Annotated in this window: 102 protein-coding genes, 2 pseudogenes and 1 riboswitch (2 of these 105 running past the window's edge); of the genes and pseudogenes, 44 read left to right on the forward strand and 60 right to left on the reverse strand. The window is 73.8% G+C overall.

Annotated features, from left to right (window positions below; genetic code table 11):
- A protein-coding gene (locus tag ACIGXJ_RS33505; protein WP_399653556.1) for a TetR/AcrR family transcriptional regulator crosses the window boundary here: on the forward strand, positions 1-404 show its 3' portion. Its footprint begins 175 nt before the window's first position; only the last 404 of its 579 coding nucleotides appear in the window; its start codon lies off the left edge, out of view; the stop codon is at positions 402-404.
- 242 nt (positions 405-646) lie between these two features.
- Here the strand turns inward: ACIGXJ_RS33505 and ACIGXJ_RS33510 are convergent, their stop codons facing one another.
- Positions 647-1141, reverse strand: coding sequence for a PaaI family thioesterase (locus tag ACIGXJ_RS33510; RefSeq protein WP_399653559.1), 495 nt, complete (start codon positions 1139-1141; stop codon positions 647-649).
- 96 nt (positions 1142-1237) lie between these two features.
- Between ACIGXJ_RS33510 and ACIGXJ_RS33515 the strand changes: the two genes are divergently transcribed.
- Entirely contained in the window at positions 1238-1705 is a 468-nt protein-coding gene (locus ACIGXJ_RS33515) for a winged helix-turn-helix transcriptional regulator (protein WP_399653562.1), read from the forward strand.
- Between the two features lie 34 nt (positions 1706-1739).
- Here the strand turns inward: ACIGXJ_RS33515 and ACIGXJ_RS33520 are convergent, their stop codons facing one another.
- The gene (locus ACIGXJ_RS33520; RefSeq protein ID WP_399653565.1) at positions 1740-1985 is read right to left on the reverse strand and encodes a hypothetical protein; all 246 of its coding nucleotides are present in this window, start codon (positions 1983-1985) and stop codon (positions 1740-1742) included.
- Positions 1986-2338: 353 nt separating this feature from the next.
- On the opposite strand from ACIGXJ_RS33520, the gene ACIGXJ_RS33525 reads away from it, so the two are divergent.
- Together ACIGXJ_RS33525 and ACIGXJ_RS33530 are read left to right on the forward strand one after the other, a co-directional pair.
- The gene (locus ACIGXJ_RS33525) at positions 2339-3325 is read left to right on the forward strand and encodes a hypothetical protein (protein ID WP_399653567.1); all 987 of its coding nucleotides are present in this window, start codon (positions 2339-2341) and stop codon (positions 3323-3325) included.
- A 169-nt stretch (positions 3326-3494) separates the two neighbouring features.
- Positions 3495-3677: a hypothetical protein gene (locus ACIGXJ_RS33530; protein WP_399653570.1), complete on the forward strand. Its 183-nt coding sequence runs from the start codon at positions 3495-3497 to the stop codon at positions 3675-3677.
- Between the two features lie 215 nt (positions 3678-3892).
- Here the strand turns inward: ACIGXJ_RS33530 and ACIGXJ_RS33535 are convergent, their stop codons facing one another.
- On the reverse strand, positions 3893-5338 hold the full coding sequence (locus ACIGXJ_RS33535) for a glyceraldehyde-3-phosphate dehydrogenase (protein WP_399653573.1): 1446 nt from the start codon (positions 5336-5338) through the stop codon (positions 3893-3895).
- A gap of 140 nt (positions 5339-5478) precedes the next feature.
- On the opposite strand from ACIGXJ_RS33535, the gene ACIGXJ_RS33540 reads away from it, so the two are divergent.
- Positions 5479-6588 (forward strand): CapA family protein, encoded by a 1110-nt coding sequence (locus ACIGXJ_RS33540; RefSeq protein WP_399653575.1) that lies wholly within the window; start codon positions 5479-5481, stop codon positions 6586-6588.
- Between the two features lies 1 nt (position 6589).
- Here ACIGXJ_RS33540 and ACIGXJ_RS33545 read toward each other — a convergent pair whose 3' ends face one another.
- From ACIGXJ_RS33545 to ACIGXJ_RS33555, 3 genes are read right to left on the reverse strand one after another with little or no spacing between them, the layout of a single operon-like run.
- Positions 6590-7336: an SDR family NAD(P)-dependent oxidoreductase gene (locus ACIGXJ_RS33545; protein WP_399653578.1), complete on the reverse strand. Its 747-nt coding sequence runs from the start codon at positions 7334-7336 to the stop codon at positions 6590-6592.
- A complete protein-coding gene (locus ACIGXJ_RS33550; RefSeq protein WP_399653581.1) occupies positions 7333-8331 on the reverse strand; it encodes an alpha/beta hydrolase family protein in 999 nt (332 codons plus the stop codon). Before ACIGXJ_RS33550 ends, ACIGXJ_RS33545 begins: the two co-directional genes overlap by 4 nt.
- Positions 8332-8362: 31 nt before the next feature.
- Positions 8363-9283 carry a zinc-binding dehydrogenase gene (locus ACIGXJ_RS33555; RefSeq protein WP_399653584.1) on the reverse strand — a complete coding sequence of 307 codons (921 nt, stop codon included), beginning with the start codon at positions 9281-9283 and terminating at the stop codon, positions 8363-8365.
- Positions 9284-9372: 89 nt separating this feature from the next.
- Between ACIGXJ_RS33555 and ACIGXJ_RS33560 the strand changes: the two genes are divergently transcribed.
- Together ACIGXJ_RS33560 and ACIGXJ_RS33565 are read left to right on the forward strand one after the other, a co-directional pair.
- Positions 9373-10395: a LysR family transcriptional regulator gene (locus tag ACIGXJ_RS33560; RefSeq protein WP_399653587.1), complete on the forward strand. Its 1023-nt coding sequence runs from the start codon at positions 9373-9375 to the stop codon at positions 10393-10395.
- The gene (locus ACIGXJ_RS33565) at positions 10392-11264 is read left to right on the forward strand and encodes a trypsin-like serine protease (RefSeq protein WP_399653589.1); all 873 of its coding nucleotides are present in this window, start codon (positions 10392-10394) and stop codon (positions 11262-11264) included. Before ACIGXJ_RS33560 ends, ACIGXJ_RS33565 begins: the two co-directional genes overlap by 4 nt.
- 55 nt (positions 11265-11319) lie before the next feature.
- Here ACIGXJ_RS33565 and ACIGXJ_RS33570 read toward each other — a convergent pair whose 3' ends face one another.
- From ACIGXJ_RS33570 to ACIGXJ_RS33585, 4 genes are all read right to left on the reverse strand, one after another.
- Positions 11320-11913, reverse strand: a complete 594-nt coding sequence (locus tag ACIGXJ_RS33570) for a phosphatase PAP2 family protein (protein WP_399653592.1) — start codon at positions 11911-11913, stop codon at positions 11320-11322.
- Positions 11913-13277, reverse strand: a complete 1365-nt coding sequence (locus ACIGXJ_RS33575) for a diacylglycerol/lipid kinase family protein (protein ID WP_399653595.1) — start codon at positions 13275-13277, stop codon at positions 11913-11915. The genes ACIGXJ_RS33570 and ACIGXJ_RS33575 overlap by 1 nt, the downstream gene beginning before the upstream one ends.
- A 190-nt stretch (positions 13278-13467) precedes the next feature.
- Positions 13468-14988, reverse strand: a complete 1521-nt coding sequence (locus ACIGXJ_RS33580; RefSeq protein ID WP_399653597.1) for a ricin-type beta-trefoil lectin domain protein — start codon at positions 14986-14988, stop codon at positions 13468-13470.
- A gap of 80 nt (positions 14989-15068) precedes the next feature.
- Entirely contained in the window at positions 15069-16772 is a 1704-nt protein-coding gene (locus tag ACIGXJ_RS33585) for a tetratricopeptide repeat protein (RefSeq protein ID WP_399653600.1), read from the reverse strand.
- 138 nt (positions 16773-16910) lie between these two features.
- On the opposite strand from ACIGXJ_RS33585, the gene ACIGXJ_RS33590 reads away from it, so the two are divergent.
- Positions 16911-17300, forward strand: coding sequence for an SRPBCC domain-containing protein (locus ACIGXJ_RS33590; RefSeq protein ID WP_399653602.1), 390 nt, complete (start codon positions 16911-16913; stop codon positions 17298-17300).
- Positions 17301-17331: 31 nt separating this feature from the next.
- Here the strand turns inward: ACIGXJ_RS33590 and ACIGXJ_RS33595 are convergent, their stop codons facing one another.
- Entirely contained in the window at positions 17332-17901 is a 570-nt protein-coding gene (locus tag ACIGXJ_RS33595; protein WP_399653605.1) for a PadR family transcriptional regulator, read from the reverse strand.
- 483 nt (positions 17902-18384) lie between these two features.
- On the reverse strand, positions 18385-18906 hold the full coding sequence (locus ACIGXJ_RS33600) for a hypothetical protein (RefSeq protein WP_399653864.1): 522 nt from the start codon (positions 18904-18906) through the stop codon (positions 18385-18387).
- A 159-nt stretch (positions 18907-19065) separates the two neighbouring features.
- Between ACIGXJ_RS33600 and ACIGXJ_RS33605 the strand changes: the two genes are divergently transcribed.
- Positions 19066-19518, forward strand: a complete 453-nt coding sequence (locus ACIGXJ_RS33605) for a YbhB/YbcL family Raf kinase inhibitor-like protein (RefSeq protein ID WP_399653607.1) — start codon at positions 19066-19068, stop codon at positions 19516-19518.
- A gap of 255 nt (positions 19519-19773) precedes the next feature.
- Positions 19774-21387, forward strand: a complete 1614-nt coding sequence (locus ACIGXJ_RS33610) for a right-handed parallel beta-helix repeat-containing protein (RefSeq protein WP_399653609.1) — start codon at positions 19774-19776, stop codon at positions 21385-21387.
- A gap of 2 nt (positions 21388-21389) precedes the next feature.
- Here ACIGXJ_RS33610 and ACIGXJ_RS33615 read toward each other — a convergent pair whose 3' ends face one another.
- The 3 genes from ACIGXJ_RS33615 to ACIGXJ_RS33625 all read right to left on the reverse strand — a co-directional run bounded on the left by ACIGXJ_RS33615 (position 21390) and on the right by ACIGXJ_RS33625 (position 24730).
- Positions 21390-22826, reverse strand: coding sequence for an FAD-dependent oxidoreductase (locus ACIGXJ_RS33615; protein ID WP_399653611.1), 1437 nt, complete (start codon positions 22824-22826; stop codon positions 21390-21392).
- Between the two features lie 44 nt (positions 22827-22870).
- Positions 22871-24073: a polysaccharide pyruvyl transferase family protein gene (locus ACIGXJ_RS33620; protein WP_399653613.1), complete on the reverse strand. Its 1203-nt coding sequence runs from the start codon at positions 24071-24073 to the stop codon at positions 22871-22873.
- A 165-nt stretch (positions 24074-24238) separates the two neighbouring features.
- Positions 24239-24730 (reverse strand): hypothetical protein, encoded by a 492-nt coding sequence (locus ACIGXJ_RS33625; protein WP_399653616.1) that lies wholly within the window; start codon positions 24728-24730, stop codon positions 24239-24241.
- 303 nt (positions 24731-25033) lie between these two features.
- On the opposite strand from ACIGXJ_RS33625, the gene ACIGXJ_RS33630 reads away from it, so the two are divergent.
- Together ACIGXJ_RS33630 and ACIGXJ_RS33635 are read left to right on the forward strand one after the other, a co-directional pair.
- Positions 25034-25603 (forward strand): hemerythrin domain-containing protein, encoded by a 570-nt coding sequence (locus ACIGXJ_RS33630; RefSeq protein ID WP_399653618.1) that lies wholly within the window; start codon positions 25034-25036, stop codon positions 25601-25603.
- A gap of 308 nt (positions 25604-25911) precedes the next feature.
- Positions 25912-26184, forward strand: a complete 273-nt coding sequence (locus ACIGXJ_RS33635) for a hypothetical protein (RefSeq protein WP_399653620.1) — start codon at positions 25912-25914, stop codon at positions 26182-26184.
- Between the two features lie 30 nt (positions 26185-26214).
- Here the strand turns inward: ACIGXJ_RS33635 and ACIGXJ_RS33640 are convergent, their stop codons facing one another.
- Positions 26215-27054 carry an alpha/beta fold hydrolase gene (locus ACIGXJ_RS33640; RefSeq protein ID WP_399653622.1) on the reverse strand — a complete coding sequence of 280 codons (840 nt, stop codon included), beginning with the start codon at positions 27052-27054 and terminating at the stop codon, positions 26215-26217.
- Between the two features lie 180 nt (positions 27055-27234).
- Between ACIGXJ_RS33640 and ACIGXJ_RS33645 the strand changes: the two genes are divergently transcribed.
- The gene (locus ACIGXJ_RS33645) at positions 27235-28161 is read left to right on the forward strand and encodes a GNAT family N-acetyltransferase (protein ID WP_399653625.1); all 927 of its coding nucleotides are present in this window, start codon (positions 27235-27237) and stop codon (positions 28159-28161) included.
- Positions 28162-28209: 48 nt separating this feature from the next.
- Here ACIGXJ_RS33645 and ACIGXJ_RS33650 read toward each other — a convergent pair whose 3' ends face one another.
- Together ACIGXJ_RS33650 and ACIGXJ_RS33655 are read right to left on the reverse strand one after the other, a co-directional pair.
- Complete coding sequence (locus ACIGXJ_RS33650; protein ID WP_399653626.1) at positions 28210-28860, reverse strand: lipoprotein; 651 nt, start codon at positions 28858-28860, stop codon at positions 28210-28212.
- A gap of 74 nt (positions 28861-28934) precedes the next feature.
- The gene (locus tag ACIGXJ_RS33655; RefSeq protein WP_399653628.1) at positions 28935-29672 is read right to left on the reverse strand and encodes a D-Ala-D-Ala carboxypeptidase family metallohydrolase; all 738 of its coding nucleotides are present in this window, start codon (positions 29670-29672) and stop codon (positions 28935-28937) included.
- Positions 29673-30144: 472 nt separating this feature from the next.
- Between ACIGXJ_RS33655 and ACIGXJ_RS33660 the strand changes: the two genes are divergently transcribed.
- Together ACIGXJ_RS33660 and ACIGXJ_RS33665 are read left to right on the forward strand one after the other, a co-directional pair.
- The gene (locus ACIGXJ_RS33660) at positions 30145-31704 is read left to right on the forward strand and encodes an APC family permease (protein WP_399653630.1); all 1560 of its coding nucleotides are present in this window, start codon (positions 30145-30147) and stop codon (positions 31702-31704) included.
- 40 nt (positions 31705-31744) lie between these two features.
- Positions 31745-32524: an SDR family NAD(P)-dependent oxidoreductase gene (locus ACIGXJ_RS33665; RefSeq protein ID WP_399653632.1), complete on the forward strand. Its 780-nt coding sequence runs from the start codon at positions 31745-31747 to the stop codon at positions 32522-32524.
- An 85-nt stretch (positions 32525-32609) separates the two neighbouring features.
- Here ACIGXJ_RS33665 and ACIGXJ_RS33670 read toward each other — a convergent pair whose 3' ends face one another.
- From ACIGXJ_RS33670 to ACIGXJ_RS33685, 4 genes are all read right to left on the reverse strand, one after another.
- Positions 32610-32783: a CsbD family protein gene (locus ACIGXJ_RS33670; RefSeq protein ID WP_399653634.1), complete on the reverse strand. Its 174-nt coding sequence runs from the start codon at positions 32781-32783 to the stop codon at positions 32610-32612.
- Positions 32784-32827: 44 nt separating this feature from the next.
- Positions 32828-34363: an FAD-dependent oxidoreductase gene (locus ACIGXJ_RS33675; protein ID WP_399653636.1), complete on the reverse strand. Its 1536-nt coding sequence runs from the start codon at positions 34361-34363 to the stop codon at positions 32828-32830.
- Between the two features lie 29 nt (positions 34364-34392).
- Positions 34393-35154 carry a hypothetical protein gene (locus tag ACIGXJ_RS33680; RefSeq protein ID WP_399653638.1) on the reverse strand — a complete coding sequence of 254 codons (762 nt, stop codon included), beginning with the start codon at positions 35152-35154 and terminating at the stop codon, positions 34393-34395.
- Between the two features lie 74 nt (positions 35155-35228).
- Complete coding sequence (locus tag ACIGXJ_RS33685) at positions 35229-35819, reverse strand: hypothetical protein (protein WP_399653641.1); 591 nt, start codon at positions 35817-35819, stop codon at positions 35229-35231.
- A gap of 128 nt (positions 35820-35947) precedes the next feature.
- On the opposite strand from ACIGXJ_RS33685, the gene ACIGXJ_RS33690 reads away from it, so the two are divergent.
- Positions 35948-37147: a collagen-binding domain-containing protein gene (locus ACIGXJ_RS33690; RefSeq protein ID WP_399653643.1), complete on the forward strand. Its 1200-nt coding sequence runs from the start codon at positions 35948-35950 to the stop codon at positions 37145-37147.
- Here ACIGXJ_RS33690 and ACIGXJ_RS33695 read toward each other — a convergent pair.
- Positions 37144-37746: a TetR/AcrR family transcriptional regulator gene (locus tag ACIGXJ_RS33695; protein WP_399653646.1), complete on the reverse strand. Its 603-nt coding sequence runs from the start codon at positions 37744-37746 to the stop codon at positions 37144-37146. The genes ACIGXJ_RS33690 and ACIGXJ_RS33695 overlap by 4 nt on opposite strands.
- Positions 37747-37823: 77 nt before the next feature.
- On the opposite strand from ACIGXJ_RS33695, the gene ACIGXJ_RS33700 reads away from it, so the two are divergent.
- The 6 genes from ACIGXJ_RS33700 (at position 37824) to tgmB (ending at position 43495) form a co-directional block, all read left to right on the forward strand.
- Positions 37824-38693 carry an alpha/beta fold hydrolase gene (locus ACIGXJ_RS33700; protein WP_399653867.1) on the forward strand — a complete coding sequence of 290 codons (870 nt, stop codon included), beginning with the start codon at positions 37824-37826 and terminating at the stop codon, positions 38691-38693.
- A gap of 115 nt (positions 38694-38808) precedes the next feature.
- Complete coding sequence (locus ACIGXJ_RS33705) at positions 38809-40173, forward strand: FAD-dependent oxidoreductase (protein WP_399653648.1); 1365 nt, start codon at positions 38809-38811, stop codon at positions 40171-40173.
- A gap of 258 nt (positions 40174-40431) precedes the next feature.
- Positions 40432-41556, forward strand: a complete 1125-nt coding sequence (locus tag ACIGXJ_RS33710; protein ID WP_399653650.1) for a hypothetical protein — start codon at positions 40432-40434, stop codon at positions 41554-41556.
- Positions 41557-41746: 190 nt separating this feature from the next.
- Complete coding sequence (locus ACIGXJ_RS33715) at positions 41747-42031, forward strand: DUF1232 domain-containing protein (RefSeq protein WP_399653652.1); 285 nt, start codon at positions 41747-41749, stop codon at positions 42029-42031.
- 269 nt (positions 42032-42300) lie between these two features.
- The gene (gene tgmA / locus ACIGXJ_RS33720) at positions 42301-42492 is read left to right on the forward strand and encodes a putative ATP-grasp-modified RiPP (protein WP_399653654.1); all 192 of its coding nucleotides are present in this window, start codon (positions 42301-42303) and stop codon (positions 42490-42492) included.
- A gap of 13 nt (positions 42493-42505) precedes the next feature.
- On the forward strand, positions 42506-43495 hold the full coding sequence (tgmB, locus tag ACIGXJ_RS33725) for an ATP-grasp ribosomal peptide maturase (protein ID WP_399653657.1): 990 nt from the start codon (positions 42506-42508) through the stop codon (positions 43493-43495).
- 40 nt (positions 43496-43535) lie between these two features.
- Here the strand turns inward: tgmB and ACIGXJ_RS33730 are convergent, their stop codons facing one another.
- The 9 genes and pseudogenes from ACIGXJ_RS33730 to ACIGXJ_RS33770 form a co-directional block, all read right to left on the reverse strand.
- Positions 43536-45305 (reverse strand): ABC transporter ATP-binding protein, encoded by a 1770-nt coding sequence (locus ACIGXJ_RS33730; protein ID WP_399653659.1) that lies wholly within the window; start codon positions 45303-45305, stop codon positions 43536-43538.
- 88 nt (positions 45306-45393) lie between these two features.
- Entirely contained in the window at positions 45394-46668 is a 1275-nt protein-coding gene (locus ACIGXJ_RS33735; RefSeq protein WP_399653662.1) for an ABC transporter substrate-binding protein, read from the reverse strand.
- 73 nt (positions 46669-46741) lie between these two features.
- Positions 46742-47846, reverse strand: a pseudogene (locus ACIGXJ_RS33740) (branched-chain amino acid ABC transporter permease); the annotation flags it as partial.
- The gene (locus ACIGXJ_RS33745) at positions 47839-48735 is read right to left on the reverse strand and encodes a branched-chain amino acid ABC transporter permease (RefSeq protein ID WP_399653664.1); all 897 of its coding nucleotides are present in this window, start codon (positions 48733-48735) and stop codon (positions 47839-47841) included. The pseudogene ACIGXJ_RS33740 and the gene ACIGXJ_RS33745, both read right to left, overlap by 8 nt.
- Positions 48732-49520, reverse strand: coding sequence for an ABC transporter ATP-binding protein (locus tag ACIGXJ_RS33750; protein WP_399653667.1), 789 nt, complete (start codon positions 49518-49520; stop codon positions 48732-48734). The genes ACIGXJ_RS33745 and ACIGXJ_RS33750 overlap by 4 nt, the downstream gene beginning before the upstream one ends.
- Complete coding sequence (locus ACIGXJ_RS33755) at positions 49517-50365, reverse strand: ABC transporter ATP-binding protein (protein WP_399653670.1); 849 nt, start codon at positions 50363-50365, stop codon at positions 49517-49519. The genes ACIGXJ_RS33750 and ACIGXJ_RS33755 overlap by 4 nt, the downstream gene beginning before the upstream one ends.
- 303 nt (positions 50366-50668) lie before the next feature.
- A complete protein-coding gene (locus tag ACIGXJ_RS33760) occupies positions 50669-51916 on the reverse strand; it encodes a PucR family transcriptional regulator (protein ID WP_399653672.1) in 1248 nt (415 codons plus the stop codon).
- Between the two features lie 131 nt (positions 51917-52047).
- Complete coding sequence (locus ACIGXJ_RS33765; protein ID WP_399653674.1) at positions 52048-55029, reverse strand: LuxR C-terminal-related transcriptional regulator; 2982 nt, start codon at positions 55027-55029, stop codon at positions 52048-52050.
- A gap of 168 nt (positions 55030-55197) precedes the next feature.
- Positions 55198-56094, reverse strand: coding sequence for a dienelactone hydrolase family protein (locus ACIGXJ_RS33770; RefSeq protein ID WP_399653676.1), 897 nt, complete (start codon positions 56092-56094; stop codon positions 55198-55200).
- Positions 56095-56359: 265 nt separating this feature from the next.
- On the opposite strand from ACIGXJ_RS33770, the gene ACIGXJ_RS33775 reads away from it, so the two are divergent.
- The 3 genes from ACIGXJ_RS33775 to ACIGXJ_RS33785 all read left to right on the forward strand — a co-directional run bounded on the left by ACIGXJ_RS33775 (position 56360) and on the right by ACIGXJ_RS33785 (position 58186).
- Entirely contained in the window at positions 56360-57250 is an 891-nt protein-coding gene (locus ACIGXJ_RS33775) for a Gfo/Idh/MocA family protein (protein ID WP_399653679.1), read from the forward strand.
- 46 nt (positions 57251-57296) lie between these two features.
- Positions 57297-57830 (forward strand): chloramphenicol phosphotransferase CPT, encoded by a 534-nt coding sequence (cpt, locus tag ACIGXJ_RS33780; RefSeq protein WP_399653682.1) that lies wholly within the window; start codon positions 57297-57299, stop codon positions 57828-57830.
- Between the two features lie 137 nt (positions 57831-57967).
- The gene (locus ACIGXJ_RS33785) at positions 57968-58186 is read left to right on the forward strand and encodes a hypothetical protein (RefSeq protein WP_399653684.1); all 219 of its coding nucleotides are present in this window, start codon (positions 57968-57970) and stop codon (positions 58184-58186) included.
- Between the two features lie 50 nt (positions 58187-58236).
- On the opposite strand, the gene ACIGXJ_RS33790 is transcribed toward ACIGXJ_RS33785, so the two are convergent.
- The gene (locus ACIGXJ_RS33790) at positions 58237-58854 is read right to left on the reverse strand and encodes a TOPRIM nucleotidyl transferase/hydrolase domain-containing protein (protein ID WP_399653687.1); all 618 of its coding nucleotides are present in this window, start codon (positions 58852-58854) and stop codon (positions 58237-58239) included.
- A 284-nt stretch (positions 58855-59138) separates the two neighbouring features.
- Between ACIGXJ_RS33790 and ACIGXJ_RS33795 the strand changes: the two genes are divergently transcribed.
- Positions 59139-60401 carry a glycosyltransferase gene (locus ACIGXJ_RS33795; RefSeq protein ID WP_399653690.1) on the forward strand — a complete coding sequence of 421 codons (1263 nt, stop codon included), beginning with the start codon at positions 59139-59141 and terminating at the stop codon, positions 60399-60401.
- On the opposite strand, the pseudogene ACIGXJ_RS33800 reads toward ACIGXJ_RS33795, so the two are convergent.
- The 5 genes and pseudogenes from ACIGXJ_RS33800 to ACIGXJ_RS33820 form a co-directional block, all read right to left on the reverse strand.
- Positions 60401-60664: pseudogene (locus ACIGXJ_RS33800) on the reverse strand (hypothetical protein); the annotation flags it as partial. The gene ACIGXJ_RS33795 and the pseudogene ACIGXJ_RS33800 sit on opposite strands and share 1 nt — an antisense overlap.
- Positions 60665-60931: 267 nt before the next feature.
- Entirely contained in the window at positions 60932-61912 is a 981-nt protein-coding gene (locus ACIGXJ_RS33805; RefSeq protein ID WP_399653692.1) for a YbhN family protein, read from the reverse strand.
- Positions 61913-62033: 121 nt separating this feature from the next.
- On the reverse strand, positions 62034-63503 hold the full coding sequence (locus tag ACIGXJ_RS33810) for a hypothetical protein (protein ID WP_399653694.1): 1470 nt from the start codon (positions 63501-63503) through the stop codon (positions 62034-62036).
- A 222-nt stretch (positions 63504-63725) separates the two neighbouring features.
- Complete coding sequence (locus tag ACIGXJ_RS33815; protein ID WP_399653696.1) at positions 63726-66068, reverse strand: glycoside hydrolase family 65 protein; 2343 nt, start codon at positions 66066-66068, stop codon at positions 63726-63728.
- Positions 66065-66805: an HAD family hydrolase gene (locus tag ACIGXJ_RS33820; RefSeq protein ID WP_399653698.1), complete on the reverse strand. Its 741-nt coding sequence runs from the start codon at positions 66803-66805 to the stop codon at positions 66065-66067. The genes ACIGXJ_RS33815 and ACIGXJ_RS33820 overlap by 4 nt, the downstream gene beginning before the upstream one ends.
- A 100-nt stretch (positions 66806-66905) precedes the next feature.
- On the opposite strand from ACIGXJ_RS33820, the gene ACIGXJ_RS33825 reads away from it, so the two are divergent.
- The 4 genes from ACIGXJ_RS33825 to ACIGXJ_RS33840 all read left to right on the forward strand — a co-directional run bounded on the left by ACIGXJ_RS33825 (position 66906) and on the right by ACIGXJ_RS33840 (position 70908).
- Entirely contained in the window at positions 66906-67556 is a 651-nt protein-coding gene (locus ACIGXJ_RS33825) for a nucleoside/nucleotide kinase family protein (RefSeq protein WP_399653700.1), read from the forward strand.
- 80 nt (positions 67557-67636) lie between these two features.
- Positions 67637-69232, forward strand: a complete 1596-nt coding sequence (locus ACIGXJ_RS33830) for a glycosyltransferase family 39 protein (RefSeq protein ID WP_399653701.1) — start codon at positions 67637-67639, stop codon at positions 69230-69232.
- Positions 69233-69353: 121 nt separating this feature from the next.
- Complete coding sequence (locus ACIGXJ_RS33835; protein ID WP_399653703.1) at positions 69354-70271, forward strand: MurR/RpiR family transcriptional regulator; 918 nt, start codon at positions 69354-69356, stop codon at positions 70269-70271.
- A gap of 256 nt (positions 70272-70527) precedes the next feature.
- Positions 70528-70908, forward strand: coding sequence for a hypothetical protein (locus ACIGXJ_RS33840; protein ID WP_399653705.1), 381 nt, complete (start codon positions 70528-70530; stop codon positions 70906-70908).
- Between the two features lie 56 nt (positions 70909-70964).
- Here the strand turns inward: ACIGXJ_RS33840 and ACIGXJ_RS33845 are convergent, their stop codons facing one another.
- The gene (locus tag ACIGXJ_RS33845) at positions 70965-71321 is read right to left on the reverse strand and encodes a helix-turn-helix transcriptional regulator (protein ID WP_399653708.1); all 357 of its coding nucleotides are present in this window, start codon (positions 71319-71321) and stop codon (positions 70965-70967) included.
- A 150-nt stretch (positions 71322-71471) separates the two neighbouring features.
- On the opposite strand from ACIGXJ_RS33845, the gene ACIGXJ_RS33850 reads away from it, so the two are divergent.
- Entirely contained in the window at positions 71472-72155 is a 684-nt protein-coding gene (locus tag ACIGXJ_RS33850) for an anti-sigma factor antagonist (RefSeq protein WP_399653710.1), read from the forward strand.
- 24 nt (positions 72156-72179) lie between these two features.
- Here ACIGXJ_RS33850 and ACIGXJ_RS33855 read toward each other — a convergent pair whose 3' ends face one another.
- Positions 72180-73016 (reverse strand): hypothetical protein, encoded by an 837-nt coding sequence (locus ACIGXJ_RS33855; RefSeq protein ID WP_399653712.1) that lies wholly within the window; start codon positions 73014-73016, stop codon positions 72180-72182.
- 159 nt (positions 73017-73175) lie between these two features.
- On the opposite strand from ACIGXJ_RS33855, the gene ACIGXJ_RS33860 reads away from it, so the two are divergent.
- Together ACIGXJ_RS33860 and ACIGXJ_RS33865 are read left to right on the forward strand one after the other, a co-directional pair.
- A complete protein-coding gene (locus ACIGXJ_RS33860; RefSeq protein ID WP_399653713.1) occupies positions 73176-73910 on the forward strand; it encodes a TetR family transcriptional regulator in 735 nt (244 codons plus the stop codon).
- Between the two features lie 187 nt (positions 73911-74097).
- On the forward strand, positions 74098-74523 hold the full coding sequence (locus tag ACIGXJ_RS33865; protein WP_399653715.1) for a Zn-ribbon domain-containing OB-fold protein: 426 nt from the start codon (positions 74098-74100) through the stop codon (positions 74521-74523).
- Positions 74524-74538: 15 nt separating this feature from the next.
- Here the strand turns inward: ACIGXJ_RS33865 and ACIGXJ_RS33870 are convergent, their stop codons facing one another.
- Positions 74539-74928, reverse strand: coding sequence for a PPOX class F420-dependent oxidoreductase (locus ACIGXJ_RS33870; protein ID WP_399653718.1), 390 nt, complete (start codon positions 74926-74928; stop codon positions 74539-74541).
- 208 nt (positions 74929-75136) lie between these two features.
- Here ACIGXJ_RS33870 and ACIGXJ_RS33875 point away from each other — a divergent pair, with 208 nt between their 5' ends.
- Positions 75137-75967, forward strand: coding sequence for an SAM-dependent methyltransferase (locus ACIGXJ_RS33875; RefSeq protein ID WP_399653721.1), 831 nt, complete (start codon positions 75137-75139; stop codon positions 75965-75967).
- Between the two features lie 109 nt (positions 75968-76076).
- Complete coding sequence (locus tag ACIGXJ_RS33880; RefSeq protein ID WP_399653724.1) at positions 76077-77432, forward strand: S1 family peptidase; 1356 nt, start codon at positions 76077-76079, stop codon at positions 77430-77432.
- A 17-nt stretch (positions 77433-77449) separates the two neighbouring features.
- Here the strand turns inward: ACIGXJ_RS33880 and ACIGXJ_RS33885 are convergent, their stop codons facing one another.
- From ACIGXJ_RS33885 to ACIGXJ_RS33895, 3 genes are all read right to left on the reverse strand, one after another.
- Complete coding sequence (locus ACIGXJ_RS33885; protein ID WP_399653726.1) at positions 77450-77635, reverse strand: hypothetical protein; 186 nt, start codon at positions 77633-77635, stop codon at positions 77450-77452.
- Between the two features lie 86 nt (positions 77636-77721).
- Positions 77722-78417: a L,D-transpeptidase family protein gene (locus tag ACIGXJ_RS33890; protein ID WP_399653729.1), complete on the reverse strand. Its 696-nt coding sequence runs from the start codon at positions 78415-78417 to the stop codon at positions 77722-77724.
- A 144-nt stretch (positions 78418-78561) separates the two neighbouring features.
- Positions 78562-79842, reverse strand: coding sequence for an MFS transporter (locus tag ACIGXJ_RS33895; protein ID WP_399653732.1), 1281 nt, complete (start codon positions 79840-79842; stop codon positions 78562-78564).
- 93 nt (positions 79843-79935) lie between these two features.
- Between ACIGXJ_RS33895 and ACIGXJ_RS33900 the strand changes: the two genes are divergently transcribed.
- Positions 79936-80475, forward strand: a complete 540-nt coding sequence (locus ACIGXJ_RS33900; RefSeq protein ID WP_399653735.1) for a hypothetical protein — start codon at positions 79936-79938, stop codon at positions 80473-80475.
- Here ACIGXJ_RS33900 and ACIGXJ_RS33905 read toward each other — a convergent pair.
- From ACIGXJ_RS33905 to ACIGXJ_RS33925, 5 genes are all read right to left on the reverse strand, one after another.
- Positions 80466-81380 (reverse strand): SDR family oxidoreductase, encoded by a 915-nt coding sequence (locus ACIGXJ_RS33905; protein WP_399653738.1) that lies wholly within the window; start codon positions 81378-81380, stop codon positions 80466-80468. The two genes, ACIGXJ_RS33900 and ACIGXJ_RS33905, sit on opposite strands and share 10 nt — an antisense overlap.
- An 86-nt stretch (positions 81381-81466) precedes the next feature.
- Positions 81467-81679, reverse strand: coding sequence for a DUF4180 domain-containing protein (locus ACIGXJ_RS33910; RefSeq protein ID WP_399653740.1), 213 nt, complete (start codon positions 81677-81679; stop codon positions 81467-81469).
- 1 nt (position 81680) lies between these two features.
- Positions 81681-82310 (reverse strand): MBL fold metallo-hydrolase, encoded by a 630-nt coding sequence (locus tag ACIGXJ_RS33915; protein WP_399653742.1) that lies wholly within the window; start codon positions 82308-82310, stop codon positions 81681-81683.
- Positions 82310-83398 (reverse strand): S-(hydroxymethyl)mycothiol dehydrogenase, encoded by a 1089-nt coding sequence (locus ACIGXJ_RS33920; protein ID WP_399653744.1) that lies wholly within the window; start codon positions 83396-83398, stop codon positions 82310-82312. Before ACIGXJ_RS33920 ends, ACIGXJ_RS33915 begins: the two co-directional genes overlap by 1 nt.
- A 335-nt stretch (positions 83399-83733) precedes the next feature.
- A complete protein-coding gene (locus tag ACIGXJ_RS33925) occupies positions 83734-84033 on the reverse strand; it encodes a hypothetical protein (protein ID WP_399653746.1) in 300 nt (99 codons plus the stop codon).
- A gap of 161 nt (positions 84034-84194) precedes the next feature.
- On the opposite strand from ACIGXJ_RS33925, the gene ACIGXJ_RS33930 reads away from it, so the two are divergent.
- From ACIGXJ_RS33930 to ACIGXJ_RS33940, 3 genes are all read left to right on the forward strand, one after another.
- Complete coding sequence (locus ACIGXJ_RS33930; protein WP_399653749.1) at positions 84195-84560, forward strand: nuclear transport factor 2 family protein; 366 nt, start codon at positions 84195-84197, stop codon at positions 84558-84560.
- Positions 84561-84637: 77 nt separating this feature from the next.
- A riboswitch (ZMP/ZTP riboswitch) is annotated at positions 84638-84723 on the forward strand.
- Between the two features lie 22 nt (positions 84724-84745).
- Entirely contained in the window at positions 84746-85594 is an 849-nt protein-coding gene (locus ACIGXJ_RS33935; protein WP_399653751.1) for a bifunctional 5,10-methylenetetrahydrofolate dehydrogenase/5,10-methenyltetrahydrofolate cyclohydrolase, read from the forward strand.
- Between the two features lie 134 nt (positions 85595-85728).
- Positions 85729-86955 carry a glycosyltransferase gene (locus tag ACIGXJ_RS33940; RefSeq protein ID WP_399653870.1) on the forward strand — a complete coding sequence of 409 codons (1227 nt, stop codon included), beginning with the start codon at positions 85729-85731 and terminating at the stop codon, positions 86953-86955.
- A gap of 9 nt (positions 86956-86964) precedes the next feature.
- Here ACIGXJ_RS33940 and ACIGXJ_RS33945 read toward each other — a convergent pair whose 3' ends face one another.
- Positions 86965-87606 carry a TetR/AcrR family transcriptional regulator gene (locus tag ACIGXJ_RS33945; protein WP_399653754.1) on the reverse strand — a complete coding sequence of 214 codons (642 nt, stop codon included), beginning with the start codon at positions 87604-87606 and terminating at the stop codon, positions 86965-86967.
- A gap of 162 nt (positions 87607-87768) precedes the next feature.
- Between ACIGXJ_RS33945 and ACIGXJ_RS33950 the strand changes: the two genes are divergently transcribed.
- Entirely contained in the window at positions 87769-89013 is a 1245-nt protein-coding gene (locus ACIGXJ_RS33950) for a YncE family protein (RefSeq protein ID WP_399653758.1), read from the forward strand.
- A gap of 80 nt (positions 89014-89093) precedes the next feature.
- On the opposite strand, the gene ACIGXJ_RS33955 is transcribed toward ACIGXJ_RS33950, so the two are convergent.
- Positions 89094-91064 (reverse strand): GTP-binding protein, encoded by a 1971-nt coding sequence (locus tag ACIGXJ_RS33955; protein ID WP_399653760.1) that lies wholly within the window; start codon positions 91062-91064, stop codon positions 89094-89096.
- A gap of 149 nt (positions 91065-91213) precedes the next feature.
- On the opposite strand from ACIGXJ_RS33955, the gene ACIGXJ_RS33960 reads away from it, so the two are divergent.
- Positions 91214-92317, forward strand: a complete 1104-nt coding sequence (locus ACIGXJ_RS33960) for an XdhC family protein (protein WP_399653763.1) — start codon at positions 91214-91216, stop codon at positions 92315-92317.
- A gap of 235 nt (positions 92318-92552) precedes the next feature.
- Here the strand turns inward: ACIGXJ_RS33960 and ACIGXJ_RS33965 are convergent, their stop codons facing one another.
- Positions 92553-93053 carry a metallophosphoesterase family protein gene (locus ACIGXJ_RS33965; protein WP_399653765.1) on the reverse strand — a complete coding sequence of 167 codons (501 nt, stop codon included), beginning with the start codon at positions 93051-93053 and terminating at the stop codon, positions 92553-92555.
- 121 nt (positions 93054-93174) lie between these two features.
- Here ACIGXJ_RS33965 and ACIGXJ_RS33970 point away from each other — a divergent pair, with 121 nt between their 5' ends.
- A complete protein-coding gene (locus ACIGXJ_RS33970; RefSeq protein WP_399653768.1) occupies positions 93175-95115 on the forward strand; it encodes a glycosyltransferase family 2 protein in 1941 nt (646 codons plus the stop codon).
- 4 nt (positions 95116-95119) lie between these two features.
- The gene (rfbC, locus tag ACIGXJ_RS33975; protein WP_399653771.1) at positions 95120-95728 is read left to right on the forward strand and encodes a dTDP-4-dehydrorhamnose 3,5-epimerase; all 609 of its coding nucleotides are present in this window, start codon (positions 95120-95122) and stop codon (positions 95726-95728) included.
- Between the two features lie 18 nt (positions 95729-95746).
- On the opposite strand, the gene ACIGXJ_RS33980 is transcribed toward rfbC, so the two are convergent.
- The 8 genes from ACIGXJ_RS33980 to ACIGXJ_RS34015 form a co-directional block, all read right to left on the reverse strand.
- The gene (locus ACIGXJ_RS33980) at positions 95747-96589 is read right to left on the reverse strand and encodes a hypothetical protein (protein ID WP_399653773.1); all 843 of its coding nucleotides are present in this window, start codon (positions 96587-96589) and stop codon (positions 95747-95749) included.
- Positions 96568-97476 carry a dTDP-4-dehydrorhamnose reductase gene (rfbD, locus tag ACIGXJ_RS33985; RefSeq protein ID WP_399653775.1) on the reverse strand — a complete coding sequence of 303 codons (909 nt, stop codon included), beginning with the start codon at positions 97474-97476 and terminating at the stop codon, positions 96568-96570. The genes ACIGXJ_RS33980 and rfbD overlap by 22 nt, the downstream gene beginning before the upstream one ends.
- Complete coding sequence (gene rfbB / locus ACIGXJ_RS33990) at positions 97473-98438, reverse strand: dTDP-glucose 4,6-dehydratase (RefSeq protein ID WP_399653777.1); 966 nt, start codon at positions 98436-98438, stop codon at positions 97473-97475. Before rfbB ends, rfbD begins: the two co-directional genes overlap by 4 nt.
- A 52-nt stretch (positions 98439-98490) precedes the next feature.
- Positions 98491-99558: a glucose-1-phosphate thymidylyltransferase gene (locus tag ACIGXJ_RS33995; RefSeq protein ID WP_399653780.1), complete on the reverse strand. Its 1068-nt coding sequence runs from the start codon at positions 99556-99558 to the stop codon at positions 98491-98493.
- Between the two features lie 92 nt (positions 99559-99650).
- Positions 99651-100490 carry a C40 family peptidase gene (locus ACIGXJ_RS34000; protein ID WP_399653782.1) on the reverse strand — a complete coding sequence of 280 codons (840 nt, stop codon included), beginning with the start codon at positions 100488-100490 and terminating at the stop codon, positions 99651-99653.
- A 200-nt stretch (positions 100491-100690) separates the two neighbouring features.
- A complete protein-coding gene (locus tag ACIGXJ_RS34005) occupies positions 100691-104401 on the reverse strand; it encodes a helix-turn-helix domain-containing protein (protein ID WP_399653785.1) in 3711 nt (1236 codons plus the stop codon).
- 296 nt (positions 104402-104697) lie between these two features.
- Positions 104698-105072, reverse strand: coding sequence for a hypothetical protein (locus ACIGXJ_RS34010; protein WP_399653787.1), 375 nt, complete (start codon positions 105070-105072; stop codon positions 104698-104700).
- Positions 105073-105245: 173 nt separating this feature from the next.
- Complete coding sequence (locus tag ACIGXJ_RS34015) at positions 105246-107690, reverse strand: SpoIIE family protein phosphatase (protein ID WP_399653790.1); 2445 nt, start codon at positions 107688-107690, stop codon at positions 105246-105248.
- 329 nt (positions 107691-108019) lie between these two features.
- On the opposite strand from ACIGXJ_RS34015, the gene ACIGXJ_RS34020 reads away from it, so the two are divergent.
- On the forward strand, positions 108020-110007 hold the 5' portion of the coding sequence (locus tag ACIGXJ_RS34020) for a SpoIIE family protein phosphatase (RefSeq protein WP_399653793.1). It continues 157 nt past the right edge of the window; only the first 1988 of its 2145 coding nucleotides appear in the window; the start codon lies at positions 108020-108022; the stop codon falls past the right edge of the window.

The raw sequence follows: 110007 nt of genomic DNA on the forward strand, positions 1-110007 counted from the left end.
TGCTCGCCCTGGAGGAACTCGCCGACCGGGCCACCGAGGCCCTCGCCGGGCGGTCGGGCAAGGACGCCCTGCGCGCCCTCGCCGACGTGTACCGCGACTACGCCCGCGAGCACCCAGGCCGTTACGCCGCCGCCCAGCTCCGGCTGGACCCGGAGACCGCCGCCGCGAGCGCCGGGGTACGACACGCCCGGATGACCCGCGCCCTCCTGCGCGGCTACGACCTGGCCGAGCCCGACCAGACCCACGCCGTCCGGCTGCTGGGCAGTGTCTTCCACGGCTATGTCAGCCTGGAACTCGGCGGCGGGTTCAGCCACAGCGCCCCGGACACCGAGGAGACGTGGTCCCGCATCCTGGACGCGCTGGACGCGCTGCTGCGCAACTGGCCGCAGGAGACGGACATCTGACGGGGCTCAACCACCCGTGAACGCCCCCCGGATGAAGTGGCACGCAACCGAGGTGTCCGTGGCCGCGAGAGCGCAGCTCGTCGGGGTGAGCCGCCGGTTCCCGGAGGTGCGAGCTGTTCTCCAGCGCGGGGAACCTCCCCGTCTCCAGGCCCCTGACCACCTCTCTCACCCTCGCCCCGCACCTCCGGCGCGCGCCCGGACACCAGCCGCGCCGAGGACCGGCAGGGACCAGCGCCTCTGCCTCAGGCCGCCTGCACCGGGAACAGCAGGCAGCTGCTGGTGGCGTGGGCGAGCAGGCGGTCCTTCTCGTCCAGGAGGGTGGCCTCGGCGAGGGCGGTCTGGCGGCTGCTGTTGACGACCTTGCCGATGGCGCGGACCGGGCCGGTGTCGACCGTCATGCGGCGCAGGAACTTCACGTTCAGGTCGAGCGAGGTGTACCCCACGCCGGCGGGCAGCACGGACTGCACGGCGCAGCCCGCCGCGGAGTCGAGGAGGGTGGCGTAGACGCCGCCGTGGACGCTGCCGATGGGGTTGTAGTGCTCCTCGCCCGGTATCAGGGAGAAAACCGCGCGGCCGTGTTCGACCTCGTCGAGGGTGAAGCCGAGCGTGGCCGCGATCGGCGGGGTGGGCAGCCGGCCCGCCACCATGGCGCGGAGCAGGTCCAGGCCGGTGTCGTGGCCGACCGCCGCGGCCGTGATGCCCGGGTCCTGCCACTCGTACGTCCGCGTCCGTCCCATGGTGCGCTGCCCCCTCTCCGGCTGACTTCGTCGATCGAAGCTAGCTGCGTGTCCAGCTGGCTGTCAATGAGGAAGTCAGGGCCTACGATGGCCGGCATGGAGTGGCTTGAGACGAGCACGGAGAACTGTCCCGTCCAGCGCACGCTCGACGTCGTGGGCGAGAAGTGGACGCTGCAGATCCTGCGCGACGCGGCCAACGGGGTACGCCGGTTCGAGGACTTCCGGCGTCATATGGGCCTGTCGGAGGCGGTCCTGAGCGACCGGCTCCGCAAGCTCACGGCTGCCGGCATCCTCACCACGGTCCCCTACCGGGAGCCCGGCAGCCGCGCCCGTAACGAGTACCGCCTCACCCGCAAGGGCTGGGACCTGTGGCCCGTACTCATGGCCCTCGGCCAGTGGGGCGAGACGTACGCCGGCGAGCCCGAGGGGCCGGTGCTGGACATACGCCACTCGGACTGCGGTGCGCCGGTCCGCGTGGTGGTGGAGTGCTGCGAGGAGCACACGGCGCTGACGCCGAGGGACGTCGTCGCCCGGCCGGGCCCCGGCGCACGGCGGCTGGGATGAGCGGCCGGGGCGGTCCGAGCCCCGGCCGGCTCGGTCAGCCCCTCGGGAAGAAGACGTCGCCGGCCGCGTCGACGAAGGGCGTGGTCATCTCGGCGAACCGCGCCGCGTCCTGGGCGAAGGGTGTCAGCGGGTCCAGGGTGCCCGACTGGCCGCGCGGGGCGGACGGGGCCTGCGGGGCAGGCCGCGGGCGCGGGTCCCGGGTGTCGGCCAGGGCGGAGGAACCGCCCTGGACGGCCAGCACGACGGTGAGCAGGACGACGGCGCGTCGGCAGGTTCGCATTCGCATGCCCCCTCAACGACGCGGCCGGCAGCGGGTCACCGCTCCACCGGAAGCGTGATCCAAGGGTGGACCGTGCGGCGTCAAGCCGACGGCGCCCGAAGGTGACGTCCCGGCTCCGCCCCTCCACCAGCTCCAGCAGGGGCTCCGACCCATTCCTTCACCGCCGCGGCGGCGTCCCCGCGCGGAACGTCGCACACCACCTTCACGGCCGCCACAGAGGGGTCTGACGACGCCCCGCGAGCCCGCGGCCGGGCAGGGCGGCCCGGGCTCGTCCGCGCCCTCGCGGGTGACCGTCTTACGCCCACCGGACGCGCCCGGTGCCGCCGCCGCGCGGGCCGGTCGAAGGTGGGGGAGTGGATTTCCAGGAGATCGCCGAGGAGCTGTACGCGCTGCGGCCCGCGGAGTTCGTCGCGGCGCGGGACGCCCGCGCGGCCGAGGCCCGCAAGGCGAAGGACGCGGCCGCGGCGAAGCGGATCGCGGGGCTGCGGCGGCCCACCGTGGCGGCCTGGGCCTCCAACCTGTTCGTACGGCGCCGCCCCGAGGACGCCGAGCGGCTGCGTGCGCTGGGCGAGACCCTCCGTGAGGCGCACCGCACCCTCGACGCGGCCACCCTGCGGCAGGCCGCCGCCGAGCAGCACCGGGTGATCGCCGCCCTGACCCGGGAGACGGCGGAGCTGGCCCGCGACGCCGGGCATCCCCTCACCGAGAGCGCCCGGCGCGAGGTGGAGCAGATCTTCCACGCCGTCCTCGCCGACCCGGACACCGCCGGGCTGTGGGCGACCGGCACCCTCGCGACGGCCCCCGAGGCGGTCGTCGGCTTCGGCGCAGTCGCACCGGAGGCGGTGGCCGCGGCGAAGAAGCGGGGCGGTACGGACGAGCGGGCCGGGGCCGAGCGGCGGGGCAGCGGGAAGAAGCGTGCCGGAGCGGTGGGGCCGAGCGCGGCCGAGGAGCCCGGCGGGGGCGGGAAGCCCGCCCCGACGGCCAAGGCCGAAGCCCCCTCGGCCCGTGCCGCGAAGCAGGACGCCGAGCGTCGGCGGCGTCTGGCGCAGGCCCGTGCCGCCGGGAAGGAGACCGCCGCCGAGGCCCGTCGGCTGCAGGGCGAGCGCGAGGCCGCCGAGGAGGAGCGGCAGGCGGCGCTGGACCGTGTCACCGAGGCCGACGAACGGATCGCCCGGCTGGAGGAGGAACTGCGCGAGGCCCGCCAGGCACGGCGAGAGGCCCGCGCCGCGGCCGACGAGGCCGACACGGCGGTCAAGGAGGCCGCCCGGGCCGCCCAGCAGGCCCACCACGCGGCCGAACGCGCCGCACGCGGACTGGCCCGTCTCACCGAGGACGGCTGAGCCGTCCTGCCTGCCGGTGGCCGGATGTGCGGCGCCGGCAGTGCCCTGTGGGAGCCGGGGCCGTGGAGCTGGTGCACGACTTCACGCTGCCGCACGACGACGTCATCGACGGGAACGCGCTGTGCCGGGCGGCTGCGTCCTGAGCCGGCCGCGGGGATACGCGCCGCAGATGCCGGGCGTGCTGGAGCGCCTGTCGGCGGGCACCGTGTGCTACGGCCTGTACGCCAGTCCCAAGAGCGGCGACCAGGGCTCGATCACCCGGGACGGTGTGGGAGAGCGGTGGGACCTGCACCCGGGCGGTGCGCCGGGTCCGGGCGACTCGTCCGAGGAGGCGCTGGCGGCCTTTCTGTAGCGGCACCACCCGGTGGCCCACGCCTGCGCCTGGGCGGGGCTGCGTCCGGCCGACGCCCGCGCCGTCACGGGTCCGCCCGACGTGTGGGCCGAGCTGCCGCGCCGGGGTTACTGGAAGGGCCGGGCCCACGGGGGGACTGAGGCGTGGACGCGCGGTGTCCCCGCCCGTCGCGCAGGACGTGCGGGGACACCGAGGTCACGTGGGGGCCGGGCCGGTCAGACCTGGGCGGCCGGGAAGGTGGGGTACTCCACGCCCGAGACGTGCTGGACGACGCGGACGACCTGGCAGGAGTAGCCGAACTCGTTGTCGTACCACAGGTAGAGGATGGCGTTGTCGCCGTCGACCTTGGTGGCGCCGGCGTCGACGATCGACGCGTGACGGGAGCCCACGAAGTCCATGGAGACGGCGTCGGGGGCGGTGGTGAAGTCGATCTGGCGCTTCAGCGGGGAGTGCAGCGAGACGTCGCGCAGGTGGTCGAGGACCTCCTCGCGGGTGGTCTCGCGGCCCAGGCGCAGGCTCAGGATGGCGATCGAGACGTCCGGGACGGGGACGCGGATCGAGCTGCCGGTGATCGGGGCCTTGAGGTCCGGCAGCGCCTTGGCGACGGCCGAGGCGGCACCGGTCTCGGTGATCACCATGTTGAGCGGCGCGCTGCGGCCGCGGCGGTCGGCCTTGTGGTAGTTGTCCAGCAGGTTCTGGTCGTTGGTGAACGAGTGGACGGTCTCCACGTGGCCGCGCAGCACGCCGTACTCGTCGTCCATGGCCTTCAGCGGCGGGACGATCGCGTTGGTGGTGCAGGAGGCGCAGGACAGGATCCGCTCGTCCGGCTTGATGGTGTCGTGGTTGACGCCGTGGACGATGTTCGGGACGTCGCCCTTGCCCGGGGCGGTCAGGACGACCTTGTCGATACCGGGGCGCAGGTGCTGGGAGAGGCCCTCGCGGTCGCGCCACTTGCCGGTGTTGTCGATGAGGATGGCGTCCTTGATGCCGTACGCCGTGTAGTCGACCTCGCTCGGGCTGTTCGCGTAGATGACCCGGATCGCGTTGCCGTTGGCGAAGATCGTGCTGGACTCCTCGTCCACCGTGATCGTGCCCTGGAACTGGCCGTGGATGGAGTCGCGGCGCAGCAGCGAGGCGCGCTTGACGAGGTCCTGGCTGCCGCCGCCGCGCACCACGATCGCGCGCAGCCGCAGGCCGTTGCCGGAGCCCGCCTTCTCGATCAGCAGACGGGCGACGAGGCGGCCGATGCGGCCGAAGCCGTACAGCACGACGTCGCGGCCCTCGCCGCGCTCGACCTTGTTGGCGCCCGTGGCACCCGCGACGGCCTCGGCGGTGAACTCGGCGATCGACAGGCCGCGGTCGTCCTCCTTGTAGGTCGCGGCGAGCATGCCGATGTCGATCTGGGAGGGGCCGAGGTCCAGGGTGGTCAGGGCCTGGAGGAAGGGCATCGTCTCGGTGACCGAGAGTTCCTCGCCGGCGATCTGGCGGGCGAACCGGTGGGTCTTGAGGATGCTGACCACCGACTTGTTCACCAAGGAGCGGCTGTGCAGCAGGACGGTCACGTCCCGCTCACGGTGCAGCTTCCCGATGATCGGGATCATCGACTCCGCGATCTCCTCGCGGTTCTTCCAGTTGGTGAACGAGTCGTCGTTGACAGTCACAGTCTTCACTTTCGAGCTAGACGGCGCTCATATGCTAACCCGACTTGTTTCCGCCCCTTGAGGGGGTCGCCCGCCCGCCCGGATCGCCCCGGTCCGTCCGACCGGTTGCGTGCGGAGGACCCCCGCGGGTGTCATGAGACATGGGCGCAGAAACGGTCTCGCTGTTTCTCTGCGGAGACGTGATGCTCGGCCGGGGCGTGGACCAGATCCTGCCGCATCGGCTGGATCCGGCCATCCCCGAGCAGTACGTCCGCGACGCCCGCGACTACGTGGCCCTGGCCGAGGCGGCGCACGGTGCGGTGCCCCGGGGCGGCGGGTTCGGCTACCCGTGGGGGGAGGCGCTCGCGCTGCTGGACGCGGCGGCCCCGCACGCGCGGATCGTCAATCTGGAGACGGCCGTGACCGAGCACGACCGGTTCGCCCCCGGCAAGGCCGTGCACTACCGGATGCACCCGGCCAACGTGCCGGCCCTCGCCGTCGCCCGGCCCGATGTGTGCGTGCTGGCCAACAACCACGTCCTCGACTACGGCAGGCAGGGGCTGGCCGACACGCTGGACGCGCTCGCCGGTGCGGGGCTGCCGGCCGTGGGCGCGGGCGGAGACCTGCGGGAGGCGGGCGCGCCGGTGGTCCTCAGGCCCCGCCCCGGTGTGCGGCTGTCCGTGTTCGGGCTCGCCACCACCTCCAGCGGGGTGCCCCGCGACTGGGCCGCGACCGCCCGGCGCAGCGGGGTGCACCTGGCCGGCGACATGTCCGTGCCCCGGCTGCTCGCGGCCGTCGAGGACCGCAAGCGGGCCGGGGACCTCGTCGTGGTGTCGGTGCACATGGGCTCCAACTGGGGCTACCCGCCGTCCCGTTCGGACCGCGAGCTGGCCCATGCGCTGGTCGACGCCGGAGCCGACCTCGTCCACGGGCACTCCTCGCACCATCCACGCCCCCTGGAGGTGCATGGCGGCCGGCTGATCCTCCACGGCTGCGGCGACCTCGTCTCCGACTACGAGGGCATCGGCGGCCAGGAGCACTACCGCGACGACCTCCGCCTGCTGTACTTCGCCGAACTCGATCCGCGGGACGGCCGCTTCAGGCAGCTCCGCATGATCCCGCTGCGCAGCCGACGGCTGCGTCTGGAGCGGGCCCCGGAGTTCGACGTGCTGTGGCTGCACGGCGTCCTGGACCGGATCAGCAGGCCCTACGGCATCCGGGTCGACCACACGGACGACCCCGCGCCCCTGCTCGCGCGGCCGGCCCCCTGACTCAGGCCGGCACCGCCCCCACCAGGCCCCCGTCCACGACGAGGTCCTGGCCGTTGACGTACGAGGCGTCCGGGGAGGCGAGGAACGCCACGGCCGCCGCGACCTCCTCCGGGCGGCCGAAGCGGCCCGCGGCGACCTGGCCGGTCAGCGCCTTCGCCTCCGCCGGGCTCAGTGCGTCGTACGGGTACATCGGGGTGTCGATGTAGCCGGGGCTGACGGAGTTGACCCGGATTCCGCGCGGGGCCAGGGCCGCTGCGAGGGTGCGGGCCAGGTTGTGCGCGGCTGCCTTGGTCGCCGAGTACAGGGTGAGCACGCTGTTGCCCCGGTGGAGGGTCCAGGACGCGTTGATGACGATCGAGCCGCCGTCGGCGAGGAGGGGCAGGGCCTTCTGCACGGTGAAGAAGACGCCCTTGAAGTTGACGTCGACGCCGTGGTCGAAGTCCCGTTCCGTGATGGTCTCGAACGGCAGGAACGTGCCGGTGCCCGCGTTCGCGAAGAGGCTGTCCAGCCGTCCGTGCCGGGCGCGGACCGTCGCCGTCAGCGCGTCCAGGGCCTCCGGGTCGGCGGCGTCCGCGACGACGCCCGAGGCCCGGTCGCCGAGCAGGCGGACGGCGGCGTCGACCCGCTCACGGGTACGGCCGGTGATCACCACGTGGGCGCCCTCGGCGAGAAGCCGGTGCGCGGTCGCGAGGCCCATGCCGCTGGTGCCACCGGTGATCAGGACGCGCTTGCCGGTGAAGCGGTTCATGCGTGCGCCTCCTTCAGGGCGTGTGCGAGGTGGTCCGCGAGCTGGGGCAGCCAGTCGGGCCGGGCGTTGCCGAGCAGGTGGTCGCCGTGCGGGACCGGCAGATAGGTGCCCTGGGGCGCCAGGCGGGCCAGGGCCTGGCCGTCGGAGACGCCGGGGATGACGTCCCTGCCGCCGTCCACGACCAGCAGTGGGGCGGCGATCCGGGGAGCCAGCCCGGTGAGGTCCACCTGGCGGGCGAACTCCCGGGCGCTGTCGGCCCCTCCGGTGCGCCGGGCCATGATGTCCCGCACCGGCGGCGGCAGTCGCTCCCAGTCCAGGCGGAAGGGGCCGCTGACGGTCGCGACGGCAGCCACGCGCGGCTCCAGCGCCGCGGTGCGGGCCGCGAAGTAGCCGCCGAGGCTGAGTCCGACGAGTCCGACGAGTCCGACGCGGGCGGCGCCGAGCGTGTCCACGACCCGGCCCACGACCTGCTCGTACGCCGGGGTGAGCACCGACGTGGCGGCGCGGACGCCCTGTCCGGGGCCGTCCAGGACGCACACCGCGAGGCCCCTGGCCAGCAGCGCGGCGGCCAGGTCGAGGAACTCCTCCTTGGCGGAGTCCAGCCCGGGGACGACGACCACGACCGGGGCGTCCGCGGGTCCGCGGAGCCAGCCGGTGAACCCCTCGCCGGTCAGGCGTCGCGCGCCGGGCTCCAGCAGCATGAGCGCGCGGGTCAGCGCGGCGTCCGCCTCGGCCGCGGCACGCGGGGCTGCCTCGTCGTGGGCGAGGGTGGCGAGGTGGAACCAGCGGGCCGCCGTCAGCAGGTGCTCCCCCGCGGAGACGGCCGAGCCCGCCTGCTGCGCGCGCTCCAGGTGGGCGTGCCCGGTGCGCAGCAGGGACGGGCCCCAGTCGGCGACGGAGGCGAGGCCGTCGGTGACGCGCCGGTACTCGTGCGGGTCGACACCCGCGCCGGTGGCCCTGCTCCACTGGGCGGCGGCGAAGTCGGCGGCTTTCACCTGGCTCCTCCCGTCGTCGTCGGTACCGCGTTCACCCGAGTCCTCCCGTCGTCAGTACGGCCTTGCCGCGGATCCGGCGTTCGCGCAGGTCGACCAGTGTGCGTGCGGTGTCGGCCCAGTCGGAGACCCGGCCGATCTCCGGGTGCAGCCGCTTCTGCTCCACGAGGCGTACCAGGGTGGCGAGTTCGGGTCCGTAGGGCGCGCCGGCGTAGTGGAAGTGCCGGATCGTCGCGCGTTCGGGCCCGCTCAGGACGTCGAAGAAGTCCAGTGTCACCGGGGTGCGGCTCGCCTGGCCGAACCAGAGGAGCAGGCCGCCGGGGCGCAGCTTCGACAGGGCCGTGGGCAGGGCCGGCCCGCCGGTGGACTCCAGGACGACGTCGAACGGCCCTTCGGCCGCGGCGACTTCGTGGATCACCTGGGCGCCGAGCTCGGCGAGCCGGCCGCCGCGCGCGGGATTCGCCGTCACCGCGGTCACCTCGGCGCCGGACCCGACGGCCAGCTCGGTGACGTAGTGGCCGACTCCGCCGGAGGCGCCGGTCAGCAACATCCGCCGGCCGGCCGGGCTGCCCGCGGCGCGCAGCAGGCGCAGGGCGGTGATGCCGGCCAGCGGCAGGGCCGCCGCGCGGACGCTGTCGACGCCGTCCGGGAGCACGGCGAGGGAGTGCGTGGGCACGGTCGTGTACTCGGCCCAGCCGCGCTGCGGCGGATGCCCGACCACGCGGGTGCCGACGGCGGGGCCCGAGCCGTCGGCGGCGGCCTGGACGACGAGGCCGGCGATGTCCTTGCCGGGCAGCAGTCCCGGCCGCGGCTGTTCGAGGAGGAACGTCTCGCCCCGGTTGGGCGCGAACGCCTCGACCTTGACCAGAGCCTCATCGGGCTCCGGGACGGGCTGGGGGACCTCGGCGAAGGCGACCGGACGCGCCGCGTCCCCCGTGGGAATCAGTCTTCGCATGCCCCGTATGCAACTCCCGGGCACCCGCGGTGATCCAACAACGGCCGGGCGCGGTCGACAACCGACGGTTGTCGCCTATGGTGAGGGCCATGGATCTGGACGTGGCGCAGGTGCGTGCCTTCGTACGGGTCGCCGAGGAGCTGCACTTCGGGCGGGCGGCCGGGACGCTCGGCATCTCCCAGCAGGCGCTGTCCAAGCGGATCGCGCGGCTGGAGTCCCTGCTGGGCGTCGGGTTGCTGCGGCGCGGCGGCGGGGTGTCGCTCACGGAGGCCGGGCGGAGGTTTCTCGCGCCGGCCAGGCGGACCGTGGCCGCCGCCGACTCCGCGGTCGCGGCGGTGACCGGGACGGACCGTCCGCTGCGGGTGGACGTCTGGGGGCATCTGTACGCGCCACTGCGGACGCTGGCCCGAGTAGCCGGTGAGGCCGGTGAGTTGGCGCTGGGACACGGCCGGGACCTGCCGTCCGTGGCGGCGGCGCTGCTGCGGGGCGACATCGACGGCGCCTTCGGCCGCGTCCACCCTCCACTGCCGGCCGGGCTCGCCCACCGCCTCGTACGCCTGGAACCCGTGGACGCCGTCCTGAGCGTGGACCATCCCCTCGCGGCGGAACCGGTGCTCAGCCCGGACCGGTTGCGCGGCAGTGTGCTGTGGGCGCCGGGTCCGCTGGACGGTCTGGACTTCCTGCACCGGTTCGCCGAGCGGTTCGGCATCCGCGACACGGACGCCGGAGTCAACCTCGGTCTCGCCCACCATCTGCGGGAAGTGGCCGCGGACCCGCGCCGGTTCGCGCTGCTGCCCGCCGACGTGCTCCTGCCCGACGTGCCCGGGCTGCGCTCCGTACCGCTCGTCGAGCCGACACCGCTGTACGCCTGGTCGCTGCTGTGGCGCGGCGAGGGCGGGCACCCGAACCTCGACGCGCTCCTCGACGCCTGCGCCGCGCAGGCGGGGCGCGGCCGGTGGCTGGAGTACGACCCGGCGCGCGACTGGCTGCCCGAACCGGCCGCCGCCGAGATCACGCCCGCTCTTGTCGCCACCGGTCCCAGGCGCTTCAATGCGACTCACCTCCCACAGGAGAACGCCCGTCCCACCACCGTCAGAAGGGGTTCTTCTTGACCGCCCTCCGCGCCACCGCCGTCACCGCAGCGGCCTGCGCCACCGTGATCGCCACGGCGATGAACTCGTCCGCGATCAACTCGTACAACGCCACTCCCGCCCCCGAACGCACCGAGGTCGGCGCGCTCGTCGCCACCTGGGACCACGACGCCGATCCGACGACCCCGGACCGGGCCGACTGGGTGTGCTCCGGCACGATGGTCGACGCCGACACCTTCCTCACCGCGGCGCACTGCACCACCGACTGGCCGGACGGCGTCCGGTTCTACGTGTCGCTGGACCAGGACGTGCAGGCGGGCCTGGACGCCGCCGCGAAGGCTCACCCCGGCGACCCGGCCGCGCAGGCGGACGCCGTCGCCGTCGAGGGCACCGCCCACAGCCACCCCGCCTACCCGGGGCCCGCCGCGGACACCCACGACATCTCGGTGATCGAACTGCCCGCCGCCGAGCTGAGGTCACGCTGGTCCTTCACCCCGGCGACGCTGCCCACCGCCGACCAGCTCGGCGCGCTCGGCCCGCGCCGGCTGGACGCCACCGACTGGCTCGTCGCCGGATACGGCACCCAGGAGGCCGCCCGCGGCCCCGGCGGCCAGACCCACCCCGGCGGCGGCGTCCGCATGAAGGCGCCCGTGTCCTTCGACGCCCTCAACGACGCGTGGGTGCGGCTCGCCATGACCGCCCCGCAGGGCAACGGCGGCGCCTGCTACGGCGACTCCGGCGGCCCCAACTTCGCCACCCTCGGCGGCAAGCGGGTGCTCGCGGCCACCACCATCACCGGTGACGGCCCCTGTTACGCCACCAACGTCGTGTACCGCCTGGACACCCCGGGGGCGCGCGCGTTCCTGTCGCCGTACGTGAAGCTGCCGTAGCGCACGTGCGCGCGGACGCGGCGGGGTCCGTACCAAGGCCCGACGCGTCCGCGTGTCAGCGTGCTCTGCGCGCCGCCACGCCGAGGACCACGGCGGCCGCGCCGGTGCCGAGGAGCGCGCCGGCGATCACGTCCCCGGGGTAGTGGACGCCGGTGTGCACGCGCGAGTAGCCCACCGCGGCCGCCAGCATGCCGAGCGGCACGGTCGCGACCGGCAGCACGGGCCCGACCGCGGCGGCGAAGGCGACGGCGGACGCGGTGTGCCCGGAGGGGAAGGACGCCGACTCCGGCATGGGTACGTGCCGCTCGGGGAACGGCGAGTCCTCGGCCCGGTGCGGCCGGTGCCTGCGCACCAGCTTCTTGCCGAGCAGGTTGGCGCTCGCCGAGGCGACCCCGACCGCGGCTACGCCGAGCAGCGCGGCCCGGCGCGGCCGTCCGGGCACCAGGGCGAGCAGCGCGGCGGCCGTGAAGGACAGCTTGGAGTGGTCGGCGGCCGCGGACAGCCGTCGCAGCGCCTCGTCCAGCGCCGGTGTCTCGGTGACGGTCACCGCCTCGTACAGGGCCTGGTCGAGGGCGCCGAGGTCACGCGCCAGGCGGCGGTAGGGCAGGCGGTCGTAGGGCGGACGGTCGTAGGGCGGACGGTCGGACATCAATCGGCTCCTGGAGCTGTGGTTCGCGGGGTCAGGGCGAGTCGCAGGATGCGCCGCCAGTCGACCGGCGGCGTCACATAGCTGGCGCCCGGCCGGTGCAGCGGCACCCGCACCCGGAGTACCCGGGGCCGTACGACGCACACGACGGGGACGGGCAGGGTGAGCGCCTCGCCGTCCACCGCGACCGGGATGTGCCCGGTGTCGGCGTGCACGGTCACCCGGGACGCGGTCAGCGTGGTGATGCTGCCGGCCCGTTCGCCGCGCAGCACCAGCTCGGCGGCCTGGGCCGCGCTCTCCACCCGTACGGCGATCACGCCGAGCACGCCGAGGTCCAGCCGGGTCCTGCGGCCGCCGCCCAGCGGATCGGCGCGTGCGTAGGGGTTGTTGCTGACCAGCAGGGCCTGCGGGTCGTCGAGGCGGGTGCCGCCCGCGTACGCGTGCAGCCGGGGGCCCTCCTCGCCCTGGAGCAGGTCCGGCAGGTGTTCGAGGGCGGTGGCGGTCTTGGCGTCGCGGTACTCGGGGTTCTGCACGATGTGGGCGTACGCCCCGAAGGACACGGTGTTGACGAAGGGCCGCCCGTCGACGTCGCCGAGGTCGACGCGCAGTTCGACACCGTCGGTGAGGGCGTCGAGGCAGGTGGAGGGGTCGGCGCGGTCCAGGCCGAGGTCCATGGCGAAGTGGTTGCGGGTGCCGGCGGACACCACGAGGAACGGCAGGCCGTGCTCGGCGGCGACGGCCGCGACGATCGCGAGGGTGCCGTCCCCGCCGGCCGCGCCGAGCAGGTCTGCGCCCTCGGCGACCGCCTGCCGGGCCAGGGTCTCGGTGTCGGGCCCGGCCTCGGGGTCGAGCAGCAGCACACGGGCACCGCGGGCCTCGGCGCGTTCGACGAGGTTGAAGCGCTCGACCTTCCCGCCGCCCGAGCGCGGGTTCATGATCAGCACGGGGCGGCGGGCCCGGGTGACGCGGTGGGCGTGCATGCCGTACGGCTGCCGCAGCCGGCGCAGACAGGCGCGGGCGGAGGCCAGCGCGGCCGCCCACAGGCTGATCACCCCTACGGCCACGACCCAGAGGCCGGTCATGGCGAACAGGGCCAGTACGCCGAGGGGTGTGGCGAGCGCCAGCAGGGCGCCGGCCAGGCGTGCCGGGCCGCGGTGGGCGAGGGCCCACCACACGCCGACGCCGGTGAGCGCGAGTCCGGCGAGCCCGGCGACGAGGATGAGCCAGCCGCCGGAGCCGTACGCCGAGACGAGCACGGCGAGTGCGCCGGCCGCGCAGGCGACCGCGAACCGTGCCCAGGTGCGGGCGCGGCCGTCGGCCCCGCCGGTGCCGCCCCGGCCGGTCCCGGTCCCCGCAGCCGTCGCCATGCCACTCCCTGCCCTCGTGTCACGGACCTGAGGCCCGTCGCCGATCGTCGCCGTTCGCCGTCGTTCGTCGTTCGTCGTTCGTCGTTCGTCCGGCGACGATCTCATGATGGCGCGTCGGCGGCCACGGTGACACGGGAGGCCGTCCCCGGTCGCGGGGACGGCCTGCGGTCGTGCGGCGGAGCCGGCGGGGTCAGGCGAACCGCTGGCGGGCCGAGCCGTCGCAGGGCTGCAGCCGCAGCGGGTCCTTCGCCGCGCCCAGGGTCAGGCACAGGCCGGTCGCGGCGGCCGGGCGGAGGGTCCCGGACTGGCGGACGAACTGCTGGTTGGTGCCGCCGTGGCAGTTCCACAGGACGAGGGCGCGGCCGGCGGTGTAGCCGTCGGGCACGTCGAGGCAGCGGTCGTGCGTGGACTCGATGTGCAGGGAGCGGCGCCCGCTGTCGTACCACCAGCCCTGGTTGCGGCCGCCGTGGCAGTCCCAGCCGATGACGGCGGTGCCGTCGGCGCTGCTGCCGCCGCTCGCGTCGAGACAGGTGCCGGTGGCCTCGTTCTTCAGCGGCTTGAAGGCGTCGTCCCAGGCGAACGGGTGGAGCCGGGCGGTGCCGGTGCTCGCCGGGTCGGCGCAACTGCCCTCGGCGGCGGTCGAGTTGTAGAGCTGGGTGAGGCAGCTCGCGAAGGCCGCGTGGCCGCGGGCGTTGGGGTGGAAGGACTGCCGGGCGGTGTTGTCGTCCCAGGGGAAGTGGTCGCCGAGGTCGAGGTAGAGGCCGCGGGCCCAGGGGTCCTCCATACAGACCTCGTGGCCGTGGAAGAGCCGGGAGTTGTCCAGGTAGACCGCGCCTGCGCTGCGGGCGGCCTGCCGGATGCCGCGTTCGAACGCGGGCACCGCCTGGTCGCGGCCCCACTTGGCGTCCGAGTCGTAGCCCGCGCAGCCGCCGGGGAGCTTCCCGGGGAAGTCGGGGTTGTCGCGGAAGTCGGGGCCGATGGGGCTCGGGTAGCCCATGACGACGAGTTTGTAGTCACCGTCGGCGTACCCGGCGTCGCGCATCACGGTGCGCAGGTCACGGATCGTCTGCTCGACCTTGGGGCGCAGCCCGTCGACCCGGGCCTGCCAGCCGGGGGCGTACGTGGGTTCGCAGGCGCCCTGGCCGAGCACCCAGCGGGTCACGCAGTCGGTCATGACCGGCCCGAACTGGAGGTCGTCGTTGGCGCCCGCGACCAGCAGGACCATCTTGATCCGGGTGTTGCGGGCCTTGACGGCGAGGTTGTCGCTCTGGACGAGTTCGTCGGCGTACTGCTTGGCGCCGCCGATGCGGATGTTGCCGGTGTAGGCGCCCGAGCAGGAGACGTTGTAGGTGAGGTCGGCCGGGATGCCGGTGCGGTGGATCGCCGCGTCGGGCGAGCGGTGGCACCAGTTGTCGGGGCCGTTGGTGCCGGGTTCGTAGGTGCCGACGCCCTCGCCGGAGATCTCGCTGTCGCCGAGCGAGATCAGCGACGACTTGCGCTCGGCGAGGGGGCGTTCGGCGGCGTCGCCGTACAGGGCGGTGGCCTCCGCGGCGCGGACGCGCTCCAGTTCGGCCGGGAGCGGCGTCGAGGCGGCCGCCGCCTCGACGGGGGCGGCGCCGGCTGTGGGGGCGGCCAGCCCCGCCAGCGCGGCCGCGGCCGCCGCGAGGAACACGGCGGCCGTACATCCGGTCCTGGGTCTCGTGCGCTTCATCACGCCTCCCCCATGCAGGTGTCACCCAAGGTCGTACCGGCGGGTAGCTGCATTGGGAAGACATTGAACGTGAGAAATGTTCACCTTTTACGATCGTGTGGTCCGGCACAACACCCGCCCGGGGCCTCCGGATCGGGGGCCGTGGTGTCGAGCCGGCAGAAGCAGGACGCCTCGACGGGTACGTCCGCCAGGGCGGTGGCGAGCTTCAGCTGCTGGGCGACGACGGCCGCCTCGCCGCGCTTGCCGAGGCGGACCAGGCACTCGTGGAAGCCGTGCAAGGCCCAGACGTTGCCCGGGTGTTGGCAGGCGCGCGGCAGGCTGTCGTCCAGGCCGAGGTCGGCCCGGTAGACGGCCTCGGCCTCCGCCACCCGGCCCTGCTCCAGCAGCAGCGCGCCGAGGGCGTGCCGGGTGGGCTGCATCCAGCCCCAGGGCTCGTCGTAGGGCAGGCTGTCGTCGAGGTCGACCGAGCGCTCGAGGGCCGCGAAGGCGGTGTCGAAGTCGGCCTTGCGGTAGGCGAGTTCGCCGTCGAGCATCGCGGCGGCGACGGCGAGGACGTCGGCGCAGGTGTTGTTGAACAGGGTGCGCGACTCCGGGACCCGGGCGACCGCGGCGCGGAACCGCTCGCGCTCGGCCTCGGCCTCGGGGACGCGGCCGGTGGCCGACAGGGCGACCCCGCGGGCGTAGTGGAGCATCGCGGTGGTCACGCAGTACAGCACCGGGTCGGCGGGGAAGGGCAGATCGAGGATCTCCTGCCAGCGGCCGAACCGGATCAGCACATGGACCCGCATGGCGAGGAAGCCCTCCAGCCAGTCGGCCATGGGCGGGCTCTCCACCCGCAGCAGGGCCTCAGGGATCGCGGCCTCCAGCTGCGCGGCCGCCTCCAGGGCGACGCGGGACCGGCCGAGGAACATGGCGCCGTAGATCCTGAAGTGGTGGTTGTGCGCCCGGTAGAGGGTGTAGAAGTTCATCGCGCCGGAGCGGGCGAGACACTTCTCGTCGGCGGCGATCGCGGCGGTGTTGTCCGCGACCACGCGCCGGTAGTCGCCGCACAGCACCTCCAGGTGCGAGGGCATGTGCTGGAGGTGCCCGGCGTCCGGCACCAGGCCGCGCAGCCGGTCGGCGACCGGCAGGGCCGTCTCGGGTGTCGGGGACATCTCCATCAGATGGATGTACAGGTGCAGCAGGCCCGGGTGGGCCGCGCCCGCGTCGCCGGCGAGCGCGTGCTCCAGCACCGCCCTGGCCTCCGAGGTCCGCGCGCCCTCGGCGGGTTCGCCGGTGCGCAGGTCCCACAGCTGCCAGGGCGTGAGGTTCATCAGCGCGTCGGCGTACAGGGCGGCGACGTCCAGGTCGTCGGGCGCGAGCTCGTGGACCGCGCGCATCCGGTCGGCGTACGGCGCGTTCCACACCGAGCAGTCCTCGGCGGGGCGGTCCTGCGGATAGCGGGCCCGCAGGGCCTCGATCAGGGCGCGCTCGACGGGGGTCGCGCCGGACGCCAGCTGGTGGGCGCGCTCGACGGCCGCGTGGGTGCGTTCGACGGTCCGCGCGAGCTCCTGGTCGTCGAAGAACTCCCAGGGTTTGTTGTAGTTGGGCCCGAGCGCGTACGCGATGCCCCAGTGGGCCATGGCGCAGCCGGGATCGGCCGCCGCGGCGGCCTCGAAGCAGGAGACGGCCTCCTCGTGGTGGAAGCCGTACGTCCACACCAGCCCGCGGTCGAACCAGGTCTGGGCAGTGGGAGAGGAGGTCGTGACGGGGCGGGTGTGGGTGCCGAGGTCGTAGTAATCCATGCGTGTCCCCTGGCTGTTCGGCCGCCCGGCCGGGGCGGACCGTGGTCGTGCGGCGCAGCCTAGCGGCGGCCGCCGGGGCTGGTCCGCGTCGATGTAACCGCTTATAGTGGTTACATCGGTCTACGGGAGGGACACGCCATGCCCACAGGACTCACCCAGGACGCCGGCTGGGAGATCGGTGTCTCGCGGACCCTGCCACATCCGCCCTCGGTGGTGTGGGAGGCCGTCAGCGGACCGGACGGGCTCGCCCGCTGGCTCGGCCCGGGCGCGGCGCCGGCACCCGAGCGGGGTGCCCGCTACCGGACGGCCGACGGCGTCGAGGGCGAGGTGCGCGGCTACCGCGCCGGGGAGCGCGTCCGTGTCACCCGCGGTTCCACGACGGTACAGGTCACCGTCTCCCCCGCGGCGGGCGGCACGAAGGCGGTGCTGCGCTTCCACGAGGAGCATCTGAGCAGTGCCGACGAGCGGGAGTCGCGGCGCGCCCACTGGCGGGGCGTGATCGACGGCATCGCCCGCGATCTCGGCTGAGCCCGACCCGGCCGGGCCCCCGCGGCCCGGCTCAGGCCCGGCGCGCTGCCGCCCGGTCCGCCAGGCGGCGCAGGGCGAGTTCACTCCAACGGAGGTTCTCCTCCTCGAAGGAGATGCCCCGCAGGAGGGTGAGGTACGGGCCGATGCGGTCGGTCTCGGCGAAGTACGCGTCCTCGGTGCGCCCGGCCAGCATCCGCTGCCGCAGCCGCTCGTAGCGGTCGAGCTTGGCGCGGGACCACTCCATCCGCTCGGCGACGGCCGCGCGCACCGCGTCGAGGTCGCCGACGTCCGCGCACTGCACCTTGACCATCAGCTCGTCCCGGATGGCGGTGGGCTTGGCCGGCGGCTCGGCCACATGGGCGCGCAGGGCCTCCGTTCCCGCCTCGGTGAGGGAGAACAGCCGCTTGTTGGGGCGGCGCTGCTGCTCGACGATCCGGGCGCTGATCAGCCCGTCGCCCTCCATGCGCTCCAGCTCGCGGTAGAGCTGCTGCGGTGAGGCCGTCCAGAAGTTGGCCACCGAGGCGTCGAACTCCTTGGCGAGGTCGTACCCGGACGCCTCGCCCCGGAGCAGGGCCGCCATGAGCGCGTGTCGCAGTGCCATGGCAGCCAAGCTAGCACCGGTGTTGATCACTCAAGGAAGTGACCATCGAGGCAGGCGGCCGCACGGCCCCGGTCGTCCGGAGGGCGTCGGCGATCTGACGACCTCGGTCGTCCGGAGGGCCGCGATGATCCGGGGGCCTCGGTCGTCCGGAGGGCCGCGATGATCCGGGGGCCCCGGTGATCGGCGAGCTTCAGCCCCTCACGGGCGCGGTGTCGCGCGGGGGTGACCGCACGGCCGCAGTCGTCCGGCAGGTCTAGGTGCCCCGGTGGGCCCAGTGATCCGGGGGGCTCCCACCCCTCACGGGCGCGGTGTCGCGCGGGGGCGACCGCACGGCCGCGGTCGTCCGGCGGGCCCCGGCCGTCCGGCGGGTCGCGGTCGTCCGGCGGGCCCCGGTCATCCGGCGGACTCCAGTCCCGTCGCGGACCGCGATGATCCGGCGGGCCCAGGTGACCCGACAGCTCCTGCGCACCTCGGCGCCGGCCGTCAGGCGATCAGGGCCTCGTCGTGCCCCAGGCGCTCCAGGAGGTCCGCGCGGTGCAGGGTGGCGACGGGGGCCAGCAGGTCGGGGTGGCGCAGGAGGGCCGCCGCCCGCTGGTCGTGGGTGTCCGGGTCGGTCAGCCGGCGGAAGCCCAGAGGGATCACGGGCGCGTGCTCGCCCTCCGTCACGGCGGCCACCCCCCGCGCGGCCAGGCCGGGGTCGGTGAGCAGACAGGCCGCCCAGCTCGCGACGACCTCGTCCACCCAGGTGCGCCAGCCGTCCGCGCCGGCGGCCTCGCCCGAGTCGGCGCCGGTGATCCAGTCCAGGCGGGCCGAGCCGCCGGGGCCGGCCAGGGAGACCAGGGCGGCGTCCATCGGCGTGGGGTAGCGCAGCCAGGCCGCCACGGTGACCGCCTGGCGGGCCTGCGCCTCGCACAGCGCGGTGGCCAGGGCACCGCCGCCGGGCGGGTAGGCGCACGCCAGCCAGCGGGCGGTCGCCGCGATGAGGGAGGAGAAGTCTGCGAGCACTGCCGGGCCGTCCGCGTCGCTTCGGTCAGGGGGCCAGACCACGGTAGCCCGCGCTCCTGCCCGCCGGACATGCCCGTGGCCCACCGGTTCAGTGGCCTCCACCACACGGGCACCACGCAGGTGCCGAATGCGCCGCCGCCCCAGGGGTACCCCGGGATCATGACCGGCATCGAACTGAAGAGCAGCGCTTTCGACGACCACGCCTACATCCCGCGCCGGTACGCGCTGGAGGGTGAGAACGTCTCTCCGCCGCTGGCCTGGTCCGGGGTGCCGGAGGACGCCGCCGAGCTGGTCCTGGTGTGCGAGGACCCCGACGCGCCGTCGGGGACGTTCGTGCACTGGGTCTGCGTCGGCATCGACCCGCACAGCGACGGAACGGGCACGGGCGAGCACCCGCGCGGCGGCACCGATCTGATGAACGGCTACGGCCGGCGCGGCTGGGGCGGCCCCCATCCGCCGCCCGGCGACGACGCCCACCACTACTTCTTCCGCCTGTACGCCCTCAGGGAGCCGTGCGCGCTGCCCGACGAACCCTCGGCGGAGCAGGTGCACCGGGCCGTGGAGGACAGGGAGGTGGCCAGCGGCACGCTGGTGGGCCTCTACCACCGGTGAGACGCGGGCCTCCACCACCGGTGAGACGGCCGGCCGGGCGTACCGCGGACCCGGCCCGGCCGTCGGCTCCTCCGCCGCTGCCCCACCGCCGGGGCGCCCTCGGGGGCGTGCCTGCGCGCGCACCCCGCGGCACTCGTCGCGCACCGGCCGGGTACCCGGGGCCGTGACGGCGAACCGCTCGAAGCAGGCGGACGGCCGACCGCCCGCCGAGCCGGTGACGCGGCGGCCGTGAACCAGCGTGAGAGGACCTGACCCATGTCCCTGCCCCTGACCGTCGACGCCCGCGAGCACGGTCTGTCCGGTGACGGCAGCACCGACGAAGGGCCCGCCCTGCAGGACCTCGTGGACAGGCTCGGCGCGGCCTGTGCCGCGGACGGCCGGCCGCGGGTGATCCACGTCCCGGCGGGCCGGTTCGTGATCCGCGACCGCCCGGTCGTCTGGCGCAGCGGCGTGTCGCTGATCGGGGCCGGACGGGGAGCCACCTGCTTCGTGCTGTGCAATCCGGGCGCGCCGGGGCAGCCGGTGCCGCTGGCGTGGTTCACGGCACAGGAGCACGGGGCGGGGCCCGACAACGCCCTGACGGACCTCACCTTCGCCCACTTCGAGGTGGACGGCTCGCGGGTGCACACCGAGCGCTACGACCCGCTGGCCAAGGGCCTCGGGCTGCAGTACGTACGCCGGGGCCGGTTCAGCGACCTGTACATCCACGACACGGCGGCGACCGGGTTCGGCTGCGACTTCCTGCAGGACACGGTCGTGGAGGGGGTGCTGGCCGAGCGGTGCGGACGGCAGGATCCCGGCGAGTGCATGGGCGGGGCCGGCATCGGGATCGGCATCGGCGGCTGGGGCCCGGTCGAACGGCTGACCGTGACCGCCTGCACGGCGATCGGCAACGGCACCAACGGCATCTTCCTGGAGCTCCAGCAGGAGAACTGGCCGCCGCCGCGCGGCATCCGGATCACCGCCTGCCACACCGAGGACAACCGCTACGGCATCTCCGACTGGGGCGCCGACGGCCTGGTGGTGTCCGCCTGCACGATGCTCGGCAACCATCTCGCGGGCTACGACGTGTCCTCGCAGGGCACCTCAGGGGTCGGCGGCCGGGGCGGCATCGTCACCGGATGCGTGATCGACGGCAATCTGCGCGACGGCGTCGCCATCGGCAACACCCCCGGCCCCTACGCGCTGCGCGGCAACCGGATCAGCGCGAACGGCCGGTACGGCTACTGGCAGCACAACCTGGAGGGCGGCGACCAGGAGCCCGCCGCGGACATCGTGCTGGAGTCCAACGACATCCGCGACAACGCCCTGGACGGCGTACGGATCGGCGCGGATCTGCGGGAGGCGGCGATCGCGGGCAACCGGCTGCGCAACAACGGCCGCCGTGCGGCACCTGCCACGGCCGGGGGCGGGGACGGCGTGCGCCACGGGCCGCTGTGGATCACGGACGAGCACGCCGACTGGCGTCCGGACGGGCACCGCGGCAAGCGGGTGCAGGTCGGCTCGCAGAGCGCGCTGGTGACGTACAACACCGAGCGGCGGCTCGCGCTCGCCCCGGCGCGGCCGGGCGCGGACACCGCCTGGGGCGAGGGCACCCCCGCGCCCGGCACCGCCTACCGGCTGCCCGACGCGCCGGCTCCGCGGGCCGGGGTCACGGTCGAGGCGCGGGTGTCGGGCCTCCAGCTGTACGACAACCGCATGTGGGACGACCAGAGCGACAAGACCCAGACCCACGGCGTACGCATCACCGCGGAGGGCACCTGGACCGGCGGCCGGTTCCACGGCAACGACCTGCGCGGCAGCGCCTCGGGCGACACCCTGCTGGAGTCGTCCCCGCGCGAGGTGGACCTGCCGGACGACGGCACCTGAGATCAGAGGACGACGGCGGGGTCCCCGACCCGCGCCCCCTGGCGCCGCAGCTCCTGCTGCACCAGCGGGTAGGGCACCTCGCGCGGCAGCTTCCCCGAGCTCGTGGAGAGTGCGGCGCAGACGCCCGCCGCCTGGCCGGTGGCCATCGCGATGGGCATCACCCGGTAGGAGGAGTGCGCCACGTGGGAGCCGGAGATGCAGCGCCCTGCGACCAGCAGCCGGTCGACCCCGCGCGGCAGCAGACAGCGCAGCGGGATGTCGTAGAACTGCCCCCGCGGGACGCGTTTGAGGACCGTGCCGGAGCCGCGCGGGTTGTGGATGTCGACCGGGTAGGCGCCGTGCGCGATCACGTCGGGGAAGGAGCAGGCGCCGAGGATGTCATGGCCGGTGAGGTGGTAGTCGCCCAGCACGCGGCGGGTCTCGCGGACCCCGATCTGGGTGCCGCTCTGCACGGTGTACGCCTCCTCGAAGCCGGGGACGCGGGTGCGCAGGAATCGGTCGATCTGCTCCAGCTGGCGGCGGGCCACGACCTCGGCGCGGGTCAGGTCCCACACGTCGATGCCGAGCGCCTTGGTGACCCGGGTGCTGTTGACGCTGAGCTCGCGCGGGTGGGGGGTGCCGAAGAACAGGATGTCCTCGCGGGACAGGCGCAGTTCGCCCGCCTCGGTGGCCTTCTCGACGAGGTCCCAGAGGCCGTGCACGCCGCGCCACTGGTCGGGGTGCTCGTGGACGTAGGCGGCGAATCCCTCCGGGTGGAAGTCGGCCATGCGGAACATCAGCGTCATGGGCTGCACCCGCCCGTCCTCGGGCCGGCCGATCTCGTACGGCGCTCCGGCGGCGACCGCGACGTCGCCGTCCCCGGTGCCGTCGACGACCACGCCGGCGTCGATCACGACGGGTCCCGACTTGGTCTCGAAGACGACCCGCCAGCCGTCGTCCAGGGGCAGCGCGGAGGAGGCGAAGGCGTGCAGCAGCAGCCGTACGCCGACCTCGTCCAGCAGGTCGAGGAGGACGAGTTTGAAGATCTCGGGGTCGAAGGGCACGGTGTAGCCGGTGTCCAGGGACGGCGGGATGCAGCCCCCGCGCGCGTCGAGCCGTTCCAGCAGCTTCCACAGGAAGCCCGCGACGACCGGTTCGCCCTCGCCGTGGTCGGAGGGCAGCAGCCGGTTGTCGCCGCCCGACTCGTCGAAGACGGCCTGTTTCTGCTCGTTGTGGAAGGACATCAGCGGCATCACCAGGGCCGCGGTGGCGTTGCCGCCGAGGAAGCCGTAGCGCTCGACCAGGACGACGTCGGCGCCCGCGTCGGCGGCCGCGTGGGCCGCCGCCGTGCCGGCCGGTCCGCCGCCCACGACGAGGACGTCGGTGCGGCCCCCGTGGCGGGCCGCCCGGGGCGGCAGGGTGACCGTCCGGGTGTCGCGGGGTGGTTCGAGGATCGGCATGGGTGTCTTCCCGTCCACTCGGTTGGGGGTGCGCGGGCCGTGCGTCAGGCTCCTTCGCCGTGGTGGTGCCGGATCCGCCCCGGTGTGGCCGTGACCCCGTCGACGCGGTCCAGCAGGACCCCGCAGCGGGCGCAGGTCTCGCCGGCCAGCTCGCGCAGCCGCCGCATCCGGCCCTCCAGCACGCTGCGGCGCTCCGGGAACTCGTCCCACAGCCGGTCCACCTCGGCGAGCATCAGCCCGGCCTGCTCGCGGGCCACGCCGACCAGCGCGGGCGCCCCCATCCGTCGGGCGAAGTCGAACACCTTGCCGGAGTACGGCAGCGGCAGCACGGGCAGCCCGGACAGCGCGGCGAACATCACGAAGTGCAGCCGCATGCCCACCACCAGGTCCAGGTGGTCCATGAAGCCGAGGATCTCGCCGGGGCTGTAGGTGTTGTGCAGGATGCGGCCGCGGTCGGGGGCGCTCATCCGGGACAGCACGGCGTGGGCGTGGTGGACGTCCTGGCGTTCCATCGGCACGAACACGACGTGGGCGTCCATGCGGCGGGTGAGGAAGTCGGCGACGTCGGCGAGCAGGGCGTGGTAGTCGCCCTCGTCCAGCTTCTCGGCCGCGCGGCCCGGCTCGCGGACGGACATCCCGACCAGCCGGGTGTCGGTGGGCAGGCCCTCCTGGAGCATCATCTGCTCGGTGAAGGGCTCGCGGGGCAGCAGCAGGGCGGGGTCGGCGGTGACGGTGATCTCGCACTCGACGCCGACCTCCTCAAGGACCAGGTGGCTCTCCTCGTCGCGGACCACCACCTCGTCCATGGCGGACAGCACCGTGCGCACCGCTTCCCGGTCGGCGGCCTCGCTGAGGGGGCCCGCGCCGACGGCGTAGGCGAAGGTGGGCACGCCCCGGTCCTGGGCGGCCTTCACCAGGCGCAGATAGCGCCGGGCCTCACCGTCGTAGAGGAATCCGCCGCCGCCGACGACCAGCAGGTCCAGGCTCTCCAGGGCGTCCAGGACGGGCTTTTGCGGGACGCCCTCCCAGTGGACGACCTCGTCGGCGTCCGGCCGGTGGAGGCGGGTGTGCTCGGCGTCGCGGCTGAAGACGACCAGCCGGGCATCGGGCCGGTGGGAGCGCAGGCAGCTGAGCACACACAGCAGGATCGCCTCGTCGCCGATGTTGAAGCCGCCGAAGGACCCGAGCACGCCGATCCTCGGCCGGGTCGACGTGGCGGGGGGCACACGGGGCTGGGTGAGGGCCATCCGGGACTCCTGTTCCGAGCGGGGACGGGACTTCCGGCGCGCTTCGCGGGGCCGGGGCTCGGGCCCGGGTTGCCCGAAGCGGTCGCAGGAAACCGACGAGCCTGGGACCGTGCGTGCGGCCCAGGTGCGCTGTTCCACGCCCTCGGCCCGGTCCCGGGGGACGCCCTAGTCCCGGGTGAGCAGCTGCGGGGACAGCTCCTTTAGCAGCGTGCGCGTCCATTGGATCTGGCGCAAGGTGCGTGGGCGGCAGGTGATCACCAGCTCCAGGAGCCGCTCGTCCCGGGCGGCCTGCGCGGCCCGGGCGAGCATCTCCCAGTGCAGGGAGGTGCGGGTGGCGGCCAGATGCAGTTCCAGCAGGTCGTCGAGGAGACCGGAGCCGCGCTCCGGGCGGCGGGCGCGGACGCGGGCCGCTCTGTCGCGCACCGGATGACGGACGACGGGCTTGCCGTCCACCCGGGGGACGGGCAGGTCGAGGCCGTACAGGCGGCCGGTGCGGGCGAGCCGGGCCCGGTGGTCGTGGGACCAGCGGGCCAGGTCGGTGGCGGCGTACTGGATCCCGTGGTCGCCGCCGTGGCGCTCCGCCGCGGCCGCCAGCCGTCTCTCCAGATCCAGCTCACCGTCGTACAGGGCCCGGAGCGTGTGCGCGACACCGTTCATGGGCTGCCGTTCCCTTCCGTGCGTGCGGCGCGGGCGATGTGTGCCGCACAGCGGGCGCACGGGGCGGGCCGCCGACGCGTGCACGCTCACCCACCGCGGCCGGCCCCCGGGGAACACGCGTTCGGAGTGTCCTGCCCGTGGCCGGTCGGCTGCCCCGGCGAGTACCCCACCCGCCAGGGGCGTCACGCTGCTCCGTACGGGCGCTACTGAGCGCAGGAGCCGTGTAGCGCGTCGCACCCGGGGCACTCGGGCGCCGGCGGGATCCGTCCGGAGCCCGTCGTGCTCACGCTGGAGGTGAAGGACATGGGTCACGGTGGGAACGTCATCGACGAGCTGATGACCGATCACCGGGAGGTCGAGGACCTGTTCGCCCGGATCGAGGCGCTGCCGTCAGGTGACAGGAACCAGCGCAAGATGTACGCCGATCAGGTCACGATGGAGCTGGTGCGGCACTCGGTGGCCGAGGAGGCCTACCTCTACCCGGCCGTGCGCGAGCACATCGCGGGCGGTGACGCGATGGCCGACCGTGAGCTGGAGGACCACGCCAAGGCCGAGCGGATCATGAAGGATCTGGAGGGCTGCGAGGCGGACGACCCGGAGTTCGACCGGCTGATGGGCGACCTGATGACCGAGATCCGCGCCCACGTGGCGGACGAGGAGCAGAACCTCTTCCCCATGCTGCGCGCGGCCTGTTCTCCCGAGACGCTGGACGACCTCGGCGACAAGGTCCGCACGGCCAAGAAGACCGCGCCGACCCGCCCGCACCCGTCGGCCCCCGACAAGCCGCCGGCCAACAAGCTGCTGGCCCCCGGCATGGGCCTGGTCGACCGGATGCGCGACGCGCTGACGGGACGCGGCAAGCCGGAGGACTGACCCGCCCCCTGATCCGGAGGGGCGTCGGCCAGGGCCTGTCGTTTGGATCAGGTCGGCCACAAGGGACTGTCGGCGCCCCTCCTGCCGCGTCCCGCGCCAGGGGACGGCCCGCCCTTCTCCGCCGGACGACCGCACCGCGCTCTCCGCCACGAAAAGCCCCGCGTCAGGAATGGCCCGGCCCCCCTCGGCGTTGTGCGGACCGCGAGGGCGGGACCGGGAACGAACCAGGTCCGGCACGCGCTCCCCGGTACCCGGCGGATGCCGACGGGGACCTCCAACGGCGTTGCAGACGAAGGGGCGTGGAATCGATGGCGGCGACGGGTCGCGACGTGTCCGGGACGGCCGGGACCACCGAGCTGGTGACCAGGTGCGGTCGCCGGATCGTGGTGAAGTGCCTCAAGCTGGTGCCTCAGGAGCGGCCGATCAGCCGCGTCACGCTGGACGTGGGCGGCCACCGGGACGGCGGGCCGGGCGTCTGGGCGTCGCTCACCGCGACGGAGGCCCGTGAGCTGGCCCGTCAGCTGCTCGAACGTGCCGACGTGGCCGAGCACGCCTCGGGCACCGCACCGGCGTCCGCCTGACGCCCCGGCTCCCGCCCCCGCGGGAGTGCTTCAGCCCAGGAAGTCCTCGACGGCCGTGACGAACCGCGGCCCGTCGTCGAGCCACGGGAAGTGCCCGGCTCCGGGCTGTACGACGAGACGCGCGTCCGGGAACAGGGCGGTGAGCTCGGCGACCGGACCGGGCGGGGAGTTCAGGTCCAGCTCCCCCGCGACCACGAGCACCGGCCGGTGGAAGGCGGCGAGTGCCGCGCGGGTGCCGTCCGGCTCGAAGGCCCCCTCGGAGCCGTAGACCGCGGCGGCCCGCTGGTTGCGCTGCGTCGTCTCGGCGGCACGGTGGGCCCGGGCGGCGGCGTCCCAACGGCCGTACGAGAAGGGCGCGATGGACTGCCGGCTTCCCTCCGTCGCCCGGCCGGCGACGATCTCCTCCAGCGCCGCGAACGCCTCCTCGAACCAGGGCTCGTCCCGTCTGAGCAGCGCGGTCTCCCGGCGCACCTCCCCCGGCACGGGCACGCCGGCGCCGAAGAGGCTCGGCGTGGCCAGCACCAGCCGGGCGACCCGGTCGGGGTGGCGCTCGAGGTACCGCAGGGCGAGGTTGGCGCCCGCGGAGTGGCCGAGCACGTCCATCCGCTCCAGGCCGAGATGCGCGCGCAGGGCCTCGACGTCGTCGGCCAGCCGGTCGCAGCGGTAGCTCTCCGGGTCCGCCGGCTCGGCCGACTCGCCGGTGCCGCGCAGATCGAGCATGATCAGCCGACGGTGTGCGCCGAGTCCGCCCAGCTCGCCCAAGTAGGCGGAGTCCTGCATCGGGCCGCCGGGCAGACACACGAGCGGCTCTCCCTGACCGGAGACGTGATAGGCGAGGGTGGTGCCGTCGAACGCCGAGAAGGTGGCCATGATCGCGACCCTGTCAGGCGGCGGATGCGCGCGGCAACCGCATTTCGGCGGGGCTGACATGGGGCTTCACCGGCGGAGCCCCTTCTCGGGCTTCCCACTTGCCTTCCCCGCGCGGACAGGTCCGCTTGTCCGACGAAAACCCGTTGCGGCGTGCGTCCCCCTCCCCCGACGCTGATCCCCATGCCCGCAACAGTCCGTCCGGCCACGCTCGCCGACGCGCCCGTCATCACCGAACTGCTCAACGCCGTCGACCTGATCGAGATCGGCCGGCCCGAGACCGATCTGCACACCGTCGAAGCCGATCTGAAGCACCCCGACGCCGACCTGGAACGCGATTCCTGGCTGGCCTTCGACAACGACAAGCTGGTCACCTACGGGCTGTTGTGGGACGAGTCGGGCGGCGAACGCATCGACATCGACCACTATGTGCTGCCCGACCACCAGGAGGCCGGCTTCGAGGTGCTCGCCGCGATGGAGGCCAGGGCGCTGGAGCGGGCCAGGTCCAACGGCGCCGCGCGGGCGGTGGTCCACATGCACCTGAACGTGCGTCCCACGACCGACACCGCGCGGCTGCGCGACCGGGGCTGGCAGGACGTACGCCGCTATCACGTGCTGCGCCGGCCCGTGGACCGCGCCGACGACCTGCCGCCCGCGCTGCCGGACGGCATCCGCGTACGGCCCTGCGCCACGGAGGCCGACAAGGAGCTCGTCCACCGGCTCTACCAGACGTCCTTCGCCCAGCACTTCGACTTCCAGCCGCGCTCCTACGAGGCGTGGCTCGGCGACATCGACGCCGACGCCCTGGACTGGTCCCTGGTGTGGATCGCGGAGACGGACGACCTCGGCGAGGCCGGCTTCCTGCTCTCGCGCAACGACCGCGAGGCCATGGGCTGGATCCGCAGCATCGGCGTCCTGCCCGAGGCGCGCGGCCGGGGCCTGGGCGGGCTGCTGCTGCGGCAGGCCTTCGCCGCGTTCGCCGCGCTGGGGCGGGACACCGTCGGCCTCGGCGTGGACACCTCGAACGCCACGGGGGCGCCGCAGCTGTACCGCCGTCACGGCATGGCGGTGCACTTCGCCGTCGACACCTGGGAGACGGTCCTCGTCTGAGGGGCCGCGGGGGCCTGGCGGTCCCGGGGGCCAGGGCGGCCCTCAGGGTCAGCTCGTCCGGAGTGTCTTCCTGGCCAGTTCGTACGCCGGGAGCATCTCCTCGTGCTCCTCGTCGTCCAGGCCGCCGAGATGGACGACGACCGGGCCGCTGTCGGTGACGACGGCGAAGGCGTGCTCCTGCTTGGTCTCCTCCAGCAGCTCGTCGGTGTGCCGATAGGCCACCTCGGCGCCGGTCACGCCGCTGTCGGCCTCGAAGGTGCGGTACCGCTGCCCTGCGTTGCCGTCCTCGGCGGCGACGAATGCCTCCAGCACCTCGCGCGGGTCGTCGGCGCCGGGCTCGCCGGTCCAGATCCGCAGGAAGCCGATGTGGCCGGCCGGCTTGGCGTCCACCTCGCACGCGGCGGAGACGGGGCCCTGCCGGAGCAGGTCGGCGACGGCCTCGCCGTCCCCGGGGGAGGCGGCGGCTATGGCCTCCGGCTTCCAGCCGGCGGCCAGGTCGAAGGTGACGGGCAGTTCACAGGCGGAGCCGGCCGCGCCGAGGGTGCCGCCCTTGGCGACCGCCTCGGCGCTCTTCCCGGCGGTCGCCGCGTCCGTCACCTCGGGCTGCTTCTCGGCCCCTTCGGAGCACGCCGTCAGCGCCCCCGCCAGCAGCGCCGCGCACACCAGACCCCGCCCCGCTCTTCCCGTCCCGACCCGCACGTCCGTCTCCCCTGCTCGTGATCCGGCGGGACACGATATCCAGGGGGGCGGGAGGAGTTCGCACCGAGGGCGGGTCAGATGCCGCAGGTGGGCGCCGACCAGTACTGGCTGTCGCGGTGATCGACGTGGGTGTGGTCGTCGTGGCCCGGGTAGCCGGGACCGAGGATGCCGCGGAAGCCGTGCGAGCGGGCCTGGCGGGCCAGGGTGCACAGGGAGTGCGGGCCCGCGCCGAGGTCGGCGGCGTCGCCGTACAGATGGCGGCTGTTGCTCGCGCCGCCGACGGCCGAGTTGCACGCGTAGGAGCGGAAGCCGCTGGTGACGGTGATCGGCTGGTCGCCGAGCGCGTGGCGCATCGCCTCCAGCTTCCACATGGTGCGCAGGGCGTTGGCCTTGGCGGTGGCCGCGCCCACCGCACCGCCGGACCAGTCGCTGTTGCAGCGGTTGAGTTCGGCGTAGGAGAAGTGGACCGGTGTGCAGTCGTCGTCCTGGAGGGCGTACAGCTTGTTGAAGGTGTTGCTGCCGGCGATGCCGTCCGCGGTCAGGCCGTACGCCGACTGGAAGCGTTTGACGGCGGCCTCGGTGCCCGGTCCGAAGGAGCCGTCGACGGCGAGGACGGCGCCGTAGCCGGCGTAGCCGCCGAGGCGGATCTGGAGCTGGGTGACGTCGGCTCCTGAGGAGCCCCGGGACAGGGTGCGGGTCCAGGTGTAGCAGCCGTCGGCGTGTGCGGTGCCCGCGGTGAGGACGGTCCCCGCGAACGTACCCGACAGGATCATGACAAGTGTGGCGAAGAGTCGAACCGTGCGTACGAGCATCTGCTCTCCTCTGCTGAGGTCCTACGGCACCACAGAGAGTGGCCGCCCATGTGACGCGCGTCAACCGCACCTGCGACGGCGGTGCGGATCCGCGCGAGACGTCCCGGAAAGCCCCTCGGCCGACCCCACGGGCACCGTCCGGCACACCCCGCCCGACCGGCGGTAACCCCTTGCGGAGCGGGCGATCCGCGCCCCGCACAACGGGGTTGGCCGCCGGATGCCACCTCCGCGTCGCGCAGGTGACGTGGGTCACACGGAAAATTTCGGAAGGCCCATTTCGGGCGTCGCTGCGGTTACCGAATATCGGACGCTTGGAGTCCGCTTCTTAGGTATGCAGACCGATCAGTCGGTGCACCTTCGAAGCTAAGGCGAGTGACGGGAGTTGACCGTTGAACAAACGGCAGGTGTCGCGGAGAAGCTGTCGGGCTGCGACCCGGCCGACACGGAAACCGCAGAACTTAACGTCCTGTTCATGACTCAGCTGGACGTGCGGCCCCGGGCCGCGGACGACGGCGACGGGCGCTCCGTCGAGGGCATGCGCACCAAGGGCCTGAGCGGGAACTCCGTCGGCCTGCTGGGCAGCGCTGTCATCGGCGTCTCCACCGTCGCCCCGGTGTACTGCCTCACCTCCACGCTCGGCTCCACCGCCGGGGAGGTCGGCCTGCAGATGCCGGCCGTGTTCCTCGCGGGCTTCCTCCCGATGCTGCTGGTCGCCTTCGCCTACCGCGAGCTGAACAAGGCGATGCCGGACTGCGGCACCTCCTTCACCTGGACCGTGAAGGCCTTCGGGCCGCGGGTGGGCTGGATGTGCGGCTGGGGCCTGGTGATCGCCACGATCATCGTGCTGTCGAACCTGGCCGGTGTGGCCACGTCGTACTTCTGGCTGCTGGCGGGTGAGATCACCGGCAGCGACTCGGTGGCCGCGCTCGACGACAACAAGGCCGTCCACATCGTCACCTGTCTGGCGCTGATCGCGACGGCCACCGTCATCAGCTACCGCGGCATGACCGCCACCAAGGGCGTGCAGTACGCGCTGGTCGGACTCCAGCTGGTGGTGCTCGCGCTGTTCGTGGCCATGGCCTTCGGCAAGGCCGGCAGCGCCGGCTTCCCGACCGGCGTCGACTTCTCCTGGTCGTGGCTCAACCCGTTCGCGGTCCAGTCGTTCGCCGCGTTCACCGCGGGCCTGTCCCTGTCGATCTTCATGTACTGGGGCTGGGACGCCTGTCTGACCGCCAACGAGGAGACCAGCGGCAGCAGCCGCACCCCCGGCCGCGCCGCGCTGATCGCCATGGTCGTGCTGGTCGGCTCCTACCTCGCCACCGGCGTGGCCGCGCAGATGATCGTCGGCTCCGGCGACAAGGGCCTCGGCCTCGCCAACCCGGAGACCTCGGACAACGTCTTCGCCGCGCTGGCCGGTCCGGTGATGGGCCCGGCGCTGGGCATCCTGCTCTTCCTCGCCGTGCTCGCCTCGGCGGCGGCCAGCCTCCAGACCACGTTCATCCCGGTCGCCCGCACGGTCCTCGCCATGTCGACGTACAAGGCGCTGCCCGCCTCCTACGCCGAGGTCCACCCGCGCTTCAAGACCCCGGGCCGGGCCACCGTGATGTCGGGCATCGCGACCGGTGTGTTCTACACGGTCATGACGCTGGTCAGCGAGCACGTGCTGGTCGACACTATTTACGCCCTCGGCCTGATGATCTGCTTCTACTACGCGCTCACGGCGTTCGCCTGCGCCTGGTTCTTCCGCGCCGACCTGCTGAAGTCCGGCCGCGACCTGCTCTTCAAGGGCCTGTTCCCGGTGGTCGGCGGCGTGCTGCTGACGGCCGTGTTCGCCAAGACGCTGATCGACATGTGGGACCCGGCCTACGGCAGCGGCTCCTCGGTGCTCGGTGTCGGCTCGGTGTTCGTCATCGGTGTCGGACTGCTCGCGGTCGGCGTGGTGATCATGCTGGTGATGCGGCGCCGCAGCCCCGCGTTCTTCCGCGGTGAGGTGCTGACGAAGTCGACCCCGGCGCTGGTCGCGGAGGACTAGAGCGAGTCGAGCGGCTGAACCGGCCCTCTAGGGTGTGGACATGATCAAAGACGCGTATCTGTCGGATCTGTTCTCCCTGGAGGGCCGCGTCGCGTTCGTCACCGGAGGCAGCTCCGGGATCGGACGCGCCATCGCGGGGGCGCTGGCCAGGGCCGGGGCGAGCGTGGTGGTGGTCGCCCGGCGGGAGGCCGAGCTGGCCGCGACGGCGGACGAGCTGACGTCCGAGGGCTGCCGGGCGGCCTGGGTGAGCGCCGACCTGGGCAGCCGGGAGGGCGTGCGCGCGGCCGCCGAGGAGGCGGTCGCGCACTACGGCGAGCCGGACATCGTCGTTAACTCCGCGGGCGTCAACCTGCGGCCGCCGCTGGGCGAGCTCTCCGACGACGTCTGGGACACCACCATGGCGGTGAACCTCCGGGCGCCCTTCCTGCTCGGACAGCGGTTCGGCCCGGGCATGGCCGAGCGGGGCTTCGGGCGGATCATCCACATCACGTCCCAGCAGGCGCACCGGGCGTTCGTGCAGAGCGGCGCCTACGGCGTTTCCAAGGGCGGCCTGGAGTCGCTGGCCCGGTCCCAGGCGGAGGCCTGGTCCCCGTACGGCGTCACCTGCAACACCCTCGTGCCGGGCTTCGTGATGACCCCGCTGAACGAACGGCTCTCCTCCGACCCGGCGAAGGTGGCCGAGCTCGCCGCCCGCACCATGATCGGGCGCAACGGCCTGGCCGAGGACTTCGCGGGCGCGGCCGTGTTCCTGGCGAGCCGCGCCTCGGCGTACATCACGGGCCAGTCGATCTTCGTGGACGGCGGCCTGTCGGTGCACTGAGACGACATGCGTCAGGTCCGGCCCCCGCCCGCTGGGCGGAAAGCCGGACCTGTGCGATCAGTCAGTTCTCGAGGGTGTCAGTGCTTCAGTGCTTGAAGGTGTCCTTCGTCTTCTCCTTGGCCTGCCGGGCGTCGCCCTTCATCTGCTCCAGGTCGCCCTCGGAGGCCATCCGCTCGTTCCCCGTCGCCCGGCCCACGGCTTCCTTGACCTTGCCCTTGAGCTGTTCCTTCTTCGCCTTGGACTTCTGGTTCCGTGCCACAACAGATCACCTCTCTTCTCTACGGGTGGCCCGGCAGCGGCCCTTCAAACACCGGGGTCCCGCCGCTCAAGGGGGCGTACGGCGGGCCCTTGCAGCACCTGCCCGTCCACGTCGAAGCGGGAGCCGTGGCAGGGGCACTCCCAGGTCCGCTCGGCCTGGTTGAAGCCGACCAGGCAGCCCATGTGGGTGCAGCGGGCGGAGACGGAGTGCAGCTGGCCCTCCTCGTCGCGGTACACCGCGCAGCGCCGCCCGTCCACGGTGAGGACGGCGCCGTCGCCCGGGGCCAGCCCGTCGGCCGGGGGCCGGGCCGGTCCGGGCAGCCGGTCGCCCACGAAGTGCCGCGCCACCTGCGCCTGGTGCTTCAGGAAGTGCCCGCTCTCGCGCAGGACGGGCCGGACGCGGCGCGGGTCGTACAGCTCGCTCCAGGGACTCGGCCTGCCGGTGATCTCGTCGCACAGCAGCCGCCCTGCCATGATGCCGCCGCTCATCCCCCAGCCGCCGAAGCCGGTGGCGACGTACACGTGCCGGGTCGCCGGGTGCAGCGGTCCGACGAGCGGCACGGTGTCGGTGGAGTCGTTGTCCTGGGCGGCCCAGCGGTGGCTGAGCCGCTCCACGCCGAAGTGCCCGGCCGCCCACTCGCCCAGCTCCCTGAAGCGGCCCTCGACGTCGCCGCCCGTGCCGGGGGTGAAGTGCTCCCCGGTGACGATCAGCAGCCGGCCTCCGCCGGGAAGGGGTGCGGTGCGCACCGAGCGGGTGTTCCGCTCCTGCGTGATGTACATGCCCTCGGGCGCCCGGCCGGCCTCGACGGGCCCGGCCACGACCAGTTCCCGGCGCGGTGACAGCCGGGTGAACAGCAGGGCGCGGTCGAAGATCGGGTAGTGGGTGGCTACGACCACGGCCCGCGCGGAGACCCGTACGCCCTGCTCGGTCGTCAGCACGCACGGCTCGCCCTCGCGCAGTCCGGTGACGCGCGTACGTTCGTACAGGCGGCCCCCGTGCCGGCGGATCGCGTCGGCGAGGGCCATCAGGTACTTGCGCGGATGGAACTGGGCCTGTCCCTCCACCCGGACCGCGCCCGCGACCGGGAACGGCAGGTCGGTCTCCGTCACGAAGGACGCCGCGAGACCCGCCTCGGCGGCGGCCTCGGCCTCGGCGCGCAGGGTGGCCACCTGTTCGGGGTCCTCGGCGTAGGTGTGGGCCGGGGTCTCCTCCCAGTCGCAGGCGATGCCCAGGTCGGCGATGTGGTCGGCCGCGGCGCGGATCGCGTCGGTCTGGGAGCGGGCGTACAGCCGGGCCGCCTCGGGGCCCCGGGTGCGCCGCAGCCGGTCGTAGACGAGGGTGTGCAGGGCGCTCAGCTTGGCCGTCGTGTTGCCGGTGACCCCGGCGGCGAGCCGGTCGGCCTCCAGGACGGCCACGCCGTGGCCGCGCCGGACGAGCTCCCAGGCGGTGCTGAGCCCGGCGATCCCGGCGCCGATCACCGCCACGTCCACGGTGAGGTCGCCGTCGGGACCGGGAGCCGGTTCGCCGGGCGGGAGGGTGTCGAGCCAGTACGACCTTCGGGTGAGCGCCTGCTGCTGCATGGCCGCCGGGTTCCCGGAGGAACCGCCCGTCACACCCGTGACGTGTACAGCTCGCGCAGCGGCTCGGCGGATTCGGCGCCGGAGTGGCCGAAGGGCGCGTCGAAGCTCCACACCAGGAACAGCAGGAAGACCACGAGCGCGCTGAAGGCGGTGGCGAGCAGCAGTTCGCGGGCGGAGCGGCGGATCTGGAGCGCGAAGAGCAGGCCCAGCGTGACGAAGCCGCCGGCCACGAGCCCGAACCAGACCACGCCCGGCAGGGTGGTGCCCGCGCTGTCCAGCCGCTCGTGGCGGGCCACGTCGGCGGCGGCCACCTCGTCGAGCAGCGGCTGGTACGCCTGCGCCTGGAGTTCGTCGACGGGCGGGCGGTGGGCGAGGTCGGCGCGGATCCGGCCCAGCAGTTCGGCGCCGGTGTCGCCGGGCTCGGTGTCCTCTTCCATGGCCGGCCACTCCGCCGTCACGGCGTGGCGCGCGTAGGCGTCGATGTGGTCGCGCACCCGGTCGCGGAAGGGCGCCGGGTAGACGTCCACGCGCTGGTCGATCTCGTGCAGCGCCAGCGCCTCCCGGCGCACGGTGTCCTCGGCCGCCCCGCGGGCCTCCCACACACCGGCGATCGCCAGCCCGAGGACGATCGCGTAGACCACGCCGACCATCATCACCATGTACTCCAGCACGTCCGGTGTCTCGGACGTGTCCTCGTCGTCGTCCACGCGGCGGTGGCGTACGACGACCGCGGCGACGACGAACGCGCAGACCATCAGGGCGGCCAGGGTGTAGATCAGCCATTCCGGCACGGAGTACTCCAGGGTGGTTACGGGTTTCGTGTTGCGCCTCGCGCCTTCGTGCGGCCCCCTTGTGGGTGCCCGGGTCAGCGGCCGCGGCGGCGGGAGGCCGGGCGCAGCGCCGCGGCGGCGAGGATCGCCGGGACGGTCACGACCGTGTTGGTGGTGACCAGGGAGAGGCCGCTCGCGGTCTTGCGCGGGGCCACCCCGGCGGTGTGGTGCGGGCGGACCCAGCGGAAGGGGTCGGGGGGCGCGGCGGCGGGACGGGTTGCGGCTGCGGCGGTCGGGGGTGCCGGGTGCGGGGCGGCGGGTGCGGGGGCCTGCGGGGGTGGTGACGGGGAGGCCGCGGGAGGGGCGGGGGCCGGCTCGGCGGCCCGCACCTCCCTCGCCGGGATCGCTGCCGTCTCGGTCACCTGCACGGCCGGGAGGCTCTGTGGCGCGGGTCCGGGGGCCGGGGGCACCGGCTTCGCCGGGCGGACGGCCGGCTCGGCGGCGCCTACCGAGGGCGTCTCGGGCTCGGGCACGGGTGCGGGCTCGGGCGGCGTGTCGGGGACGCAGACCTCGACCCGAACGTCGGCGTGGGCGTCACCCGCCCGGACGTGCGCCTGCCCGGCGCCGCCGGGCAGCGGGACCAGCACGGCGGCGGCACCCAGACCGACGGTGATCCAGCAGCTCACCGGGCAGCTCCTCAGTCGCAATGATCAACCGCGCTGCAAGAACGATCACCGTCGCCAGGAGTCACGCGCCGCCGCCACGCCCCGGCGTGGCTCCCGCCGCACCGACCGGGCCGCCCTAGATTCCCTGCATGGCAAAGGTCGCGAAACCGGTGGATTCCGGCACCCGGTCCCGTCGTCGCACGTCCCGGCACCGGGGGCCCCGGCATCGGCTCCTGCTGCTCGGCGCCGCGTCCGCGACGTGCCTGGGCACGCTGACGGCGATGCCCCTGGCGGACGGGACGGCGGGCGCCGCGGCCCGTGACACGGTCGCCGTCGGCAACCCCGTCGCCGGGAACAACGGCTTCGGGGTCGTGACCGAGGGCGACGCCACACTCGGGAGCACCGGGTCGCGGAGCCCGGTCGCGGTCGGCGGCGACCTCGCCTTCGGGGACGGCTACGACGTCTCGCCGCGCGCCCCCGGGACGTTCACCGTGGCCGGCGACTCCCGGCCGACCGCGCTCCTCGTCGGCGGGCGGGTCGACTACGACGGCAACAGCCCGGTGGGTGTGCTGAGGGTCCTGCGGGACGGCTATGTGAAGATCGGCGCCATGACGGGCGGCCGGGTGCTGACCCACGACGACGACGGCGTGAGCGCCGACACCCATGTCGTCATGAGCGGCTTTCCCTACGACTCCACCCCGCGCATCGAGCTGACGACCCGGCAGCCGGCGGCCTCGGTCGCCAAGTCGGGCCTGATGGACTTCCGTTCGCTGTTCTCGGCGTACCGGGACCGCGCCGACGCGATGGCCGAGTGCGCGGCGAACGTCACGCTGCTCGACGGCGAAGGTGCCCCGCTGCCGGACCAGACGGCCGTGCCGGACGACGGCCGGATCGGGCTCGCCCTCACGCCGGGGCGCACCAACGTGGTGCGGCTGACCGGCGAACAGCTCGCCGGCATCCGCACGCTGGCCTTCCTGGACTCACCGGCCGCGGACACACCGGTCCTCCTCGTCGTCGACGCCAGCGGCACGGACGGCGCCCTCACCTGGACGACTCCCACCGTGGCCGGCGTCCGGGAGACCGACGCGCCGTACGTGCTCTGGGACTTCCCGGACGCCACCGCCATGACCATCGCGTCCGGCGGCCCGCTGACCGGCACCCTGTACGCGCCGCGCGCCGCCGTCACCGATCTCGCCCCGTCGGACATCGAGGGCGACGTCGTCGTCAAGTCTCTGGTGGCCGGGCCGCTCCCGGACGCGTCCGGCCCGGCGGTGGACGCGGGCGAGATCCGCTCCGTCCCGTTCGCCGCCGAGCTCTCGTGCGAGACCGGGCCGGCCTGGCCCGTCTAGGTCACGCGCACCAGGGCCGCACGCACGATCGCCTCGGCCGCCCGGCCCGCCGTGACGACCGGCTCGGTGCTGCGGGTGGCGCGGCCGAGCATGAAGGCGCCCTCGAGGAGCGCGATCACCGAGCCGGCGGTCTCCCGGGCGGCCGGTCCGGGGATGCCGCCGGCGGCGTAGTACGCGGCGAGGGCGTCGATCCAGCTGTCGAAGGCCTCCGCGGTGGCCCGGCGCAGGCGTTCGCTGGTGCCGGACGCCTCCATGGCGATCGTCGCGATGGGGCAGGGGTCGGCGAAGTCGAGTTCGCGCAGTGTCCCGGCCGCGCCGGTGAAGGCGTCCCGGGTGGCGGCGGCCCGGTCCTCGTACGGCGCCATGAGGTGGATGACGAGGTCGAGGTAGGCGGCACCCGAGGTGCGGACCACCTCCTCGCCCAGGTGTGCCTTTCCGCCGGGGAAGAAGTGGTAGATCGACCCGAAAGGCGCCTCGGCGGTCTCGGCGATCTGTTTCATCCCGGTCGCGGTGTAGCCCTTGCGCCGGAAGAGTTCCGTGGCGGCCCGGAGAATGCGCTCCCGGGTATCCCGCACAGCGGTGGAATCTTTGTCGCTCACACCTGTAGTGTGCCACTAGAACGTTCTATCCAGTGACCTGCACTGGGAAGAGTCGGATGGATCCGGAGGCGAAGGCGATGCCCGAGATCGAGCTGAGCGCGGGGCCGATCGACTATGTCGACACCGGTGGTGACGGGCCCGTGATGGTGCTGGTGCACGGCCTCGGGTTCGACGAGTCGGTGTGGGCGGACGTCACACGGGAGCTGTGCGGCGACTTCCGGGTCGTGGTCCCGGTGCAGCCGCTCGGCAGTCACCGGCGGCCCATGCGGCCGGACGCCGACCTGTCGGCGCACGGGATCGCGGCGCTGCTCGGCGAGTTCCTGGAGCGGCTCGACCTGCGCGAGGTCACGCTCGTGCAGAACGACACCGGCACCGCGCAGCTGATGGTCGGTGTGCACGACGAGCGGATCGCCCGGCTCGTCCTCACTTCCTGCGAGGCGCTGGACAATTACCCGCCCGGCCTGCAGGGAAAGACCCTTGAGCGGGCCGCCCGGATACCCGGCGGTCTTTTCCTGCTCCTTCAGTCCTTCCGTTCCCCGGCACTCGCCCGTATGCGGACCTCGCTCGGCGGAATGGCGAAGAAGCGGATTCCGAAGGAGCTGATAGCCCGCTGGTACGGGCCTTTGCTGCGGAGCCGGGAGATCCGCCGCGACTTCGCGAAGTTCTGCCGCGGGGGCGAACCGGACTGCTATCTGCGGGCGGCCGAGCGGCTGCCCTCGTTCACCCGCCCCGCCCTGGTCGCCTGGGGCGCCGAGGACCGGATGATGCCGCCCGCGACCGGCCGGCGTCTCGCCGAACTGCTGCCGGACTGCCGGTACGTCGAGATCCCGGACGCCCGCACCCTGGTCCCGCTGGACAACCCGGCGGCCCTGACGGCGGAGATCCGCCGCTTCGTCGAGGAGAACCCGCTGCCGGGCGAGGGGCGGGGCATCCAAGGAGGGGTTTGAGAGTCCATAAACCCCGCTTATGAGCCCATAGACCGGACCCCCGTACCAACTTAGGCTTGCCTTAGCTTAGGCTTCCCTTCGAAGATCGCCTGTCATCGCTCGAAGGGAACTGACCATGTCCCGCCCCCTGCGGGTAGCCATCGTCGGAGCCGGCCCCGCCGGCATCTACGCCGCCGACGCCCTGCTGAAGTCCGACGTCGCCGCCGAGCCCGGCGTGTCCATCGACCTCTTCGAGCGCATGCCCGCCCCGTTCGGACTCATCCGCTACGGCGTGGCCCCCGACCACCCCCGTATCAAGGGCATCATCACGGCCCTGCACCAGGTGCTCGACAAGCCGCAGGTCCGCCTGTTCGGCAATGTGAACTACGGCACCGACGTCCACCTGGACGACCTGCGCGCCTTCTACGACGCGGTGATCTTCTCCACCGGCGCCATGGCGGACCGCGAGCTGAGCATCCCCGGCGTCGACCTCGAAGGCTCCTACGGCGCCGCCGACTTCGCGTCCTGGTACGACGGCCACCCGGACGTGCCGCGCACCTGGCCGCTGGAGGCCGAGAAGGTCGCCGTCCTCGGTGTCGGCAACGTGGCGCTCGACATCTCCCGCATCCTCGCCAAGACCGCGGACGAGCTGCTGCCGACCGAGATCCCGCCGAACGTCTACGAGGGCCTCAAGGCGAACAAGGCCGTCGAGATCCACGTCTTCGGCCGCCGCGGGCCGGCCCAGGCCAAGTTCAGCCCCATGGAGCTGCGCGAGCTGGACCACTCCCCCAACATCGAGGTCGTCGTCAACCCCGAGGACATCGACTACGACGAGGGCTCGATCGCCGAGCGGCGCGGCAACAAGCAGGTCGACATGGTCGCCAAGACCCTGGAGAACTGGGCGATACGCGACATCGGCGACCGGCCGCACAAGCTCTACCTGCACTTCTTCGAGTCGCCCGTGGAGATCCTCGGCGAGGACGGCAAGGTCGTCGGACTGCGCACCGAGCGCACCGAGCTGGACGGCACCGGCAACGTCAAGGGCACCGGCCGGTTCACCGACTGGGACGTCGACGCGGTCTACCGCGCGGTCGGCTACCTCTCCGACAAGCTGCCCAAGCTGCCCTGGGACCTCGCCTCCGGCACCGTGCCCGACGAGGGCGGCCGGGTCATCGAGGAGGGCGGCACGCACCTGCGGTCCGTGTACGTCACCGGCTGGATCCGGCGCGGCCCGGTCGGCCTCATCGGCCACACCAAGGGTGACGCCAACGAGACCGTGGCGAACCTCCTCGACGACTTCGCGAACGAGCGCCTGCACACGCCGGAGTCGCCCGCGCCTGAGGCCGTGGACGCCTTCCTCGCCGAGCGGGGCCTGCGGGTCACCACCTGGGAGGGCTGGTACAAGCTCGACGCCGCCGAGAAGGCGCTGGGCGAGCCGCAGGGCCGCGAGCGCGTGAAGATCGTCGAGCGCGAGGACATGCTGCGCGCGAGCGGCGCGTAACCCCCCGGGGCCTCGCGCTCTCCGTGCGGACAGGACCCGCCCCGATGCGGATGGCGGGCGGGCCCTGTCCGCCCCCGGGATTCTCACCGCCGCGCGGCACGCCGGACCAGGGGTGAGACCCGCGGTGTCGGACGCGCACCGCACACCCCGGCCCGCGCCGGACACACCCCCCGCACCCCTCGCGCACCCCGGTTGATCGGCGCCGCCCGGCGGTGGGGATACTTGCGGGTGGACCACGCCCCCTTCCCTCATGGACCCATGCCGAGCTCTTCGACCGTCCGCACGACGACTCCTCCTACGGTGTGGCTGGCCCGCGGCCGCCATGTCGGACCCGGCGCGGAAGGCGCCGTACGGGCGCGGCTGCGTCTGCTGGAGGAGGCGGGAACGCTCGACGGTCAGCTGGAGGTGCCCGCGGCCGAGGGCTCGCCGGAGCGCGTGTTCGAGGCGCGGTGGCGGGCGGCCGGCCAGGTCACCGTGCGGGCGCGGCTGACCCTGGAGCCCGGCCCGGACGGGGGACGTGCCTGGACGCTGGCCGCCGAGGCGGAGCGGGCCTGGGACCCGGTGTGGCCGTCGCCGACGGAGATGTTCTGGCCGGAGGGCACCGAGTCGGAGTGGGCCCACGACAGCGGCAGTGCGCTGTCCCTCACCGGGCTCAATCCGCTGCCGGAGGACGAGAAGGAGCTGCGGCGCGTACTGAAGGGCGCCGCGCGGGCCTGGTGGGCCGTGCATGTCGTCGTCCACGAGGCCATGACCCCGGACGCGCGCGGTCTGGTGCCCCTCGCCGGGTGGCTGCCGGCGGGCCTGCGGCACCGTGTGGTGGAGCATCGCGCGGCCCCGCACCAACTGCGCGCGGTGAACTACGCCCTGAAGGACCTCGGCGTCCAGGTGCCGCGCGGCGGCGCCCTCGTGCTGCCCGGCGACCCCGCCCCGGCCGCGTACGACGGCGACGGCCTCGCCGTACGCAATGTCTTCCTCGACGGCTCGGAGCCCACCGAGCTGATCGCCGCGGTGACACGTTTCGCGGCGCTGCCCCGGCCGCTGTCTGCGGACGCGGAGGCGGCGCTCACCGCACTGCGGGACGACTGGCGCCTGCTGACGCCGGAGGAGGAACTCGACCGGGCGCGCAAGCTGGTCGCGATGTACGCCGAGGCGCTGGAGGCGATGACGAAGTCCCGGGACCTGTACCGGGAGGCCGCCGAGCAGGCCCATGAGGCGCTCGCCGCCTACCGCGAGGCGGCCGGCAGCCCGCCGCCCGTCCAGCAGCCGGCGGCCACGTCCCCGCTGAAGCAGCTGACCCGCACCCTGGAGCGCCTCAAGGTCACCCCCCGCGCCCGGCGCGCCGAGGAGGCCACGGCCCCCCAGGAGGGCTCGGCGGGGAGCTGAGCGGGGGCCCGGGAAGGGGCGTACGGATGCACACCGTGCCCCCCGCGGGTGTGGCGTGCCTTCCGCGCGGCAATACAGCGGCCGAAGGGGGGAATTCTGTAGGAGCGCGTGCGTGCCGTGCGGACGGGGCGCACGGACGCCGCACGCGCTGAACGGCCCGACACGCTCGCACCGCACACAGGAGGGCTCCGTGGATTCGACCACCCTCGCGCTCGCCGTCGTCGCCGCGGTGCTCGCGGCGCTCGTCCTGGCGGCGGCCGTCGTCCTGCTCGTCCGGCTGGTCCGGACGCGGCGCGGGCTGCGGCGCGCCGGGCTCCCCACGGGCCCGCGCTGGGTCTTCTGGGCCGCTGTCGGCTACTTCGTCCTGCCCACCGACCTGCTGCCGGACCCCGTCTACCTGGACGACATCGGCGTACTGCTGCTGGCTCTGCGCGCCCTGCGTGCCCCGCATGGGCGCACGGACGGGCACGCCTGACGGAACCGGACCGAGGCGCGGCGCCGTCCGGACCGGTGGCGGCCCGCGTGCGCGGCCGCGCAAGCCTCTCTCACGATCAGTCAACCGCCGGCCGGCTCCGGCCGTCTCAGGTTCAGAGCGGCCGACACGACGGTGGCCACGGAGTGTGACGAAACCATTCACTCGTTCGATTCGTATAAGGAATGGAAGCCCTGCAAGATCCATGGGGCGAAGCAAGACAGCGGCCTGCGCCGGGACTTGTCCCGGGCAGCACCGACGAGGGAGAGACCATGCAACCGTTCGCGCTCAACTATGCACGCCCGGCAACGGAGTTGGACGTCAGCACTGCGTACACCTATGACTCCGGACTGCAGTTGAACGTGCTCCTCGACGGGCGGATCGCCGCCACCGATCTCGCCCTGTTGAGAGAGTTGGGGACGACGACGTCGACCGCGGGCTCCAAGACGCACTTCGACGACTGAACACGGAACGTCGATGACCGTTCTGATCCTGACCTCTGAGCAGGATGTGACGGCGGACATGGTGGTCGTGCATCTGCACGCCGCCGGGGTGCCGGTGCTGCGGCTCGATCCGGCGGATCTGACCGGCCAGGTCGCGCTGTCGGGGGAGTTCGTGCACGGCGCCTTCCGGGGCCATCTGTGGTCCGCCGGGCGTCTGGTGGGCATCGACGGGCTCAGGTCCGTCTGGGTGCGCCGGCCGGGGGCGCCGGCGGCCCGGGTGGCCGAACCGTCCGAGTGGCTGACCGAGGAGTCCTCACAGGCGCTCTACGGCATGCTGCGCGGCAGCGCGGCACGCTGGATGAACCACCCGGACGCGGCCCGCCGCGCCCGGTACAAGCCGTGGCAGCTGCGGCTCGCCCAGTCCGTCGGGCTGCCGGTGCCCGCCACGCTGATCACCACGTTCCCGCAGGCCGCACGGGACTTCGCGGAGCGCTTCCCGGACCTGGTCGTCAAGCCGGTGTCCGGGGCGCATCCGCAGGAGCCGCCGCGCGCGGTGCCGACCAGCCGGGTGGCGCCCGGCACGGACTTCTCGGCCGTGGCGTACGGTCCGACGCTGCTGCAGCGGCGGATCGCCAAGCGGGCGGACATCCGTCTGACCGCGGTCGGCGAGCGCCTGCTGGCCGCCCGCAAGGCGACCGCGGCGGACGCCGACCCCGACGAAGTGGATGTGCGATTCGTCACAACTGACGAGCCCTGGCGGCCGGTCGACGTACCGCCGAGGGTCGCCGAGTCCGTGCGGGCGTACCTGCGCGAGGCGGAACTGGCCTACGGCGCCTTCGACTTCGTCGAGGACGCCGACGGCATGTGGTGGTTCCTGGAGTGCAACCAGTCGGGCCAGTTCGGCTTCATCGAGGTGGAGACGGGCCAGCCCATCGCCCGCGCCATCGCCGAGTGGCTCTCCACCGGACCGCCGTCCCTGCCGCGCCAGCGGGGCCGCGGCGGCACGAACGCGGCCGTGCCCTGACCGGACGGGCCTGCGGGGGTGCGGTCCGCCCCCGTGGGCCCTACGAGGCCACCTGGCCGCTGTGCAGGGCCGCGTAGGCGCCGCCGCGGGCCAGGAGGTCGTCGTGGGTGCCGGTCTCCAGGACGCGGCCGTCGCCCATCACCACGATGCGGTCGGCACCGCGGACGGTGGAGAGCCGGTGGGCGACGACGAAGGTCGTACGGCCGTGCAGGAGCCGGGCGAGGGCCTGCTGGACGAGCGCCTCGGAGCGGGTGTCCAGCGCCGAGGTCGCCTCGTCGAGGACGAGGATCCTCGGATCGCGGATCAGGGCCCGGGCGATGGCCAGGCGCTGCCGCTGGCCGCCGGACAGGCGGGCGCCCCGCTCGCCGACCAGGGTGTCGAGGCCCTGGGGCAGCCGGTCGACGAACTCCAGCGCGTTGGCGTCGCGCAGGGCCGCGCGGACGGTCTCCTCGTCGGCGTCGTCCATGCCGTACGCGACGTTCTCCCGGATGGTGCCGTCGAACAGGATCGACTCCTGCGGCACGACCGACAGGAAGCGCCGGTAGGTGCGCAGGTCCAGGGTGCTCATGTCGGTGCCGTCGAGCAGGATGCGCCCCGAGGTGGGCCGGATGAACCCGATGACCAGGTTGAGGACGGTGGACTTGCCCGCCCCCGACGCCCCGACCAGCGCGACGGTCTCGCCCGGTACGACGGTCAGGTCGAGGTCCCGCACGGCCGCCCGGTCGGACTCGTAGGCGTAGGTGACCTGCTGGAAGGTCACCGCGCCGCGCAGGGCCGTCACCTCCGACTTGCCCTCGTTGTCCTCCAGTTCGGGCGCCTGGAGCACCTCGCCGACCGAGCGCACCGACTCCAGGCCCTTGGTGATGACGGGCGCGAGACCGGCCAGGGTGGTGGTGGCGTTGGTGAGGGTGGTGAGCAGGGCGCTGAGCATCACCACGTCGCCGGCGGTGACGCCCCAGACGCGGTAGTACGACACGAGCGCGGCGCCGGCCAGCACCAGCACGCCGATGACGTTGAGGACGACCCAGGCCAGCGAGCCGAAGCGGCCGTTGAGCAGGTCCAGGCGCATCCCCGACTGCAGCAGCCGCCGCAGGGTGCCGTCCATGCGGTGCAGGGCCTTGCCCTCCAGGCCGTGGGCGCGGGTGACCGGGATGAGCCGGGTCATCTCGGTGACCCGGGAGGAGAGCACCTCCACCTCGTGCCGGAAGTGCTCGTTGTGGGTGCGCAGCCGGGACCGCAGCCGGGCCACCAGCAGTGCGGCGGCGGGCACGACGACGAGGAACACCGGCAGGAACTCGGGTGTGCGCACGCCGATGATGACCAGTCCGCCGGTGAGCACGGTCAGCGCGCCGAGCCCGGTCTCGGCGGTCTGCTGCACCATCTGCTCGACGGCCTCGGTGTCCCGGACGACCTTGGCCTGGAGCACACCCGCGCTGACCCGCGCGTGGTAGCCGATGGACAGCTGCTGCATACGGGTGCACAGGGCCGAGCGCAGGGTGGTGCCCATGCGGCGGACGCTGCCGTACAGCAGGCGGACGTAGAGCAGGTGGAGCGGGTAGTTGACCAGCAGGATGAACATGATCAGCCCGGTGCTGGTCCACAGCTGGGCTATCGGCCGGTGCTCGACGACCGTGTCGATGATGGACGCGGTGATCAGCGGCAGCAGCCAGACCGGGCTGTGCTTGACGGTGAACACCCCGACCGCGGCGGCGAGGCGCCGGCGGTCGGGGCGGAAGAGATAGGCGAGGGTGCGGACGGGGTGTTCGTCCCGGTAGCGGTGATCGAGGGGTGGCTCGGTCGACGACGCCATAGGGCGGGGGTCCTCTCCAGCTTGCCGTACGGGGTGGCAAACGCTTACTACCACGCGTCGCGCCGAAGAGGCCCCCGCCGTCCAGGAATCAGGACGTCCGCGACTTCAGGTACTCCTCCACGCCCGGCGCGCTGTGCGCGTCCTCGACGCCGACGAGCGCGCCGACCGCCTTGGCGTCCGGCTTCAGCACGTACGTCTTGACGCTGGCGGGCCGGTCGACGTCCGAGAAGTTCAGCACGGTGCCGAGCCCGGTGTCGGCGTTCTGCTGCGAGCGGTGCGCCTTGACGACGTCCTCGCGGGCGAGGCTGCCCGCCGCACACGCCTTCTTCAGGTCCGCGCCGAGCAACTGCGCGGCGTTGTAGCCGGAGAGCACGCCCGAGTCGACCGGGGAGCCCGGGAACTTCTTCTCGTACGCCGCCACCATCTTCTGCACGCCGGGCAGTTCGGAACTGGGCGCCGGGGCGGCGCTGACCACGCTCAGCAGGCCGGTCAGCGCCTTCGCGGCGGGCGTCTTCATCAACTGCGGGGCGAAACCCGGGGCGTTGCTGACGATCGGCACCATCAGCCCCCGTGAGGCGGCCACTCCCGCGAGGGAGGCGGTCTGGGCGGGCCCGGCGCTGATCAGGATCGCCTTCACACCGGCCTTGCGCAGTGCGGAGACCTGCGCGGACAGATCGGTGTCCGTCGCCTTGATCTTCTGCGGGACCACCTTCAGCCCGGCCCGCTCGGCCGCCCACTCGGAGCCCTCCAGCGCGTTGGCGCCGTAGTCGCCCTCGAAGTAGACGTGTCCGACGGAGTCGCCCTTCTTCAGGCCCTTGGTGCGGGTGAGGAAGTCGACGGCGGCGATCATGTCGAGGTCGTAGGTGGTGCCGACCACCTGCACGGACTGCTTGCCCAGCAGGGAGGCGGCCCAGGCCTGCGGGAAGGTCAGCACCTGGTCGCGCTCGATGTCGTCGAGGAGTGCCGCGACGACCGGGGATCCGATGACCTGGGGCAGGGCGACGACGTCCGGGGAGATGTCGGCGTAGGCGGTGACCGCCTTCTGGACGTCGTAGCCGTGGTCCTCGACGACGATCTCGACCTTGCGGCCGCAGATACCGCCCGCCGCGTTGGTCTCGTCGGCCCACATCTGCTGGGCCTGCACGATGGACTTGCCGAGGGTGGCGTACGGACCGGTCAGGTCGGTCAGGGCGCCCAGTCTGACGGTCTTGTCGGTGACGCCGGGGCCGCCCTTGACACCGTCGGCGCCGTCGGCCGCGCTGTCGCCGTCCGCCTTGGAGCTGCATGCGGTGGAGGCGAGGAGCAGTGCCGTCAGGGCCGAGGCGAGGAGGATACGGGCGGGGCGGGGGTGCGTGACGTTCACGGGGTGTGCTCCTTGGCTCGTACGGCGGTGGTGGTGGCGGTGTCGGTATCGGTGGCGGCATCGGTGCCGGAGGTTCCGCCGGTGTCCGTGCCGGTGCCGGAGGCGGTGCCCTCCGCGTGGGAGGCGCCTGCGGCGGGCTTGCGACGGCGGGCGCGCAGCCTGCGGACCAGGCCGTGCAGTCCGTCGGGGGCGTAGAGGAGGACGGCGACGATCGCGGCGCCGTAGAGGTAGCGGGCCGCCTCCGTGGGGCCGACCGAGCCCTCGCCGGAGCCCGGGGCGGCGACCAGCGGCAGATGGTCGGCGTAGCGGGTCATCAGCAGGGGCAGGGCGGTGACGAACACGGCGCCCGCCGTGGCGCCGGCCACCGAGCCGAGCCCGCCGATGACGATCATGGCGAGGTAGTCGACGGACAGGGCGAGGCCGAAGTAGTCGGGCACGATCCGGCGGAAGGCGAGGGCGAGCAGCGCCCCGGCCAGGCCCGCGTACATCGAGGAGACGACGAAGGCCGCCGAGCGCTCACGGGCCACGTGCACGCCCATCACCGCGGCCGCGGTCTCGCTGTCGCGCAGGGCGGCCAGCGCACGGCCGGGCCGCCCCTTGAGGATGCCGCGGGCGGTGAACCAGGTCAGCGCGAGCAGGGCCAGGCCGAGGTACCACAGGCGCTCCTCGGCGCCGAACGGCACGCCGAGGACGGTCAGTTCGGGGCCGGAGTCGGCGAAGGCGAACCCGCCGACCGTCAGCGGGGGCACCGAACGGCCGTTGAAGCCGCCGGTGACGGAGTCCGCGGTGAGCAGCACATGGTGGCCGAGGAAGACCAGCGCGAGGGTGGCCACGCCCAGGTAGATCCCGCGCACCCGGCCCGCGACGGGACTGAACAGCCCGCCCGCGACCCCGGCCAGCAGCACGGCCAGGACGAGTGCGAGCAGCGGCGGCAGGCCCGGGCCCGGTTCCCCGGCGAGCCAGGCGTAGCCGTAGGCGCCGACGGCGAGGAAGAAGGCGTGGCCGAGGGAGAGCTGTCCCGCGGTGCCGGCGAGCAGGCCGAGGCCCACGGCGCCGATGGCCGCGGCCATGGCGAACAGGCCGACGCGCAGCCAGAACGCGTCCACGTAGAAGGGCAGCACGCACAGGACGACGAGCGTGGGCAGCAGGAACCGCCCCTTGCGGAGGAGCTCAGACACGGGCCGCTCCCTTCGCGCCGAACAGCCCGGTGGGCCGCACGAGAAGCACCAGCACCATCACGGCGTAGGGGGCGACGTCGCCGAACCCCTCGCCGAGGACGTGGAGTTCGGACTGGTAGCCCGCGACCAGCGACTCGGTCAGCCCGATGATCAGGCTGCCCGCGAGGGCGCCGGGCGGGGAGGCCATGCCGCCGAGGATCGCGGCCGGGAAGGCCTTCAGGGCGATCTGCCCGGTGGTCCGCTCCAGGCCCGGCGCCGGGAACGCGGCGAGGAACACCGCCGCCAGCGCGGCCAGCGCCCCGGCCAGGCACCAGGCGAGGGTGCGCACCCGCACCAGCCGTACGCCCATCAGGGCCGCGGCCTCCACGTCCTCGGCGGAGGCCCGCAGGGACAGGCCCCAGGGCGTGAACCGGAACAGGGCGAAGACACCCGCGATGACGACCGCGGACACGGCGATCGCGGCGAGCCGGCTGTCGGCGACGGTCAGCGGGCCGAGCCGGGTGACGGAGTCGCCCCACGGGTCGCCGAGGGTGAGCAGGTCACCGCCGATGCGCCGGGTCAGATCGGTGAGGAGCACGATGTCGATGCCGATGGTGACGATCGTCTGCACATGAGCGGCCTGCGGGTCCTGCCCGCCGGCGCGTTGCAGCAGCCGGTCCAGCGCGCCCGCCACGGCGGCGGTCACCAGCACGGCCAGCGCGAGGGCCCCGGCGAAGCCGAGGTCGTCGTGGAAGACGGCGGTGAGGTAGCCGCCGAGCAGCAGCAGCGAGCCGTGTGCGAAGTTGAGCACCCCGGACGCCTTGAAGATGACGACGAAGCCGAGGGCGACGAGGGCGTACACCGAGCCCAGGGCGAGCCCGTTCAGGACGTGGTCGAGGAAGCCGCTCATGCCGCCTCCTCCCCCGGCTCGCCCAGGTAGGCGCGCAGCACTTCGGGGTCGCGCCGGACCTCGTCGGGTGTGCCGTGGGCGATGGCCCGGCCGAAGTCGAGGACGGTGACCTCGTCGGCGAGCCGCATGACCAGTCCCATGTCGTGCTCCACGAGGACGACGGACAGCCCGAGTCGCTCGCGCACATCGCGTACGACCTCGACGGCGCGGGCCCGTTCGGCGGCGTTCATGCCCGCCACGGGTTCGTCCAGCAACAGCACACGCGGCTCCAGGCACAGGGCGCGGGCGAACTCCACGCGCTTACGGTCTCCGTAGGAGAGCCCCGCGACCGGGGCGTCGAAGTGGGCGCCGAGACCCACGAGCTCGGCGATCTCGCGGGCCCTGGCGCGGTGCTCGCGCTGCTCGCGGCGGGCGCCGGGCAGCCGCAGGGCGCTGGCGGCGAACCCGGAGCGGGTCAGGGCGTGCCGGCCGAGCATCAGGTTGTCGGCGACCGTGCCCTCGGTGGTGACGATGTTCTGGAAGGTGCGGGCCACACCGAGCGCGGCGATGCGGTGCGGGGCGAGCCGGGTCAGGTCGGTGTCCCCGAGCCGGACCGTGCCGGATGCGGGCCGGTACAGGCCCGACAGCACGTTGAAGCAGGTGGACTTGCCCGCGCCGTTGGGCCCGATGAGGGCGTGCACGGTGCCCGGCGCGACGGTGAAGGACACACCGTCGAGCGCGGTGAGTCCGGCGAACCGGACGGTGACGTCCCGGACCTCCAGGACGGGGGGTGTGCGCTCGTTCACGCGGCGCCCTCCTCGTCGCGGTCGCGGTCACGGTCCTGTTCGCGGCGGCTGCCGCTCAGGGCTTCGCCGCTCTCGCCGTCGCCGGGGTCCTCGCCCAGGTACAGGCGGCGTACCGCGTCGGTGCCGGCCAGTTCGTCGGCGGGCCCGGACAGGCCGACCTCGCCGACCTCCAGGACGTACGCGTGCGAGGCGAGCGACAGGGCCATCCCGGCGTTCTGCTCGACGAGCAGCACTCCGGTGCCCTGGGCGTTGATCTCCCGGATGACCTCGGCGATCCGCTGCACCATGAGCGGGGCGAGGCCGAGCGAGGGCTCGTCGAGCAGGAGCAGCCGGGGCGCGGCCATCAGGGCCCGGCCGATGGCCAGCATCTGCTGCTCGCCGCCTGAGAGCAGCCCCGCGTGCTGCCGGGTCCGCTCGGCGAGCCTCGGGAACAGCGCGAACACCCGCTCACGGGCCTCCCGCACCTGCCCGGGTGCCCTGCGGCCGAGGCCGAGGCCGCCGGTGCGCAGGTTCTCGTCGACCGTGAGCCCGGCGAACACACGCCTGCCCTCGGGTACTTGGACGACTCCGGCGCGCACCGCGGCGACGGGGTCCCGCCCGTCCAGCACGGTGTCGCCGTACCGTATGCGTCCGGCCGTCACCGCGCCGCGGTGCAGGCGCAGCGTGCCGGAGACCGCCCGCAGCAGGGTGGTCTTGCCGGCGCCGTTGGCGCCCAGCAACGCCACGACGGCGCCGGGCGGCACGCTCAGGGACACGGAACGCAGTGCGGACAGGGCCCGGCCGTAGGCCACGTCGAGATCCTCGACCTGCAGCATGGCCTCGTCGTCCGGTGGTGCTTCGGGCATCGCGGCTCCTCGGGGAAAGGGGAGCTCACGACAGCACGGGGGCGGCGGACCGGTACAGAGCGATCAGCAGGGGGGGTGCGGTGTACCAGGGAGAGAGGCCCCACGTTGTGCCGCCGCCCAGGGCAGTCCCCTCCCGGGGCGCGCGGCCGGCCGTGCCGATTGCGGCTCCGCCGCGCGGGCACGGGGAACGGGATATGCGGCTCCGCCGCGCGGGCACGGGGAACCGGATATGCGGCTCCGCCGCGCGGGCGCGAGGCACCACAGACGTCCCGCACCCGTCGACGGCCGGGTCCGGGCACGCCGTCAGGCGCCCGGCAACACCTTTCGCGCGGTCAGCGCCAGGCTCACTTCCACCAGGTCCGACGGCCGCGCGAGCGACCTCCCGGTCAGCTGCTCGAAGCGGCGCAGCCGGTTGAGCACGGTGTTGCGGTGGCAGTACAGCCGCTCCCCGGCCCGCTGGGCGGAGCCGTCGCAGGTCAGCCACGCCCCCACCGTGTCGAGCAGCACCTCGCTGTCGGCGGGATCGAGCCCGGTCAGCGGCCCGAGCACCCGCTCGGCCAGTACCGCGCCGAGATCGGGGCTGGAGACGACGAGCGCCGCGGGCAGCTGGTCGGCGAGCCGCACCACGCCCCCTTCCGCCGGGCACAGGCCCATGGCGAGGTCGGCCTGCGCCCGCGCGTCGCCCACCGCGGCGAGCCCGGTGACGGCACCGCTGGCGCCGATCCGCAGCCGGGCTGCCGCCTCGGTGAGCTCGGGAAGGTCACCGTCGCCGAGCGGGACTATGCCGTAGTCCACCTCGGCGCCCGTGTGCCAGTGCACCCGCACACCCGGCAGGAGGCCCGGGCCACGCGTCCCGGACCCGCCGGCCACCGCCAGCACGGCGTAGCGCCCCTGCTCCGGCAGGTCCAGGGCCTCCGCCGTCTCGGGCAGGTCGGCGATCCGGCTGGACCCGTCCAGCAGTGCGGCGACCAGCACCCGCACCCGGTTCTCCCGCTGCCAGGCGAGCTGCCGTTCGACCTGGCGGTAGGCGTCGGCGACGAGGGTGCAGTGCTCGTCGACGAAGTTCCAGATGTCGGAGGCGACATGGACGAGCAGGCGTATGTCCTCGGGGGCGGTGCGGGAGGTCTCCTCCACCAGCCGCTGCCACACCAGGGAGCCGCCGAGGCGGAAGGCGTGCAGCAGCGCGTCGAGCGGTACGCCCTGTTCGGCGCGGGTGGCGCCGATCTTCCAGGAGCAGCGGCGGGCGGCGTCACGGGAGCCGCGCGGGTCGAGCAGCGAGGAGACGCTGTGCCGCAGGGATCGGTGCATCTCCTGCCAGATGCCGACGGGGTCGCTCACGACGGCGGCCCGGTAGGCCGGCTCCTGCTCCTGTACGACGGCCATCAGGCGGTCGGTGAGCTCGGCCAGGTCCGCCAGCAGCACGCGGGCCGCCCTGTGCAGGACGGCGATGGCGTCGGCGTCGATCAGCGACCGGACGGGCCTCGTCCGCGGCTGCGGTACGACGGCTGGTACGGGCCGGTTCGGCGTGCGGTGCCGCACGGCGCGGTGCATCACGGTCCTCCCCCAGGGTGTGCGACCTGATTCATCCTGCGGGAAGGATGACATACCGTCTGGTCGGTCCCTAGGCTCCGGAGCCGAATTCCCGTCGTCGATCTTGCGCGGGCCGAGGGGCTCCCGGCGGTTCACGGGCGGGCCCGGGGCTGCTCGGCCTGCTCGACCAAGCGGGCCAGTTCGACTCGGGAGCGCACGCCGAGGGCCGCGAAGACGTTGCGCAGGTGGTAGTCGACGGTGCGGGTGCTGACCGAGAGGATGCGGGCGACCTCGCGGTTGGTGGCGCCGTCGGCGACGTACCGGGCGATCCGGCACTGCTGGGGCGTGAGCCCGGCCAGCCCGTCGGCGCGCGCGGGGCCCGGCGCCGTGCCGTGCGCCCGCAGCTCGCCGCGCGCCTGCTCGGCCCACACCAGGGCGCCGCTGCTCTCGAAGCCGACCAGGGCCGCGCCGAGCCGGTCCCGGGCCTCGCGCAGCCGGCGCCGGCGCCGCAGCCACTTGCCGTACAGCAGTTCCGTACGGGCCCGCTCGAAGTCGCCGACGGTCTGCTCGTGCGCCTCCAGTGCCCGTGCGTACAGTGCGTCGGCGTGCTCCGGCGGGGCCAGCAGGGCGCGGCAGCGCAGCAGCTGGGCGGGGGCCTGCGGGTCGGCGCCGAAGGCGGCCCAGGCGGCGAGGTCCTCGACCGCGCACCGGGCGTCCGCGGGGCGTCCGGCGAGGACGGCCGCCTCCACGAAACAGGGCACGGCGAGCATCCACACCGCGAAGTGGCCGCGCCGGGGGCCGGGCCGCACCAGGGGGCCGAGCCGGTCGGCGGCCTCCAGCGGACGGCCCCGCCCGAGGTCCGCGCGGGCCAGCGCCCACTGGGCCAGGGTGGCGGTCTGCGCCAGCCCGTGCCGCCGGGCCGTGGCCAGCGCCGCCTCCGCGTGCCCGGCGACCGCCGCGGGCTCGCCCTCGATCGACGCGGCCAGCGCCAGCACGGCGTGGTGACCGGCCGCCGTGTTGCGCTGCCCGGCCCGCTCGGCCTCCCGCAACCCCTCCTCCGCGTAGGTGCGCGCCTGTGCGTGCCGTCCGCTGCGCAGCTCGGCGTACGCCAGATACTCCAGGGCCCGCGGTACGACGCCCATGTCCCCGTCGGCCCGGCCATGAGCCACGGCCCGTGCCGCCACCCGCGAGGCCACGGGCATGTCCCCCACGACGAGCGCGGCGACCGCTCCCCGCAGCAGGGTCTCGGCGTCGGGGCCGCCCTCCGGTGACGGGTCCGGGTGAGTGCGCCGACCTGGGCGGCGGCCGCCGTCCCCGTGCCGGAACCCGTCCGCACCGGGAGCGGCCTCCCCCGACGGCGGGCCCGTCACGCGGCGGAGGACGCCCTCCCCGGCACCGGCGGCCCACCCGGGGGCGTCCCCGCGCACCTCGTCCGGCAGGCCCCGCCCGCCTGCCCGGCCGCGACCGCCGTCTCCCGCCGCCGCGGCAGCCCGCCCGTGCGGCCGCAGGCCGCCGCTCGCCACCCCCGCGGCGACTGCGCGGAGCACCTCCGCGCCTTCCCCGCGCCGCCCCTCCAGCACGGCGCGCAGACCTCGGCGGTAGGCGTTCGGGCCGGACTGGGCCGCGGAGAGGGACTCCAGACAGGCCGGCAGGTCGCCCGCGGCCCAGGCGGCGTCCGCGGCACAGGTCGTCGCGGTGGCGGCGAGGGCGGGCGCGTCGGCGGCGAGCAGGGCGGCGGCCGTGAGGAGGGACGCCCGGGCGGTGGCGGTGGGGCCGTCGAGCAGCTGGGCACTGCCCCGCAGCAGTTCGGCCCGGCCGCGCACGGCGGCGGGGACGGGGGCCTGCGCGACGGTGCCCAGCAGGGACAGCGCGCGGCGCGGCAGTCCGGCGCGCAGCGCCTGCTCGGCGGCGGCGGTACGGCACTGCGCCCGAGCCGACTCGTCGGCCGCCAGCTCGGCGGCACCGGCGTGAGCCAGGGAACGCAGCCGGTGCGGGGCCGGGGAGCGGGGGTCGGCCGCGGCCGCAGTCAGCTCCGCCGCCAGCGCGGGGGCGGGGCCGGCCGTGGCCCGGGCCCGGTGCAGCAGGGCCCGCAGCCGGTGGCCGTCGCGGTCCAGCACCCGGGCGAGCGCCCGGTGCGCCGCCCGGCGCCGGGCGGGGGCCGCCTGGGCGTACACGGCTCTGCGCAGGACCGGCCCGGCGAAGCAGAGCTGTCCGTCGGCGAGCCGCAGTGGGCCGGCCGCCGCGGCGGGCAGTTCCCCGACCGGCTCCGGCCGGGCGGCGAGGGGCGCCTCGTCGTCCCCGAGGCACGCCAGCGCGGCCCCCACCAGTGCCGCGTCCGCGCCCGCGGCCTCGGCGTCGCGCAGTGCCGCCGCCGTCACCAGCAGCAGATCGGCCGCCTCCGGCGGGAGCCCGTCCAGGAAGGTGCCCGCCACAGCCGTGAGGGCGTCGGTGAGGGAGTGCGCGAGGGGCTGCCGGCCGTCCGGTCCGGCCGGTGAGAGGCGGGCGGCCAGGGCGAGCAGCAGCGCCGGGTTCCCGTCGGCCGCGTCCAGCAGCTCGTCCCGTGAGGCGGGGTCGACGGCCGAGCCGGTCACGTCGTCCAGCAGGGCGCCCGCGTCCGGCGCCGGCAGGGGGCCGAGGTGCAGGGCGGGCAGCCCGGCGAGGCCGTCGGGGGCGTGTCCGGCGGCCGACACCAGCAGCACGACCGGGCCGGCCTCGGGCAGCCGCCGTGCGGCATGGCCCAGCGCCGTGCGGGAGGGGGCGTCCCACAGGTGGACGTCGTCCAGGCACAGCAGCAGGGGACGGCCGCCGGCCGCCGCCCGCAGCGCCGGGAGCAGGGACCCGGCCTGCGCTTCGGGCTCCCCCGGCCCGTGCGGTACGCCCCCGAGCGCCCCGGCCCACGCGCGCAGTCCGTCGTACGGCCCTAGTGCCCGCCGCGGGCCCGCCCGCAGGTGGAGCACCGGGCCGGCGGTGAAGGCGCGGGCCGCGTGGTCGAGGAGGGTCGTGCGGCCGATGCCCGGCTCCCCGGTCACGAGGAGCGCTCCTCCGCGCTGGGCCGACGCGGCCACGGCACGCAGGTGCGGCCCGCGTCCGTGGATGCGCGGGGCCGTCGTCGTCACGGTCGTCCGTCCGGTCACTCCCGCGAGGTTACGTTCCGGTAACCGGGTCCGGAAGGCGTACGTCCGCGCCGGCCGGCCCCGCCCACGCGCCCCACCTGCCGTTTCGGGCGGGCACGCGTCCAGGCTCTGTGCCGGCGCCCAGCGCGGGTGCCCCGCGGCCGTGCACCGGCACAGACGCCGGAGCCGTCAGGAGCCGTGCGGGCAGTTGCCGCGGTACTCCTCGATCGTCAGGCTCGGCCTGGGCAGCGGGCACAGGAACTGCTCGTAGCGGGTGTCGTTGTCGATGAACCGCTTGAGCCACGAGATGCTGTACTTCGCGATCGTCGTGTTCGACGTGTTCGGCGAGAAGTGCGTGGCGTTGTTGAGCTCCAGGTAGGCCCGGTCCGTGCTGGAGGGCAGGCTGCCGTAGAAGGGCTCGGCGTGGGAGGCCACGGGCGCGATCGTGTCGCCGTCGGCGCCGAAGATCAGGGTCGGGGTGGACACCTCGGGCCAGGTCTTGTCGAGGTTCCACGGGGTCAGCGGGATCGCCGCCTGCAGCGACGGCCGGTCCTTGGCCGCCTCCAGGCTGCCGCCGCCGCCCATCGAGTGGCCCATCACGCCGAGCCGGGTGGTGTCGATGCGGGAGCGCACGGAGCTGCGCTCGGTGAGGTAGTCCAGCGCGGCCAGCAGCTGGCGACCGCGCGAGTCGGGCTGGTCGAGGGTGGTGAGGGTGTCGATGGTGAACACCACGAAGCCCTGGGAGGCCAGCCGGGGACCCAGCCAGGCGATCGAGGACTGGGTGCCCGTGTAGCCGGGCGAGATCGCGATCGCGCCGAACGTGCCGTCGGCGGTGCTGGTCGGGTAGTAGATGGTGCCGCCGCCGAAGTTCGACGCCAGGAGCGAGGACACCGTCGTCTCGGAGACCGCGTAGGGGCCGCGCAGTGCCTCGATGCTCGCGGTGGTCGGGGCGGGGCCGCGCTCGTAGGGGTTGTCGGCGGCGTGGGCGCCGGGTCCGGACAGGGTGCCGAGCCCGATGACGGCCGCGAGGGCGGCGACCGTACCGGCCAGGCGGCGGGTCCTGCGGGGGGTGTGGGGATGCTGCATGACGAGTCGTCCTCTCTGTCGTGGATCGCGGGGAGGTTTTCTGCCGGCCGCCGACGCCAGTGGGCATGTACGCGTCGGCGGACGTGTGTCACTGTCCGCGCCCCCGCGTCCGCCGCCACCGGTGAAATCACCGGTCGTGCGTCGTTGCGCCCCCAGGACGCCCACGTCCGGGGGCTGGGCCTGCGGCCGGGGCGTGTGGCACGCTCACCTGCGAACCGGCGGCCAGGCCGCCGGTCCCCGCTCGGCACCGTGGAGAGGCGGCGGTATGCGCATCGGACTGCTCGGCACCGGCCCCTGGGCGCAGATGGCCCACGCGCCCGCCCTGGAGGCACACCCCCAGCTGGAGTTCACGGGCGTGTGGGGGCGCCGCCCGGACGCCGCCAAGGAGCTGGCCGGCCGGCACGGGACGCGCGCGTACGACGACGCCGACGCGCTCCTCGACGACGTGGACGCCGTCGCGGTGGCCCTGCCGCCGGGTGTGCAGGCCGACCTCGCCGTGCGCGCGGCCCGGGCGGGACGCCATCTGCTGCTCGACAAGCCGCTGGCCGCCACGGTCGCGCAGGCGCGGGCCGTGGCCGAGGCGGCGCGGGAGGCGCAGGTGGCGTCGGTCGTGTTCTTCACGACCCGGTTCCAGACCGCGGCCGCCACCTGGATCACGGAACAGGCCGCCGAGGAGGGCTGGTTCACCGCGCGGGCGCAGTGGCTCGGGTCGGTGTTCAGCGGCGGCGACAGCCCGTTCGCCCACTCCCCCTGGCGGCGGGAGAAGGGAGCGCTGTGGGACGTGGGCCCGCACGCCCTGTCGGTGCTGCTGCCGGTGCTCGGCGACGCGGTGCGGGTTGCGGCCGCGGCGCACGGCCCCGGGGACACGGCCCATCTGGTCGTCGAGCACGAGGGCGGCGCGTTCAGCTCGCTCACCCTCAGCCTCACCGCCCCGCCCGCGGCGGCCGGCGCCGAAGTGGAGCTGCGCGGCGCGGCCGGGGTCGCCCGGCTGCCGAGCGGCGGCGACGGACCGGTGCCCGCGCTGTGCCGTGCCGCCGACGCCCTGCTGGCCGCCGCCCGTACGGGCCGCCCGCATCCGTGCGACGCCGCGTTCGGGCTGCGGGTCACGGAGATCCTCGCCGAGGCGGAGGTGCTGCTCAACGCCGAGCAGGGCTGAGCGAAATCCGCTTGGAGCGTTCGGCGCGCGCTTCTACCGTGGCGCGGTGGCAACTCAAGTGATCTTTCTCAACGGCGGTTCCAGCTCCGGCAAGACCGGCATCGTGCGCTGTCTGCAGGCCGTGCTGCCGGATCCCTGGCTCGCGCTGAGCGTCGACACCTTCGTCGACGCCCTGCCCGCCGCGCTGCGGGACTCCGACGCCGGGCTCGACATCGCCGCCGACGGCACGGTCTCCGTGGGCGCCGCGTTCATGGCGCTGGAGGCGGCCTGGCTGGAGGGCGTGGCCGCGATGGTCCGGGCCGGGGCCCGGGTGATCCTCGACGACGTGTTCCTCGGCGGTGCCGACTCCCAGCGCCGCTGGCAGAAGGCGCTGAGGGACCTGGAGGTGCTGTGGGTCGGCGTGCGCTGCGCCCCCGAGGTGGCGGCGGGCCGCGAGCTGGCGCGCGGCGACCGTGTCGTCGGCATGGCCGGACAGCAGGCCGAGCTGGTCCATCGCGGGGTGACGTACGACCTGGAGATCGACACCGCGCACACCGAGTCCGTGGAGTGCGCGCGGACGATCGCGGCCCGGGTGCGCTGAACGTCCGGGTCCGTGGAACCCGGTGCCGGGCGGGGGCCCGCTCCGGATGCATTCCGGGCCGAGGCGTTGAATGGTGTTAGTGGACCCGATGACTCTGCGGGGCCGCAGCACACTCCCTGACCGGAGGAGCACCGATCATGTCTACTTCACAGCCCGAAGCTTCCCAGCCCGAGGCGTCCTGGAGTCCGGACCGCGCCACTCCGGACAACCTCCTCCACACCCGTACCGGCGCCGATGTGTCGGCGGAAGACATCGTCCTCGCCTCGGGCAAGGACCTCACTCCGGGAAACCTGGAGTGGGCGAAGCGGAAGCTGGCGCAGGAGGGTCCCGCAGCCCTCGACAAGCTGCTGCCCTGAGGCAGCGCTGACGCAGTGCGCGAGCCTGTGACCGCCCTCGACGGCGGCGGTCACAGGCTCGCGAGGAGATCGTCGAGCGGGGCCGGCACCTCCCCCGGGCCGAGGGCCTCCACCAGCAGGCGGCCGTAGCGGATCTTGCGGCCCTTCTTCGTGCCGAGGAAGCGCCGCAGCTGCAGATGCCGGGGCCTGCCGTGCTGCGCGGGCTGGTGCAGGAAGGTCTGCCAGGCGCGCAGATCGCCCTCCTCCCGGACGATCTCCTCGACCTTCGCCGTGCCCAGTGCGCGGATGAGCTCGTCCTCGAGGTCGCGCACGCACACGAAGAAGCCCTCGTGCGGCGCGCCGACGCGCGTCAGGGCGCGGTCGTAGTAGGGCTGCTCGCGCTCGTCGCACAGGCCCGTCAGGCGCAGTCCGAGTCCGGGCGGCCCGAGCAGCTGGGTGTAGCGGCCGACGTTCATCGCCCCGCCCATCGACACGGCGCACACACCCTCGTCGGCGAGGTCCCGGCCGTGTGCCGCCGCCAGCGCCTCGACGGCCGCGAGATCGCTCAGCCCCTCCAGCAGTACCGCCGTCCGCACGCCCAGCTGCCCGGCCAGTTCCCCCGCGGCCTCGCCGGAACCGCCGCTCGCCCAGTCGGTGACCGCGTCCCGGAACGCCTGTATGTCCGCCATGCAGCGAGTCTGCATCGCCGGCCGGCCGCACCGCACGCGATATTCGCCGTGCTGCGACGGCCGTCGGGAACGATTCGCCGTGCTGCGACGGCCCTCGGGAACGCGCCCGGGAAATCGACCCGCGAAACGCTCCGGAAAGCGGCCCGGAAACAGCGGAGGCGAGGAGAACCGACTCCTCGCCACTCTCAACGTATAGCGCACAGGGGGGCTTGCGGCAAGGCCCCGGTCACGGCCCAGGATGAGCGCTCACCTTCGCCACCTGCGAAAACGGGGAGAGTCATCGAGTGCGTGTGCTGTTGTCGACCTTCGGGTCACGTGGAGACGTCGAACCGCTGGCCGCACTCGCGGCGCGGCTGCGGGAGTTGGGGGCGGACGTACGGGTGTGCGCCCCGCCGGACGGGGAGTTCGCGGACCTGCTGGCCCAGGTCGGGGTGGAGCACGTGCCGTTGGGTCCGTCGGTACGGGCCCTGGTGACCCGTCCGCAGCCGACCCCGGCGGACCCCTTCCGGCTCGCGCCGGAGCTGGTCGCCGGGCGGTTCACCACGCTCGCCGCGGCGGCCGAGGGCTGTGACGTGGTGATGGCGAGCGGACTGATGCCGGCCGGCACCCGGTCGGTCGCCGAGAAGCTCGGCATCCGCTATGTGTACGCCACCTTCCAGCCCGTCGAACTGCCCTCGCCGCACCACGCCCCGCCGCAGCGTCCCGGCCGGCCGTTCCCGCCGGAGGTCACCGACAACGAGGCGCTGTGGGACCTGGACGCCGAGAAGGTGAACGCGCTGTACGGCGAGGCGCACAACGCGCACCGGGCGGCCCTCGGACTGCCGCCGGTGGCCGACACCCGCGACCACGTCTTCACCGACCGGCCATGGCTGGCGGCGGACCCGCTCCTGTGCCCGTGGGAGAGCCGCGGCCCGCTGGACGTCGTACAGACCGGCGCGTGGATCCTGCCGGACGAACGCCCGCTCCCGGCGGACCTGGAGAGGTTCCTGGACGCGGGCGAACCGCCCGTGTACGTGGGCTTCGGCAGCATGCCCCTGCGGGGCGCGACCGGGGCGGCGGAGGTGGCCGTCGAGGCGGTCCGCGCGCACGGCCGGCGCGTCCTGCTCGGGCGCGGCTGGGCCGGCCTGGGCCCGGTCGACGGCCGGGACGACTGCTTCGCCGTCGCCGAGGTCAGCCATCAGGCGCTGTTCGGCCGGGTGGCCGCCGTCGTGCACCACGGCGGAGCGGGCACCACGACGACGGCCGCCCGGGCCGGGGCGCCCCAGGTGGTGGTGCCGCAGATCGTGGACCAGCCGTACTGGGCGGGCCGGGTCGCCGACCTCGGGATCGGCGCGGCCCACGACGGCCCGGTCCCGACCGTCGACTCCCTGTCGGCCGCCCTGACCACGGCCCTCGCCCCCGACACCCGAGACCGGGCCCGGGCCGTGGCCGCGGCCGTCCGCACCGACGGGACGACGGTGGCCGCGCGGATGCTGCTCGACGCGGCCGGCCAGGGCCTTGCGTGCCAGACCCCGGGACGCCGACATGGTCCGAACGGCAGGTCCTAGGCGTCCCGTTCGGGCCTCTCCTGGGCCAGGCGCTCGTCGAGGCTCTCGCCCTCGCGCTGCTCGGCGGCCGTGGTGCCGTGCTTGGTGACACCGAGGGGCCGCTCGGGCGGGGAGTAGCCCCGGTCCAGGGTCTCGTCGTAGGTGGGTTCGTCCAGGGTGTCCTCGGGGTCCAGCGGGGCCGCGTCCTCCTGTTCCTCGTTGTCACCGGTGGGCTGATAGGCGTCGTCGGCCATCGGCTGGGGCTCACCCTGTTCACTCGCCATGGCTGCTGCCTCCCTCACGACTGGGCTGGGGACGCCGGGCCGTTCCCGGCGTCCCTCTCCGCGTTTCCCGTGACAGGGTCCGTAACCTCGGACGGCCTCGTACGTCTCCTGCGTCACAGGTCGGAGGGGCGGGTCACAGGCCGTGGCGGCCGCGGTGCGGATCTTCGGCCCGCTCCGTCACGGGGCGGCATGAGGTCCGTCCGGGCGGGTGTGGCGTCGGGCGGCCCTCTCGCGGGTGAGGTCCCCGGTCTCCTGCCGGGCCGGGGATCACAGCGCCCGGCGCCGTACCAGCCACCCCAGCACCAGCAGGCCCGGGATCAGCGGCAGCCAGACCGTCAGGATGCGGTAGCCGAGGACGGCGGTGGCGGCCGCGCCGGCCGGGGTCCCGGCCGCGGTGAGGGCGAGGGCGAGCACGGCGTCCAGCGAGCCGAGCCCGCCGGGTGTGGGCAGCAGGGCCGCCGCGCTGCTCGCGGCGAGGTACAGCAGGGCGACCCGGGCCGGGGGCAGCGGCAGGGCGATGGCCTGGGTGACCGCGATCAGCACGACCGCGTGCAGCAGCGCGAAGGCCAGCGAGCCGCCCCAGAGGGCAGCGGCCCGGGCGGGCCGGGCGTGCACCCGGCGGATGTCGGCGCGGACCGCCGCGAAGGCCCCGCGGCAGCGCGGGCCGAGGGGGCTGCGCAGCAGCAGCGCGACGACGACGGCCACGGCCAGCAAGGCGGCCGGTCCCGCCGGCGGGATGCGCGGCACCTGGAGCACGCCCGGACAGGTGAGGGCCAGCGCGGCGATCAGAACGCCCCGCACCAGCGCGCTCGCGGCGGCCTTCACCGCGAGTGCGGTCGCCGCGCGGGCGGCCGGGATGCCGCAGCGCATCAGGAAGCGCACGTTGACGGCGCCGGCCCCGACGCCCGCGGGCAGCACATGGTTGGCGGCCGACGCGGCGAACTGCACGGCCACCAGCCGCCGGCCGGGCAGCGGCTCGGCCACCGCGCCCTGCTGGGCGAGCGCCGAGCACCCCCAGGTGAGCAGCGTCGCCGCGGCGCCCGACAGCAGCCAGCCCCGGTCGGCGACGGCCAGCCGCGCCATGCCGCTCTCCAGCACCGGCCAGTGCCGGTGGGCGAGGAAGCCGGCGGCGAGGACGACGGCGAGGGACCCGGCGGTGTGCCAGTAGGCGCGTCTGCGGACAGGGGCCGCGGTGCTGGTGTCGACGGTGGTGATGTCGACCGTGGTGGTGGACTCCTGTGTGCTCATCCAGTTCCGCCCTCCCGAACCACTCGGACACCCACGGCGTACGACCGTCCTGTCCTCCGGCTGCCCCCGCACCGGCGGAGTACCGCCGGCGCACGGCTGCCCTGTCATACGGCTTTCCCGCTCATCCGTCTCCGCTCCCCCGTGCCGCCGGGGCGACGTAGAGGTCGAAGCCGCCGAAGCGGTGGCGGGGCCAGGAGCGGGCGTAGCCGGGCGGGGTGCTGCCGGTGCGGGCGACGGTGGCGACGGGACGGCGGCGGGTCTCCGCCAGGACGGCCGCCTTGGTGGTGTTGGCGTTGTGGCCGATGGTGTTGCCCGAGGCGCAGCCGGTGTAGTAGCCGAGCGGGATGGACTCGAATCCGGTGACCAGGCAGGGCGGTTGCACGCCGAGCCGGTGCAGTTCGTCGCCGGTGCGCGCCCAGTTGTCGCGGGCGTCGACGGTCCGCCCGACCACGCTGTGGAGCACGGCCCCCTGCACGGCCAGGTGCCCGGCGAGTCCGACGGCGACCAGCGCCGCGGCGGCCGGCCGCCAGTTGCCGCCCGGCCGGCGCACCAGGTGCCACAGCGCGTCGGCGACGGGGAGGGCGAGGAGGGCGTAGAACGGCAGCAGGAAGCGGGGCGCCGCGTAGCCGATCAGGAACAGGTACGGGATGCCCGCGGTGAGGCCGCAGGCCAGCGGGACGAGGGTGCGTTCGGTGCGGCGGGCACGGACGGCGAGCCACAGGCCGAGCGCGGCCAGCACGGGCAGCGCGAACCACCACAGGACGATCAGCGGGTTGGGCAGGTCGCCGGTGCAGGGCCGGCACAGGGCGCGCCCGGTGAGGCTGCGCAACTGGTCGCCCACGGCGACGTTCCAGCCGAGGCCGCCCTGGATGCGGGATGCCTCGTCGAGACGCTCGGTGAGGCCGCCGTAGCTGACGTACGCCTCGATCACCCACTCGGCGGCGCCGGCCGCGAGGCCCACCAGCAGCGCGGCGAGCAGCCGCCGGTGACGCACGGCCAGGAGGAGGACGAGCAGCGGCAGGGTCACCCACACGGCGTCCGTCGGCCGCATCAGCGCCATCAGCGCGGCGCTGCCCGCGACTCCCCACAGCGCGGGTCCGCCCGGCCGGCCCGCGCGGACCCGCAGCACGCAGCCGGCGCAGATCAGGGCGCCGATCGCGACCCAGTAGTTGGGCATGGCCTGCGGGCCGTAGAAGAGGGTCACCCACAGGGTGGCGAAGAGGGCACCCGCTGTGGCCAGGACGCGTTCGGGGAACAGCCCCCGCCACACGCGCAGGGCCAGGTACAGGCCGAGCGCGGCGAGGACGGCGAAGTAGATCCGCAGCAGTTCGGTGGAGGACGTCCAGGAGGCGATCGGCGCCGCCAGCAGGGGCACGCCGCGGGCGCGGGGTGCGCTGAAGAAGGCCGCGGGGGCGTGGTCGCCGACCTGGCTGACGTAGACGATCTCGTCCCAGCCGAGTCCCATCCGGGGTGGTACGAACAGCAGTTGGACCAGCACGAAGGCGGCGGCGACCAGTGCGGTCGCGCCCGGTCTCGCCAGGCGTACGGTTTCGGTGCGGGTGGTGCGGGTGGCGGTCGCGGTGTCGGCCATCGGTCGGCCCCTCCCCGATGGTGCGCACGGCTCATCGCTGTTCGGACGGATGTGGGAAAACAAGCAAAAAGTAACCCACTGTGCAGGCCGCTGCAGATCGCCGTACGGCCAACTGCCCGATGGAATCCAGCCATGCGAAGGCCCCGCGTACCCGGTGGGGCGGGTTCGCGGGGCCTGGTGGGGGGGCCGCGGGGTCCGGTCGGGGGATGCGGCCGCGGCCGCTCAGCGGACGTTGGGGCGGCGGTGCCGGGGCTGCTCCGGGGCCGGGCGTACGGCCGGGACGGGGACCGTGCGGACCGCGGGCCCGTCGCTGCCGACGGTGAGGACCTCGCCGTGGTGGCGGATGCGCAGCGGCTGCCCGGACAGCAGGGTGTAGCTCGCCTTCTCCTGGGTGATCTCCACGCGCAGCCGGCGGCCGAGGAGCTGGAGGCTGAAGGCGAGGCGGCTGAACCGCTCGGGCAGACGGGGTGCGAACCGCAGCCCGTCGGCGTCCCGGCGCAGGCCGCCGAACCCGGCGACGAGCGCCATCCAGGTGCCGGCGAGGGAGGCGATGTGCAGTCCGTCGCGGGTGTTGTGCTCCAGGTCCTGCAGGTCCATCAGCGCCGCTTCGGTGGTGTAGTCGTAGGCGAGCTGCAGATGGCCCGCCTGGGCGGCGATGACGGCCTGGCAGCAGGCCGACAGGGAGGAGTCGCGGACGGTCAGCGGCTCGTAGTAGGCGAAGTTGCGGGCGATGTGCTCCTCGTCGAAGTGGTCGGGGCAGGTGTACATCGCGAGGACCAGGTCGGCCTGCTTGACGACCTGCTTGCGGTAGAGGTCGAAGTACGGGAAGTTCAGCAGCAGCGGGTACTGCTCGGGGCCGGTGTTGTCGAAGTCCCAGCGCTGGTAGCGGGTGAAGCCCGCGTGCTGCTCGTGGACGCCGAGCTCGCGGTTGTACGGGATGTGCACGGCCGCGGCGGCCTCCCGCCAGGAGGCGCTCTCCTCGTCGTCCACGCCGAGCAGCGCGGCCTGCTTGGGGTGGCGGGCGACGACCTCGGCGGCGGCGAGCAGGTTCGCGCGGGCCATGAGGTTGGTGTACGTGTTGTCGTCGGCGACGGCGCTGTACTCGTCGGGGCCGGTGACGCCGTCGATGTGGAACACGCCGTGCGGGTCGTGGTGCCCGAGCGAGCGCCACAGCCGGGCCGTCTCCACCAGCAGCTCGACGCCGGTCTCGCGCTCGAAGTCGGTGTCGCCGGTGGCGTCGACGTAGCGGACCACCGCGTCGGCGATGTCGGCGTTGACGTGGAAGGCGGCCGTGCCGGCGGGCCAGTACGCCGAGCCCTCCGAGCCGGCGATGGTCCGCCAGGGGAAGGCGGCGCCGCGCAGGCCGAGCTGGGCGGCGCGCTCGCGGGCGGCGGGCAGGGTGTTCTGCCGCCAGCGCAGGGCCTCGGCGACCGCGTCGGGCGAGGTGTAGGTGAGCAGCGGCAGCACGAACGTCTCGGTGTCCCAGAAGGCGTGCCCGTCGTAGCCGGAGCCGGTCAGGCCCTTGGCGGGGATGGCGCGCTGCTCGGCGCGGGCGCCGGCCTGCAGGACGTGGAAGAGGGCGAAGCGGACGGCCTGCTGGATCTCCTCGTCACCGTCGACCTCGACGTCGGCGCGGGCCCAGAAGTCGTCCAGGAAGTCCCGCTGGTCCTGCAGCAGGCCCTCCCAGCCGCTGTGCCGGGCGGCGGCGAGCGCGGCGTCGACCTGGTCGCTCATCGCCGGGCGGGAGCGGGTGCCGGACCAGCCGTGGGCGACGAACTTCTCCACGCGCAGGGTCTGTCCGGGCTCCAGCACGGAGGTGACGGTCAGCCGGGCCACGTCCTCGTTGCTCTCGCGGTCGGTGGTGGTGCCCTCGGGACCGGTGACGACATGGTCGGCGGCGACGGCGACCCGCAGGCCGCTGTTGCGGGTGCGGTGCACCAGCCGCAGCCGGGAGCCGGAGGCGAAGTCCTCCTCGGGCTCCAGCGGCGACTTCAGGGTGACGGCGGTGCGCGGGTCGCCGTTGGAGCCGGGCAGGGACTCGTTGGCGACCAGCTCGGACTGGATGACCACCCGGGCGGTGGCTCCGACCGGCTCCACCTCGTAGGAGACGGCGGCGACGGCCCGCTGGGTGAGGGAGACCAGGCGGGTGGAGCGCACCCGGACGGTGGAGCCGGCCGGGGAGGTCCACTCGCACACCCGCGTGAGGGTGCCGCGGCGCAGGTCCAGCGTGCGCTCGTGGGAGACGAGCCGGCCGTAGCGCAGGTCGAAGGGCTCGTCGTCGACGAGGAGCCGCAGCACCTTGCCGTTGGTGACGTTGATGACGGTCTGCCCGGACTCGGGGTAGCCGTAGCCCGCCTCCGCGTACGGCAGCGGGTGCACCTCGTGGACGCCGTTGAGGTAGGAGCCGGGCAGGCCGTGCGGCTCTCCCTCGTCGAGGTTGCCGCGCCAGCCGACGTGGCCGTTGGACAGCGCGAACACGGACTCGCTCTGTGCGAGGACGTCGAGGCTGAGGGACGTCTCGCGGACGGTCCACGGCTCGACGGCGTACGAGCGTTGGGTGATCACGCCTTGCCTCCCAGTTCGGCCAGGTCCCGCACGACGACGTCCGCGCCGTGCTTGTAGAGGGCGTCGGTCTGCCCGACGCGGTCGATGCCGACGACATAGCCGAAGCCGCCGGAGCGGCCGGCGTCCATGCCGGCCAGCGCGTCCTCGAAGACGGCCGCCTGCTTCGCCTCCAGGCCGAGGTCGCGGGCGGCGGCGAGGAAGGTGTCCGGGTTCGGCTTGCCGGGCAGTCCGCGTTCGGCGGCCACGACCCCGTCCACCCGGACGTCGAACAGGTGCTCGGCGCCGATGGCGCGCAGCACGTCACGGCAGTTGGCGCTGGAGGACACGATCGCGGTGCGCATCCCCGTGGCGCGGGCGGCCTCGATGTAGCGCAGGGTGCCGTCGTAGGCCTCGACGCCTCCGGTGCGGATCTTCTCCAGGAGCAGTACGTTCTTGCGGTTGCCGAGGCCGTGGACGGTGACCGCGTCCGGTGGGTCGTCGGGTGTGCCCTCGGGCAGTTCGATGCCCCGGGCGGCGAGGAAGGTGCGCACGCCGTCGGCGCGGGGGCGTCCGTCCACGTACTCGTCGTACTCCTCGACGGCGTCGAACGGCCGGAAGGCGGGGCCCTCGCGTTCGCGCAGGAACGCGTCGAACATCTCCTTCCAGGCGGCCGCGTGCACGGCGGCCGTCTTGGTGACGACACCGTCGAGGTCGAACAGGCAGGCCTGGATGCCTTCGGGCAGACCGAGATCCGTCATGCCAGTCATCGTTCCCCGGAACGGCCGGGACAAGTGGACGACATACGTCACAGCGGATGTACTTCCGGACGTCGGCGAACCGGCTGAGACACTCGTGCGTGTGGCTGTGACCTTCGACGACCTGCTCGCCCGTGCCCGCGCCCTCGGCGGCGGGCGCCGCGCCCTGCTGGGCATCGCGGGCGCGCCCGGAACGGGCAAGACGACCCTGGCCGAGCGTCTGGTGCGGGCGCTGAACGCGGACGGTGAACCGTGGGTGGCGCACGTCCCGATGGACGGCTTCCACCTGGCCGACGCGGAACTGGACCGGCTGGGCCGCCGCGACCGCAAGGGCGCCCCGGACACCTTCGACGCGGCCGGGTACGCCGCGCTGCTGCACCGGCTGCGGGCGGAGGCGGACGGCCCGGACATCGTGTACGCGCCCGGTTTCGAGCGGGTGCTGGAGCAGCCGCTGGCGGGCGCGGTGCCCGTGCCGCCCTCGGCGCGGCTGGTGGTGACGGAGGGCAACTACCTGCTGCTGGAGACGGGTGCCTGGGCGCGGGTGCGGGCCGAGCTGGACGAGGTGTGGTTCTGCGAGCTGCCGGAGAGCGAGCGGACCGGCCGGCTGGTGGCCCGGCACGAGGAGTTCGGCAAGGCCCATGAGGAGGCGGTGGCCTGGGTGCTGGGCACCGACCGGCGCAACGCGGACCTCGTGGCCGGGACCCGGCACCGCGCGGACCTGGTGGTGCCGGTGACGGCGATGCCCGCGCCGTAGCTGAACGGACCGCCGTCGCGGGCCGTACACGCATGCGGCGGTTGCGGTCCGCGTACGGCGACCGGTGCGAAGGTGGGGGCATGGCACGGCGGACGGTTCTCGGGCGGTGGGCGGTGGGGGTCGCCGTGGTGCTGCTGCTGGCGCAGATGGCGGTGGCGACGGTGACCACGGCTCTGCGGCAGACCCCGACCATCGACGAACCGGTGTACGTGGGCACGGCCGTGGCCCAGTGGCGTGAGCACTCCCTGCGCTGGAACCCCGAACACCCGCCGCTGGGCAAGCTGCTGATCGGCGCCGGTGCCGCGTTCGCCGCGCCCCGCCTGGAGCCGCCGCTGCCCGCCGACCAGGGGCTGCTGGGGCGCCGGTTGCTGTACGAGTCGGGCAACGACCCCTGGCGCGTGATGCTGTACGCCCGGCTGCCGGTGATCGCGCTGACGCTGCTGTGCGGTCTGGTGGTGTTCGCCTTCGCCCGTGAACTCATCGGCCTCGCGGGCGGGTTGACGGCGCTCGCGCTGTACTCCTTCTCCCCCGACGTCATCGCGCACGGCTCGCTGGCCACGCTGGACGTGCCGGCGGCCGCCTTCCTGCTGACCTCCGTCTGGCTGGTCTGGCGGGCCCGCCGCGGGCCGTGGCTGTATCTGCCGCTCGCGGGCGCGGCGCTCGGGGCGGCGGTGGCCACACGGATGAACACGCTGGCGGCGGTGCCGGTGCTGCTCGCCCTGGCCGTGGTGTCCGTACGGAGGACCCGGCCGGGGTCGCACGCAAGAGCGGCCGCCGGGGCGGGAGTTGTGGCGCTGGTGGCGCTGGCCGTCGTATGGGCGGCGTATCTGGTGGTGGACCCGCGGCTGCGGTGGGCGCCGGAGCAGGTGCCCGATGTGCGGGGGTTGCGCGGGGCGCTGGTGGGGCTGCTGCCGCTGCCGGAGCCGTTCCGGGACGGGATGCGGATGCAGTTCGCGCTGGAGAACCGGCCCTGGCAGGGCTTTCTGTTCGGGCACCTCTACACCGGCTCGAAGTGGTACTACCTGCCGGCCGCGCTGCTGGTGAAGACCCCGCTGGGCATGCTCGCGCTGTGGGCGGCCGGCGCGGTGGCGTGTGTGGCCGTACGGCGGCTGCGCCCGGCCGCGCCGTACGTGCTGCTGCCGGCCGCCGTGCTGCTCGCGGCGGCGATGCAGGGCTCCCGGGACTTCGGGACGCGGTACGCGGTGTTCCTGCCGATGTTCCTGGCGGTCGCCGCGGCCGGGCTGCTCGCGGCGCGGTGGCGGTGGGCGCCCGCCGCGGCGGCGGGACTCGTGCTGTGCGTGGCGGTGAGCTCGGCGCGGGCGTACCCCTTCTATCTGCCCTACTCCAACGAGGCGTTCGGCGGTCCGGAGCGCACCCGGTACCGGTTGCACGACTCCAACGTCGACTGGGGTCAGGACCTGGGGCGGCTCGCGGAGCGGCTGCGGACACGCTGGCCCGGGCAGCGGGTGTGGCTGGTGTACAAGGGCAGCGGGGTGCCGGCCTACTACGGCATCGAGGCGGCGGACCCGCGCCGGGTGCCGGCGAGCCGGGTGCACGGGCTGCTGGTGGTGTCCGACTCGGCCGCGGCCAAGGCGCGGGGCCGGCTGGCGGAACTGCTCGCCGAAAGCAGGCCGGTCGAGGACGTCGGCCACTCCATCACGGTCTACCGCCGCTGAGGACACCCTCCGCAGACGTGGGGGACCCGGTCTACGGGCGTTGAAGATCACCGACGCGGCCCTGGTCAGCACGGTCGGTGAGCTATGTTGAACGTCCGTGGGCAACAAAGGAGGCACACCGGTGCCATCGCCGCAGCAGGCACGTGCACAGGCGTCCGCGATCACCTCGCAGAAGGCGGTCGCGGAGGTCGAGGCCGCACCCGCCTCACAGCTGAGGACACTGTTCGACAGACCACGGCTGTCGCCCGGCCAGCGCCGGATCGCGCAGTACCTGATCGACCACCTCACCGAGGCCGCGTTCCTGTCGATCACCGACCTCGCCGACCGGGTGGGCGTGAGCCAGCCGTCGGTCACCCGGTTCGCTGCGGCGGTCGGCTTCAGCGGCTATCCCGCGCTGCGGGAGCGGCTCCAGACGATCGCCCTCGGCACCATCGGCGGGCCCGGCGTCTCGGAGGAGAGCGGCAACGAACTGCAGTCCGCGGTCGACGCCGAGATCGAGAACCTGGAGAACCTGCGCCGTGACTTCGCCGACCCGGCCCAGGTCGTCGACACCGGCCGCAGACTGTCGGAGTCGACACCGCTGACCGTCCTGGGCCTGCGCATCTCCGCCTCGCTCGCCGAGTACTTCGCCTACGCCGCCCGCCGTATCCACCCGGACGTACGGCTGGTCACGCTCGGCGGCAGCGTCGCCTACGACGCGCTGTTGCAGTCGCGCGAGGCCGGCGGCAGCTGGGTGCTGGCGTTCTCCATGCCGCGGCACGCCCAGGAGACGCTGTCGGCGATCCGGGTGGCGCGCCGGGCGGGGCTGCGGGTCGCGCTGATCACGGACCTGGCGCTGGGACCGCTGGCCGACGAGGCGGACGTCACCTTCGCCACCGGGACGGGCTCACGGCTGGTGTTCGACTCCTACGCGGCGCCGGGTCTGATGGCCGCCGCGCTGCTCCAGGCCATGACGGACGCCGACCCGGAGCGCACGCACGCGCGGCTCGAGGAGTACGAGCAGATCTCCGAGCAACATCAATTCTTCCTCAAGGACTGAGGGTCACTCTTGGCGCTTTGAGGGCTGTTCACGCCCAAACCCGGCATGAATTTTTTCATGCGTATTGCATACCCGGCGGTATATATAAATACTGCAGCGGACGCCCGGGCCGTCGTCTCCCTACCCGCGACGACCCCCGGGCTGTTCGGTCGGGCATCGCGAGCGCGAGCCCCCGTGGGCGGCCCCGGTCATCCCCTAGGCCGGGACCGCCCACGAACCCGTCGAGGTCCCCACGACGCCGCACGACCCGGAAGCGATGATCATGCCCCTGACGACCATGCGCACGAGCCCGGACTGGCCCTGCCAGGTGAAGTCCCCCGGCAGCTACGACTGGGAGCGCTCGGCCGCGAAGTGGCTGCGCGAACTGGTGCCCGCCCGCTACGCCAGCTACCCGGCGCTGATGCGCCACCCGGTGCTGCTGGCCCGCCACGCGCAGATCCAGGTCCAGCAGGAGATCCGGGTCGCCCGCACCGCGCTGCAGACGGCCCGCGCCGACCTGCCGCGGCTCGGCCTGCCGGAGTCGGTCATCGAGCACACCATCAAGATGTACGCCGCCGAGGTCATGCAGCTGCAGCACATCGCGCGCAGCGTCCGCGCGGTCAGCGAGGCGCTGGCCGGCCGCACCGCCGGGCGCTAGGGCAGGCGTCGCGGCGCAGGCGGGAATCGTCAGGCAGGCCCCGGAGGGCCCGCACCTCAGAAGTCGGCCGGGGCGACCCCAGGGCCCACGGGGCGCGCGGCACGGTCGGCCTCGTCCCGGACGAGCAGCGACAGCAGGGCCGCCACCGTCAGACCCAGACCCGCCTCCGCCGGATGACGCAGCACCATCCCCGGGTCGATGCGGTACGTGTTGCCGCGCCCCTCCCGCCGATGGGAGAGGTATCCGGCGTCCTCCAGGTCCGCGATGATCTTCTGCACCGCACGTTCGGTGAGACGGCAGTGGGCCGCGATGTCACGGATCCGAGCGGTGTGATCGTCCGCGATGGCGGCCAGCACGCGCGCGTGATTGGTGAGGAACGTCCATCCTGTATGCGGCTCAGGCACTCCACCCATGGGGCCAGCATACGACCGAACATTCCCGCAAACCAAAGCGCGAATCAAATTTCGTGTATCCCTTGACGTGTTCTGGTGTCGAGGTGAGCCTTGAAGGGCAGGGGAAGGCAGGAGTCCGCAGCGGAGAACGAGCCCGAGGGAGAGGCCGCAATGCCCGAACCCGCGTATTCGGCGTCCTCAGCCAACGACGTGGTGACGGCCGGGACGGGAGCGGACGACGAGCCGCTCCCCGAACACCGGCCGGAGCAGCTCACCGTCGACACCCGCGCCGACGGTGACCGGCTGGTCGTCGAGGTGCGCGGCGAGTTGTGTCTCGATGTCGACCACGAGCTCAAGGAACTCCTCTCCCGCGCCCTGGAGGACTCGGTCTCCGGCCTCGACCTGGACCTCAGCGGCGTGGACTTCTGCGACTGCTCCGGTCTCAACGCCCTGCTGCGGGTGCGCAGACAGGCCCTCTCCGACGGCAAGACCATCACCGTGCGGGCGGCCGGGCGCATGGTCGAGCGGCTGCTCGAACTGACCGGGACCCAGCCGCTGTTCACCTCCGACGCCGAGCAGGACGGCGGGCCCGACCTGGGCGCCGAGGTGGTGCAGCTGCGCCGGGCGATGCGCACCCGGCCGACCATCGACCTGGCCCGCGGGGTGCTGATGGCGACCTTCGGACTGAGCCCGGACCAGGCGTGGGAGGTGCTGGTGCACAGCTCGCAGAACACCAACACCAAGCTGCACCGCCTCGCCGAACACCTGGTGGCGGCCGTCCAGGGCGAGCCGCCGCCCGAGGCCGTGCAGCGGGAGGTCGCCGCCGCGGTGGCCCGGGTGGGTTCCGGCCCCTGACCGACCGGAGGCCCTGCGCGGGTCCTACGCAGCCAGGAAGCGGTGCAACGACGCAATGAACGCCGTGGTGAACGCCCCCTGGCGCTCCCGCGGAAGGGCGTCCAGGGAGAGATACGGGTTGAGGTCCTCCAGCTCCACCAGCAGCAACTCGCCGCCGGGCGCCCGGCAGGCGTCCACGCGCTGGACGCCGTGCTCCAGGCCGTTCCAGGCGACGAAGCCGCGCGCGAAGTCCAGGTCCTCGGCGGTGGGCTCGTAGGGCACGAGCTCCCAGCGCCGGGCGGGGTCGGGCGCGTGCAGCGCGTACTGGAAGCCGTGGTCGACGAAGTAGAAGGACACCTCGTACGCGAAGTCGATGTGCGGCTGCACCAGGACGGTGCCGTCGCACAGGCCGGCCAGGTCGCCCGCCGCGTCGGCGGACACGATCCGCAGGCCGATGGAGTCGGCGCCGAGCTTCGGCTTGACCACGTACCGCTCGGCGGGCGGCAGCCGGTCCAGGCCGGCCGCGCTGTCCACGGTGGGGATCACCGGGTGCCCTTCGGCGGTGAGGTCCAGCAGATACTGCTTGCCCGCCATGTCGGCCTTCCCCGTGAGCGGGTTGTAGACCCGGACCCCCTCGCGCAGGGCGCGCTCGCGGAAGTCGTCGTAGGCGGCCCGGTACGCGAGGACGGGGCCGCTGTTGCGGACGACGACCGCGTCGAAGGCGCCCATCAGGGCGGCCGCGTCGCGGGGGTGGCACAGCGCCAGGTCGAAGTCAGCGCGCAGCCGGGAGGTGAGCCGGATGTCCTCGTCGCAGTAGCGCCGCCCGCGCGCCTCGTAGGCCAGGTCGGTGACGTACAGCAGACGGGGCCGGGCGTCGGGCATCGGGTCTCCTCGGTGGTGCGCGCCCGGTCCGGTCGCCGGGCCTCGGTCAGGGTACTGGGGCGGCGCGGCGGGCATTCGCGCAGGTGGCAGCTATGGGCGTGACACCAGAGGGCACTGAGTTCCCTGTTGTGAGCGCACTGAGTGCCATACGCTTCCTCCATGAGCTCCAGCAGTACGGCGCCGCGGCGCGGCGAGAAGTCCGAGTCGGCCGTGAAGCCGCCCATGAGGGACGCCCTCGTCGCGGCGGCGTTCCGGCTGTTCCTCGAGCGGGGCTACGAACAGACGACGGTGGACGACATCGTGGCGCTCGCCGGGGTGGGCCGGCGGTCCTTCTTCCGCTACTTCCCGTCCAAGGAGGACGTGGTCTTCCCCGACCACGAGCGGTGCCTGACCGACATGACCGCCTTCCTGGCCGCCGGCGACGGCACCGAGGAACCGGTGCGCCGGGTGTGCGACGCGGCCCGGCTGGTGCTGCGGATGTACGCCGAGAACCCCGACTTCTCCGTGCAGCGCTACCTGCTCACCAAGCAGGTGCCGGGACTGCGCGCGTACGAGCTGTCGGTGGTGTGGCGCTACGAGCGGGCCCTCGCCGACTATCTCCGGCGGCGGCTGCGGGACCTGCGGGACGGGACGCTGCGGGCCGACGTCATCGCGGCCGCGGTGGTCGCGGCGCACAACAACGCCCTGCGCTCCTGGCTGCGTTCGGACGGCAAGAGCGATCCGGAGGCCGCCGTCGACCACGCGCTGGGGCTGGTGCAGTCCGCGTTCGGCACCGGGCCGGTCCGGCCGGTCCCTGAGTGTCCGGAGGACGACGTGGTGGTCGTGGTGTCACGGCGGGGTGCTCCGCTGTGGCGGGTGGTCCAGGAGATCGAGACGACGCTGGCCCGGGAGTGAGGACCGCAGCCCCCGCGGCGCGGAGCCTGTCGCGGCGGGGTTCGCCGCAAATTGGGGGTACGCAGTGCCTTTACGGGTGGCACTGAGTGCCATACGCTGACGGCGTGCACGGTGGCACGGGCGACCGCGCACAGGCGTGCGCGGCCTGCCGCGTGCGTGTTTCCGGCCGAGCGCAGGGAGTTGCAGCGTGTACCACCACTCAGGAAGCTTCGCTCAGCAGGCAACCGGCTCCGCGGCTGGCGTCCTCGACCACCGGCCCGCGGGCCGCGCCGGGGAGGCCGAGACCATCCTCTTCCAGCGCTGCACCTGGTGCGGCACCGCGATGTACCACCGGCTGCTGTGTCCGGTGTGCCAGGGCAGCGATCTGCGTACCGAGCGCAGCGAGGGCGTGGGCACGGTCCGCCACTCCACGGTCGTGCACCGCAACACCCCTGCCGCGCGCAATGTGTCGCTCATCGAGATGGCGGAGGGCTTCGTGATCCGCGGCCGCGTCATGGGCCCGCCGATCGGCATCCACAGCGGCGACCGCGTACGGCTGTCCACCGCCAAGGACCCGGTCCGCGGCGAGCCCGTCTTCCAGCTGGTCGACGAGCCGTACCGCGCCTGGACCTGAGCGGGGCGGGTGCCCTCAGTCGGACTTGAGCGCCACCCGGATCCCGACGGTCCCCCGGGTGCCGCGCCGCAGGCGGCTGCCGAGCAGAGTGAGCCGCCCGACCACGCCGTACTTGCGCGCGATCAGCGCCCGGTACCGCGCACTGGTCGCCTCGTCGCAGACCTCCGCCGTGCCCGGCACCTGCTCGCCCGTGGGATTGCCCCGCACATCACAGGGCCCGACCAGCACATCGGCGCGGTTGCGGATCCGCTTCACCTTGTAGGAGTCGGCCGCCGTCCACACCCCGAGCGCGTCGTCGTCCCGTACGACCCACACCGGCGTGGCCACCGCCGTACCGTTCCTGCGGTAGCTGGTGATCAGTACGTACTTGCCCTCGGCGAGCCGGTCCAGCGTGGTGGTGTCCATGCCCGCAGTCTAGGCGGGCCGCGGAGGCGGGGAGGGGCTGCGAGAGCCGGGACAGGCCGCGGAAGCGGGGACGGGAAGCGGGAGCGAGGAAGGGGGCCGTGGAAGCGGGAAGGACCGCGGAAATCGCCGCTCCGGCCGCGTAGATCAACTCGGCGGTCTAAATTGCTCGTTGCCACCCCGAACGCCCCGGCAACCAGGAGCTGATCCCGTGACCGAGAACCCGCCGGCCGCCGAGCCGACCGCGGAGGAGCTGCGCGCCCGTATCGTCACCACCCAGCCGCACACCGCCCGTATCTGGAACTACTGGCTGGGCGGCAAGGACAACTACGAGGTCGACCGTGCCGCCGGTGACCAGATCCGCCAACTGCACCCGGGCATCGGGGAGTACGCGCGCGCCGACCGGCTGTTCCTGGGACGGGCCGTGCGGCATCTGGTGACGGAGGTGGGCATTCGCCAGTTCCTCGACATCGGCACGGGGCTGCCCACCGCGGACAACACCCACGAGGTGGCCCAGCGGTACGCCCCGGACGCGCGGATCGTGTACGTCGACAACGACCCGCTGGTCCTGGCGCACGCCCGCGCGTTGCTCACCAGCACCGAGGAGGGCCGCACCGACTACCTCGACGAGGACCTCCGCAATGTGGACACCATCCTCGAACACGCCGCCAAGACGCTGGACTTCACACAGCCGGTCGGGCTGATGCTGCTCGGCGTGGTCATCTTCATCGGCGACGAGGAGGACCCCTACGGCCTCGTGCGCCGGCTGACCGACGCGCTGCCCTCGGGCAGCCACCTGGTGCTGTCGCACACCGTCACCCACCCGGCGATGCCGGACGTGGACGAGGCCGTGAAGTTCTGGAACGAGCACGGCACCCCGAAGCTCACCCAGCGCGCGCCCGAGGACGTGGCCCGCTTCTTCGACGGCCTCGATCTGCTGGAGCCCGGCGTGGTGTCCTGCTCGCGCTGGCGCCCCGAGCACACCAACGGCGCGGAGCCGGAGGAGGTCGCGATGTTCGGCGGGGTGGCCCGCAAGGCGTGACGCCCCCGGCTGAACGCCCCGGCGGCGCGCCGCGTATGGACAGTGGGCGCTCGACTGCGGCAGCGCCCCGCGGCGCGGGTGCCGCGTCCTTGACGTTCGGGAGCCATGCATGGGGCACGCACGACGACGGATCGTCCGCCGGGTGACACGGCTCGCGGCCGTCGGCGGCCTCCTTCTGGGAGGCACCATGGTCGGCCGCGCGGTGGCGGACGAGCCGTCCGGGCCGCCCGCCGCGCCGCGCGGGACCGCGTCGGCAGCCGTGTCGCCCGGGGCGGACCTGGTGGCCCGGCTGGGCGAGGCACGGACGGGCGGCAGCTGGATCGGCGCCGACGGGCGGCCGGTCGTCGCGGTCACCGATGCCGGGGCGGCCGCCGAGGTGCGCCGTGCGGGCGCCACCCCCGAGGTCGTCCCGCACAGTCTGGGCGAGCTGCGGTCGGCGACCACGGCCCTGCGGGCGGCGCCGCGGGTGCCCGGCACGGCCTGGGCGGTGGACTACCGGTCCAACGAGGTGGTGCTCCGCGCCGACCGCACGGTCTCCCCCGCGGACTGGGCGCGGCTGACCGCGCTCGCGGACGACCTGGACGCCCCGGTGCGCATGGAGCGCACGCAGGGCACCTTCACCACCCGCCTGAACGGCGCGCAGCCGATCCTGTCGACCGCGGGCCGCTGCTCGGCGGGATTCAACGTCACCGACGGCCGCTCCGACTTCATCCTCACCGCGGGGCACTGCGGTCCGGCCGGCTCGGTGTGGTTCGCCGACTCCGCGGCCCGCCGCGAGGTGGGCAGGACCGTACGCGGCGACTTCCCCGGGTCGGACTTCTCGCTGGTGGGTTACACGGGCGGCCGGGCCGGCGACGGCGCCGACGTGGTGGACCTCGGCGGCGGGCGGGGCGTACGGATCACCGGGGCGGCCGACCCTTCCGTGGGCCAGCGGGTGTTCCGCAGCGGCAGCACCAGCGGACTGCACGACGGGGTCGTCCGCGCGGTCGACGTGACCGTCAACTACCCGGAGGGCAGCGTCAGCGGGCTGATCGAAACGGATGTGTGCGCCGAACCCGGGGACAGCGGGGGGCCGCTGTTCTCCGAGGGCATCGCGCTCGGCATCACCTCGGGCGGCAGCGGGGACTGCGCGGTGGGCGGTACGACGTTCTTCCAGCCGGTGACGAAGGCGTTGCAGGAGCTCGGCGTACGGCTGGTGGCGCCGGCCGGTGGGACCGTACCGGCGCCGTCGGCCTCGGCCCCGCAGAGCGCCCTGGCGCCCGGGGACGCCTCACCGGGGTCATCGGCCCCGGTGGGCGGGGACCAGGCGTCGACGCTGCTGTCGAGGCTGACGGACCCGAGGAACACGGGTCCGGGGTTGTTGATCGTCGCGGGAAGCCTTGTGGCCCTGGTGGCCACGCGGTACATCCGCGCGGAACAGGACCGCAAGGCCTATCGGAGTCATTACTCGGCGACCTGGGGCTGACTGAGACCGAGCGGCTCTCAGGCCGCCCGTACCTGCTGCGTGGCCACGGCGGCCCACTCCATCACGAGCCGCTGGTACTCCTCGCGCTGCTCGATGGTCAGTGTCCCGCCCGACCGGCGCCACAGCGCCCGGATCTCCTCGTTGACCTCCGCGGCCGATCTCTCGGAGACGGGTTCAACAGTGGTGGACATGCTGTGAAGCATACGGCTCCGGAGGTGAAGGCCGTGTGAGTAATGACGTGCAAAACGGACATAACAGACCGTGTTGCTGATCACGTCCAACGGGCCGGTCAGGTGCCCGGCTTGCGGCCGTACACGTACACGTCGTCGCCGTTCCTCAGCAGTGACCAGTACTTCTTGGCCGTGGTGGTGGTCATGTTGACGCAGCCGTGCGAGCCGGGCGGGTTCCACATGCTGAGGTTGACCGAGTGGAACGCCTGGCCGCCGTCGAAGAACTGGCTGTACGGCATCGGCACGTTGTAGATGCTCGAGACGTGGTCGATGTCACGCCAGTAGATCTTCTTCAGCCCGGTGCGGGTCTCGTAGCCGTCGCGGCCGGTGCGCACCGGGACCGGGCCGTACACCAGGCGGCTGCCGTCCTGGATCCAGCTGAGCTGGAGCGTGAGATTCACACAGGCGATCCGGCCCTTGTTGGTGGGGCACCGGCCGTCCCGGTTGGGATTGCTCCCGACGGCCCTCTGCTTGAGCATGAGGTCCATCACACCCCAGGTGACGGGCCCGGCGTAGCCGATGTTCGGCTTGATGCCGTGCTTGTCCTGGAATGCCTTGATCTTCTGGCAGTCGGTCGGCGACTGCCGGCCGTCGACGGTCAGGCCGAGGAACTTCTCGACCTGCTTCTGGTACGGGCCGGTCGACGTGGTGCAGCCCGCCGCCTGTGCGGGCGCGGCCCCCAGTCCGAGCGCCAGCGGCACCATCAGCGCGCCGGTCCCGGCGACGGCGGCTGCCCGTCTGCGTATGTCCCCCATGAGCTCTCACCCTCCGGTAGTTCCCCTGTGCTGCACCCGAACCGTGCGCCTCTGCCCACTAGACCCGCATCGGACGGCCGGGGTTGCACCCTCGCGCGCTTCGCGACGAAACGGTGACATTACGGCATCGGCGTGCTCACTCTCTCAGGCCCGCGCCGTCTCGGTGACCGCCGGCCCCTCCGGCTGCCGCCGGGGCAGTTCGCGACGCGAGCGTACCGGCGACAGCAGCAGGGGCAGGAAAGAGACCGCCAGCACCGCGGCACCCGCCCACAGCGTCGCGGTGACCCCGGACAGTTCGCCGAGCAGCCCGGCCACGGCCGAACCGACGGCGACCGCCCCGGTGAGCATGAACCGGAAGGTGGCGTTCATACGGCCGAGCAGAGGGTCGGGCGTCATCCGCTGGCGCAGGCTCACCCCGAGGACGTTCGCCGTGCCGATCTTGGCCATGGTCAGCACCCAGCCCAGCCCGGCCGGCCAGAGCCAGGGCCCGCCTCCGACGAGCGGTACCAGCAGCGCCGCCGGGGCGAGGAGCACGCCGCTGAGCACCAGGGTGCGGCCGTGGCCGAGCCGCGCGGCGAGCGGGCGGGCGCAGCGGGCACCGAGCAGGACACCGAGACCTCCCACGGCCCAGAACAGACCCAGGGCGCCCGCGGACAGGCCGAGTTCGCGGACGAACAGCAGCGGCAGCATGGTGTTCACCATCTGCGCGCCGAAGTTGGTGAGGGCGGCGGCGAGGGCGAGGGCACGCAGTTCCGGGTCGCCGAGGACATGCCGCAGCCCCTCGGCGATCTGCGCCCGCAGTCGCGGCCCGCCGGCCCGCGCGGGGAGCTTCTGCCGTGCGCCGATAGCGGTCAGGCGCAGGGCGGAGGCGAGATAGGCTAGCGAGCTGAACAGCACGGCGACGGGCGCGGTCAGGAGCTGCACCAGGCCGCCGCCCGCGCCGCGTCCGGCGATGTTGCTCGCCGCCTGCAGGCTGACCACGGCGGCGTTGGCTCCCACCAGCGCCTCCCGGTCCACCAGTTGGGGCAGCGTGCTCTGCGAGCCGACGTCGAAGAACACGGTGGCGCAGCCGGTCAGCAGCACGACGGCGTAGAGCTGACCCAGGGTGAGCGCGTCGAGCCACCAGGCGATCGGCACGGAGGCGCCCAGGACGGCGCGGGCCAGGTCGGCGCCGATCAGGACGCGGCGGTGGTGCATGCGGTCCACCCAGGCACCGGCGGGCAGTCCGACGAGCAGGAACGCCAGGGTGCTGAGCGCGGCCAGCGCGCCGACCTGGCCGGGGCTCGCGTCGAGTGCGGCGACGGCGACCAGGGGGACGGCCACATAGCCGACGTCGGCGCCGAGTTGGCTGAGGGTGGTGGCGGTGAAGAGCGTACGGAAGTCACGGACGCGCCAGGGCGAGGAGGCTCGTTTGTCGTTGGGCACAGCAGCACGCTGCCCGACCGCACTTCACAGGACAAGTGAAAAGAATCAACACCAACCCTTAAGCAGTGCTACCGAGTTGGTACGGTGCGTGCCATGTCCGTGTTCCTTCAGCAACTCCCCGCCCTCCTCGGTGTCGTGATCGGCGCCCTCGGCTCCTACCTGGCGGTCGTCCGCAGCGACAGCGCCCGCTTCCGGCGCGAGCGGGACGCGCGGTGGGAGGAGCGGCGGCTCGCGGTGTACTCGGACTACGCGCAGGCGGTGAAGCGGACGGTCACCCTCACCTATCGGGTGGCCGCGCATCTCGGCAACGACCCGCATCCGCACCCGCTCGCCCCGCAGGAGGCCGAGCCGCTGCTGACCGAGGCCACGGCCGGCCGGGACCCGGTCGGTGAGGCGCTGCTCATGCTCGGCAGCGCGGAGGTGGTGGAGCGGGCACGGGAGTGGGTCGTCGCGGTGATGGAGATGGAGACCTTCCTGCGGGCCGGGACCCGGGACCCGGAGGCCTGGCAGCGGCTGCTGGAGCGGCAGCGGGCCGCCCGGCAGGCCTACTACGGCGCCGTACGCGAGGATCTGGCGCTGCCGCCCGGGCACCCGGCCCGCTGGTCGGTGCCGGTGGCCGGGGATCAGCGGTAGCCGGTGGTGTCGGCGGGCCCGCCCCGGTCCGCGACCTCCACCAGGTACCGCCATGCGTCGGGACGGCTGCCGTCGAGGTCGGTGAAGCCGTACACCTGTGCCAGGCCGCCGCTGGACAGGGACTGTCCGTTGAAGCGGGCCACGTCCGGGTCGGAGGCGAGCGCGGCGACGGCCCGGCCGACATAGCGCGGGGTCTCGGAGATGGCGAAGTGCGGGACCTTCTCCAGCGCGTCGCGCCAGGTGTCCTCGGTGACGCCGAAGTGCTCCAGCATCATCTCCGAGCGCAGCCAGCCCGGCGTCAGCGCGACCGCGGTCGCCCCGTGCGGGCCGAGCTCATGGCCGAGGGAGAAGCCCATGCGCAGGACGGACGCCTTGGCGAGGTCGTAGAAGAAGGAGTTGCGGTAGGTGGCGGCGTTGTACTCGGCGGTGCCGTCGGTCATCTCCACGACCAGCCCGCCGGGCCGGCGCAGCAGCAGGGGCAGCGCGTGATGGCTGGTGATCGCGTGCGTCTCGACCGCCAGCCGGAGCAGCCTGAGCCCCTTGTCGAGGTCGTGCTCCCAGACGGGCGCCTCCCAGGCGAAGAGGTGCTCGCCGCCCCAGATGTCGTTCACCAGCACGTCCAGGCGCCCCTGCTCGGCGTCGATCCGCTCCACCAGGGCCCGCACCCGGGCGGGTTCGAGGTGGTCGGTGGGTACGGCGACGCCCACGCCGCCCGCCCGGGTGACCAGGTCGGCGGTGTCCTCGATGGTCTCGGGGCGGTCGTACTCGGAGCGGCGCTCACGGGTCGTGCGCCCGGTGACGTACACGGTGGCGCCCGCCGCTCCCAGTTCGACGGCGATCCCGCGGCCCGCGCCCCGGGTCGCCCCGGCGACGAGCGCCACCTTGTCCCGCAACGGCTTGTCCATGTCCGGCTCCCGACCTCGTGTCACCTGCGTGTCGGTCCGAGAGTGCCGGGGAAACCGGACATCTTCTGTCGCCTTTCGGGGCGGGTTCACCCGGCCGCGCGCAGCTTCTCCCCCAGTTCGTCGTAGCCCGGCACGAACCAGAGGTGCCCGCCCTCGTTCGTCTCGCGCAGGAAGTCGCGCAGCGCGCCGCTCTCGGCGGCCTGCCGGGACACGTCCCCGACGACGGCCAGCCGCACCCGGTAGGTGACGAACTTCTGCACCATCGCGCCCGCGACACCCGTGCGCAGCCGGAAGATCATCTCAGTGGCCGCGGTCGATCCACTCCTGAAGGTGCGGGGCCTCCGCACCGATGGTGGTGGAGTCGCCGTGTCCCGTGAGGACCTTCGTCTCGGGCGGCAGCCCGAGCAGCCGGTCGCGGATCGAGTCGATGATCGTGGGGAAGTGCGACCAGGACCGGCCCGTCGCACCGGGGCCGCCCCGGAAGAGCGTGTCGCCGGTGAAGACCGCGCCCAGGCCCGGGTCGTACAGGCAGACCGCGCCGGGCGCGTGGCCGGGTGTGCGCAAAACCCTGAGGTCGGCGCCGGCGGCCTCGATGACCTGCCCGTCGCGCAGCCAGGCGTCGGGCTCGCGGTCGGGGTGGGTCTGCTTCCACAGGGGCAGGTCGTCGCGGTGCAGCCAGATCACGGCGCCCGTGCGCTCGGCGAGCGCGGGCGCGGCGTCGATGTGGTCGTTGTGGGCGTGGGTGCACACGATGGCGGTCAGCCGCCGGTCGCCGACCGCCTCGGCGATGGCGTCGGCGTCATGGGCGGCGTCGATGACGACGACCTCGTGGTCGTCGCCGACAAGCCAGACGTTGTTGTCGACGTCCCAGCTGCCGCCGTCGAGGGTGAACTGCCCGGAGGTGACCAGGCGTTCGATGCGGGGACCCATCACAGCACCACCACCGAGCGCAGGACGTCACCGAGGTGCATCCGCTCGAACGCCTTCTCGACTTCGTCCAGTCGGATGGTCTCCGACACGAACGCGCCGAGGTCCAGGCGCCCTTGGCGGTGCAGGTCGATCAGCATGGGGAAGTCGCGGGAGGGCAGGCAGTCGCCGTACCAGGAGGACTTCAGGGCGCCACCGCGGCCGAACACGTCCAGCAGGGGCAGTTCGAGCTTCATCTCCGGAGTGGGTACGCCGACCAGGACGACCGTGCCGGCCAGGTCGCGGGCGTAGAACGCCTGCTTGTACGTCTCGGGGCGGCCGACCGCCTCGATGACCACGTCGGCCCCGAAGCCGCCGGTCAGCTCGCGGATCGCCTCGACGGGGTCGGTCTCGCGGGAGTTGACGGTGTGGGTGGCGCCCATCGCGCGGGCCTTCTCCAGCTTGCGGTCGTCGATGTCCACGGCGATGATCGTCCCCGCCCCGGCCAGGTGCGACCCGGCGATCGCCGCGTCCCCGACACCGCCGCAGCCGATGACAGCGACGGAGTCGCCGCGGCCGACGTTCCCGGTGTTGATCGCGGCGCCGATGCCGGCCATCACCCCGCAGCCCAGCAGTCCGGCGACGGCCGGGGACACCTCGGGGTCGACCTTGGTGCACTGGCCGGCGGCGACCAGGGTCTTCTCGGCGAACGCGCCGATGCCGAGGGCGGCCGACAGCTCCTGCCCGGTCGTGGCGAGGGTCATGCGCTGCTTCGCGTTGTGGGTGTCGAAGCAGTACCAGGGGCGGCCGCGCAGACAGGCCCGGCAACGCCCGCACACCGCACGCCAGTTGAGGATCACGAAGTCGCCCGGCGCCACATCGGTCACCCCGTCGCCGACCGACTCGACCACTCCGGCGGCCTCATGACCGAGCAGGAAGGGGAAGTCGTCGCTGATGCCGCCCTGTTTGTAGTGCAGGTCGGTGTGGCAGACACCGCAGGCCTGGATCCGCACCACGGCCTCGCCCGGTCCGGGGTCCGGCACGACGATCGTCTCCAGGCGGACCGGCTCGTCCTTGCCGGGTGCGATCACGCCGCGTACTTCCTGCGCCATGGCTGCTGAGTCCCTTCGGTCGGCGGACGTTATGTCCCTGCGCCGACCCTACGCGTGATCGATCCGCGCGGCGCAGACGTCGTACGCGATGCGCCCCTCCGGGTGCGCGCGCAGACGTCGTACGCAGTGCGCCCCTCCGGGCCCGCGCGCAGACGTCGCATGCCACACGGCCCGCCGCATCCGGGCGCGGACGTCGTGCGGAACGCGCCCCGCGGCACCGGGGCGCAGACGTCGTACACCGCACGCCCCGCCGCATCCGGCCGCAGACGCCGTACACAACGCGCCCGGCCGCGTCCGGGGTGCGGGCGCGGCCGGGCGGGCCGGAGCGGGTGGGGTCAGGTGGAAATGCCGGGCAGCAGACCGGTGACCGGCGCGGCCAGGTTGGTGAGCTGGTACAGCTGGCCGAGGTCGTTCGGCACACGGTTGAGCTGCGCGAGCTGCTGCGACGGCCGCGGGAGCGCGTCCCTGTGCGGCTCGGGGATGTCGCCGACGGCGAGCGAGTCCAGCAGGGCGATCGGGCTCATGCTGCTGCCCGCCTTGGCGTCCGCCTCGGCCGCGCCCGCCGAGGGGGCGGCGATCGCGGTGACCCCGGCGGCGAGACAGGCGGCGGCGAGGATACGACGAGTTGAGATCATGCCCTCTGCAACGCGGGCGGACCGTCCACGGACACGGCCCGGGGGCGTCCCTCACCCGTCAGGCGGAGCGCTTGCCGAGCCCGCGGGGGCGGAGGACGCTCGAAGAGGAGGCTTCCGTGACCCGCGGCCCGCCGGGTCACCCTGCCTCGAAGGAGGTCATCATGGGCACCAGCACCAGCCCCGCCTTCAGCGCCGACACCCTGCGCCGGGGCCTGGAGGGAGAGTCGGCGACCAACCTCGTGGAGCTCTACGCCGACGACGCCGAGATGCGGATCATCGACCGCAACACCCAGCCGAGCCATCCGAAGGTCGTCCGCGGCCACGACGAGATCGCCGCGATGCTCGAGGACGTCTACAGCCGCGACATGACCCACAAGCTGGAGGGCTGCGTCGTCCAGGGCGACCGCGCCGCCTACAGCGAGTCCTGCGAGTACGCGGACGGGGTCCGCGTCCTGTCCGAGTCGATGATCACCCTGCGGGACGGGAAGATCGCCGAGCAGATCATGATCCAGGCCTGGGACGAGTAGCTGCCACCGAGGTCACCGGGGCCGGGGTCCTTCGGCGAGGGGCCCCGGCGGGGCCGCGGCACGCCTCGGTTAAGGTGGCCGTGGGCCGTGACTGGCGCTGAGGTGGAGCACCACCGGGGAGCGGTCCCGACATCACTGAATGCCGTGCGCCTGGGCGACGAGAACGATCGGCTCAGGAGTGGATCATGACCCAGGCACGGCTCATGGACGGCACCGCGCTCGCGCGCACCATCGTCGGGAAGACCGCCGAGCGCGCGGCGGACCTCACCCGGCGCACCGGCACCGCCCCCTGTCTCGCGACCGTACTGGTCGGTGAGGACCCCGCCTCCGTGACGTACGTCCGGATGAAGCAGAACCGCTGCCGCACGGCCGGCATCGGCTCGCGGCATGTGGCGCTGCCCGCCGCGACCACCACCGAGGAGCTGGTCGACACGCTGCGGGCGCTGTCCGCCGACCCCACCGTGCACGGCATCCTGCTGCAGCACCCGATGGGCGAACACATCGACGAGCGGGCCGCGTTCGAGGCGATCGCGCCGGAGAAGGACGTCGACGGCGTCACCTTCGCGTCCTTCGCCACGATGAGCTTCGGCCTGCCGGGCTTCGTGTCCTGCACGCCGGGCGGCATCATGCGGCTGCTCGACGCGTACGGCGTCGACCCGTCCGGCAAGCGCGCGGTGGTCGTCGGCCGCAGCGCCATCCTGGGCAAGCCGGCCGGCATGCTGCTGCTCGCCCGTGACGCCACGGTCACGTACTGCCACTCGCGGACCAAGGACCTGTCGGCGGCCGTGCGCGAGGCCGACATCGTGGTCGCCGCCGTCGGCCGGCCGCGGTTGATCAAGGGCCAGGACATCAAGCCGGGAGCGGTCGTGATCGACGCCGGCTACAACCCGGGCAACGTCGGCGACGTCGACTTCGACTCGGCCGTGGAGCGGGCCTCGCTGATCACGCCCGTCCCCGGCGGTGTGGGCCCGATGACCATCGCCACGCTGCTGGAGCAGACGGTGGACGCGGCGACGCGGCAGCTCGGGCTCTGACGGGCCCCGGGGGCGCGGGGAGCCGCCCGACCGGCCGCGCACGGCGGAAGGCCGCGCCCAGGCGGGAGCCACCCCGCAGATCCGCCTCGCGCCACTCTCGGGCCGCCATACTGAGGCACGTGCGCATCGCGATCATGACGGCGGGATCCCGGGGCGACGTGGCCCCCTTCACCGGCCTGGGACACGGCCTGCACCGGGCCGGCCACGACGTCACCCTGGTGACACACACCCGCTTCGAGCCGCTCGTCGCCGGGTCGGGGGTCCGCTTCCACCCGCTGCCCATCGACCCGCAGGCAGAACTCCGGTCCCCGCGCGGCAGCGCCCTGCACCGCAGCACGACCGGCGCGGGCAAGCTGGTGCGGGTGGTGTCGATGGCGCGGGCGCTGGTCGGGCGGATGACCGAGGACCTGGTGGCGGCCGCCCGCGCGAGCGATGTGCTGCTGCTCGCGGGGGCCGTCGCCCCGCTGGGGGTGGCCGTCGCGGAAGGGCTGAGGCTGCCGAGCCTCGGCGTCTATCTGCAACCTCTGGCGCCCACGGTGGAGTTCGGGCCGCCCCTGCTGGGCGACCGGTCCTTCGGCGGGCCCGCCAACCGGCTCGTCGGACACGGGGTGACCCTCGCCGTGGAGCAGGTCTTCTCGTCGGCCGTCCCTGCGGTACGGGCCCGGCTGGGGTTGCCCGCCGCGCGCCCCGGTGCCCTGCGCCGGGAGCGGGAACGGCGGGGCTGGCCGGTCCAGCACGGGTTCAGCCCGCTGGTGGTCCCCCGGCCTCGCGACTGGCGGCCGGGCCTCGACGTCGCCGGGTACTGGTGGCCGTACGACGCCGACCCGCGGCTTCCCGAGGAGGTGCGGGCCTTCCTCGACGCCGGGCCGCCGCCGGTGTTCGTCGGGCTGGGCAGCGCGACCGTGCCCGACGCCCGGCGGACGAGCGAGCTGGTCGTGGCGGCGCTGCGGCGGGCCGGGCTGCGCGGGGTGATCCAGCGCGGCTGGGGCGGGCTTTCGGCGGACGCCGACGACATGCTGACGGTCGGTGAGGTGGCGCACTCGGCGCTGTTCCCGCACATGGCCGCGGTGGTCCATCACGCCGGTGCGGGCACGACCGCGGCCGGGCTGCGCGCCGGGGTGCCCGCGGTGCCGCTGCCGGTCCAGTTCGACGAGGGCTTCTGGGCGTCGCGGCTGGTGGCGCTGGGCGTGGCGCCCTGCGCGCTGCCCGTGCGCCGGGTGACAACCGACTCCCTCGCCGCCGCCTTGGCCCGCGCGGTCGGGGACCCGGTCCACCGGGCCCGGGCCGAGGCGCTCGGCGCACGGATCCGCGCGGAGGACGGGCTCGGTCCGGTGCTGGCCGCGGTCGGCCGGCTCGGGTGACGGGCCGGCTCAGGACGGCCGCAGGATCGCCACGAGCTGGCGGACCAGTTCGTCGACCACCTCGTCGAGGGTGGCGTCCACCCAGCCCGCGCTCCAGTCGTGGAGCAGGCCGTTGACGCTGCCGATGAACGCCGTGGCGGCGAGCCGGTGATCGCGCGGCGCGGCCTCGCCGCGGGCCGCGGCGGCGGCCGCCTCTCCGCAGATGAAGTCGACCCAGCGGGCCCGCCGGGCCAGCCGCTGCTCCTCCAGCCGCGGGCTGACGCCGATGATCTCGACGAAGGTGATGCGGATGCGGCGCGGGTCGCCGGTGACGTTCCCGGCGTACGCCCGGAAGATCGCGGAGGCCCGTTCCGCCAGCGGCCTGCCCTCCGCCTCGGCGGCCGCGGCCAGCACGGCCTCCTCCGCCCAGCCGTTGACCTGGAGGTGCAGTTCGGCCAGGACGTCCTCGAGGGTGCGGAACTCCTCGTAGAACTGACGGGTCGACAGTCCGGCGGCCTCGCTGAGCGCGGCGACGGTGGTGCCGCGGTAGCCCGGGGTGTCACCGAAGAGCCGGAGTGCCGCGTCCAGGAAGCGCCGGCGCCGCTCGGCCTGCCGTTCCTGCGCGGACCTGCCGCCGTAGCGGCCGGTCGGCCCCTTGAGCCTGCCCGCCACGCTGCCTCCTGTCCCGCCGGGCCGCCGCCCCGCCCGCCGACTGGCCAATTTTGTCGTGCACACAGTCTTGTGGAGAAGGGCGACCCCTCCTTACTTTCCAGTAAGTCGAACTCTGAACGGCGTTGTATTCAGACTGCCCCCCACTCCGAGGAGAGTGCAGCCATGCCTGCCTTCCGCCCCCGGCACCTGTGCACCGTCGCCGCCGCCCTCGCCCTGACGGTGAGCGTCCCCGCGACCACCGCGGCCGCCGACTCCCCCGCGGCGCTGCGCGAGGTGCTGTTCGTCGGCAACAACTGGGACGGCACCGCCGAAGTCCTCGCCTCCTCGGGCGACTTCGAGAGGATCGGCCGGGTGAACGTCGTGCCCGACAAGGACCGGCGCATGGCGGAGATCAACGCCGACCCGGTCAAGTGGATCTACTTCATGGCGATCCGCAACAGCGTCGGCGAGGGCCACGACCAGTTCGTCGACGACATGTACGCCACCCCGGACGGCCGCTCCATGGTGGTCTCCCGGCCCAGCTTCGCCGACGTCGTCTCCATCGACCTGGCCACCGGAGCGGTCAACTGGCGCTTCGCCGTGTCGGGTTACCGTGCCGACCACATGGCGGTCTCCCCCGACGGCACCAAGGTCGCCGTCTCCGCGTCGACCTCCAACACCGTCCATGTCCTCGACATCGTCACCGGCAGGCAGCTGGGCTCCTTCGGCACCGGCGACAAGCCGCACGAGAACGTCTTCACCGGCGACGGCCGCTACATCTGGAACATGTCCATCGGCGAGGTGAACACCGCCCTGGACGAGCCGTGGCTGGACTGGACGAAGGGCGACCGGCGCATCACCGTCGTCGACACCTCGACCTTCCGGCAGGTGAAGGTCGTCGACATGCGGCAGCGCCTGGACGCGGCCGGGCTCGGCCAGTACTCGGACGCGGTGCGCCCGGCCGCGTTCAGCCCCGACGAGTCGACGCTCTATTTCCAGGTGTCGTTCTTCAACGGCTTCTTCGAGTACGACGTCGCCGGCGACAGGATCACGCGCACGAAGGTGCTGCCGAAGAACCCGGCCACCAGCGAGGACCGCACCACCTGGGTCAACGACTCGCGCCACCACGGCCTCTCGATGAGCCCGGACGGCAGGAAGCTGTGCGTGGCGGGCACCATGGACGACTACGCCACCGTCGTCGACCGCGCCACGCTCCAGGAGGGCCCGCTCGTCGCCGCCGACAAGCCCTACTGGGCCACGGTCAGCGGCGACGGCAAGTCCTGCGTGATCTCCGAGAGCGGCGCCGACCGGGTCACCGCCATCGACTTCGCGACCGGCCGCAGGACGGTTTCCGTCCCCGTCGGCGACCACCCCCAGCGCGTCCGCCTGGCCCGCGTGCCCGCCGACTGGAGCGGCCCGGCCAGCTGACCGCCCCGGGCGCGAGCTGCGCCCGGGCCGCGCGCGTCGCTTCGCCGTGCCCCTGAAAGTCGAAGCGTCCTGATGTTCCGTCAACCACTCGTGCGGCGCGTGACGTTGAGCAGGTACTCCTTCCGGTTCAGCGGGTTGTGGTCGGTGCGGGGCCGCTCGGGCACCGGCCCCGCCCCGACGGGCGCGTAGTGGTCGAAGGCGCTCTCCAGCTCGCCCTCGCCCCGGGTGAGCCCCGGCAGCCGCTGCTCCAGGGCGTGCACACGGGCCGCCGGCACCTCGCCCTCCAGGACGCACACCGCGCCGTGCGTCTCGGTGGTGCGCGGCACCGCCCGCAGCGCGGCCAGCACCGGCAGCAGCGCGCCGAGCGTGTCCGCGGGCGCCTCCAGGCGGAAGCGGTGCAGGGGCTCGTGCACCCGGGTGCCGGCCCGCCGCAGCGCCTCGACGAGGACCAGCGGGGTCAGGCCCCGGAAGTCGTACCCCGTGCTGGACATGCTCTTGTCGAAGCCCTGGTGGGCGTGGCTCTGCCGGGGCCAGTAGCCCGAGTGGGTCATGGTGACCACGCAGTCGGTGACCCGCCAGCCGTGCAGGCCCTGGGCGAGGGTCTCGCGCACGGTGTCCTCGACGGCCTTGAAGAAGGCGTACGGCATCGAGCCCAGCTCCACCTCCAGGTCGAACGCGACGGCCGAGCCGGGCGGGGCCGGGTCGACGCGCAGCCCGACCGTGGCCAGGAACGGATTGGCGCCCTTCTTGATGAACTCCGCGGCCTCGCCCGACCCGGCCGGCCGCTCCACGCACAGCGGGGTGGTCTCCCGGAAGCCGACCTCCAGGCCGTACTCCTCGGCGAGCGTGGCCTGGACGACCTCCTTCTGCACCTCCCCGTACAGCGACACGCTGGTCTCCTGCCGCACCTCGTCGTGGCGCAGCCCGATCAGCGGGTCCTGCTCGGCGAGCCGGGTCAGCGCAAGGTGCAGCGCCCGCGGGTCCGTGCCGGCGCCGGGCACGACGACCGTCTCCAGCGTCGGCGGGGCGAAGAAGTGCCCGTACGGCTCGCGGGGCACACCGAGGAAGTCGCCGATCCTGATGTCCGTCAGGCCCCGCACCCGGGCGATCCGGCCCGCCGGCACCGCGTCCGCGGGGACGTCCGTGCCGTGGTCGAAGACGCCGACCGCGGTGACCTTGCCCTCCCGGGGCGGGTCGCCGAAGGGGACGCGGTCGCGGACGCGCAGGGTGCCGGTGAAGACCCGCGCGTAGGCGATCTTCTCGCCCGCCGGGCCGCGTTCCACCTTGAACACGGTGCCCGACAGCGGTCCGGCCGGGTCGCCGTCGGCCGCCGGGAGCAGTTCCCTGACACCGGCGACCAGCGACTCCACTCCCGCCCCGGTGACGGCGGAGCCGAAGTAGAGCGGGTGCACCAGGCCCTTGCGGGTCTGGTCGGCGAGGGCCGCGCGCACCCGCTCGGGCCGCAGGGCGCCCTCGACGTAGGCGGCCAGCAGGTCGTCGTCGTGGCCGGCGAGGACGTCGAGCGCGGCGGGGCCGAGGTCGGGCACGAACCGGGCCTGTGGGCCGCCCAGCCGCTCGGCGTCGCCCATGGGCACCACGGGCACCTTCAGCCGCTCCGCGACCGAGCGCACCAGCTGCGCGCCGCGTGCCCCGCGCCGGTCGATCTTGTTGACGAAGACCAGGGTCGGGATGCCGAGGCGGCGCAGGGTCCGCATGAGGACCCGCGTCTGGGCCTGGACGCCCTCGACGGCGGAGACGACGAGCACGGCGCCGTCGAGCACGCCGAGGACGCGTTCCACCTCGGCGATGAAGTCCGGGTGCCCGGGGGTGTCGATGAGGTTGACGGTCACGTCGTCGACGGGGAACGACACGACCGCGGACTTGATCGTGATCCCGCGCCGGCGCTCCAGCGCGAGGGTGTCCGTCCGGGTGCTGCCGTCGTCGACGCTGCCGATCTCGTCGATGACCCCGGCGGTGTGCAGAAGGCGTTCGGTCAGGCTGGTCTTTCCTGCGTCGACGTGGGCGAGAATGCCAAGATTGAGCATGTGCACGTAGCGTCATGTCCTCGGGAGAGCGGGCGGGTTCCTTCCTGGGTGGACATGAACGGTGCGCGCATTGCGGCCCTCCTCGGCTCGAAGCTGGAAACCCGAGCAGTGCAGCAGACGGCGGGGGCGACGGCAACGCATTAAGGAGACCCGCGATGCGTGAGATTCTCCCGGTGCTGGGCGGCTGGTGGTCCGCCCGGATCCCGTTCGGGCTGGCCACGGTGGTCGCGGTGAGCCGCAGCGCGCCGCGCGATCCCGGCGCGGCGATGGCCGTCGGCCCGGACGACGAGGTCGTCGGCAGTGTGTCCGGCGGCTGTGTGGAGGGCGCGGTCCTGGAACTGGCCCAGGAGGCCGTGGCGAGCGGCCGGGCCCGGCTGGAGACCTTCGGCTACAGCGACGAGGACGCCTTCTCCGTCGGCCTGACCTGCGGCGGCGAGATCACCGTCCTCGTGCGGCCCGTGACCCGCGAGCGGGACCCGGCCCTCGGCGCGGTCGCCGAGTCCGTGGCGGCGGGCCGCCCGGTGACGGTGGCGACGGTGACCGACGGGCCCGCGCCGCGCGGCGCCACCCTCGCCGTCTGGCCGGACGAGACCCTCGGCAGCCTGGGGGCGGCCGGGCTGGACGCCGCGGTCACCGCCGACGCGCGCGGGGAACTCGCCGTGGGCGCCACGGGCGTACGGCACTACGGCCCGCACGGGGAGCGGCGGGAGGACGCGGTCTCCGTCTTCGTGGAGTCCTTCGCGCCGCCGCCGCGGATGCTGGTGTTCGGGGCGATCGACTACGCGGCCGCGGTCGCCCGGATCGGTGACTTCATGGGCTATCGGGTGACCGTGTGCGACGCCCGCCCCGTCTTCGCCACGCCCCGCCGCTTCCCGCCGGGCGTGGAGGTGGTGGTGGACTGGCCGCACCGGTATCTGGCGGGCACCGGCACCGACGAGCGCACGGTGATCTGCGTGCTCACCCACGACCCCAAGTTCGACGTCCCGCTGCTGCGGGAGGCGCTGCGCCGGCCGGCCGCCTACATCGGGGCGATGGGCAGCCGCCGTACGCACACCGAGCGGCGGGAGCGGCTGGTGGCGGAGGGCCTCACCGAGGCCGAGCTGGCCCGGCTGCGCTCACCGGTCGGGCTGGATCTGGGGGCCCGTACGCCCGAGGAGGTGGCGGTCTCGGTGGCCGCGGAGATCGTGGCGCTGCGGTGGGGCGGCAGCGGGGTCCCGCTTGCCGCCACGGCGGGGGCGATCCACGGGGCGACACCGTAGGCGGTCCGGAAAAATCTTCACCGGCCCCGCATAGGAGGGGGCGAAAGGGGTAGTCGCCCGCATATCGGGACGAACTCCATGTCCCTGTCCGAAGAGCCGAAGGAGGTCCGTGACAGACAGCCCGGATTCACAGTGCGCGGGCCGTGACCGGCAGGCCGGAGCGGCCCGCCCTCTTCGTCCGCGACCCTCCGGGTGCTTCTGCGCGTGACCGTTCAGCAATTCGGGTGAACCGCGCTCAGCGCCGGGGCAGCCGGTGCAGGACCACGTCCGCGAGCGCGCCGTCCGCGACCGAGGCGGTCATGTAGGTGCAGTACGGCTGTCTGCGCCGGTCGGTCGGCGAGCCCGGGTTCAGCAGCCGCAGGCCCGTGGGGGCGGTGCTGTCCCAGGGGATGTGGCTGTGCCCGAAGACGAGGACGTCCAGGTCGGGGAAGCGGGCCGCGCACCGGGCCTCGCGCCCCTGGGCCGGCCCGGTCTCGTGCACCACGCCGAACCGCAGCCCGCCCAGGTCGGCGTACGCCACCTCGGGCAGCCGGGCCCGCAGGCCGGGGCCGTCGTTGTTGCCGTACACCCCCACCAGCCGGCGGCAGCGTTCCTCCAGCAGGTCGAGCGTGGCCGTGTCGACCCAGTCCCCCGCGTGCACCACGGCATCGGCCGCCTCGGCCTCCGTCAGCACCTCGGCGGGCAACTCCCGCGCGCGTCGCGGCAGGTGTGTGTCGGAGATCAGCAGCAGACGCATGCGACCAGCCTAAGTGCGCGGGCGCGGACGGCGATCGACAGGACGGCCTCCGGGATAAGATCGGGCAACGCACGACAATCCTCAACACGAACGGCAGACGACCCCAGGGGGCCAGGAGGCCATGCCGGTGAAGGTCAGCGTCATCGTTCCGGTCTACAACCCCGGGCGCTACATCGACGACTGCGTCGATTCCCTGCTGCGTCAGTCGCTGCCCGACGACGCCTATGAAGTGATCTTCGTCGACGACGGCTCCACCGACGACACGCCGGCCCGGCTCGACGCCGTCGCCGCCGAGCACCCCCATGTGCACGTCATCCACCAGGAGAACTCCGGCTGGTCGGGCAAGCCCCGCAACGTCGGCATCGAGGCGTCCAAGGGCGAGTTCGTGATGTTCGTCGACAACGACGACTATCTCGCCGACGAGGCGCTTGAGCGGATGTACGACTACGGCGTCGCCCACGACGCGGACGTGGTCGTCGGCAAGATGGCCGGCAAGGGCCGCCCCGTGCCGGTCGAACTGTTCCGGCGCAACCACCCGAAGGCGTCGGTCGCGAGCGCCCCGCTCATCGACAGCCTGACCCCGCACAAGATGTTCCGCCGGGAGTTCCTCGACCGCATCGGGCTGCGCTTCCCGGAGGGGCGGCGGCGCCTGGAGGACCACGTCTTCGTCACCGAGGCGTATCTGCGGGCGGGCAACGTCTCGGTGCTCGGCGACTACGTCTGCTACTACCACGTCCGCCGCGACGACGCCTCCAACGCCGGGTTCCAGCGGCTCGACCCGGCCGGGTACTTCAAGAACCTCCGCGAGGCGCTGGACGTCGTCGAGGCGTACACCGAGCCGGGCGAGCTGCGGGACCGGCTGCTGCGCCGCTGGCTGCGCAACGAGATGGTCGAACGGATGCGCGGCAAGCGCCTGCTGGCGCTCCCCGACGACTACCGCCGCGAGCTGTTCGCGGAGATCCACGCGACGGCCGTGGAGCGCTTCGGCCCCGGCGTCGCGGCGGGGCTCCCGCCCGCGCAGCGGGCCGTGGCCGCGATGATCGCCGCGGACCGGTACGACGACGTCGTCGCCTTCGCCGAGTGGGAGAGCGGCGTCGCCGTCCGGGCCGTGCCCGAGGGCGTCGAGTGGCAGGACGGCGCGGTGCGGGTCGCGCTGCGCGCCGAGTTCACCTCGGGCGGCCGGCCGATGCTGTTCCCCGCCGAGGGCGCCGACGCGACGGGCGAGCCCCCGCTGGACTCCGCCGAGGCCGTCGCCTGGGTGTGCGCCGACTCCGTGGCCCGCTTCGAGAAGGCCACCGCCGACCTGCTGCTGCGCGAGCGCGACAGCGCCGCCCAGCACTTCCAGCCGGTCCGGGTCACCCGGGAGACAGCGCCCGAGGCCGACGGCACGCGGGTGCGGCTGGTGCTGCGGGCGACGGCCACCGTCGACCCGGCCACCGCGGCGGACGGCGTGCCGCCCGCCGCCGGACTGTGGGACGCGTTCGTACGGGTCCGGCTGGGCGCCTGGACCAAGGAGTGCCGGCTCGGCCCGGCGCCCGCCCATGACCGGCCCGCGCCGAGCGCGGGCGTAGCGGGCGGCCGGGTGGTGCTGCCGTACTGGACCCACCCGCAGGGCAACCTCGCCTTCGACGTGGACCGCGCCTCCAAGCGGCTCGGCCTGTCCGAGGTCACGCACACCATGGTCACCGTCTCCGGGAGCAGCCTGCGCGCACCGGTTCCGCTGTACGTGTCCGCCGAGACGAAGGTGGGGCTGCGGCTGACGGCCGGGCGCAGCGTGGACGTGCCGGGGCGCCTCTCGCCCTCCGCCGACGGCCGACGTGCGGTGCTGGAGGCCGAGCTGCCCGTGGCGGAGCTGCGGGCGGGCATCTGGCGTGCGGCGCTTGAGCCGGTCCCCGAGCGGTTCCTGGCGCTGCCGCTCGCCCTGGACGTCACGGACGGCGGGGTGCGCGCGGTGCCGGCCGCGCCACCGGGCGACGAGCAGCCGCTGATCCGCCGCGTCCGCCGCAGGCTCGGCCGAGTGCTGCGCGGCGCGGCGTCCCGAGTCACCAAGCACAGGAGGTAGGGCGTTGCGACCGCTGGGGATCGAGGGTGCCTGGGTGCTGGAGCCCAAGGTCTTCCCGGACGAGCGGGGCAGTTTCCACGAGTGGTACCGCGGCCAGGAGTTCCGCGAGGCCACCGGCTACGACCTGGCGCTCGCGCAGGCGAACTGCTCGGTCTCCCGCCGGGGCGTGCTGCGCGGGGTGCACTACGCCGATGTCCCGCCCGGCCAGGCGAAGTACGTCACCTGTGTGCGCGGCGAGGTCCTGGACGTGGTGATCGACCTGCGGGTCGGCTCGCCCACGTTCCGGCAGTGGGAGGCGGTCCGGCTCGACGACGACACCCGGCACGCGGTGTTCCTCGCGGAGGGTCTCGGGCACGCCTTCATGGCGCTCACCGACGACGCCACGGTCGTCTACCTGTGCTCCACCGGATACGCCCCTGAGCGCGAGCACGGCGTGCATCCGCTGGACGCGGACCTGGGCATCGAGTGGCCCCGGGGCATCGAGCCGGTGCTGTCGCCGAAGGACGCCGGGGCCCCGTCGCTCGCGCAGGCCCGGCAGGCCGGGCTCCTTCCGGAGTACGAGACCTGCCGCGCCCACCACGAGCGGCTTCGCGCGGGCGGCCCCACCGGCTGACGGGGCCGCCCGGCCTGCTCAGGAGGTCTTGGCCTTGGGGGTGCCGTAGCGGGCCTTGAGGACCCGCTTCTTGTTCGTGCCCTCGGCGTTGACGCCCTTCTCGATGATCACGAGATTGTGGAAGAAGTGGACGGCCCGGATGTTGCGGTCGAAGTACGTGGGCTCGTAGCTCTCGTCCACGAACTCCTCGTAGTTCAGGCCGTCCACCAGCTGCTTGAGCACGCCCATGCTGGTGTCCTTGGAGTCCAGGTCCTCGCTGCCCATCCACTCCGGCCAGTACGAGCTCTGGGTGTCCTCGACCGCGTAGATCCCCCCGTCGCTGAGCAGCGGGAACAGGGTGCGGAACGTGGTGATGACGTGCGGGCTGCGGTGGCTGCCGTCGTCGATGATCACATCGATCCTGCCGATCTTCTCGGCGATGGCGAGCAGCGAGTCGGGGTCGGACTGGTCGCCGATGTAGGTGGTGATCCGGTCCTCGTCGACGAAGGACTTGTCCTGGATGTCCATGCCGTGGATGTGCGCGCGGGGGAAGAAGTGCTTCCACATCCGCAGGGACGCGCCGCCCTCGCCGGGCCGGTTGTAGCCGCCGATGCCGATCTCCAGCAGGTTGAACTCCTCGTTCTTCAGGTGCTGGAGATAGCGCTGGTAGTGCTGCGCGTACTTGTGGGCGCCCCACTTGTCGGTCTTGAAGTGGGTGGCGAGCTTGCACAGGTCGTCGGAGATCGCGGCGACACCCGTGGGCTTCTTCGGCGGCGCCGGCGGGGTGCCGAACGTCCGCTGCCTGAGGCGGCGCAGCGTCTGCCAGCCGCGCTCGCCGACGACGGGTTTGACGGTCTTCCTCACGACCGACTTGATCGACATGCTGCGGATTCTCCCTCTGTGGTGGTTGCGCCGAAGGACGGGAACGCGGCGGCCAGCGCCTCCCGCCAGTCCCGGATGGGGGTGAGGCCGGCCTGCTTCCAGCGGTCGTGGCCGAGCACGCTGTAGGTGGGGCGCAGGGCCGGCCGGGGGAAGGCCGAGCTGTCCACGGGCCGCACCCGCTCGGGGTCGGCGCCCGCGTGCCGGAACACCTCACGGGCCAGGTCGTACCAGGTCGTCTCGCCGGAGCTGGTGGCGTGGAAGACGCCGTTCAGGCCGGGCCCGATCAGCGGGCCGAGGTCGGCGAGGCACTCGGCGAGGTCGACGCTCCAGGTGGGCTGGCCGTGCTGGTCGTCGACGACGTCGAGCGTGTCGCGGCGGGCCTCCAGGTCGAGCATCGTGCGGACGAAACTGCGGCCGTGGGCGCCGTAGAGCCAGGCGGTGCGGACGATCGCGGAGTGTTCGGGGAGTTCGGCGAGGACGGCCTGTTCGCCGGCCAGTTTGCTGCGGCCGTAGGCGGTGCGCGGGTCCGGGGGGTGGTTCTCCGGGTAGGGGGTCGTGCGGGCCTCGCCGGAGAAGACGTAGTCGGTGGACAGGTGCAGCAGCCGGGCGCCGGTGGCGGCGCAGGCGCGGGCGAGGTGGCGGGGTCCTTCGCCGTTGATCAGCAGGGCCGTCTTCTCGTCGGTCTCGGCGTCGTCGACGGCGGTGTAGGCGGCGCAGTTGACCACGATGTCGGGGCGGTGTGCGGCGAGCGCCTCGTCCACGGACTCCGGCCGGGTGACGTCCAGGGCGGCGTGGCCGAGGCCCGTCACGTCCTCGCCGCGCCGGGTGAGTGCGGCGGCGGTGTCGCGGCCGAGCATGCCGCCCGCGCCGGTGACGAGCCACTTCATCGGCGCTCCTTCAGCGGCTCCCACCAGGCGCGGTTGGCGCGGTACCAGTCGACGGTCGCGGCGAGGCCCTCGGTGAAGTCGTGGCGGGGGCGGTAGCCGAGTTCGGTGCGGGCCTTGGTCCAGTCGACGGAGTAGCGCAGGTCGTGGCCCTTGCGGTCGGGCACGTGCTCGACCATCTCCCAGCCGGCCCCGCAGGCCTCGAGGAGCAGGCCGGTGAGTTCCTTGTTGGTCAGCTCGGTGCCGCCGCCGATGTTGTAGACCTCGCCGGGCCGGCCCCCCGTGCGCACCAGCTCCACGCCGTGGCAGTGGTCCTCGACGTGCAGCCAGTCGCGGACGTTGCGGCCCTCGCCGTAGAGCGGGACCTTGCCGCCGTCGAGGAGGTTGGTGACGAACAGCGGGATGACCTTCTCGGGGAACTGGTGCGGGCCGTAGTTGTTGGAGCACCGGGTGACGCGCACGTCCAGGCCATGGGTGCGGTGGTAGGCCAGGGCGAGCAGGTCGGAGGATGCCTTGGAGGCGGAGTACGGGGAGTTCGGGCTCAGCGGGTGGGTCTCGGGCCAGGAGCCCGTCTCGATGGAGCCGTACACCTCGTCGGTGGAGATGTGCACGAACGGGCCGACGCCGTGGCGCAGGGCCGCGTCCAGCAGCGTCTGCGTGCCGAGCACATTGGTACGGACGAAGTCGGCGGCGCCCTCGATGGAGCGGTCCACGTGCGACTCGGCCGCGAAGTGCACGAGCTGGTCGCTCTCGGAGACCAGCTTGTCGACGAGCGGGGCGTCGCAGATGTCGCCCCGCACGAACCGCAGCCGGGGGTGGTCGGGCGGCAGGTTGTCGAGCGTGCCGGCGTAGGTGAGCTTGTCCAGCACCGTGATGTGCGGGGCGTCCGGCCGCTCGTCCGCGAGCAGCATGCGCACGTACGTCGAGCCGATGAACCCGGCGGCGCCGGTGACGAGGAGGTTCATGTGGGGATCTGCACCTTGCTTCTGCACCTTGCTGAAGAACGGGTTGTGCACCTCAGGTATGGATCTGGACCTTGCTGTGGTCGCCGAGGACGAGGCGGTGGGCGCTGGGTACGCTGGGCGCCGGGGTCACCTCGACATGGCGGCCGATGAGGGAGTTCTCGATCCGGCCCACGCCGTCGATGGAGGAGTCGCGCAGCACGATCGAGAACTCCAGTTCGCTGTCCTTGATGCGGCAGTTCTCCGCGACGGACGTGAACGGGCCGACGTAGGAGTCGGTGACGACCGTGCCCGAGCCGATCACCACGGGCCCGACGATGCGGGAGCCGGTCACACGCGCGCCCCGCTCGATGACCACCCGGCCGACGGTCTCCGACGCCTCGTCGACCTCGCCGTCGATGCGCCGCTCCAGCGTCTCCAGGACCGTGCGGTTGACCTCCAGCATGTCGACGACGTTGCCGGTGTCCTTCCAGTAGCCGTGGATCTCGGTGGAGCGGACCTCGGCGCCGGAGTCGAGCAGATGCTGGATGGCGTGGGTGATCTCCAGCTCGCCGCGCCAGGACGGGCGGATGGAGCGCACGGCCTGGTGGATGGCCGGGGTGAACAGGTACACGCCGACCAGCGCGAGGTCGCTCTTGGGGCGCTCCGGTTTCTCCTCCAGGCCGACGACCTGTCCTTCGGGGCCGAGTTCGGCGACGCCGAAGGCGCGCGGGTCGGCCACCCGGGTGAGCAGGATCTGGGCGTCGGGGCGGCTGGTGCGGAACTCCTCCACCAGACCGGTGATGCCGCCGACGATGAAGTTGTCGCCGAGGTACATCACGAAGTCGTCGTCACCGAGGAAGTCCCGCGCGATGAGCACCGCGTGGGCGAGTCCGAGGGGGCGTTCCTGTGGGATGTAGGTGATCTCCAGGCCGAACTTCGATCCGTCGCCGACCGCCTCCTGGATCTCCTCCGCGGTGTCGCCGACGACGAGTCCCACGTCGGTGATCCCCGCGTCTGCGATCGACTCCAGGCCGTAGAACAGCACGGCTTTGTTCGCTACCGGAACGAGTTGCTTGGCCGAGGTGTGGGTGATCGGCCTCAACCGTGTTCCGGCGCCTCCGGACAGCACGAGTGCCTTCATCTGCTTCACCATAGCCGGGATCAAGGGGGTGGGTGGTCGCCTGCGGTACTTCTGGTGTACTCCCGTCTCGCCCCTTTTGTTCGCCCGCGCGGTCATGGGCAGGCGGGGACGCCGTCGAGCCACGCGGGTCCCTGGATGTAGATGTTGGTGACCCAGGCGCGGTAGTCGGGCAGGTAGGACCACACGTCGTTGGTGTAGCCGTCGGAGGTGACGCGCTCGGCGTGCTTCTGGCAGCGGACCCGGATGGTGGTCGGGCCGGGGAAGGCGTACACGCGTGTGGCCGCGGTGGACGGTTCGGCCTTGGTCCACACGCCGGTGCCCCAGGTGGAGTAGCGGGGTCCGGTGACGGGACCGGTGTCGACGCGGACGGCCCCGAAGTAGGCGCTGTTCAGGCGTACGTCACTGACCATCAGCCGGGTGCCCGACTGGCGGGCCTCGACCATCCGCCCGGCGCCCAGGTAGATCGCGATGTGCGCGAGGTGGTCGGAGGTGCCCCAGGCGAGCAGGTCGCCGGGCAGCAGCGGGGCGAGGCCCTGGCCGGGGGTGAAGCGTTCGGCGGCGCGGTGCGTGTAGTACTGGGCGCTCGCCACGCCGTTCAGGAGGTCCTCGCCGGTGGCGCGGGCGTAGGCGTACCGCACGAGGCCGGAGCAGTCGAAGCCGCGCCGCTCGGGGTCGTGCTCGCTGGCCGGGTCCTCGGGGTCGACCTGGCCGTACGTGGGTCCGGGCCGCGGGCCGTGGCCGCCGCCCCAGGAGTACCAGGTGCCCGCGGCGACCTGCTCGCAGGCCGCGGCGACGGCCCGTTCGGCGGCCGGAGAGGCGCCCGGCGCGAGGGGGCGGCAGTCGTCGGAGGCGGCCGCCGTGGTGGCGGGCACGCCGAGGAGGAGGGCGAGCAGCGCGCCGAGCACGCCGCCGACGAGAGTGCGTCGGATCATGCGGAGTTCCCCGTTTCGAGGCCGGTGAGAGGCGATGAGAGGCCGGTGAGCGGCCGGAGGAGAGGCCGGTGGAGAGGCCGGCGGGACGATGACGCGAAGCCGGTCGACTGTCAGACTGCCGACCGGCGCCCGCTCGTTCCCGCCCGGCGCGTGGTCCACTCGAAAGAGGCAACGGGAAACGCCGGGGAAACCCTCACCCGTCAGGGTGGTTGATGATCCGTCAGCCGCTGGCGCAGCCGGCCGATGTCCCTGAGCCGGGCCCCGGGGTCGAGGTTCCACAGCCGTACGGTGCCGTCGTTGCCGGCGCTGGCCACCGTCCGCCCGTCGGGTGCGAAGTCGACGCCCCACACCGCGCCCGTGTGCCCGGTCAGCGTGGCCCAGGGCCGCCGGGCCGCCACGTCCCACAGCCGGACCGTGCCGTCGCCGCCGCTGCTGGCGAGCCTGCGGCCGTCGGGCGAGAAGGCGAGGCCGCGCACGGACCCCGCGTGTCCGGTGAGCGTGGCGCCGCGGCGGTGGCGGCGCAGGTCCCACAGGCGTACGGCCCCGTCGTTGCCACCGCTGGCGAGGGTGCGCCCGTCGGGGCCGAAGGCGAGGCCGCGCACGGCGCCGGTGTGCCCGGTCAGGACGGCGCGCTGCCGGTAAGAGGGCACGTCCCACAGGCGTACGGTCAGATCGTCGCCCGCGCTGGCGAGGGTGCGGCCGTCGGGGCTGAAGGCGACGTCGTTCACGAAGTCGGTGTGCCCCTCCAGCACCCTTGCCGGGCGGTGTCCGGTGAGGTCCCACAGCCGGACCGTGCGGTCGGCGGCGGCCGAGGCGAGGGTGCGGCCGTCCGGGGCGAAGGCGACGGCGAACACGCTCTGTCCGTGGCCCTTCAGGGTCGCCGTCGGGCGCCGGGACGCCACCGCCCACAGGCGGATGTCGCCGTCGGAGCCGGCCGAGGCCAGGGTGCGCCCGTCCGGGGCGAAGGCCACGGCGAACACGCTCTGCCGGTGCCCCCGCAGCGTCGCCACCGGACGCCGGGACGTCAGGTCCCACAGCCGTACGGTGTGATCGGTGCCCGCGGCCGCCAGCAGCCGGCCGTCGGGGCTGTGGTCGGCGCGGGACAGCTCGGTGAACGGGCGGGCGGTCAGGGCGCGGCCGCGCAGGTCCCACAGCACCACCGACTGGTCGAACCCGGCGGTGGCCAGCCGGCGCCCGGCCGGGTCGACGGCCACGGACAGGACGTAGTCGGTGTGCCCGGCGAGGGTGGCGACCGGGCGGGCGGCGCGTACGTCCCACAGCCGGGTCGTCCCGTCGCCGCCGGCGCTGACGACGGTGGTGCCGTCGGGGGTGTAGGCGACCGCGTTGACGTCGTCGCCGTGCCCGGACAGGGTCGCCGTCGTCCGGCGGGCGGCGAGGTCCCACAGCCGGACCGTGCGATCGGTGCCCCCTGTGGCGAGAGCCCGCCCGCCCGGGGCGACGGCGAGCCCGAGCACCTCACCCGTGTGCCCGCGCAGCGCGGCGAGCGGCCGTGCCCGCTCCGGGTCCCACAGCCGTACGGTGCCGTCGGCGCCTGCGGACAGGAGCAGGTGTCCGTCGGGGGTGTAGGCGAGGGCGTTGACGCCGCCCGTGTGCCCGGTGAGGACCGCCTCGCGGCGCGGGTCACGGCCGGTGCGCCACAGCTGGACCGTCCCGTCGGCGGCGGCCACGGCGAGCCGGGTGCCGCGCGGGTCGAAGGCGAGGGCGCGGGCACCGGCGGTGGCGGCGGTCAGGAGCCGCGGCGCGGCGGACGAGGCCGGGTCGAACAGCCGGACGGGCCCGGTCGTGGAGGTCGCCGCCAGCAGCCTCCCGCCGGGTGCGAAGGTCACCGACCGGACGCGGCCCGGCACCCGCAGGGTGGTGAGGAGACGGCGGTCGGCGACGCGCAGCAGCCGGACCGTACCGTCTGAGCTGCCGCTGGCGAGGAGGCGGCCGTCCGGGGTGAAGGCCACCGTGTTGGCGGGGCCGCGGTGGCCGGTGAGGCGGGCGGAGAACGGCTGGGCCTGGGTGCTGAGCAGGGCGCCGCGTGCCTCGGCGCCCGCCTCGGCGCGGTATGCCTCCTCGGCCAGCAGCATCGACGCCTCGGGGCGGCCGCCGGCCAGGGAGATGGAGCGGACGGCGAGGGCCTGGGAGCGGGCGGCGCGTTCGTGGGCGAGGGCGGCCGACCGCTGCTGGTGGGCGAGGGCGCCGGCGGTCAGCGCCAGACCGAGCAGCACCGCGAGGGTGGCCAGCAGGGTCTGCCGCAGTCGCGTCTGGCGCCGGGCCTGGCGCTCGCGCTGCCCCTCCTCGGCGAGGGCCGCCGCGAGGAACTCCTCCTCCAGCGCTGTCGTGCCGCCGGTGTCCTCGGCCCAGGCGCGGGCCGTCTCCAGGCGGCTGCCGCGGTAGAGGGCCGAGGGGTCGCGGCCCTCACGGTCCCACTCGGCCGCGGCCAGGGCGAGCTGCTGGCGGACCAGGAGACCGGCGCGGTCGGCGTGGATCCAGTCGCGCAGCCGGGGCCAGGCGTGCAGCAGGGCCTCGTGGGCGATCTCGACGGTGTCGCGGTCGACGGTGATCAGACGGGCCCGCACGAACGCGTCCAGAGCGCGCTCGGCGCCCTCCGCCGCCGTCGGCTGGGCCGTGAGGTCGGCGCGCCGGGCCCGGCGGCGGGTCGGACCGGTCTCGTCGGAGACCTGCACCAGGCGCGACAGCAGCCTGCGCACGGTGCGCTGCTCGGCCGGGTAGAGCCCGGCGAAGACGCTCTCGGCGGTGCGGGCGACCGCGCCCTGGATGCCGCCGGTGCGCTCGTAGGCGGCGACGGTGAGGGCGGCGCCCTCACGCTGCTGCCAGGTGGCGAGCAGCGCGTGGGACACCAGCGGCAGCGCGGCACTGGTCTGCGCGTCGCGCAGCAGCAGGGGGACGAGGCCGGGTTCGAAGGGGACGCCGGCGGATTGCGCGGGGCGGGTGACGGCCTCGCGCAGTTCGTCGGGGGTCATCGGCGGCAGGACGAACAGGCCGTCGGTGAACGCCTCGGCGAGTCCGGGCAGTTCCAGGCACCGGCCGGCGAAGTCCGCCCGGACGCCGAGCACCACGAGCGCCCCGTGGTCCGGGTGCGCGGCGAGACCGGTGAGGAGGCGGACGTAGGAGTGCCGTTCGGTGGCGTCGGCGCAGAGGGTGAACAGCTCTTCGAACTGGTCGACGATCAGCACCGGCCGCAGGGGCGGCGGTTCGCGCTCGGCCCGTGGTGCGGGGACGGTGGCCGCGCGGACGGCGGCCAGCAGTCCGGCGGGGTCGGGTGTCGGCTCCGGGACTCCCAAGGTCTTGGCGGTGCGTTCGAGGAGTTCCTCGACCGGGTGGGCGGTGGGCGTGAGCGTGACGACGGGCCAGCGGTCGGCGCCCGGCATCGGGAAGCCCCCGGGCCGGCCGAGCGCGGGCACGAACCCGGCGTTGAGCAGTGAGGACTTGCCCGCTCCCGAGGGCGCGACCAGCAGCAGCGGGCCCTTGCCGACGCGCTGGAAGGCCCGTTCGACCAGCGCGGCCGTGGCGCGCTCGCGGCCGAAGAAGCGGGTGGCGTCCTCCCGGGTGAACGCCGACAGGCCCCGGTAGGGGCAGGCGGGCTCACCGGGGCCGGCACCCGGCCGCTCCACCAGGCGCAGCAGCTCCCCTTCGGCGCCCAGGATCTGGTCGCAGCGGCGGGCCACGTCGAGGGTGGCGCGCTTGGCCCCGGTCTCGATCTTGCTGAGGTAGCCCTTGCTGTAGTGGGTGCGGCGGGCCAGGTCCGCGAGGGACAGACCGCGCTGCTGTCGTAGTCGTCGGAGCTGGGCGGGGAAGGAGGCGGTGGTGTGCGCGGAGGGCGCCGGTGCGCCCTGGTCCCCGCCCGCCGGGTGCTGCTGCTGGTCCCCCAAAACGTCCCCCATGGCATGGTGCGTCCACGTCGTGAGACGGCGGACACCCAGGCTACTGCGGGCGGCTGACGGACCGGCACGCCATTCACTCCAAGTGGCGAAAAGCGGCGGGCGCGAAGCGGCGGGCCGGCGAAGGGGAGGGACGCGGGAGGGCGGTGGGAGGTGCGCGGGAGGGCGGTGGGAGGTACGCGGGAGGGCGGTGGGAGGTACGCGGGAGGGCGGTGGGAGGGACACGGGAGGGCGTCCGCGGCCGCCGTACGACGGCTGCGGACGCCCGCTCCCCCGTGGCGGGTGGACTCAGAGCCGGATCACGGCCGGTTCAGGCGCACCGAGTTGATCGGTGTGAGGTCGGCGTAGACGGCCACGCCTGCGGGGATGGCCTCGCCGCAGCCGCCGCCGTTGTACTGGGTGCACAGGTTGGCGGTGGCTCCGCCGGTCTGGTTGTTGTAGACCCAGTGGTGGCCCACCTGGTTGCGCAGGTTGTGGGCGCCGTAGCTCCAGAAGACGTCGGTGGGGTTGACGCTGGGGTCGGTCTCGGGGTCGCGGCCCTCGGGGTAGATGCAGACCGCGCCGTCCGGGCAGCGGTCCCAGTCGGCGGGCCGGGCCTCGGCGGCGCCGCCGAGGGTGAGGACGGCGGCCACGGCGGTGGCGAGTGCGGCGGCGCCGCGGATCTTGTTGCGCATGTTTCCCCCTTGCGGGTCTCCTGCGGGTTCGCAGGCCGTGCTGTTCGGTCGACCTCAGCCTGTCCCGGTGGCCGGGCGGGGTCGACGGGTTGCCCGTCGACCGTCCGGGCACGCCTCGGGAAACCCCCTGTGACCTGGAACTTCACCGCGGTGAAGGCAACCCCGGCGGGGGGTCAGCGGTCGAGGGCGACCTCGCACCACACCTGCTTGCCCCCGCTGACCGGCAGGGTGCCCCAGGTCGCCGACATGGCCTCCACGAGGAGCAGTCCGCGCCCGCCGGTGGCCTCCCAGCCGATGCTGGTCGGCTTGACGGGCGTGCGCGGCGAGGAGTCGGCGACGGCGATGCGCAGCCGGCTGTTGAGCAGGGTGAGGTCCAGGCGGACCTGGCCCTCGGTGTGCACGAGGGCGTTGGTGACGAGTTCGGAGACGATCAGCAGGACGGCGTCGGCCTCCTCGGCGGCGCCCCAGGCGCGCAGGGTGCGCCGGGTGAAGCGGCGGGCGTGCCGCACGGCCTCAGGGACCCGCCAGACCGTCCAGCTCTCGCGCAGCGGCCGTACGGCCATCCCGTCGTAGCGCATCAGGAGCAGGGCGATGTCGTCGTCGCGGTGGGCGTTGCCGAGCAGGGCGTCGGCGACGAGGCCGAGGTGGGCGGGGTCGGCGGCGGCGAGGCCGGCGGCGAAGTGGGCCAGGCCGGCGTCGAGGTCGGAGGCGACGGACTCGACCAGGCCGTCGGTGGTCAGCGCGAGCACGGTGCCGGGCTGCAGGCGCAGCGGGCTGATCGGGAAGTCGGCCTGCCGTTCCACACCCAGCGGCAGGCCGCCCTCCGCCTCGGCGATCTCGGTTCGGCCGTCCGGGTGACGCAGCACCGGGGGCAGGTGTCCGGCGCGCACGCTCCAGGCCGCCCCTTCCTCCATGTCGACGTCGACGTAGCAGCAGGTGACGAAAAGGTCGGTCTCCAGGTCGACGAGGAGCCGGTTGGCGTGCGCCACCACCACGTCGGGCGGGTGGCCCTCGGCGGCGTAGGCGCGCAGGGCGGTGCGCATCTGGCCCATCAGGGTGGCGGCGGCCGCGCTGTGGCCCTGGACGTCGCCGATGACGAGGGCGACGTGGTTGTCCGGCAGCGGGATGACGTCGTACCAGTCGCCGCCGACCTCCAGGCCGGCGGTGGTGGGCAGATAGCGGGCGACGGCCTCGGCGCCGGGCAGCTTGGGCAGGCGGCGTGGCAGCAGCTGGCGCTGGAGCATGCCGACGAGTTCATGCTCGGCGTCGAAGGCGCGGGCGCGCATGAGGGCCTGTCCGGCGAGGCCGGCGGAGGCGGTGAGCAGGGCGCGTTCGTCGGCGCCGAAGTCGTGCGGGGCGTCCCAGCCGATGAGGCAGGCGCCGGCCATGCGGTTGCCCGCGGGCAGCGGCAGCACGGCGAGCCCGCCGGGGCCGACGTCGGCGAGGGCGGGCTCCAGGTCGGTCCCGGCGGGCCAGATACGGGCGCGGCCCTCGTCGAGGGCGGCGGCGAGGGTCGGCATGGCGCGCACCGGCGCATCGGGCCACTCGGTGCGCCACTCCATGCGCCACAGCTCGGGCCAGGACTCGGGGTCGGGCGGGTCGAGGACGGTGACGACGAGCCGGTCGCCCTCCAGTTCGGCCAGCGCGATGCGGTCGGCGCGCAGCGGGGCGCGCAGCGCGGCGACGACGGCCTGTCCGACGTCGCGGACGGTGCCGGCGGTGGCGAGGGCGGCGGCGAGCCGCTGGACGCGGGCGACGTCGGTGACGTCGGAGCGCAGGGTGGAGGCGTCGGCGACGGTGCCGACGAGCCGGGCCGGCTGTCCCTCGCCGCCGGCCAGCAGACGGCCGCGCAGTCGCAGCCAGCGGGGCCGGCCGGTGGGCTGGAGCACCCGGAACTCCAGCTCGCGCTCGCCGATGGTCATGTGGTCGGCCTCGGTGACGCTCATCAGGGCGGGCAGGTCCTCGGGGACGGTGAGGCCGAGCAGGGTCTCGACCCGGCCGTCGAAGTCCTCCCGGTCGAGCCCGAACAGTTCCAGCAGGTGGTCGCCGACCTCGACGCGGCCGCTGTCCATGGCCAGCACGAACCCGCCGGGGCGCAGTTCTCCGGCCACGGCGTGCTCGTCCGGGGCGGGACAGGAGACGGCGTCGGCGACCAGCTCGAGACAGGCGCGGTCCTCGCCGTCGAAGCCGCCGGGGCGTTCGGTGACGGCGACCAGGCAGCCGCCGTCGCGGTCGCTGTCGGTGGGCAGCGCGGCCAGCCAGAAGCCGCCCGCGGGGGTGCGGCGGGCTTCGGGGCAGTCGGCCAGGTCGGCGGGGCTGAGCCACAGCGGCCGCCCGGTGCGGTGGGCGTCGGCCGCCGGGGAGCGGCCGGTGAGCTGGTAGCCGTCGCGCAGGCCGTACAGGGTGCGCGGGACGCCCGCCGCCTCCACGATCCGCAGCAGGTCGTGTTCGGCCGAGCGGGTGTAGACGGCGGCGAAGGTGGCGCCGGCGAAGACGAGGGCCTGTTCGAGGACGCGGCGCAGCCGTTCGGGTGCCTCGGGGTCGGCGGTGAGCGCCTTCAGCGCGATCTCGGCGCGCGGAACCCGGGTGCGCCGTCCCTCGCCGCCCTCACTGACCACGTGGGTATTACAGCGCGGATCACGCGCCCGCGCAGCCCCTGCGGGCGTTCCGGGGAGGTGCCGCTGCACGGGGCGGCGCGCCGGGAGGTGCCGGACGGCTGGGAGGCCGCGCGGATCGGCGACCGGCTGACGCCGCGGCCGAAGAGGGGTATGCCGCCGGTTCTCCCAGCGGCCGCTCGGGTTCCGCGGGGGGTTCTCGGTGGGTTCTCAGGGGCTTCTCGGGGGTTTCCATCGGGCTTTTCAGGGGATGCGTACGTCCTGCCTCGCCGTGCGTGACCGGCCGGGTGGGGGCAGATTGGGAGGACGCCTTCCCACGGCCCGGCAAGGAGGTGGTCGGCGTGTCCGACGGGCAGGCGCCGGCGGCTTCCAGGACGCCGGTCGGCCGGCCGCTGCTGTCCCTGGCGCTCACGGCGATGATGGACGAGGTGCAGGCGCACTCCGGCGCCGTGTATCTCCTCTGGCCCGAGCAGCCGGTGCTGGAGATGGCCGTGATGGCGGGGCTTCCGCGGGCGTTCGCCGCGCCCTGGGAGCGGGTGGGGCTCAACGCGGTGATCCCGGTCTCCGACGCGGCCCGCGAGCGGCGCCTGGTGTGGGTGAGCAACGAGGAGGAGATGGCGCGGCGGTATCCGCGGCTCGCCGTCGTCCTGCCGTACCCCTTCGCGCTGGCGGCGCTGCCGGTGGCCACGGACACCAGGGTCTACGGGGCGGTGTTCGTGACCTGGCCGGGCGCGCACCCGCCGGAGCTGTCCGACCACGAGCGCGACCATCTGACCGCGGCGTGCCGCCGGCTCGCCGTCCGCCTGGAACGCGCCGCCGACATGAGCCTGCCGCTGGCCCCCGAGCCCGATCTGCTCGGCGCCCCGCCGGTGGGAGGCGCGGCCGGCACCCTCGGCACGGTCGAGGCGGCGCGGATGGTGGCCCGGCTGCCGTACGGGCTGTGCTCGCTCGACCTGCACGGCCGGGTCGTGTTCGCCAACGGGGCGGCGGCCGAGCTGATCGGGGTCCCGGTGCACCGGCTGCTCGGCCACCATCTGTGGGCGTCGGTGCCCTGGCTCAACGACCCGATGTACGAGGACCGGTACCGGGCGGCGCTGATGAGTCAGCAGGTGGCGTCGTTCGTGGCGATGCGCCCGCCGGGCGACTGGCTGTCGTTCCGGCTGTACCCGAGCACGACCGGGCTGAGCGTGCGGATCACCCGGTCGCGCGCGGTGGCCCAGATGACGACGTCCGAGCGGCGGCCCGTCGCCTCGGGCGGCTCCCCGTCCCGGCTGGTGACGATCTCGCAGGTGCTGAACCTGGCGGGCGCGCTGACCGAGGCGGCGGGCGTGCAGGACGTGGTGCAGCTGGTGGCCGACGAGATCGCCCCGGCGGTCGGCGCGCAGGCGGTCGTGGTGCTCGCGTCACGGGCCGGGCGGCTGCACGTACTGGGGCACCGGGGCTATCCGGACCCGCATGTGGTGGAGCGGTTCGACGGGATACCGCTGAACGAGCAGACCCCCGGGGTGCATGCCCTGAACAGCGGGGTGCCCGCCTTCTTCGACTCGCGCGAGGAGCTGGACCGGCTCTATCCGGCCCGCCAGGCGACGCCGGACGGCTTCGCCGCGTGGGCGTACCTGCCGCTCATCGCCTCCGGCCGCCCCGTCGGCACCTGCGTCCTCGCCTACGCCGAGCCGCATCCCTTCCCCCCCGAGGAGCGGGCCGTGCTCACCAGCGTGGGCGGGCTGATCGCGCTGGCCCTGGAGCGGGCGGTGCTCTACGACATCAAGCACCAGCTCGCGCACGGCCTGCAGGCCGCCCTGCTGCCGCACTCGCTGCCGCCGCTGCCGGGTGTGGCGGCGGCGGCGCGCTATCTGCCGGCCACCCGCGGCATGGACATCGGCGGCGACTTCTACGACCTGGTGCCGACGGAGGGCGGGGCGGCCGCGGTCATCGGGGACGTGCAGGGGCACAACGTGACCGCGGCCGGGCTGATGGGGCAGTTGCGCACGGCGGTACGGGCGTACACGACGGTCGGGCAGGCGCCCGAGCAGGTGATGGCCAGTACCAACCGGCTGCTGATCGACCTCGGTGCCGAACTGTTCGCCAGTTGCCTCTACCTGCGGCTCGACCCGGCTCACGGGCGGGCCGTGATGGCGCGGGCCGGGCATCCGCCGCCGCTGCTGCTGCGGCCCGACGGGCGGGTCCGGGTGCTGGACCTGGCGGGCGGTCCGCTGCTGGGCATCGACGGCTCGGCCACCTATCCGACGACCGAGGTCACCCTCACGCCCGGCTCCGTCCTCGTGCTCTACACCGACGGTCTCATCGAATCCCCGGGCGT

The sequence above is a fragment of the Streptomyces sp. NPDC053367 genome, from assembly GCF_044545925.1.
Lineage (GTDB): Bacteria > Actinomycetota > Actinomycetes > Streptomycetales > Streptomycetaceae > Streptomyces.

Excerpts from the sequence above, each read along its gene's own strand:
- ACIGXJ_RS33965 (WP_399653765.1), bottom strand. The coding sequence starts at position 93,053 with ATGCGTCTGCTGCTGATCTCCGACACACACCTGCCGCGACGCGCGCGG.
- ACIGXJ_RS33610 (WP_399653609.1), top strand. The coding sequence starts at position 19,774 with ATGTCCCTGCCCCTGACCGTCGACGCCCGCGAGCACGGTCTGTCCGGT.
- ACIGXJ_RS33880 (WP_399653724.1), top strand. The coding sequence starts at position 76,077 with ATGGGGCACGCACGACGACGGATCGTCCGCCGGGTGACACGGCTCGCG.
- ACIGXJ_RS33860 (WP_399653713.1), top strand. The coding sequence starts at position 73,176 with ATGAGCTCCAGCAGTACGGCGCCGCGGCGCGGCGAGAAGTCCGAGTCG.
- ACIGXJ_RS33700 (WP_399653867.1), top strand. The coding sequence starts at position 37,824 with ATGCCCGAGATCGAGCTGAGCGCGGGGCCGATCGACTATGTCGACACC.
- ACIGXJ_RS33515 (WP_399653562.1), top strand. The coding sequence starts at position 1,238 with ATGGAGTGGCTTGAGACGAGCACGGAGAACTGTCCCGTCCAGCGCACG.
- ACIGXJ_RS33925 (WP_399653746.1), bottom strand. The coding sequence starts at position 84,033 with ATGATCTCAACTCGTCGTATCCTCGCCGCCGCCTGTCTCGCCGCCGGG.
- ACIGXJ_RS33820 (WP_399653698.1), bottom strand. The coding sequence starts at position 66,805 with ATGACGGATCTCGGTCTGCCCGAAGGCATCCAGGCCTGCCTGTTCGAC.
- ACIGXJ_RS33585 (WP_399653600.1), bottom strand. The coding sequence starts at position 16,772 with ATGGATTACTACGACCTCGGCACCCACACCCGCCCCGTCACGACCTCC.
- ACIGXJ_RS33770 (WP_399653676.1), bottom strand. The coding sequence starts at position 56,094 with ATGCAGCATCCCCACACCCCCCGCAGGACCCGCCGCCTGGCCGGTACG.
- ACIGXJ_RS33950 (WP_399653758.1), top strand. The coding sequence starts at position 87,769 with ATGCCTGCCTTCCGCCCCCGGCACCTGTGCACCGTCGCCGCCGCCCTC.
- ACIGXJ_RS33755 (WP_399653670.1), bottom strand. The coding sequence starts at position 50,365 with ATGCCCGAAGCACCACCGGACGACGAGGCCATGCTGCAGGTCGAGGAT.
- ACIGXJ_RS34010 (WP_399653787.1), bottom strand. The coding sequence starts at position 105,072 with ATGCGCAACAAGATCCGCGGCGCCGCCGCACTCGCCACCGCCGTGGCC.
- ACIGXJ_RS33940 (WP_399653870.1), top strand. The coding sequence starts at position 85,729 with ATGACGGCGGGATCCCGGGGCGACGTGGCCCCCTTCACCGGCCTGGGA.
- ACIGXJ_RS33960 (WP_399653763.1), top strand. The coding sequence starts at position 91,214 with ATGCGTGAGATTCTCCCGGTGCTGGGCGGCTGGTGGTCCGCCCGGATC.
- ACIGXJ_RS33530 (WP_399653570.1), top strand. The coding sequence starts at position 3,495 with ATGCCGGGCGTGCTGGAGCGCCTGTCGGCGGGCACCGTGTGCTACGGC.
- ACIGXJ_RS33615 (WP_399653611.1), bottom strand. The coding sequence starts at position 22,826 with ATGCCGATCCTCGAACCACCCCGCGACACCCGGACGGTCACCCTGCCG.
- ACIGXJ_RS33980 (WP_399653773.1), bottom strand. The coding sequence starts at position 96,589 with ATGTCGATCAAGTCGGTCGTGAGGAAGACCGTCAAACCCGTCGTCGGC.
- ACIGXJ_RS33840 (WP_399653705.1), top strand. The coding sequence starts at position 70,528 with ATGATCATGCCCCTGACGACCATGCGCACGAGCCCGGACTGGCCCTGC.
- rfbB (WP_399653777.1), bottom strand. The coding sequence starts at position 98,438 with ATGAACCTCCTCGTCACCGGCGCCGCCGGGTTCATCGGCTCGACGTAC.
- ACIGXJ_RS33560 (WP_399653587.1), top strand. The coding sequence starts at position 9,373 with ATGGATCTGGACGTGGCGCAGGTGCGTGCCTTCGTACGGGTCGCCGAG.
- tgmA (WP_399653654.1), top strand. The coding sequence starts at position 42,301 with ATGCAACCGTTCGCGCTCAACTATGCACGCCCGGCAACGGAGTTGGAC.
- ACIGXJ_RS33995 (WP_399653780.1), bottom strand. The coding sequence starts at position 99,558 with ATGAAGGCACTCGTGCTGTCCGGAGGCGCCGGAACACGGTTGAGGCCG.
- ACIGXJ_RS33805 (WP_399653692.1), bottom strand. The coding sequence starts at position 61,912 with ATGAGCACACAGGAGTCCACCACCACGGTCGACATCACCACCGTCGAC.
- ACIGXJ_RS33510 (WP_399653559.1), bottom strand. The coding sequence starts at position 1,141 with ATGGGACGGACGCGGACGTACGAGTGGCAGGACCCGGGCATCACGGCC.
- ACIGXJ_RS33675 (WP_399653636.1), bottom strand. The coding sequence starts at position 34,363 with ATGCAGCAGCAGGCGCTCACCCGAAGGTCGTACTGGCTCGACACCCTC.
- ACIGXJ_RS33745 (WP_399653664.1), bottom strand. The coding sequence starts at position 48,735 with ATGAGCGGCTTCCTCGACCACGTCCTGAACGGGCTCGCCCTGGGCTCG.
- ACIGXJ_RS33970 (WP_399653768.1), top strand. The coding sequence starts at position 93,175 with ATGCCGGTGAAGGTCAGCGTCATCGTTCCGGTCTACAACCCCGGGCGC.
- ACIGXJ_RS33545 (WP_399653578.1), bottom strand. The coding sequence starts at position 7,336 with ATGAACCGCTTCACCGGCAAGCGCGTCCTGATCACCGGTGGCACCAGC.
- ACIGXJ_RS33760 (WP_399653672.1), bottom strand. The coding sequence starts at position 51,916 with ATGCACCGCGCCGTGCGGCACCGCACGCCGAACCGGCCCGTACCAGCC.
- ACIGXJ_RS33810 (WP_399653694.1), bottom strand. The coding sequence starts at position 63,503 with ATGGCCGACACCGCGACCGCCACCCGCACCACCCGCACCGAAACCGTA.
- ACIGXJ_RS33660 (WP_399653630.1), top strand. The coding sequence starts at position 30,145 with ATGACTCAGCTGGACGTGCGGCCCCGGGCCGCGGACGACGGCGACGGG.
- ACIGXJ_RS33910 (WP_399653740.1), bottom strand. The coding sequence starts at position 81,679 with ATGATCTTCCGGCTGCGCACGGGTGTCGCGGGCGCGATGGTGCAGAAG.
- ACIGXJ_RS33870 (WP_399653718.1), bottom strand. The coding sequence starts at position 74,928 with ATGGACACCACCACGCTGGACCGGCTCGCCGAGGGCAAGTACGTACTG.
- ACIGXJ_RS33580 (WP_399653597.1), bottom strand. The coding sequence starts at position 14,988 with ATGAAGCGCACGAGACCCAGGACCGGATGTACGGCCGCCGTGTTCCTC.
- ACIGXJ_RS33605 (WP_399653607.1), top strand. The coding sequence starts at position 19,066 with ATGACCGGCATCGAACTGAAGAGCAGCGCTTTCGACGACCACGCCTAC.
- ACIGXJ_RS33620 (WP_399653613.1), bottom strand. The coding sequence starts at position 24,073 with ATGGCCCTCACCCAGCCCCGTGTGCCCCCCGCCACGTCGACCCGGCCG.
- ACIGXJ_RS33830 (WP_399653701.1), top strand. The coding sequence starts at position 67,637 with ATGGCACGGCGGACGGTTCTCGGGCGGTGGGCGGTGGGGGTCGCCGTG.
- ACIGXJ_RS33885 (WP_399653726.1), bottom strand. The coding sequence starts at position 77,635 with ATGCTTCACAGCATGTCCACCACTGTTGAACCCGTCTCCGAGAGATCG.
- ACIGXJ_RS33845 (WP_399653708.1), bottom strand. The coding sequence starts at position 71,321 with ATGGGTGGAGTGCCTGAGCCGCATACAGGATGGACGTTCCTCACCAAT.
- ACIGXJ_RS33710 (WP_399653650.1), top strand. The coding sequence starts at position 40,432 with ATGCCGAGCTCTTCGACCGTCCGCACGACGACTCCTCCTACGGTGTGG.
- ACIGXJ_RS33785 (WP_399653684.1), top strand. The coding sequence starts at position 57,968 with ATGTCTACTTCACAGCCCGAAGCTTCCCAGCCCGAGGCGTCCTGGAGT.
- ACIGXJ_RS34000 (WP_399653782.1), bottom strand. The coding sequence starts at position 100,490 with ATGATCCGACGCACTCTCGTCGGCGGCGTGCTCGGCGCGCTGCTCGCC.
- ACIGXJ_RS33855 (WP_399653712.1), bottom strand. The coding sequence starts at position 73,016 with ATGCCCGACGCCCGGCCCCGTCTGCTGTACGTCACCGACCTGGCCTAC.
- ACIGXJ_RS33665 (WP_399653632.1), top strand. The coding sequence starts at position 31,745 with ATGATCAAAGACGCGTATCTGTCGGATCTGTTCTCCCTGGAGGGCCGC.
- ACIGXJ_RS33575 (WP_399653595.1), bottom strand. The coding sequence starts at position 13,277 with ATGGCGACGGCTGCGGGGACCGGGACCGGCCGGGGCGGCACCGGCGGG.
- ACIGXJ_RS33920 (WP_399653744.1), bottom strand. The coding sequence starts at position 83,398 with ATGGCGCAGGAAGTACGCGGCGTGATCGCACCCGGCAAGGACGAGCCG.
- ACIGXJ_RS33705 (WP_399653648.1), top strand. The coding sequence starts at position 38,809 with ATGTCCCGCCCCCTGCGGGTAGCCATCGTCGGAGCCGGCCCCGCCGGC.
- ACIGXJ_RS33915 (WP_399653742.1), bottom strand. The coding sequence starts at position 82,310 with ATGGGTCCCCGCATCGAACGCCTGGTCACCTCCGGGCAGTTCACCCTC.
- ACIGXJ_RS33790 (WP_399653687.1), bottom strand. The coding sequence starts at position 58,854 with ATGGCGGACATACAGGCGTTCCGGGACGCGGTCACCGACTGGGCGAGC.
- tgmB (WP_399653657.1), top strand. The coding sequence starts at position 42,506 with ATGACCGTTCTGATCCTGACCTCTGAGCAGGATGTGACGGCGGACATG.
- ACIGXJ_RS33645 (WP_399653625.1), top strand. The coding sequence starts at position 27,235 with ATGCCCGCAACAGTCCGTCCGGCCACGCTCGCCGACGCGCCCGTCATC.
- ACIGXJ_RS33540 (WP_399653575.1), top strand. The coding sequence starts at position 5,479 with ATGGGCGCAGAAACGGTCTCGCTGTTTCTCTGCGGAGACGTGATGCTC.
- ACIGXJ_RS33555 (WP_399653584.1), bottom strand. The coding sequence starts at position 9,283 with ATGCGAAGACTGATTCCCACGGGGGACGCGGCGCGTCCGGTCGCCTTC.
- ACIGXJ_RS33520 (WP_399653565.1), bottom strand. The coding sequence starts at position 1,985 with ATGCGAACCTGCCGACGCGCCGTCGTCCTGCTCACCGTCGTGCTGGCC.
- ACIGXJ_RS33890 (WP_399653729.1), bottom strand. The coding sequence starts at position 78,417 with ATGGGGGACATACGCAGACGGGCAGCCGCCGTCGCCGGGACCGGCGCG.
- ACIGXJ_RS33570 (WP_399653592.1), bottom strand. The coding sequence starts at position 11,913 with ATGTCCGACCGTCCGCCCTACGACCGTCCGCCCTACGACCGCCTGCCC.
- ACIGXJ_RS34005 (WP_399653785.1), bottom strand. The coding sequence starts at position 104,401 with ATGGGGGACGTTTTGGGGGACCAGCAGCAGCACCCGGCGGGCGGGGAC.
- ACIGXJ_RS33595 (WP_399653605.1), bottom strand. The coding sequence starts at position 17,901 with ATGGCACTGCGACACGCGCTCATGGCGGCCCTGCTCCGGGGCGAGGCG.
- ACIGXJ_RS33905 (WP_399653738.1), bottom strand. The coding sequence starts at position 81,380 with ATGGACAAGCCGTTGCGGGACAAGGTGGCGCTCGTCGCCGGGGCGACC.
- ACIGXJ_RS33590 (WP_399653602.1), top strand. The coding sequence starts at position 16,911 with ATGCCCACAGGACTCACCCAGGACGCCGGCTGGGAGATCGGTGTCTCG.
- ACIGXJ_RS33730 (WP_399653659.1), bottom strand. The coding sequence starts at position 45,305 with ATGGCGTCGTCGACCGAGCCACCCCTCGATCACCGCTACCGGGACGAA.
- ACIGXJ_RS33655 (WP_399653628.1), bottom strand. The coding sequence starts at position 29,672 with ATGCTCGTACGCACGGTTCGACTCTTCGCCACACTTGTCATGATCCTG.
- ACIGXJ_RS33625 (WP_399653616.1), bottom strand. The coding sequence starts at position 24,730 with ATGAACGGTGTCGCGCACACGCTCCGGGCCCTGTACGACGGTGAGCTG.
- ACIGXJ_RS33690 (WP_399653643.1), top strand. The coding sequence starts at position 35,948 with ATGGCAAAGGTCGCGAAACCGGTGGATTCCGGCACCCGGTCCCGTCGT.
- ACIGXJ_RS33935 (WP_399653751.1), top strand. The coding sequence starts at position 84,746 with ATGACCCAGGCACGGCTCATGGACGGCACCGCGCTCGCGCGCACCATC.
- ACIGXJ_RS33775 (WP_399653679.1), top strand. The coding sequence starts at position 56,360 with ATGCGCATCGGACTGCTCGGCACCGGCCCCTGGGCGCAGATGGCCCAC.
- ACIGXJ_RS33630 (WP_399653618.1), top strand. The coding sequence starts at position 25,034 with ATGGGTCACGGTGGGAACGTCATCGACGAGCTGATGACCGATCACCGG.
- ACIGXJ_RS33900 (WP_399653735.1), top strand. The coding sequence starts at position 79,936 with ATGTCCGTGTTCCTTCAGCAACTCCCCGCCCTCCTCGGTGTCGTGATC.
- ACIGXJ_RS33850 (WP_399653710.1), top strand. The coding sequence starts at position 71,472 with ATGCCCGAACCCGCGTATTCGGCGTCCTCAGCCAACGACGTGGTGACG.
- ACIGXJ_RS33635 (WP_399653620.1), top strand. The coding sequence starts at position 25,912 with ATGGCGGCGACGGGTCGCGACGTGTCCGGGACGGCCGGGACCACCGAG.
- ACIGXJ_RS33640 (WP_399653622.1), bottom strand. The coding sequence starts at position 27,054 with ATGGCCACCTTCTCGGCGTTCGACGGCACCACCCTCGCCTATCACGTC.
- ACIGXJ_RS33930 (WP_399653749.1), top strand. The coding sequence starts at position 84,195 with ATGGGCACCAGCACCAGCCCCGCCTTCAGCGCCGACACCCTGCGCCGG.
- rfbD (WP_399653775.1), bottom strand. The coding sequence starts at position 97,476 with ATGAAGTGGCTCGTCACCGGCGCGGGCGGCATGCTCGGCCGCGACACC.